The following is a 115,343-nucleotide window of genomic DNA, read 5'->3' as shown; positions in this document are numbered from 1 at the left end:
GAAGCACAACAAGCATTTCGTGACGGTAAGCAGCGAGACTTCGCGCTTGTTGAGATGTTGCAGCAATTCAAAGAGCAATGTCATGCGCGTCGGGATGTGATGCAAATATTTTTAGAAATTCTTATCCAAGCGGCTTGTGTTAACCAGCGATTAAGTACGCCACAGTATGCGATACTCGTGAAGATCGCGAAAACCCTTGGTTTTAAGAAAATGGAGTTAGATTTTTTGGTGCATACTTTTGAGGCTGAGCAGCGATTTAGAGACGCCAGAACTCGAGCCCAAAATCAGCAAAGCTCCCGCAATCAGCAAGGGCGCTCTCGTTCCTACAATGCTCAGGATCCTCAATATTCACCCACCGCAGCATTGAATGATGCGTTTAAAATCTTAGGCATTGAAAATACTGATGATGTGAAAACGATTAAAAAAGCGTATCGAAAGCAAATGTCGCTGCACCATCCGGATAAGTTGGTGTCAAAAGGCCTGCCGGAGCAAACGCTACAGCTATCGAAGAAGAAGGCACAGGACATTCAAGCAGCCTACGAACTGCTGCGGCAAAAAAAGAATTTCTAGGTGATAGGCTCTGATGTGAATATCAAGCAAGAAAAAGCAGAAATGGCGATACTCAGTGACGACAATGAGCAAGTGTTGAATGACTTTATCAGTATGCTTTGGGTCGAGAAGGGCTTGAGTGAAAATACCGCGAGTGCCTACCGTACCGACCTGACTAAGTTTTGCTTGTTTTTGCAGAAGTCATTGGCCTGCCAATCTAACTTACTGGAAATCAGCACCTCAGATATACAGGCTTACCTCAGTCAACGTTTTGAGCAGAAACTGTCACAACGTTCAACAAGTCGTTTTTTAAGTTCGACCCGTGCATTTTTCAAATACGCCATTGCTAAGAAATGGCGTTCGAGCAACCCAACACAGGGTTTAAGCAACCCGAAGCTACCCAGTTATTTGCCCGATACCCTGAGTGAAAAGCAAGTGGACGATCTGTTGGCGGCGCCCGCAGATAACGACCCAATTAATGTGCGTGATAAAGCCATGCTAGAAGTACTCTATGCCACTGGGATTAGGGTGTCTGAATTAGTTAACTTACAAATGAATGAGATAAGTTTATTGCAAGGGGTTATTAGAGTTACGGGGAAAGGCAACAAAGAGCGTTTGGTCCCTTTGGGTGAAGTGGCAGTGGATTGTTTGCAAATGTACCTAAAGGAATGGCGTCCTGAATTGCTGAAGAAGCCAAGCAATACTGTATTTCCGAGCAAACGAGGGAACGTCATGACGCGACAAACTTTCTGGCATAGGATTAAGTTTCATGCCAAGCAAGCTGGAATCAGCAGCCATTTGTCGCCGCACACACTCAGGCACGCCTTTGCAACACACCTATTAAACCATGGTGCAGATTTACGCGTAGTACAGATGCTACTCGGGCACAGTGACTTGTCTACTACACAAATTTATACGCATGTGGCAACGGAAAGGCTTCAATCTCTTGTCGAAAACCATCATCCTAGAGGATAGGACTCGACATTATTTGAATGAAATCGTAGCTTATCACGGTCTGCTAGAACAGCAGATTTAATTTATCGGAACAATATATGACAATTTTTTCAAAAATATCAAAAGCGGCAACCATCTTTAGCGTAATAATAGGCATCTCATTCACGGCACTTGCTCAGGAAAAAAACGAGCATACTGATTTGATTGAGCGCTTTGAACGTAAACTGAAATTTAAAATTATTTCAGTTGCTGATTCATCAGTACCGGGTTTGCTACAAATAAATACAGATACCGGCATATTCTACGCGAGCGAAAATGGTGAATACTTTTTGAGTGCACGAATATATAAGGTTGGCGATCAAATTGTTGATGAAACTGGCGAGGCATTGAAGAAATATCGTTTAGCGGGTGTCCAGCAATTCAAAGATTCAATGATTGAGTTTAAAGCGGATAAAGAAAAATACGTGGTATCAGTTTTTACTGATGCAACCTGTGGATTCTGTCGCAAGCTGCACAATGAAATGGATGTGTTGAATGATCTGGGCATTACTGTTCAATACTTGGCGTTTCCGCGGGCAGGGATCAACTCATCTGTCTATAGCAATACGGTCTCAATTTGGTGTGCTGAAGATCCTCAAGAAGCGATGAATAAAGCGAAGGCGGGTAGGCGAATTGCTTCTGCATCTTGTGCTAATGAAGTGACAGCACAATATAATTTCGGTAAGGCAATTGGCGTGAATGGCACGCCTAATATTATACTACCAGATGGTTCAATCATTAATGGTTATCAACCTGCTAAGGATCTTATTGAAACCTTGAAGTCAGTAGCAAAGTCATAGCTCAGTACTTAGATTTTCTGAGCATGTACGACATATCGCTGAGTCGGGTTAGGCTCTATGCTATCGAAAGGATAGCAAGTGATTAGAGTGATGCTGCTTTGCGGGGTAGGCGCTAAAACGTCAAGGTCGTATTGGTCCACTATGCGAATATCGGTCACGCGATATACTTGCTTAACGATATGCTCCTGCTGGCGACTGGTTAAATAAACTAAGTCGCCAAGCTCTGCTTTTTTTAGTGTGTCGAAATGTGTATCTCTGTGGCCTGCAATTGCCGCGTTTCCGGGGGCTCCCAGCTCAGATGTATTCAATAAATGAGTAGGGCCAAACGCTAAGTTGCGCCCACTCGCTCCTGAAAGAATATAATGGCTTGCATTCTGCATCGTTAACTCTCCAATGGGGTAGGTATCGGCCCAAGGCCATGGTTTTTGCTGCTCGCCAGTTTGGGCATAGTGGTGCCAAGAACTAGCAATTAAGTACTGTGCATATTTGGCTTTCGCTTTTATATAAAAACCGTCGAACAATAAAAATAACGCCGTGCCGAACAATATATAAACCAGCACCGTTTCAAGAGTAATGACCTGCTGAAAGAAGTGCTGAATGCCGTTTTTGGTGCACATTAGTATGCTCCCTTCTTCGCTCTGTAGATGCCTTTACGATATAAAAAGAGTAAGCCTAGGCTCAGTAACAGAATGCCAATGACAATTCTCAGCTCCGCCTGGCTTGCGGTTTGTGGCAGGCGGCCCATTTGTTGGTTTGACTTCTGTGCTAGCATTCCTTTAAGCAAAGCCCCATCTTTCGGCTTATGAGTCGGTGCACTTGGCACAACATCAACTGCGACTAGGCTTGTATACTGGCTCACAATATGATGTTCCAAGGCCGTTTGAGTAATATCATCAACCATAGTGGCTATGAGATTGTCAGCATTTTGAGTGGTGCTCATATTAACTTTGCGCTTATCGCGTGTGAGCTGAGCTATTTTTTCTCGTGCCCAGAGAACATTTATCCCTGCTGATTTGCTTGGTGAGGTCTCACTGGGCGTAAAATGCCAAACTTGTTGATTGTATTTGGCAACAAGCAAAGGAGTATTGGCATCATGTAAACGAGGCGTTTCTTCAGCAATAGCCTGCTTATAAGAAATAATGAGTGGCTCACTCTTATACAAATCAGAAATCGTGGTAGGGAACATTTCAAAGTCGCTATAGTGCTCTAGTCCTTTCAAGTTCAACTGAATATCTGTCAGTGCGGGACTCTTTATTTTATGCAACAGTGCGCGCATTTTTTCATTTACTTTCTGAGTATCACCAATAAACGTGAAAGTTCCTTTTCCCGCTTTCGCAGCTTCAGTCATGAAGTAGGCATTTGGAGCACTACCGATCCCGACAGTAAAAAGTCGCTGTTCGCCGATGTTCTGTTCTATAAATTGCATTAAGCTATGTTCGTTGCTTACGCTGCCATCAGTAATGAAAAGTACTTGCTTAAACATTTTTGATGGCGAGTTATCGGGAGTAAAAAGCTCAGAGTTGGCTGAGCTAGGCTGATGATTTTCAGTCAAGGCCATAGCAAGCGCATGGTGCATCTCTGTTCCACCGTTTGCTTCCAACTCTGAGATAAAATCGAACGCTTCGGCTTTGTTTTCTATGTCAGCAAATTTGCTTTCCTTCCACATAAGCTCTGCGTGACTATTAAACTGTATAATATTGAATTTGTCAGACGCCGCTAAATCATCTACCGCAAAAGCCAGTGCTTGTTTGGCCTGAACAATAGCCTCACCAGCCATTGAGCCAGATGTATCGAGTACAAAAACAACTTCTCTGTCTGCGTTTATTTGTTCATCTGGCAGTGGAGGGTAAATCATAATAAGCCCATACTCACTGCCATTTACCCACTGTCTAAAGTGGCTTGTGGTAGGAGTAGAACCTAACTCCGGTTGCCAGTTGAGCACAAAGTCTTTTAAAACAACCTGTTCATTAGCTAAAGAGATAAGATAACGGTCGCCTTGCTTTCCTGAGCTGATATCCTGGTGGATTGGGTGATGTTCACTTTCAATATTCCGTATTGAGGTCCCAAGATCTAACTCAACACTCAGCGATATGCGGTCTGAAAAAAGGCTTAACTCATCTTGTTCATTCGCAAGCTCACCCTTGTCGATATTAGTATTAGGAATAGGTGATTCTTCCACTTCATTGATAGCACTTCGGAAGCTACCTTTGTACCGTGGTGTAATAGATAAGGGAAATCGAAGTGAGTAAGCACTGTCCTTATAGCTCAATAATTGTTGGTACTCTATCTGAACTTCAATCGTTTCGCCTGGACCAATGTTCGCCACCTTATTGGTGAACATGTTGGGTCTCTGTTGTTCTATTAAGCTTGCTTTCTTTCCTGCCTGTTTGGCTTTTTGATATACCTTTTTTGCTTCATCTTTTTGTTTAATAACTCCTTCAATGCTTCGATCACCTACTTTCATGAGCAAGCGGTCGACAGCTGCATTTTCTGGCAGAGGAAAGACATATAGACCATCAAGCCAGTTCTCACTGTTATTAGTAAAGGTTTGCGTAACGCTTGCTCTCGCGATCATGCCGGTGACCTTAATTGCTACATCGGTCTTCAATTGTGGACTGGGGAGATAGGCTGTCTTGCCATCGTCATCGAGTAACATGAAATAAAACTGCCCAGATTCGGTATTTTCGTAGGGAGAGCGATAAGGTTGCTGTGCTAGTCCGTTTTCTGCCAAGTAATCATTAATATGAACAAGTTGTGGATTGGCCTCATTGATATTCACAACATTTTGCGTCGCAATTAAGTTGATGCTTCGTTTCTCATCTTTAGAGATGCTAGCAGCAGAAGCACTCATTGCGGTACTTAACGCCGGTGTAAACATCGAAGGGGCAATAGCATGGACAATACTGACCACTCCGATGACTAAGATGAAAATGAATAGTTTTTGCAAAGATGACATGTGGACGTCCTTGAGGAAGTAAGTAAATAAGTGCCCTAAACTATTAGGGCACTGCTTGCATTGACGCAATAAAGGGCCTGACGACTTAGTTATTGGCTGCGGTCATTTCAGCACCTTTGCTACTGACTTTGACTTGTACACGGCGGTCAAAAAAGTTCTCTTCAAAGTTACCTTCCGTGCTCACTAACTCACTTTCACCAAAAGACTGGGTGATGATTTGGTTATCGTTGACAAATTGGCTAATCAAATAGTCTTTTACTGCATTCGCACGTTGCTCTGATAACACTTGGTTATACTGAGATTCGCCACGTTGGTCGGCAAAGCCTGAAAGCTCAATTTTTAGTTTTGGGTTTTGACGCAATTGACTTGCTAAACCATCGAGTTGTGATTTGTAGTGCTCTTCAATCAAGAATGACGCTGTTTTGAACTGAATATTGGTTTCTAAGTTTGGTGTCACTTGCTGTATGGCTTCGTTTACTGCACTATCCATCGCGGCAATTTGCGCATTCGCTTCTTCCATATTGATATCATATTCTTGTTGTAGCGCGCTCAATTCAGTTGATCGCGTTTGTAGCTCATTTTTAGTCAGTTCCAAACGTTTTTCATCATTGATATCGTCAGCGATAAATAATCCAAATAAACCTGCGACTGCTGCGCCGACTGGGCCAGCCACTGCGGCTCCAAAGACAACACCGGTGCCAAAGCCAACCGCGTTATTCGTGTTCTCTTGTGACTTCAATTCTTCCTCAGATACTTTTTGAGTAGCACTTGAAAAAGCCGAAACGCTCAACATGCTGATGAACGCAAGGCTAGTAGTTGCTGTGATAAATGCTTTGTTAGTTTGTTTTGTTTTCATGATTCTCTCCAAAGAGGTTTGTTTTAAAAAAGGTAAATGTTTAAGTCCTAATCATTAAACAAATACTTTGTGGCAGTTTCGGGGAGGAAAAATGGCAATGTTGAGGTCAATTGTGGCGAAAATATGGAAATTAGGGCCAGAAGCTTTCATGGCCACGATTTTTGTATATAGTGAGCTTATCTCCTTTATAAAAGACAAAAAACAGAGCAGTAAATGGCAAAGAAGATAGCACTGGTTGAAGATGATAAAGCGCTTCGCGACAATTATATATCGGCTTTAAATCAACAGGGTTATGACGTTTCCCCCTACGCAAACAGGCCAGAAGCAGAAGCTGCTTTTCAACAAGCTTTGCCTGACTTAGCCATTATCGATATTGGTTTAGAAGACGAAATTGATGGTGGTTTTGCCGTGTGTCAAATGTTGCGAAGCAAATCCAAAACCTTGCCAATCATTTTCTTTACTGCCAGAGATAACGATTTTGATACTATTTGTGGTTTGCGGATGGGGGCTGATGATTACCTCACCAAAGATATCAGTTTGCCGCACTTGCTCGCTCGAATCGCTGCATTGTTTCGCCGTACAGAATTAATGAACCAACCCTTAGAACAAGCAGACCTTATTGTTTCAGGTCACTTGTCTATCGATCAGAAGCGAATGACGGTTAAGTGGAAGGACGTTCTAATAGAGCTCACCGTGACAGAATTCTGGATGTTACACGCAATTGCGAAGCACGCCGGTCACGTAAAAAGTCGCCAACAATTGATGGATGATTCAAAAATGGTTGTTGATGACACCACCATTACCTCGCATATTAAGCGGATAAGAAAGAAGTTTGTTCAGCTAGATGAACATTTTGACCGTATTGAAACAGTATATGGTATGGGCTACCGCTGGAAGGTTCAGTAAGTCATGACTAAATGGCGGCTAGGTCTCCGGTTTAAACTCCTTTTATTCTCCTCATTCTTGTTTGCTATTCCTTATTTGGGATACCAGTACGTATGGGAGTTAGAAGCATACCTGCGAATTGGCCAAGAGCAGACCATGGTAGGAACCGCGCGCTCCGTGGCGACGGCTCTGCATGAACGACCAAAACTCTTCGACGTTCAGTCTTCTTTTCTGAGTGATGTCACGCCAGGTACTGATTTGTATGCACATAAAATAACCTATCCTGTGCAGCTTGACGGCGATTTGAGTGACTGGGAAGATTTCCGCTCGCTTGCTATCGAGTATGGAGAACAAAACTTAATCGACATACGTCAAGCCTATTCACCCGAGAGTCTTCAGTTTCGTCACTTGATTGGAGAGTACGAAGGGTTTTTATATGCGATGTTTGACGTTCAGGATGATAATTTGGTGTATCGCGCCCGTAATAGTTTGCGCATAGATCGAAATGATTTCCTTGAAATAGCGATGATTGACGCGAAAGGAGATTTCCAACGTTATATTATTGCGCCAATGCAAGAAGGCTGGGTAAATGCCTACTTATTGCAGCAGAATCAGGACAACAATCAGCCAGAACGCCTCGAAACAAAAATTCAAGGATACTGGAAACCAAATGAGAACGGCTATGCAATAGAGTTACGTTTTCCCGTTTCCATGATGCAGAGCAGTATTGCATTTGCTATTAGCGATGTTGACGATGCCCAATCAAGGTTCAACAAGTACTCAATCGGCACCGCCAACCCGAGTAGTGCTGATGCCTTAGGTACTGTGCTGGTGCCCAGTCCTGAAATTGAAAGCATTTTAAAAGGACTTCAGTATTCTAATGCTCGGGTATGGGTGATTGATAAACACATGCGAGTACTCGCGCGCTCCGGCGACATTCAGCGCTCAGAGGGCTTTCAAAGCCAAACCACAGAAACGGACGCAGCGAGTGGGTGGCAATACCTTGAGCAAGAATGGCTGCTTCCTTTGTATTATAAAATTCTGACGCGGCCACCAAATGATTTCGTCGATGATCTTGAGAACGCCTTTGCCTTGCAAGGGCAAGAAGTTGACGAGGCTCTTGATGGCACCCCTAGCTCTTTATGGCGGCTTAGTTCAGATAAGAAAGCTGTCATTTTGTCTGCTGCTCACCCAATCTATATAGATGAACAAGTAATGGGAGCGGTGGTAGTTGAACAAACTACCAATGGCATTAGAACCTTACGTAATAACGCCTTAGAAAAGCAATTTCATTTTTTCTTAGCGGTGATTATTCTCGGTACGCTCGCGCTATTCTTATTGGCATCGAGTATATCGTCACGTATTCGAAAGCTGCGCAACGATACTGAAAACGCTATTGATGCTTCGGGCAAGATCGTTAGCGATATTCAAGCGTCGGAGACACAGGATGAGATAGGTGATTTGAGTCGTAGCTTCAAAAGTGTGTTGGGCAAACTCGCTCAATACAATGACTACCTAGAAAACATGGCGTCGCGTTTGTCACATGAATTGCGAACGCCGGTGGCGATTGTTAACTCATCTCTCGATAACTTGTCTCTGCAAACTCACAGTGAAGATAACCAAGCATACATAGATAGAGCCAAGCAAGGTATTACGCGCTTGAGTAAAATTCTCAGTAACATGAGTGAGGCCACTCGCCTTGAGCAAGCGATTCAAAGCAGCGAACTTGAAACGTTTAATACGATAGATGTGCTGTCAGGCTGCGTAGAAGGATATCGATTAGCTTATGCTGAACGCCAATTCATTCTTGAAAGTGACGTAGAAGAGCTTTCCTTGATGGGGGCCCCGGAGTTGTTCGCGCAGATGCTAGACAAAATTGTCGCGAATGCCGTTGAGTTTAGCGCGAATGACGCAACTATTCGCTTTGCATTGAAAGGAAATAAGCAGGATTTTCGTATTCATATCAGTAATCCGGGTAGTTTGTTGCCAGCAAATATGCAAAACGAATTACTGGATTCAATGATTTCAGTGCGCAAAGAACAAAGCACTGAGCAAGTGCATCTTGGCTTAGGACTATACATTGCTAAGATGATTGCAACCTTTCATGGCGCAGCCATTAATATTGAAAATCAAAACGACGAGTCTGGCGTGGTAGTCAGTCTACATTTCAAATCAAAGTGAACAAAGTCCTCTAATACGTACTTTAATTCTACAACAATCGGCCGATAAAAGTGTTACTAGGATATCGTTTTGTCTAATTTAAGCGTCTATAGTTATTTATTACTATACTCTTTATGCTAATGCACTATTTTTAAGTTGCAGCCAAGGCGTTACCTTGTTCACTAGGATCTTTTTATTTTCGATTGGAACAATCAACAATGCCAAAGCAGTCGCTACTTTCAACTTTTACATTGGTGAAGCGGTTTTTTACTCTGTCTTTACTAGTGCTTAGCTCAGCTTCGTTCGCCTTGGGCGATAAACTTGCGCGCCAAGATGAGGGGACATTAAGTTTAGTTGCCTATGCTGGTATTGGCGCTATTGTTTTATTCATGGTGTTAACGATTTTTGCTTTTGTGTTGATGAAGAAGAAAGACAAAACGATCGAACTGCATGATGAAGTCCTATCGCACAAAGATGATCTACTTAACCAACTGAATTGTGGTGTATTGCTGATAGGCTTACGCGGCAATGTTATCGATTTAAATCAGACAGCAGCTAAATTGTTAGGTCGTGAGAAGAGTAGAGTGCTCACACATCCCGTCAATCAATTTTTTGGTGATAACGAAAAAGATCGGATCAATAAAGCGCTAGACAGTGATGAGCCAGTGACATTAATTGTGAAAGCGCCCAGCTCGACCATTACACTGCGCATGACAATTATCAAAAACAAAAGCATGTATGACGGTGTGGCTTATGTTATCTCCGTTGAAGATGTTGATCACTATGAAACTACTATTAAATCCAGTACTGCTCAGCTGAAAGACTTGAATGAACTGACGGAGCATTTATATCTAGGCCAGATGACTGTTGATTTTGAAAAAGAAACCTTTGAAACCAATCATATTTTATCCTCAATGTTAGGTCATGAAGAACCTATTTCTGGCGACTTTGAAGCGCTGAGTGAGGTTATCTGTCCGAATAATGCAAGCTTTTGGAAGCAGTCTTTTGAACTCGCTAAAGAGCAACATGAAGTCGATTTTAAAAGTGTTTTCTCTGGCATAGACTGCAAAGTTCCGGTTCGTGTCATTGCCATCAGCACCGCAAAAAATGAGAAAGGTAAGTCGATAGCGTTCAAGCTTCTTGTAACCGATGAAACTGAGCTGCGCCAGAATGAACGCCGCCAGTATGCAAGTGAACAAAAAGTGAAAGCCTTGCTAAACGTGTCCTTACACCCACTCTATATTTTGGATGAGGAATGTCGCATCGTGTCAGTGAATAGCCCATTTGAAAGAATGTTTGGCGTGCGCTTGGCTGAAGTTAAGAATAAACGCTTCGATATGCTCGGTTTAGTACCTGAAGATATCAATGTTTTACACAACCCTAAAGATACCCCTTTAACAATCGGGCGCGCTTTAAATAGAGAGTTCACTGGGCGTGTCGGCAAAGAAAGTCGCGCAGAAGAAGAGTTGATACCTGCATTGCGAGCGGCAAGTGACGAGCGTGATTCAAGTGAAACCTTGCACTTACGCTTAACGATTCAATCTTTTGGCGATGACAAAAACAACCGAGCAGGTTTTGCCGGTATGTTCCAAGATCTCACACTGCTGACTGAAACTCAGCGCCAGCTAGAAAGTGAACGGGCGCATTTCTCTAATTTACTCGACATTGCACCTATAGCCGTAGCGACGGTTGATTCTGAAGATAAAATTGTACACGCGAATACTGCAATGACAGAGCGTTTAGGGCTTAATGAAAAAGAGCTGAAGAAAGGCACTTTCTATCAGTTATTTAACGACGCAGATACAGCGGGTAGAGCAGCCAAACAATTACATCAAACAGGTCGTTTAAGAGCATTCCACACCAGCTTGCGCGGTAAAAATGATATTATGCATCCGAGTGAGCTACATATTGATCTCTTCGATAAAGAGAAAGAACAATATGTGTGTTGGATTTCAGACCGTTCTGGCGAGCAATTCCAACAACAGAAATTCCAGGGCCTGCTAGAGCATAGCAGTATGCCAATGGCGATATTGGACGAAAAGGGCTTCTCGAGGCTGAATCCATCAGCTTGTGAGTTCTTTGGCGTAGAGAATGAAGATGATTTGTGGGGCTTTGCACCTTACTCACAAGATCTGAATAAAGATGAAGGCGATGCTTACGAACTAGAACGTATAGTCAATCGAGTGAAGTATGATGGCCGCGCTAAAACGATTAATTGGGAGCACAAAGTAGGTACAACACTACGCCCATGCCAGGCAACTTATATCCCGATTTATAAAGGTAAAGAGTTTGATTCAATCCTGTGTTTGTGGACCGACTTAACAGAAATTATTCAAGCTGATCAAGCACGCTTGGAAGCGATAACAGCCCACAAGGAAGCCGAGCGTGAAGTGGCGGAGAAACAACAGTTGTTGCGTTCCAGCCATGAGCAGTTAGCGAGTAAGCTAAAAGACTTAAGAGATACTGAAACTAAGTTGCAGGAAGCTCACGATGAAATCTCTGAAGCAAAAATTGAATACATCAATTTGCAAGAGAAACATCAAAGCGTCACTGACAATCTGCAGCAAGTACAACAAGAGTACAGCAAGAGCAGGGAGTTGCTGAGTGAAGCGCAAGAAGTAAATAACGCGCTTACGGAGCAGCTCGAAGCGTCGACTGAAAAAGTAAACAACTTGCAAGGTCAGCGCAATCAAATTTCTGAGCAACTTCAACAAAGTGAACAAAACTTTAAGCAAGCTCAAGAGAAACTTGAAGCCAGTGAAGCCCATTCTCAACAATTAGAGCAGGAGCAAGCTGAGCAACAAGAGAAAATGAGTGCTTATGTGAATCAAATTGACTCTCTAAAACAGTCTATTACTGATAAAGACGCTGAGATTAATGAAGTTGGTTCACAAATTAACGAGTTACAAACGCAACTGCAAAGTAGTGACGATATCAGTGCGAAGTTGAAGCAAGCCCTGATCAATCAGCGTAAAGCAAGTGAAGAAGCTGAGCGTCAGCGCAGAGAAATTGAAAACACGTATAAAATGGCTCAGTCCGAACTCACCAACAAAGTACGTCATGTTGAGCATTTACAAAATGAAATGCAGAAGTTCGAAGAAATGTCGAAACAAGAAAAAGGCGACATGGCTGCTCAACAAAGCAAGTTAATGCAAGAGCTTGAAGAGAAACAGAAAATTTTGCAGGAAACACAAGGTGCATTGGACGAAGCGAAACAAGCTGCAGAGCAAGAGAAGCTTGAGAAGCAGCGTCAGCAAGAAGAAATGCAGCGTCTTCAATCTGAGCTTTCAGAAGCCGAACAACATGCCGCAGCGAAACTTGAAGAAATGAAACGCGTAGAGCAAGAGCGTGTCGAACAGCAGCAGAAGCTTCAGGAAGAATTGAAAGCGAAACAGCAGCGCTTACTAGAAACTGAAAATATTCTAAGCGAAGCGAAGCAACAAACAGAAGCGGAGAAAGCTGAGAAAGTTCGTCAGCAAGAGTTGTTCGATAAGTTACAAGCTGAACTGGCAGAAATGGAACAGCAAAGCCAAGAGCAGCAGCAGAAGCTTGAACAGTCTGGTAAGCAGTGGGAAGCACATCAAGAGCAATTAAAACGTGAAGTTGAAGCTAAGCGTCAAGAGCTTGAAAATTCCCAGAGTAAAATGGATGAAATCCAACAGCAGGCTGAGGCAGAGAAATTAGCTAGATTAGAGAAAGAGCAAAAATTAGAACAGTTATCTGTTGAGCTTTCAGATGTTGAGAGCAGAGCGGCCAAACAACGTGAAATGTTGGAAGGTAGTGAAGAGCAATGGAGTACTCAGCAGCAACAAATTGAAGAACAAAAGAAACAGCTTCAGCAAGCTTTACAAGAGGCTGAAAGTCAAAACCAGGCACTTCAGCAAAAACTTGAAGGTAACTTGCAAGAGTTACAGCAAGCTGAATCGCAAGCCACTGAGACGAAGTCGGCAGAGCAAAAACTCCTCGATGAGTTAAACCATGCCAAAGAGCAGCAAGAAGAGTTAGAGTCGCGCATCAAGCAACAGGAAGAGCAAGAACTTGCGCTTAAGAAACAAGTAGAAGAACAACAAGCTACCTTAATGGGGCGCGAGGAAAGTATTCAGGCCCTACAAGAAATGCAAGAAAAGCTAACTGCAGAGTTGCAAGCTGTGCAACAAGAATACTCGCAAAGTAAGCAAAGCTTGAACGAACAGCAAGACAACCAATCTGGTTTAGCCGATCAGCTTGCGAAGTTAGAGCAAGAGTTACAAGACAGTAAAGCGCAGTTAGATGATAAAGAGCAAGCCTTACAGAATGCGCAACAACAGTTGCAAAGCAATGAGGCGATGTTAGCTGAGCAAGAAGATGCATTGGTTGCAGCACACAAAGAAGAGTTGCAGCAAGCACAAGAAAAAATGCAGATTGAGAAAGAAACTAGCGCTGAGCCAGTTGAAGAGTCGCCAATTGCCCAAATGGAAATGCCTGAGAACCCCACAATGTGGTTCGATTTATTGCCATATCTGCAACAACAAGGGCAGGTGGATTCGCTGTCAACAGCACTCAATGAATTGATTGATGAGTTAAGTGAGGCAATCCAAGCTACTGACAATGCTGTAATGGAAGACAACACCGGTGAAATACTGCGCGGTGCTAGAAGGCTGGTTCAAACGGGTAAGAAGGTGAATGCAGAGGCCTTGTTTGATGTGGTGAGTCGTATGGATATCGATTGCGGTTCAGGCATGGTAGATAACATCTCTATCTCGTGGCCAAATACTAAACGTGCTTTAAATAACACCTTGAGAGTAATCTACGAAAATCTGCATGGCTAGATGACGATGCACAACCTTACCTAATTACGATAAGGTCACAACAAACCGTAAGCCTCGTTTTGAGTATTTAAAATGGGGCTTTTTACTTTTTTGGTCGACGTACTCATACATACTTTTATTTGCAATATGGTAGACTTTAGGTAAATCGACACGCAGAGAAATCAAACCATTGCATATAGAAAGACGCACGCCAATTCTACCCAATCCGATTGATGCATCGTTGCCACCGCTACTAGATAAACTTTATCGTCACCGTGGCGTTACTGATATTGCGCAGGTGCAAACGCAGCTCAAGCAGTTACATCACTACAATCAGATGAAAGGCTTGGAGCAAGCAGTTTTACTTATTGTTGAAGCGATTACACAAGAAAAAAATATCTGCATAATCGGTGATTTTGATGCCGATGGCGCGACAAGTACTGCTATTTGCATGCTGTCATTACGTGACTTTGGCCATCAAAAAGTAACTTACCTTGTGCCGAATCGCTTCGATTTTGGATATGGATTGAGTCCTGAGATAGTTGAGGTTGCGGCAAAAGAGGGCGCTGAGTTCATTATTACTGTCGATAACGGTATTTCATGTTTAGCGGGTGTAGAAGCAGCTAAGCAAAGAGGCTTACAAGTTGTCGTCACAGATCATCACTTGCCAGGCGCTACCTTGCCTGCAGCGGATGCTATCGTGAACCCTAATCAGGTTGGCTGTGAGTTCATGTCGAAAAACCTTGCGGGGGTTGGCGTTGCTTTTTATTTAATGTTAGCTATTAAGTCGAAGCTAGAGGAACAACAATGGTTTACTCAACAAGGCTTACCAACGCCTAATTTAGCGAAGTATTTAGACATTGTCGCTTTAGGTACCGTCGCAGATGTTGTGCCATTAGATAAGAATAATCGCGTACTTGTGCACCAGGGTTTGCAGCGCATTCGCAGCGGGATTGCTCGACCAGGGATCCGGGCTATTCTTGATATTGCTAACCGACCCTGTCAGAAAATTTCTTCAACAGACTTGGGCTTCGTCATTGGTCCTCGTTTAAATGCAGCTGGCCGCTTAGACGATATGTCGCTGGGGATAGAATGCCTACTAGTCGACGATGATTATCTAGCCCGACAAATGGCTGCGCGATTAGATGCTCTCAACCTTGAGCGAAGAGAAATCGAGTCCTCAATGCAAGAGGAAGCGATTAAAGCATTAGAGTCCTTAGCTTTTCAAGCCAAAGACGTACCAGCAGGGATCGTTTTATACAAGGAAGACTATCATCAAGGTGTTATTGGTATCCTCGCTGGACGTATTAAAGAAAAGTACTATCGTCCAACTATCGTGTTCGCAATGCAAGACGAGAAAGAAGTAAAAGGGTCAGCAAGATCAATTCCAGGTGTACATATCCGAGATGTATTAGAGCATATTAGCGCACAAAACCCGGGCTTAATCATCAAATTTGGCGGCCACGCTATGGCTGCAGGTCTAAGTTTAGCAACTGAAAACCTCGCAAGGTTTACAGCATTGTTTGAAGCTGCTATTGCTGAAGCAACAGAGGGTTTACCAGAGCAAGATGTATTGTTATCGGATGGTGAGCTGAAGAGCCATGAAATTTCACTCGAAAATGCTTCCTTACTCAAGCTCTCAGTTCCTTGGGGGCAGACCTTTGAGGAACCCTTATTTGATGGTGTGTTTCAACTGAAAAGCCAGCGAATAGTAGGGAAAAATCATCTTAAAATGGTAGTTGCACAGGATGGAGTTGAATTCGATGCAATTGCTTTTAACGTAGATTTGAATTTGTGGCCGAATAAGCAAGCTCGACAGGTAAATATGGCTTATCGCTTAGATATTAATGAATTTAGAGGCCAAATCAGTGTACAATTACTGGTTCAGGCTCTTCAGGCTGCTTAGTGTGAAGAAAAAAATATCAGCGTAAATCTATAAAATTGAGGAATAATGTCATAAATGGCTAGAAAAACGGCTTTGCAAAAATTATTAGAAACACATCCTAATTTAGTTCATTCAGAACTATGCAAAGTCACGTCTCACGTGCAACGAGAAGAAGATGGCTGGTACGTAAATACATTACTCATTGAAGGCAGTGATGTGCCATTTATATTTAAGCGTAAAAAGAAGTATAAAAATCTACAGGCTGGTGTCGTGAACCTGACCTACTACCCTGAGATGAAAGAAATTGCTGGCATGGAGTTTGAGACCATGAAAGTCGTCAGAATTAAAGCCAGTTAGGGCGCGCTGAGTGAGTAAAGAAATTTACGATGGCTATGTCCTGCACCGCAGACCCTATCGGGAAACTAGCTTAATTGTTGATTTTTTTACTTTGCAAAATGGCAGAGTGAGCGCAGTAGCAAAAGGTGCGCGCTCATCGAAGTCTGATAAAAAAAGCCTGCTCCAACCGATGCAATCACTCAACTTTGAATTAAGCGGGCGCTCTCAACTAAGAAATCTTGGCCGAGTCGAGTCGAATGCGCGTTCGTCAGTGCTGAGCCAAATGAGTCTTTTTTGCGTCTTTTATGTTAATGAAGTCTTGAATCGTGCTTTGCCAGAGGCTGAGGGGTTTACGCGATTGTTTCAGCAGTACGAGCTCACATTGAGCAATCTCGAGGGCTTATCGAACCGAGCCGCGACGTTGGCAGAATTGGAACCGGTTTTGCGGAATTTTGAATTCGTTCTGTTAGAAGAGTTGGGTTACTTACCTGATTTTGAATACGACCATCAAAATGAACGCCCGATTGTAAGTGATAAAAGTTATACCTTACTAAACGAAATTGGCTTTTGTGAATCTGATGGTCAGCAAACGCATGCTATATCTGGCGCTGCCATCATTGATTTGAAACAAGAGAATTGGCATAGAGATTCATTAAAGGCTGCGAAGCTGATTAGTCGTATAGCACTTCGACCCGTGTTGGGCGATAAACCTATAAAAAGTCGTGAACTTTTTATGCCTAGATCAACTACTTAGCTTGGTATGACGACTTTTAGCTCGTCTAAATAAGACATAAATTGTGAGGAGTGCGAGAGTGCAAAACATATTATTAGGCGTCAATATCGACCATATTGCCACTTTACGCAATGCGCGTGGCACTGACTATCCAAACCCTGTGCATGCTGCTGATGTTGCTGAAAGAGCAGGCGCTGACGGTATTACAGTGCATTTGCGAGAAGATCGCAGGCACATAAAGGATAAAGACGTATTTCTGTTAAAAGAAACAATTAATACTCGTCTGAATTTTGAAATGGCGGTTACTGATGAGATGCTAGCAATTGCCGCGAAAGTACTTCCGGAATTTTGTTGCTTGGTACCAGAGAAACGAGAAGAACTGACAACAGAAGGCGGCTTGGACGTAGCGGGCAACTTGAGTCGCATCAGCGATGCTTGTGCTCAATTAGCGGAACAGCATACTTTAGCTTCCTTGTTTATTGACGCCGATAGACAACAAATTGAGGCAGCAGCAACAGCGAAAGCCCCCTACATTGAAATACATACTGGGCAATATGCAGAAGCGAAGAATGAAGAAGAGGCGCTGCGTGAATTAGCTAAGCTAAAAGAGGGTATCGAGTATGCTCACGGCTTAGGACTGAAGGTTAACGCAGGTCATGGTTTGCATTATCACAATGTAAAACCCATTGCTGCAATTCCTGAACTAATCGAGTTGAATATCGGTCATAGCATTATTGCAAGAGCTGCTTTTGATGGCTTGGATAAGGCTGTAAGAGATATGCGCGCGCTGATGCAAGAAGCCCGTAGTCAAGGCTTTTAGTAAGCGTATTGTCGAGTTTTAAGGAAACCATATGGCGATCATTGGTATTGGCACAGATATAGTCGAAATTGCACGTTTACAAGCAAGTGTCAGTAAGTCGGATTCAATGGCAAAACGCATTCTAACTGCAAACGAGTATGCAGATTATACGGCCTTAAGTGACTTGCCGCGCATTCGACCTCGGCAGCAGGTCGAAATATCGGATAAAGATAGCGTAGAGTTGAGTTCGCAAGCGCGTTTCTTAGCTAAGCGTTTTGCTGCGAAAGAAGCAGCAGTCAAGGCGATTGGTAATGGCATCGGAAATGGCGTTAGTTGGCAACAATTAGAAATTGCGCACCGAGAAACGGGGCAACCCTATCTCAAAGTGAACGGTCATTTGCTGGCGCTTTTCGAGCAACAAGGGGTGAAACATTCGCATATTTCGATATCTGACGAGAAACACTATGCAACCGCCACTGTTGTGCTAGAGAGCTAAGCGATGGCCCAATTTTTCAAAGCAACGCGCAAAAAAGCGGAAACTAAGCCGCAGAAGTTAGTTATCAATGTTGATGTCATGGATCACCATGGAAATGGTATTTGTTTGCAGCACAAACCTATTGTCGTTGTCGCGGGTGGATTTACTGGTGAGCGCTATGAGGTCCTCGTAACGTCACAAAACACCAAAGTCTGGCATGCCAAAATACTCAAAGTCCTTAACGCAAATACGGAAGCGCGAACAACACCGTTTTGTCCATATGTAAATGACTGCGGCGGGTGTTCTCATCAAGACTTTAAAGCTGAGGCTTTACTCAGTGCTAAACAGGAACGCTTAACTACGTACGTCGATAAGAATCTAAGCCAGTTCGGTAGTCAAACTGCACAATGGGAACCAGCCATTCGCTCTGACATTACCAGTACCAGCAATGCTTACCGAAGAAGAGCTCGCTTGGCAATAGATGCGAGAAACCCAAAAAGTATTAAAATCGGCTTTCGTCAGAACCAGTCAAACAACGTTGTTGATATTCCGCAATGTTTGGTGTTATCAAAAGGTTTGCAAGCTTTTTATCCAGCGTTGGTTAGCTGTTTAAAAGGCTTGGATAGTATCGCAGCCGTCGGTCATATCACGCTTACCGAAGGTGCTGACGAGCAGCAAGTATGCCTTCACCTTACCAAGAATTTGAGTCAAGCGTCACTTACTTCTTTAATTGCGTTTGCTGAAGCGCAAAAAGTGAGCGTATTAACTCTGGATAAAGTGCGGGGCTTGTCGTGTCTTTATCCTCATGAAAGCGAGCAGGTTTCAATTAGTATTAGAGATGACGAGCGTGCAGTATTGCAGGTGAAACCTAATGACTTTGTGCAAGTGAATGGCGCTGTAAACAGTCAGATGCTTCAAAAAGCTAGGCAGTGGTTATCGTTAAACAAGAATGAAACTCTGGTAGATTTGTTTTCTGGCACGGGTAACTTCTCTCTTGCACTTGCGCCCGAGTGCAAGCGGGTATTAGGATTTGAAGGCCTCCCTGCTTTGGTGCAGCAAGCGCGAAATAATGCACAACTAAATCACATTGATAATTGTGAATTTGAAGTGGCGGACCTAAGTGAAGACGATGCAATTAAACGTTTAACACTGCCAAAAAACGCGGTATTCATAATCGATCCGTCGCGAGACGGTGCGCATACTGTTATGCAAAATATTGCCAAACTGGCCCCTACAAAAATAGTGTATGTTTCTTGCAACCCCACTAGTTTTGTACGCGACTTACAAGCCTTACCAAAAGGCTATATGATTTCAAAAATGTGTGCTTTGGATATGTTTCCTTTCACCAAGCACATTGAAATGATGGCAATGATTGAGCATGTGGGTACATAAGCAAAATGCCCTTAGGCCAAATTTTTACGAAAAAAGTCATCGACTTACTGTTTTGTGAACTTAGGTGACTTTTAGATTTATATACTTAACTTTGGACTGATTTACTATGGTTTCAATTCGTAGCGTTCATCAAACGAGTCGACCCTCTTTCGAGGAATGGTTGTCGGATTTAGATGTGTCTGAAACCACCAAACAGAAGCTCAATGAGATTTCTGACCGTCCAGAAGAACTGCTTATTGGCCAAGAGATGGTTGAAATTCTTCATGAGCTACACATGGATGATGAAACACTTCAGGCTGCTCTCGTTTTTCCTTTTTGCCAAATCCATGAACTAGATGAAGAAACCGTTAACTCACGTTTTGGTGCCGAAATCGGCAGTTTAATTGCTGGTGTCCGTCGTATGGATGCAATCAAAACCTTGCAATCCAGAAACCGCCAAGATGAAAATCACGTGGATGGACTTCGTCGTATGCTATTGAGCATGGTTGAGGATGTGCGGGCGGTCGTTATTAAAATGGCTGAGCGAATATGTACCTTACACTCTGTGAAAGACGCAGACGAAGAAAGCCGCGTTATTGTTGCTCACGAGTGCGCCAGTATTTATGCGCCGCTTGCTAATAGGCTGGGTATTGGCCAATTGAAGTGGGAGTTAGAAGATCTTTCATTTCGATATTTGCATCCCAATACTTACAAGCGTATTGCCAGTATGTTGGATGAGAAACGTTCAGATAGAGAGCAATACATTGTAGATATAGTTACAAAACTACAAAGTCTACTGGATGCAGAAGGAATCAAGGCTGAGGTGATTGGTCGTCCTAAGCATATATACAGCATCTGGAAGAAGATGCAGAAGAAACAACTCACATTTGAAGAATTGTTCGATATAAGAGCCTTGCGGATCGTAGCGGAACGCTTGCAAGACTGTTACGCCGCTTTGGGGATAGTGCACACCAACTGGAAGCATATTCCAAAAGAATTTGATGATTACATCGCAACCCCGAAACAAAATGGCTACCAAAGTATTCACACCGTGATTGTTGGCCCGCAGGGAAAGTCTATTGAAATCCAACTTCGCACACAGCAGATGCATCAGGACGCTGAGCTAGGTGTAGCTGCACATTGGAAGTATAAAGAAGGCACGAGTGGCAAAACGGCTGGCTCTGAAGAACGTCTTAATTGGTTGCGGAAAATCTTGCAATGGCAAGAGGAGATGGCCGAGTCGGGTAACCTTGTCGAAGAGCTTCGCAGTCAAGTCTTTGATGACCGTGTTTACGTGTTCACCCCAAAAGGGGATGTGATTGATTTACCCCTGGGTTCAACACCTCTGGATTTTGCTTACTATGTGCATAGTAATGTAGGTCACCGGTGTAACGGCGCCAAGGTGAATAAACGCATTGTTCCTTTTACCTATAAACTACAAAGCGGTGATCAAGTCGAGGTCCTCACTGGAAAGCATCCTTCACCGAGTCGAGACTGGATGCATCCCGGTTTAGGGTATGTGCACTCGGCAAGGGCGCGTGCCACTATTCATTCTTACTTTAAAAAGCAAGATAAAGACAAAAACGCAGAAGCAGGGCGGGAGATCCTCGAGAGAGAATTAAACAAAGTTGATTTACCAGTGAAATTAGCGGCAGACGCAACCAACAAATTTAATGCAAACACCGTGGATGATCTTTTTGCATCCATTGGTGTTGGTGACCTTAGGGTGATGACTGTCGTGCATTACTTGGTGCAAAAACATGCGCCACCGCCTCCTGAACCTGAACTTCCAGCGATTAAACAGCGCCGCTCGAAGCCACGCAAAGACGGACAAGCAATTATCGCTGAAGGAGTTGGTAACCTATTAAGTCAACTTGCTAAGTGCTGCCAGCCAGTAGCTGGAGAATCCATCTTAGGCTACATCACCCAAGGGAAGGGTGTTAGTGTACACAAAGAAAACTGCCCGCAATTAGCTAATTTGCTTGAACAGCACCCAGAGAGACAAATTGAAGTTTCATGGTCTATCGAACATCAAACAAGCTTTCAGACTGAAGTAGTAGTGTATTGTCACGACAGAGCCGGTATCTTGAGGGATATTACGACAGTGCTATCGAACGAAAAAGTTGGCCTTCTCGGTGTTAATAGTTTAAGCAATAAAAACCAGAATACTGCAATGATTAAGCTGACACTCGAGGTGAGTGACGCGAGCAGTTTGAGCCGTGTGGCAGACAAACTGAAACAACTTACAGATGTCACAGATGTGAGTCGCAGCTAAGATGGGTTCCAAAACGGCCTTAAGCCAAGCATTTGAAATTCAGGCGAGTTGTTCCACATTGGGTTTCGATTGGGAAACTGTTGCGCCTGTATTTGATAAAGTCTTAGAAGAGTTACGTGAGGTCAATGACGAAATAATGCAAGCTGACGTTGACCCGCATAAAGTTCAAGAAGAGTTAGGTGACCTGCTTTTTGCAGTCGTCAATCTTTGTAGGCATCTCGATGTCACGCCTGAAGAGGCCTTGCATCAAGCGAATCAAAAATTCAATGGGCGTTTTGCCAAAGTGCAAGCGTATGCTGTTAAGCAGGGACGAACCCTCGAAACGATGTCAATGGAAGAAAAAGAAATCCTGTGGCAGAAGGCGAAGCTTGCAGAAAAACAAAATGAGCGTTAATTAGGAATCTCTATGCCAGTAGTTAATATACAAATTACGAAAGGTGCAACAAAAGCACAAAAAGCAGAGTTAGTGAAAGATGTGACTAAATCACTACAACGCGTTTTAGGGAAAAAGCCAGAATATACTCATGTCGTTATTCAAGAGATCGATGACGAAAACTGGGGATTTGCAGGCCAACTCACCGATGAATGGAAGTTATCACGTGGCGAAGGTTATTAACTGACAGTGATAAGTAAGTTTTATTGAGAAAGTACTTCGCTTTTCCGCTAAAGTCTGTATAATTCGCGACCTGCCCACATGCACCCACCTTTGGGAAGGTGGAAGATCGACCGGCTCGAAGGGGCTAACAGGTTGATATAATTGCACTTTAAGCGGATTTTCTGCTTGGTAGTGAACTTAACTGATAATTTCGGGTGACGAATAATGAAAACTTTTGTTGCAAAGCCAGAAAGCGTAGAACGCGACTGGTATGTGGTTGACGCCGCAGACAAAACTTTAGGCCGTTTAGCGGCTGAAATCGCGCTAAGATTGCGCGGCAAGCATAAGCCAGAGTATACACCACACGTAGACACTGGTGACTACATTGTAGTTGTTAATGCTGAAAAAATTACTGTAACTGGAAACAAAGCGAAGAACAAAACGTACTACGCTCACTCTGGTTACCCAGGTGGTCTTAAAGACACTACTTTTGAAAAGCTTATCGCTAAGAAGCCAGAAATGGTTATCGAGAAAGCCGTTAAAGGTATGTTGCCAAAAGGCCCACTAGGTCGTGCTATGTTCCGCAAAATGAAAGTTTTTGTTGGTCCTGAGCACACTCATGCAGCACAACAGCCACAAGTATTGGACATTTAAGGAGCGAGCAAAATGGCAGATACTCAATATTACGGCACAGGCCGTCGCAAAAGCTCAACAGCTCGCGTTTTCTTACGTCCGGGTACAGGTACAATTACTGTAAACCAACGTCCGCTTGACGTATTCTTTGGCCGCGAAACTGCACGTATGATCGTGAAGCAGCCTCTAGAGTTAGTTGAAATGACTGAAAAGTTTGACCTATACATTACCGTTTCTGGCGGTGGTATTAGCGGTCAAGCTGGTGCAATCCGTCACGGTATTACTCGTGCTCTTATGGAGTATGACGAAGCCCTACGTCCAGCGCTACGTAAAGCTGGTTTCGTAACACGTGATGCACGTAAAGTTGAACGTAAGAAAGTGGGTCTACACAAAGCGCGTAAGCGTCCACAGTTCTCAAAACGTTAAATCGTTTCGAAATACGTATTCAAAAAACCCAGCTTCGGCTGGGTTTTTTATTTTTAGCCTACCGCTATTGTTGAAAAAATTTCAGTCGATAAAGAAACAAATATGCAACTTGTAGAGAAATCTTGACTTATAACAAGAAAAACACGCATTTTTTCTCAGTAAATCCTTGTGTTTGTTAAGGGTTTTCTTTTAACATACGCTGTTAATATTAATCGAGTGTTTCTGCTCAAAAATGCTGACTTATTAAGCGCTTTTCTAAAGTACCGCAATGAAGTCTGCATTTTTGAGTTGAAACCTGTCTTTCCAACCCCGGAGAAAAGTTGATGAGCGATGTATCAGTAGATACCAATGAATCACCAACAAATAACGACCAACCTCAAAGTAGCGATCGCCGCAAATTTTTGACTGTAGGTACGTGTGTTGTTGGTGCAGTTGGTGCTGTAGGTGCTGCAGTCCCTTTTGTTGCCTCTTGGCAGCCGAGCGCAAAAGCCAAAGCGGCTGGTGCTGATGTCGAAGTTGATATTAGTGGTATCCAGCCAGGCCAAATGATTCGTGTTAAATGGCGTAGTAAGCCAGTCTGGATTGTACGTAGAACCCCTGAGTTGTTGGCTAGCCTTAGTGCTCACGAAGACCAACTTCGTGATCCAAACTCTGAGGTTGAGCAGCAACCGACATTCGCTCAGAATCAATATCGCTCTTTGAAAGAAGAGTACTTGGTACTAGTGGGGATTTGTACGCATTTAGGATGTTCACCACAGCATCTTATTGATGGTGACTTTGCTCAATACGCTGAAGGCATTGCTGAGGGCTTTTTCTGCCCGTGCCACGGCTCTAAGTTTGATATGGCTGGCAGAGTTTTTTCAGGTGTTCCAGCGCCATCAAACCTAGTCGTTCCTCCTTATCAATACGTCGACGATAATACTATTATCATCGGTTCTGAAGCGGAGGTTGCGTAATGAACGGATTACTTAGTTGGATTGAACAACGTATCCCAATGATGCGCGTTGCAAACATGCACGCAATTCAGTACCCAGCGCCCAAAAATATGAATTTTTGGTACGTTTTCGGCTTTCTTGCAACAATTGTACTTGTTAACCAAATCGTCACTGGTATCTGGTTAACGATGAGTTATGAACCTTCAGCAGAGCGAGCGTTTGCTTCTGTTGAGTACATCATGCGTGAAGTTGAATTTGGAAACGTGATTCGTTACATGCACAGTACGGGTGCATCGGCATTCTTTATCGTTGTATATCTGCATATGTTTAGAGGCATGATGTACGGTTCATATCAAAAGCCACGTGAGTTGCTTTGGATATTTGGTATGTTAATTTACCTCGCGTTGATGGCTGAAGCTTTCATGGGCTACGTTTTGCCATGGGGTCAAATGTCTTACTGGGGAGCGCAGGTTATTGTCTCTCTATTTGGTGCGATTCCGGTTATCGGTCCTGATTTAGTTATCTGGATACAAGGTGACTACGTTATCTCGGGGGCTACGCTTAACCGATTCTTTGCGTTACACGTTATTGCTTTGCCACTGATTATCGTTATCTTGGTATTTCTGCATATCATCGCTCTACACGAAGTTGGTTCAAACAACCCGGACGGCGTGAATATTAAGCATAAGAAAGGCTCATTGCCAAAAGATAAGCTTACATCTTATAAGATCCATGAGTATTACACAGACAAGTACGATATTGTCGATGACGTAGTGCCGTTCTTCCCGCATATCGTTTTGAAAGACTTAGTAGCGTTCAGTGTGTTCTTATTTGGCTTCTGCTACATCATGTTCTTTATGCCTGAGATGGGAGGATATTTCTTAGAAAAACCGAACTTTGAAATAGCCAACCCTTACAAAACGCCAGAGCATATTTTCCCTGTTTGGTATTTCACACCTTTCTATGCAATTCTGAAAGCTGTTCCAGATAAGTTATTTGGTGTATTGACGATGTTTGCTGCTATCGCTGTTCTGTTTGCGTTGCCTTGGGTTGACCGTGGTAAGGTGAGATCATGGCGCTACAGATGTGGCCTTCACAGAGTGAACTTGCTGGTATTCGCTGCTGTGTTCGTTTTCCTTGGTTATCTTGGTGGTACGCCACAGGAAAACTGGAAGATTGTTGCATCACAAATTGCTACCATCATGTATTTCGGATTCTTTGTCCTATTGTTTATTTATTCAGGCAAAGAAAAAACCAAGCCAGTACCTGAGAGGATTACACTATGAAGAAGTGGTTAACTACACTACTACTTTTGCCAACACTCGCTTTTGCTGCTGGTTCAAATATCCCACTGGATGAAGCTGGTATTGACCTTAAAGACAAAGAGTCATTGCAGCGCGGTGCGCAGACCTTTATGAACTATTGTTTAGGTTGTCACCAGATGCAATATCAGCGATATCAGAGAACTTTCGAAGATATCGGTGTACCGCTAGAGATTGGAGAGCAGTACTTGCAGTTTACAGGTGAAAAGGTGAGTGATTACATTACATCAAATATGCCTTATGAATCTGCAGCTACATGGTTTGGTGCTCCGCCTCCGGATCTGACTTTGGTCAACAGAGTAAGAGGCTCGGATTGGTTATATACCTATATGCGCACTTTCTATGTTGATGCAAGTCGCCCATTTGGTGTGAACAACCTTACTTTCCCTAACGTGGGCATGCCTCATGTATTGGAAGGTTTGCAAGGAACACCAAGACTTGCTACCGAAATGAGAATGATCGACGGTGAAATGACTGAAGTTGATGTAGGCTTGCGTACCGATGGAAATGGCAAGCTTACAAGCGACGAGTATGACCAGACAATTCGCGACTTGGTTAACTTCCTGGCTTATACCGGTGAGCCGTCAAGATTGCAGTCTGAGAAAATTGGTAAAGGTGTCCTCATCTTTATCCTTATCTTCTTTGTGTTCGCATACTTGCTGAAGAAAGATTATTGGAAAGACGTTAAAAAATAAGGTCTTACCCCAATATTTTTATAAAAGGGGCAATGCGCCCCTTTTAGTGTTTTTAATTGTTACTATTATTTTGCAATTCTCATTGTCCTGAGAATTCGGAGGTTTTAATGGCTGTAGCCACAAACAAGCGTTCAATCATGACGTTGTTTTCTGACAATATCGATATTTATAGTCATCAGGTGCGCATCGTTCTTGCTGAAAAAGGTGTTGGCGTTGAAATTAGTTTTATCGATCCAAGCCAGTTAAGCGAAGATTTACTTGAGTTGAACCCATACGGCACAGTACCTACGCTAGTTGACCGTGAGTTAGTGTTATATAAATCTCATATCATTATGGAATATTTGGATGAGCGTTTCCCACACCCACCTTTAATGCCTGTATATCCTGTGTCACGCGGTGAAAGCCGTCTAATGATGCACAGAATCGAGCATGACTGGTACGTGTTGGCTGCGAAAATCTTCCGCAACGAACCTGGCGCAGAAGAGGCACGTACTGAATTACGTGAGTCTTTATTGGCCCTCGCACCAATCTTTGCTGAAAAGCCTTACTTTATGAGTGACGAATTCAGCTTAGTTGATTGTTATTTAGCACCTTTATTATGGCGTTTACCAGCCTTGAATATCACACTTAGTGGTGCTGGTAGTCGTGATGTTGTTGCGTACATGAATCGCATTTTTGAGCGCGCTTCATTCAAAGCATCACTAACAGACCAAGAACGTGAGATCCACAACCCACTGTAAAGTGGATTGTGCATCGTACTAGAGGTATTCAGTGGATAATATGACCAGCAACCAGCCTTATTTACTTAAGGCTTTTTACGATTGGATAGTGGATAACGGTTTAACACCCTATATTGTTGTTGATGCAATATTACCGGGTGTGGAAGTGCCACAGCAATTTGTAAAAGAGGGTCAGATTGTACTGAATATCTCTCCTAGTGCCTGTGTTAATTTACACATCGAACTAGACGCTATCTCCTTTCAGGCACGCTTTTCTGGTCAGCCTATGCAAGTTTATGTCCCTAGTATTGCTGTTTCAGCTATCTACGCCAGAGAAAATGGTGCGGGAACGGTATTTACACGCAGTGAAGAAGAGCTTTTAGCTTATGAACAGGCCTTATCTTCAGAGCAGCCTTTGCAAAGTGTTGAATCGAAAAAAGAGGAAACTAGTGAGCCCGTCGAGAGTCAGGGCAAAACAGATAAGAAATCTAACAGACCTAGTTTAAAAGTGGTTAAGTAAGCTACTCAACCAGCTCCATTACCCGAATTACCTTCGTAACACCATTAACATTTCTTGCAGCTTCGACGGCCGCAGCGGCCTCAGGTTTGGTCAACAAACCCATAATAAACACCTCACTATCCTCAACGACTAAATCAAGCTTAAACAAAGGAATGCTTTCGTCAGAAATCATAATGGTTTTTAACTTAGAGGAAAGCCAAACGTCATTCATGGTAGATGTCGCTGGAATCGGCTGTCCTAAACGAACTTGATTGTGGACTTTTACTACGTTATTTGTCGCTACGGCTGCTTGTTCAACTCTTCGAATCATCTCTTGAGTGGGGGCTTGACCGGTTAGTAAGACTTGACCGTTGTAGACATCAACGCTGATTGCGGCTTCATCTTTCACTAAGGGGATATCATTGATAGCACTTCTTACCCGGCTCTGTGTTGTCTTATCATCTATTTGTGTACCAACGGTCCTTCTGTCTGTTGCAGAGGCCGTGGCAGCGGTACCTACCGTTCCTACGGCAACCAATGCACAGCCTGATTGTAATACCGAAGCAAACAATACCAAAAAGGCTAACTGTCTTCCTTTACTCAACATACAGTATTCAGTTCCTATTCTGCGTCACTCACGGGAAAGAGTGCGTTATCAATTGATTCACATAAATTGTGAATGACTAAAAGATGAACTTCTTGGATCCTCGCTGTTCGAGATGAAGGTACGCGGATCTCAACATCGTTCTCGCTCAAGAAGCCAGCCATTTCTCCACCGTCTTTTCCAGTCAATGCAACGATTGTCATATCTCTTGCAAGAGCAGCTTCCATTGCGTTGATAACATTACGACTGTTACCACTAGTCGATATCGCTAGTAGGATATCGCCAGGCTGACCCAGAGCCTTGATTTGCTTCGAGAACACTTCGTCGTAGCTGTAGTCATTTGCTATAGACGTAATGGTCGAGCTATCAGTCGTTAAGGCCATGGCCGGTAGAGAAGGACGGTCTCGCTCGTATCTGTTCAATAGCTCTGATGAAAAGTGTTGCGCATCGCCAGCTGAACCACCGTTGCCGCAACTTAATATTTTATTGCCTCGAATAAGAGCTTGAACCATCATAGTCGCTGCTTTTTCAATAGGAACGGGAAGCTCCTCTGCAGCAGCAATTTTCGTTTGGATACTTTCTGTGAAGCTCTTCTTTATATTCTCAAGCATGAATTCGCCTTATTAATTGCGTTTTATAACAAACGCTTGTTTTACACATTTTTAAGCCAGTTTACCTGTTCATCGTCTATTGCTACAACATCTATTCGGAAATTTGTATGAAACGGGTTGCAGTTCTTTTGTAACAAATAATAATTTATCGCTTTCTCTAATTTTCGGCGCTTCCGCACAGTGAATTGCTCTGCTGCCGCTCCATAACTATTACTTTTGCGGTATTTCACCTCAACAAAAACAAGCTGTTTCTTATCTTGCATAATCAGGTCTATCTCTCCGACCTTGCAAGTAAAGTTTTGTTCCATGAAACGAAGTGATTGTTCACACAAAAAGCGCTTGGCTATTTGTTCTGCATCAAAACCGCTTAGACTCGCTGTAAACTGGTTAGAGAGCATTTGTTTGTGTGATCTCTTCTTCGGCGATCAGGGCACTGGGTAACTGTCGCACAACCTCTCGGTCTGCGTTCACTGACAACTTACCAGACATACCGGATAGTTCGGTGTGACTGAAAAACGCAAGTTGCTGCATTTGTTCAGAGAACTGAAACGCATCAAAGCCAAAGGCAAACAAGCGCAGAAAAGTACTGGGTGGATTGTTCCATATACTATCGACTTCCTTTGCTAAGGCTTGTCGACGCTGTTCTGGCATCAAAAATGGCATATCGACGAATACTAAGTTGCGTAAGTCTCGAATACTGTTTTTGTTGAGTTGATGCTGGTAGCTATATGAGGTAGCGAATACGGGAAGCGTATCTTCGGTAAATAAACTAATACTCGCTTCTATAATGGGATTTAATAACTCTACTTCTTGGGGTTGAGCAAAGACTACGAACGCATCCACGTCACGTCTGTTGCGAGTCACGCTGTGCACGACCTCTGAACTAAGCCTCGACATTTGACTGATGCGCTGTTGGCTTTGCAACACATCCAAGGCATCAGTAATACCAATCCGTAAACTCTTATTGTCGGTGAAGGTAACTATCTTTGGTAATCTGGTAGCGGCAAATGGGTCGTCGGTGCCCACACTATTTAACGCTAACCATTGTTGATTGAACGCGTCTATCATGCGACGACTGATGGACGAGTCATTTGATATCAAAATTGGCGTTTCTACTTGCTTGCTATGCATAAGATTAGCTAGTTGAATGGCTTCATCTTCTGGCGCTAGGGCAAAATACACCTTGGCTACGCCAGTTTCTTCAATCTCACCTCGGTCTTGGTTGTTTGTTCGGTTTAGGTAGACAAACATCGACTCAGGTAAGCGTAAATCCTTGATCATATTGACATGATCTCTTAGTAATGGACCAATAATTACGTCGTATTGACCTAGTGATTCTGCGTTTATTTCATCACTTTTAAAACGTGTACTGTCAGAGCCGGTATCGATGAACGTTAGCTGTGGTATAGGCGCACCCGGATTGTTTTGTTGAATGTCTTGTAAGCGGTAGAAAAACGCAGACATTATGCCTTGCTTAATTGCATCACCTTGCGCTTGAACCCGACCGCTGAGTGGCAGAAGCACAGCAATTTTTTCTACTTTTGTAATGTTTTGTTCCATATAACGTTGAATATCAACCGGTAACTCAACAGACAATGGATGGCTTGGATGACGCTCCTGCCAAAATGCAATAGCCTGTTGACGACTGACGTCATTTAAGGCCTCATCTTCAATAATGTTAGCTAGGGAATAATACGCTTGCATCAGACCATTTTGATTCGCTAATGTTTGTTTGTTTTGCTTTGATGACTTCAAAAACCATTCCCATAAATTATGCTCTGGTGCATTATTTAGAGGTGAGTCAGCATTGAGTTGCTGTGCTAACACGCTTGATGCCAAGTCCCAGCGCTGATGCAAGGCTGCAACATGCGCGATTAGAACTTCTTTACGATTAGTGAAAGCCGGCTCATTAATGGTTGAAAGCCATGAGATCATTGTATCGATTGGCGTTTTCAGGAGTTCAACCGAATTGCCTGAGGCATAATGTTCAATTAAGGAGCACTCTGCTTTTAATAAGGTTGCATATTGTTTTTGAAAAGGCTTGGTTAGAAAGGGTTCTATGTTTGCAACAATAATATCACTGCGCACACATTGCTCTCCAGTTTGAAAGTCCTGAGCTGCCTCAAGTAGCAGCTGATTTCTCTGGTTAATATCACCGTTACGTTGCCATTGTTCTTCAGCACGTTGTAAAGACAATTCAGCATTGCTCAGTACGAGCTCTTTACTCGGCTTTTCGACTTTTGTGATCGGCGCAGTGACTACTTTCTCAACTTTGGTTGCACAACTGCTAAGAATAAATACAAAGAGAATGATACTGGCTAACTTAAGTTGGTTCAAAATGTGTCTCGATTTGTCCATATGTGCTTAGTTTACTCAAGGCGAAACAAATATCTATCTTCTTTCGCATATTCTGATCGAAAGTCGGTGTAGAATATGCGATAAATAGCTCAATATAGAATGAAATTAATGCAAAATAACCCAGCCGGAAGGCTTTTCATTGTACCCACTCCAATAGGTAATTTAGCTGACATTAGCAGTCGTGCGATAGAGGTACTGAGCTCTGTTGATATCATTGCGGCCGAGGATACTCGGCACTCTTCTCGTTTACTATCTCACTGCGAAATTCCAACGAAGACGATATCTCTGCATGACCACAACGAAGCCGCTCGTTCGAAACAATTAGTAGAACTATTACAAAAAGGAAGTGATGTTGCTCTCATTTCAGATGCGGGCACCCCCCTGATTAGCGATCCCGGGTATGTGTTTGTGCGTGATTGTCGAGAGTTTGGAATAAAGGTGATTTCCTTGCCTGGTCCGTGCGCGTTAACCACAGCTCTCAGTGCATCTGGCTTGCCAACTGACAAATTTATGTTCCATGGTTTTTTACCTGTAAAGCAAGCAGCAAAAGCAAAGGCTTTAGAGGCGCTTAATAATAGTGGGTACACAACTGTCTTTTATGAAGCGCCGAGGCGAATTAGAGACACCGTCATGGCATGCGCTGCGAATTTGCAAACAGATCATGAAATCGTTTTGGCGAAAGAACTAAGCAAGGCCTTTGAAACATATATCCAAGGCAGCGCAGAGCATGTCTTAGCGTGGTTGGAGCAAGACCCCAATCATCAAAAAGGAGAGTTTGTACTGATGATTTATTGCCCTAACAATCTCCAGACTGGCGAGATATCGCAGGGCGCTTTGGATCTGCTCAAGTTAGTTTCAGCAGAATTACCTTTGAAAAAAGCGGCTGCAATTGCTGCTGAACACTATGGCCTTAAAAAGAACGCATTGTACGAAGCAGGTTTGAAGTTAAAAAGTGATAAGGATTAGCTGTTAGGTTCCCGCCTTCGCGGGAATGACTGTAGTTTTCGCGGGAATGATGGCGCGCGTTTCGTCATCACCGCGAAGGCGGTGATCCCTAGTCCCCTTCACGGGAATGATGGCGCGCGTTTCGTCATCACCGCGCGTTTCGTCATCACCGCGAAGGCGGTGACCCCTAGTCACTATCCACTTTTTAACTTACTGCTTTTTACAGTGAGAAGTATGTAGTTAAGACCGTGTCTATCAAATCTTGCATTTTTTGTCCGGCTTCGCTCATTAGCTCTTCGCTTGCGCCATCGACGGCGACCTGAGCAGCAATCACAAATGCAATACTTTCATTTTCAGGACGGACAGAAGAAGATTCGCCTACTAAGGCAGTCATTGGCAAACAAACATAGGCTAACAATACATTCTCGGTTGTTCCTCTCGTTTCACTTGGCCCCCAACCGATTTTATTAAAAACGCGCCATAAGCCATTGGTTTGACTATCTAGCACTGATTTGTATTTTTGTCTTCGTTGCTTGGTATCCACTGTATCGAGTGTCGCGTGTGGTTCACTTCGCCTTAAAAGTTGCTTTGCGATTGCATCCTGTAGCATCGTAGATATCCCGACAGACATACCGCCTAATTGTGAGGAACCTGTTGAATTACCGGCACCATAGAATAAGGTCTTAATATCTCTCTCATCAAGGAATGGATGGCGTGTCTTGGCGTCAGTTTGATGCATGGCTAAGCGTTTCAGCCACTCGGCTTGTGCTAGCGTAGTCATCGGTTTGTTACCAGTCGTACCGCAGGTTTCACAACGATAGGGGCGATACGCCTTATCTTTACTAGCATCATTGTTAAAATCTAAAGGGGTTTGTGAAGTACCGTCTATGGCTGACCAAATTTTAGATTGAGGCTCGAAGCTACTTGCTCCGTAGGAACCTCGAAAAAAGATATGCGGCGTACTTAGTCTTAACCACTTCTCATAAAATAGGGCAGTTAAGTATTCACGAGTTGCAACATTGGCAAAGAAGGTAGCAATAGCATTGCTGTCTCCATTGGCGTCACCGAACGCTTCATAACTGTTGATGCTGGTGATTAAATCAGCAATATTGGTGTATCCAATTTTCCCTTGGGCCGACACGATCGAATTGTTTTGCTCTTTCAATGCAGCAATTGCGCCCGTAAAGGCGAATATTTTTGAAGAGCTCCAAGGTTCATATAGTGTCGCTTGGGTGTTTGCATTTGACATGTAATGATAAACAGCTTCGCCATTATTCTGTTTAATATCAATCACTAATACTTTACCCACTGACTTATCCAGCATTGGAAAAGCGTTCCAATCATGGCTAACTCTTTCCTCCCAACGCGCATTACTGTAATCGACTTTCTTACTTGTTTGGTACGTACCTGTATAGTCCTTTCGCAAGTTATTAGGGTCGGCGCATAAATTGTTATGCCCTTTGTCGTCAGGAAGGTATGGAGCAGTATTCATTACCTCATGATAAAACGAAGTTGAGGCGAAGATTTCGGGTTCACTTTGTGGCGCTGAACATGCGCTTTATACACTCTCAAAAAGGTCTTCAACTCGTTGGCGAAGGTCTTCAATTTGCGTAATATCGGCTGGCGCGATGAAAATTGTATCGTCGCCAGCAATGGTACCGAGTACGCCGTCGGTATGACTCAATGAATCAAGTAAACGAGCAATAAGTTGCGCTGCTCCAGGGCTCGTTCGAATGATGACCATCACATTGTTGTGCACGATGTCTAAAACGAGTTGCTTTAAAGGGCTTTTTGCCGTTGGCATACCTAGTTCAGGCGGCAGGCAGTAGACCATATCACCCCGAGCATTACGGGTTCTCACCGCACCGAATTTGCTGAGCATACGAGAGACTTTGGATTGACTGATATTATCGAAACCATGTTCCTTCAGGGCTGTAACAATTTCGCCTTGTGAGCCATAGCTCTCGGTTTTAAGCAACTCTTTGAATGCTTTGATTAAGGCGTCTTGTTTACTTGTCGACATGTGTATTCTTTTCCTAACTGAATTTTAGGGTATTCTGCAACAGCACTCTGGTTTTCGCAAACGAATGAAATAAAAATGTGTGACAAAAGTGTTAACTAGGTAAATTGTTTGTAATCGTAAACTAAAATAATCTATATAAGACCATCCGGTGATTGAGATTTGCACGGTTATGGCTTATGGTGTCGCCCGTATAATTAAATGCTAAATTAACAGGAGATTCTTATGAAGGTAGCTGTTCTAGGCGCCGCTGGTGGTATTGGTCAAGCCCTATCGTTATTACTAAAAACTCAATTACCGGCAGGTTCTGAACTTGCTTTGTATGACGTTGCGCCGGTTGTCCCAGGTGTAGCTGTTGATTTAAGCCATATCCCTACCGATGTTGCAGTGACGGGTCATGGAAAAGATGACTTAGCTGATGCACTGACTGGTTGTGACATTGCTCTAATTCCGGCGGGTGTACCAAGAAAGCCTGGTATGGATCGCTCTGATTTGTTCAACATTAACGCAGGTATCGTTAAGAACCTTATCGAAGCTGTAGCGGACAACTGTCCAAAAGCATGTGTTGGTGTGATTACTAACCCGGTTAATACCACTGTTGCGATTGCTGCAGAGACCTTGAAAGCCAAAGGTGTATACGACAAGAATAAGTTATTCGGTGTCACTACCTTGGATGTTATCCGCGCGGAAACGTTCGTTGCAAATCTTAAAGGTTTGAAGACGACTGATGTTCACGTACCTGTTATCGGTGGCCACTCGGGCACAACTATCCTTCCATTGTTATCACAGGTTGAAGGCGTAAGCTTCAGTGATGAAGAAGTTGCTAGCTTGACTACTCGCATTCAAAACGCAGGTACTGAAGTTGTTGAAGCTAAAGCTGGCGGCGGTTCTGCAACTTTATCTATGGGTCAAGCAGCAGCACGTTTCTGCTTGTCACTCGTTGCAGCAATGAAGGGTGAAGCGGTTGTTGAATATACTTACGTTCAAGTTGACGACTCTGAAGATGCAGCCTTCTTTGCACATCCAGTACGTTTAGGTCCAAACGGCGTTGAAGAAATTTTACCGTACGGTGATTTAAGCGACTTCGAAGAAAATGCTAAGAATGCTATGTTAGAAGGCCTTCGCGGTGATATTAAATTAGGCGTAGAGTTCGTTACTGCTTAATTTAAGTAAATATAAAAGAAAAGCCAGCATATGCTGGCTTTTTTTATGTCTATCGAATAGAGCTTAGCGACTAACCCGTATTCCTTAGGCCGATTGCAATACCTGTAATGGTAACCATCATTGCCATTTCGAGTGTCGCAATATCGTTATCACTATATTCAGATGAGCCTTCTTTGCGAATTCGGTCAAGCAGCTCAATCTGTAAATAATGCAGAGGTTCTAAATAACCACCTCGAATGTCCATCGACAAGCGTCCATGTGGGTCATCCTCCATCATATCTGTGTGATCGAGTATGCGTAAAATTGAATCAATGCTCTGTTTCAATTCTGCACGCAACCCTTCACCGAAATGCTTCAGGTTGTCTGGGACAAGTCTGGCGTCATATGCTGCGCTAATATGCGGCTCTGCCTTCTTGAATACCATATCCAGCATAGATAAACGTGAGTTAAAGAATGGCCAATTGTCGATCATGTCTTTGACAACATCATCATTGCCATCATTCTTCACTGCTTCTACCGCTTTCATCACACCTAACCAAGATGGCAACACCATGCGTGTTTGCGCCCATGCGAAAATCCATGGTATCGCGCGTAAACTTTCGATACCGCCTTGTGGGTTGCGTTTCGCTGGTCGACTGCCTAAAGGCAATTTACCAAGCTCTTGTTCAGGTGTCGCTACGCGAAAGTAGGGAACAAATTCTGGATCGCTTCTGACGACGCCACGGTAATTATCGCGACCAAGAGCAGCCATCTTTATAATCGTTTCACGCCAAGTTTCTTTTGGCGCAGGTGGCGGAGAGAGCATCGCTTCAACAACGGCGGCAGCATATATTGATAGGCTACGTTTAGCCAATTGTGGCATGCCGAACTTATAGCGAATTGTTTCACCCTGTTCTGTGACTCTAAACCCGCCTGTTAAAGACCCTGGAGGTTGAGAGTGGATCGCTGCTTTGGCAGGCAAGCCACCACGGCCGATTGTGCCGCCTCTGCCATGGAACAAAGTCAGTGTCACGTCTTTCTCTTCTGACAGTTGGACCAGCGCTTCTTGTGATTCATATTGTGCCCAACCTGCGGCCAGTGAGCCAGCATCTTTGGCAGAATCTGAGTAGCCGATCATCACGTACTGACGACCCGAGATATAACCTCTGTACCAGTCAATATCGAGTAGGCTTCGCATGACTTTGGGTGAGTTATTTAAATCATCCAATGTTTCAAACAATGGCGCGACGGGCATTGGCCATGTAACGCCACACTCTTTGAGCAATAGCTGTACGGCAAGTACATCAGATGCTTCGCTTGCCATTGATATGATATAAATGCCAAAGCCTTCTTTACTGTGTCTTGCAATTACGCGACAGGTGTCGAGGACTTCTTGAACATCGTCACTTGGCGTCCATGAATGAGGGATCAAAGGACGTTTAGAGCTAAGCTCTCGTAGTAAAAATGCTTGTTTGTCTTCTTCGCTCCATTGGCCATAATCACCAATGCCCAAATATCTTGTGAGTTCACTAAATACATCGGCATGGCGCTCAGAGTCTTGTCTAATATCTAATTTCAACAAGTTAACACCAAAGCTATGGACGCGTCGGATCGTGTCCTTCAGTGCACCTTCAGCAATGACTTGCATGCCACAATCGTGCAAGGAGTCATAGCAGGCCATGAGAGGGTGTAGTAATTCATCATTACTTGCAACCCATTCCTCCACCGGAATTTGGCCATCGCGAGTCAACTCAAGCTTATTTCTAACCGCTTTCAATGCGGCGCGATAGGGTTCTTTCGCATCACCAACTAACTCTCTTAATTGTTCATTGCAGTCGTTCATCGACAGCTCGATATAAAGGTTGTCGAGGTCGAGAGAAAACAATTTCGCGGCTCTTCGACGAGCTCTGCGCAAGACTTCTTCTGTGACCGTTGATGTCACGAATGGATTACCATCACGGTCACCACCCATCCAAGAACTGAATTGTACTGTTTTGGCATCTAAGGGGAGGGAAATATCAAATTGTGATTGTAAGTATTCGTCCAATTCACGCAAAAACTCGGGCACAGCTTCCCATAATGACGTCTCTATCACTGAAAAACCCCAGCGCGCTTCATCTACTGGTGTTGGTCTTACCGAGCGAATTTCCTCAGTATGCCAAGCTTGACTGATGAGTCCTGCAATACGGGTTTTCACACGCTTTTCATTGTGTTCTGTAATGTTTGTTGTGTGTAACTCTTGTAGTTGTGAGGCTAATTGACGATGTTTGTGAATCAGTGTTCTACGCGTAACTTCCGTTGGGTGTGCAGTTAATACTAAATCTATATTTAAGTTTTTGACGGCGGCAAGCACCTTTTCGCGGTCAGCACCTAATGATTTAATTTTCTCCAAAGAAACGGCAAGAGACTCATCACGCTGATTAGCGCTATTAAACTCTTGTTCGGCAATATTGGCTAAATTAAGGAATTGTGCAAAAGCCCGTCCGATAGTAAGCAGGGAGCGGTTATCTAAACTTGCGAATAAGTCTGTCAGTCTTTGAGTACTTTCGGTTTCACCTGCATAAGAATCCCTGCCATCTTGTCTGATTTGCTCGATTTTTTGCAACCATTCACTGCCTAACTCGGCTTCAATCGTTTCACCTAATGTTGCACCTAAATAACGTACAGTATCTTTCAATTGTGCGTTGAGCGAATCATTCATATTTAACATTTTCCTCATGTTTTTTGTCTAATAACAAGATATACATCATTCAGCCTAAAGTCTAATTTCTTCGTCGCTATCATATGCCTTGTGGGTCTTGAAGCGCTTATATTCGTCTCGTTCACGAATTTTAATGCTTTGTTGAATGTGCTACCCTGTGCGCGAACAAATTAACTTATTCAATTTAATAAATTTTGGAGACCCTGTGTCAGATAAGTATTCAACAGTAGAGTTACAAGCAAGTTACGGTATCGGTTATCAAATGGGCGAGCAATTAGCTGGCAATCCTTTCGATGGAATGGACGTTGATACAGTTATCGCTGGTTTAACTGACGGTTTTAACCGTGCTCAGCCACAAGTTGATAATAACGACTTACGTGCCGCCTTCACTGAAATTCATGAGCGCATGCAGGCAGCTAAGCAAGAGCAGTTTGCTGGTGCAGTAGAAGAAGGCGCTAAGTTTCTAGAAGAAAATAGTAAGCGCGAAGAAGTTGTAACGACTGAATCTGGTTTACAGTACGAAATTTTGACTGCAGGTAATGGTGACATTCCTACTGCTGCATCAACAGTGCGCGTGCATTACCACGGGACTTTGATTAGCGGTGACGTGTTTGATAGTTCATATGACCGCGGTCAGCCTGCTGAATTCCCAGTGGGTGGCGTAATCAAAGGTTGGACTGAAGCACTTCAAATCATGCCTGTAGGCTCTAAATGGCGTGTATATGTGCCACATGACCTAGCTTACGGTGAACAAGGTGCTGGTGGTGCAATTGGTCCATACAGTACATTAGTGTTTGATGTAGAGTTATTAGATATCATTGGCTAGTTAGCTGATTGACGAAAAGCCGTTTTTGCGAGAGATTGCAGGAACGGCTTTTTTTATGACTAAAAATTAGCTACTCTTTTTAGCTTGATTCATGCATAGAATAAAGGACTACTTATGCAAAAACTCACCTTAGCCGCGTTTTACCTCGTTAGCATTGTTGCTGCATTCTTAATTGGTGAACGATCCGCGAGTACCCACATCATCACCACAACCATTACCGAAGAACGTGAGGAGGCTAATTCTGACTCCTTGGCCAATGGTGATACTGAGAATACTGCAAATGACAAATTTTCTAAAAAAGTAACAAGCCTTTCTGATGGCTCTGTGGCGAGCGATGAGGTCACGGTGAGAGAAGCTCAGTATAAAAAACGTGAGGAAGAGAGGAAGTTACAGGAAAAAGTGGCGCGACTTGAGGACCTTTATAAAACGTTGAATAACTCGTACACTCAAGCGTTAAGTCAGCTTGACAATGCCAACCGTGCACTGACAGAGGCGGGTATTGATATCCCTGATGCAATCACACTAGAAGAAGTTCAAAAGTATGTGCCAGCCCCCTTTGACCAACAAATTGCGAACTCACCGAACTTTGTCACCGATCATTTTAAAAAGCTGCATGAAGCCGAGGATGATTTAGGCTGGGGCATCGAGATGCAAACACGTATTAGTGACTTCATTGTAACTCACGAATATGGTTCATATTTGCAGCTAGAATCGGTAATTTGTCGTGAGGGAACCTGTGAAGTGCGAGCTTTCCCTGATAATCTATTGCAATGGCGTGAGGGGATTCTCAGTGACATGGCAATGCAGTCTTGGTGGGACTTCAATTCGTCTAGTTCAATATCGGGTAACTTCAAAGATGAAGCAGAAAACGCTGAAGACCGCTCATGGTTCTATTTAATCGTGAGTGGCGCAAAGGTGAATTGAGTACCATTTGACGCCACACAGGTCGTGATACTAGTTTCTCTTATTGCCTTTTTGATAACCAAACCATCCCGCAGTGGCGGAAGAACTTGTCAAAAATATCCCCCAACACCAATCAGTTAACATGATTTTTAAAGTGAAACCTTCGATGATGCTGTAGTTAGTTAAGTTGTATGCGCCATAACTTGCAAGACCGAGCAGAGCACCATCAATAGTGGAATAAAACCAAGGCTTCTCCCGGTTCGGCACTGTGGTCAAAACAAAGGTTACCGCGCCGTACATAAGGTAAAACACGAGCCAAGGCCATGTAATAAAATTATCACGTAGCAGGCTTTTCATTTCAGTCTGATACAGCTCAACTGATAGCCAGCCCAGCCAAATTGCATCAAGAATGCCAAAAGTGATCAGTATAAACAAGCTTGCAAGCAAGATGCTTCCGGCTTGTTGTTTTATTTTTTCTAGCATGTGGTCTCCCGCTGATTGTTATGTTGAGCAACTAATACACCAGCATATACTAAGTCATTATCAGTAGCGAAGTAACATCGCGCATTCACTGCTACCAGTCTATTGCTCAACATCATTAGTAACATTTTTAGAGTAGGAATAATAACTATTCTCTGACGTATTTCCTTATAAAATGTTTGCATTGAATCTAATGTGGTGAGCTTTTTGATATATGAAATGCAATATAAAATGGCTTTTAACTTGATTTCTCCCCCCTAAATCGTCAATAATATAGTTAGACATCTAATTAATAGAGTTAAATTTAAAAAGTATGTATTTATCGATCAGGAATTCAGTAACGAAACAGCAAGGCAACAGCGCTCAGATCGCTGATGGCTTCGCGAGCTCTGAATTCCTTAGTGAACGAACCAATCTAATGCCACAAAACCTATCAATTCTTAAGAGTCCCATTAGCACTCAGGGCCCACCCAGCGGCCTGTAAATCCTCTACTTGCTTTATGCTTTCTCAACGAGTGTATCGATTGACTCAATGCTGCCATCAGCAAAAAGAAACAAGAAGCAAACGAAACTAATTCTTAGCATTTTAAAATTAAATTCATCAGCGCAACTTAGCGTTGCATAACTGTATAAAAACTTTGGAGACAAAAATGAGCGTAGCAAACTGGAAACGGATAGTGATAAAGGTGGGAAGTGCCTTAATCGCACCGAATCAGAATGGTTGCAGCAGTCACTATTTACTTGGTATTGCGCAATTCATCGTAAAATGCCGAACAATGGGGATTGAAGTTGTTTTAGTTTCTTCTGGCTCAGTCGCGGCTGGCTCGCATTTATTCGAGCAGGAAGGCGAAATAAACATGGCTACGAAGAAAGCGATGGCAGCGGCGGGGCAATCTGAAATGATGGCGACGTGGGATCGATTGTTCGACTTTCCGACCGCACAGATTCTCGTAACACATGGCGACCTGCGCGACAGAGAGCGTTATGTGAGTATTAAGGAGACGATTTTCAGTCTTTTAGATAACGGTATTTTGCCAATTTTGAACGAGAACGATACCGTTACCACTGATAAATTGAAGGTAGGCGATAACGATAATTTATCCGCCATGATTTCTACTGCAGCTGACGCGGATACCCTTATCATCTGTTCTGACGTTGATGGCTTGTACGACAGTAATCCCCACGAGAATCCTGAGGCGAAGTTACTATCAGTAGTCAATGATATTAACCCCCAAATTTATGCGATGGCAGGCGGAGCAACCAGTGCAGTGGGTACAGGTGGTATGAAAACCAAAATTCAAGCTGCTGAAAAAGCGGTAGCACACGGCATAGATACGTACATTATTAACGGATTTACTGAGCAGTCGTTTAATTCCTTAATGTCTGGCAACAACCCAGGCACGCATTTCTCACCAGATAAGCAGCCGATGCAAGAGCATCTGCACTGGATGACACATACATCCACAGCGCAAGGTGAGGTAGTCGTCGATAACGCTTTCACCGCTGAACTAGATGATGATAGTGAGCAGCTTACTAGCGAAGAAATTGTCGCAGTAAATGGTGATTTTGCAGTAGGAGACACGATCTTAGTGCGTAAAGACGATGGCACAAAACTCGCAAAAGCGAAATCGAACTACAGTAGTTGTTTGCTTAGCTTTATTGCTGACCAAGACGACAAAGCCTTCGCCAGCAAGCTTCAAAACACGACTGGCCCAATAATTTCAGATAATAACATTGCCCTACTGGAGGAATAATGAGTTTAATTAAAACCCTTTCTAAAAATGCAGCAGAAGCTGCACGAGTCCTCTCAGTAATAGATGAAGCGGATAAGAATGCAGTCCTGTTTGATATGGCGGTGAGCCTGCGTGAGCACACCAATCAAATCATCACTGCTAACTTGGAAGATTTGCAATTGGCAAATGAAAATGGCTTGTCGAATGCCATGATCGACCGCCTCACTCTGAATCAGGAAAGAATCGAAGCAATGGCTGAAGGTCTTGAGACCGTGGCAACCTTGCCTGATCCAGTAGGGGTCGAGCGTGAAATCGGTACACGCCCAAATGGCCTGAAAATCAAAAAAATGCGAGTGCCACTGGGCGTTGTGTGTATGATTTATGAAGCACGCCCGAATGTAACTGCGGATGCGGCAGGCCTGTGCTTTAAGTCAGGGAATGCGGCGATATTACGCGGTGGTAAAGAAGCTTTAGCAAGCAGTAAATTTATCGCAAACTTGCTGCAAGACGTGTTGGAAAAGCATGGTTTACCCAGAGAGTTAATTTCAGTTGTTCCCAATCCAGATAGACAGCTTATGCAAGAGTTGATGGAACAAAAAGACTACATCGATGTGATCATCCCGCGCGGTGGCGAAGGTCTGATTAATTACGTGACTGAGAACAGTAAAGTACCCGTCATCCAGCATTTTAAAGGTGTTTGTCACCTATATATTGATAAAGATGCAGATCTTGAAACCGCGATTAATTTGCTAGTGAATGGTAAAACGCAACGAACAGGTGTGTGTAACGCTATCGAAGGTTTGCTTGTTCACGAGGAAATTGCTGAAGACTTCTTGGCATTGGCAGGACCAATCTTAGAAGAGCATTCTGTGAAAGTGAACGCGTGTGAAGCGTCATCAAAATACTTTGATAATGCAACGACGATTACAGAAGAGCAGTTTGGTGAAGAATACTTAGACTTGGAAATTGCTGTGAGAATAGTACCAAGTGTTGAAGGCGCAATGCAGCATATCGCTCGCTTTGGTAGTAACCATACTGAAGTTATCTGCACCAAAGATGAATTGGTGGCGAAGAGATTCCAGCGCTCGGTTGATGCCTCAGTTGTGATGGTAAACGCATCTTCACGATTCTCTGATGGCAGTCAACTTGGTTTAGGTGCAGAAATCGGCATTGCAACAACCAAATTACACGCTTATGGACCGATGGGATTAGAGTCCTTAACGACAGAAAAATATCTCGTTGATGGAAATGGCCAAATAAGAGCCTAATTTCACTTAACTTTACCCAACAAAACGCCAAGCTATATGCTTGGCGTTTTTTTTGCGCCATATTTTCATAAAAAACTTAACTCCTAGGAACTAGATGTGCAAGAATAAGCCATTAACATTTATGTAATAAATGACCAAAGGGGCGAGGGTATGCCATGTCGTTGTTGAGCTTTTTGTCAAAAATATCATCGTTGATTGATTTGATGAATCGAAAGCTAGGTGAATGGGTTAGCTATTTTACGTTTTTAATGGCCGCAATTACTTTCGTTATCGTTGTTTTACGATATGGTTTCAATCTCGGTTGGATATCCATGCAAGAATCGGTAACCTATCTTCACGCCGCTGTTTTCCTAGTAGGGTGTGCATATACTCTTCAACACGATGGGCATGTTCGTGTAGACGTATTTTATCGCCGCTTTAGTCAAAAGCGTAAAGCTTTAACCAATCTCATTGGTAGTGTTTTCTTACTTCTTCCTGTCATGATCTTTATCACTATTGTCAGTTGGCATTATGTTACTGAGTCTTGGCAAACATTAGAGGGCTCAATGGAGTCAGGTGGTTTGCCATTTCTATATATCTTAAAATCTTTTATTTTAGTATTTTCGTTTACCATGCTTTTGCAAGGTATCTCTGAAGTTATCAAACAGGTTTTCATTCTATCTGATTTAGATTCATCGGCCCCTGTCAGTAAAGACGGGAGTGATAACTAATGGAAATACTATCGCTAGTCCTTTTTCTAGTTGTATGTGTCTTTCTGTTGGTAGGTTACCCTGTGGCCTTAACATTGGCCGGTATATCACTACTTTTCTCTGGCATTGGTATTTTTTTCGGTGTGTTCGACGCGAGTTATCTGTTGGCAACACCCAGCCGTCTATTCGGTATTGTTAACAATCAAACTTTAATTGCTGTGCCACTGTTCGTTTTTATGGGGGTGGTACTCGAGCGCTCAAAGATTGCAGAAGACTTACTCGTGGCTATGTCTGCTTTGCTCGGCCGCTTCAAAACAGGGCTGGGCGTATCAGTTGTGCTTGTAGGTATGTTACTAGCTGCTAGTACAGGTATTGTTGGTGCTACGGTAGTTACAATGGGTTTGTTGTCCCTTCCAACCATGCTTAAACGGGGCTACTCAGCTTCTTTAGCCACGGGAACAATTTGTGCAACAGGAACCTTAGGTCAAATCATACCGCCATCAATTGCACTGGTGCTGCTAGGTGACGTGCTCTCAAGTGCATATCAGAAAGCGCAGCTAGACATGGGCATTTTCTCACCGGACAGTGTGTCTGTGGGCGACTTGTTTGTTGGTGCGCTCATTCCTGGTTTAATTTTAGTTGTGTTTTATCTCCTGTATTTGTGGGGCGTTAGTCGCTTCAGCCCGTCACACGTCCCCGCTCATGGTCAAGAAAATGAACATGCCGATGTGATGGAGTTACTCAAAGCCCTGTTACCACCCTTAATTCTCATTGTGGCTGTTTTGGGCTCGATACTGACTGGAAAAGCAACGCCAACCGAGGCTGCGGGTGTTGGCGCAATGGGTTCAGTATTATTAGCATTATTTAAAAAGCAGATTTCAAAGAGTAATACCAAATATGTCGTGCGAGAAACCACCAAAGTTACCTCGATGGTCTTCTTGATTCTTATAGGGGCAAGTATTTTTTCACTGGTTTTTCGCGGTTTTGGTGGTGAAGAGTTATTGAACGACTTCTTCAATGATCTGCCAGGAGGCGCGTTTACGGCCATGTTATTGGTCATGGTGGTTATCTTTTTGTTGGGCTTCATTCTGGATTTTATTGAAATAACCTTTGTCGTCGTACCCATCATTGCGCCCATTCTCATCATGATGGGGATGGATCCTATTTGGTTAGGTATTATGATTGCAGTTAACTTGCAGACCAGCTTCTTAACACCGCCATTTGGCTTTGCTTTATTCTATTTACGTGGGGTAACGGCAGACACGGTAAGAACGGAACAAATTTACAAAGGCGTGATCCCATTTATCGCCATCCAATTGTTGTTATTGGTCATTATGGCTATTTGGCCAGAAGTGATTACTTGGTTGCCTAATGTAGTCTATGGCAATAACTAAATTTAAGGAGAAAACTATGAAGCGTTCATTACACGTTTTGTTCGCAGCGGCAGCTTTTATCACACTAGCGTCGTGTGGTGGAAAAAGTGGAGAAAGCACCGATTCTGCTGTGGCGGCAGAGCCGGTAGAGACGATTAAATGGAAATTGGCGACGTCTTGGCCGAAGAATTTCCCTGGTTTAGGTAAAGGGCCTGAAACTTTTGCTGAATATGTGAATGAAATGTCTGGCGGCAGACTGGAAGTCAGAGTCTATGGCGCTGGAGAATTAGTACCAGGTTTTGAAGTGTTCGATGCAGTAGCGAGTGGCAGTGTCCAAATGGGACATGCTGGTGCTTACTATTGGAAAGGCAAAATGCCAGCGGCTCCTATTTTTACTACCATTCCATTTGGGATGAATGCGACTGAAATGAATGCTTGGCTGCACTATGGCGGTGGGATGGAGCTGTGGCGAGAACTTTATGAACCCTATGGCGTTATTCCTTTTGCCGGTGGTAGCTCAGGCACTCAGATGGCGGGCTGGTTCAAAAAAGAGATCAATAGTTTAGAAGACTTTCAAGGCTTGAAAATGCGTATTCCCGGCCTTGGTGGTGAGGTATTCAAAGAAGTGGGAGGCTTGCCAATTACCTTAACGGGTGGTGAGTTATTCACGGCCTTACAAACCGGCGCTATTGATGCTACAGAGTGGGTTGGCCCGTATAATGACCTTGCCTTTGGTTTGCACAAAGCAGCTAAGTATTATTATCACAGCGGCTGGCATGAGCCAGGTACGATGTTGGAGTTTACGGTCAATAAAGAAGCATTCGAAGCTTTACCTAAAGATCTGCAAATGATCGTTGAAGTTGCAACACGCGCTGCTAATCAGGACATGCTTGATGAATATACGGCAAGAAATCCTAATGCGATGAAGCAGTTGCTTTCAGAACATGGTATTGAAATGAGACCACTCCCTAAAGACGTAATTGAAGCCTTAAAAGTGGCAACAGCAAAAGTGATAAAACAAAAAAGATCGGATGATGAGGCTTTTGACAAGGTCTATGCATCATATGATGCTTTTTATCAAAGTGTAAAAGCCTATCACAAAATTTCAGAACAAGAATACTACGAGAATCGAGAGTAGTTCTTAGCTGTTTACTCAGAGTAAAAGGCTTCATATCAAATAAATAGACAGATTTGAGCATATTTTGGCTGCTCTGATCTGTTTATGTCTTTATTCATATTAGAATGCGCGCGTTTCATAACATCAATTAAGCACGCGATAAAAGAAGGAAGTAAAAATGGTTATTAAGCCTAAAGTGAGAGGATTTATCTGCACAAACGCACACCCTGTTGGCTGTGCAAAAAGTGTTGAAAGTCAAATCGCGTATGTAAAATCTAAAAATGTGGCAGATAAAGCAGCGCTTGCTGGTCCTAAAAATGTATTAGTGATCGGTTCTTCGACCGGTTATGGTCTCGCTTCACGCATTACCTCGGCTTTTGGATTTGGTGCAAAAACACTGGGTATTTGCTTCGAAAAAGAACCATCGGAAAGAAAAACAGGGACGGCAGGTTGGTATAATACCGCGGCATTTCATGACCAAGCTAAGGCTCAAGGCTTATACGCAGAAACGCTGAACGGTGACGCTTTTTCTGATGAGATGAAACACGCTGCAATTAAGAAAATCAAAGACGATTTGGGTCAAGTCGATTTGGTCATATATAGCCTTGCATCGCCAAGACGCACAGATCCAGATACAGGTGAAGTGTTCAAATCGACCTTGAAGCCGGTTGGGCAAGCCTACACAACCAAAACCTACGACACCGATAAAGATAAAGTCCATGAAATAACGCTAGAACCAGCGAATCAAGAAGAAATTGATAACACAGTAAAAGTCATGGGTGGTGAAGATTGGGAGCGCTGGTTGTTCATGTTGGGCGAAGCTGGTGTGCTTGCCGATGAAGCAAAAACAACAGCTTACACTTACATTGGCAAAGAATTAACGTGGCCAATTTACGGTCAAGCAACCATTGGTTTGGCAAAAGAAGATCTCGATCGCGCGGCAGCGTCGATTATCGAAAAGCTAAAAGACAAAAAGGTCAGTGCGAATGTATCTTCACTCAAAGCCTTAGTCACACAGGCTAGCTCAGCCATCCCTGTTATGCCTTTGTATATTTCGCTCATTTATAAAGTGATGAAGGAAGAAGGCACGCATGAAGGCTGTATCGAGCAAATCGAAGGTTTGTTTACCGAGCGCTTATATGCGCAAAATCCGCCTGTTGATGATATGAATCGATACCATATGGAAGAAAAAGAGACCAATGATGGCACGCAAGCCAAAATTAAGTCTCTTTGGGACCAAGTTACTCAAGAAAACTTCCATGATTTGAGTGATTACGCAGGTTATCATCAAGAGTTTTTGAACCTATTTGGCTTTGAAATTCAAGGTGTTGACTATGAGGCCGATGTAAACCCTATAGTCAATTGGTCGTAAAAGTCGCAAGACGCTTAAATCGTATCTACTTAGCGCTGTATTAAGGCTCTGCAAGGCTCACAGAGCGAGTTTTAGTCAAAAGTACAGTGCTAAGTGGAAGATTTCGTTCACAATACTTCAATAAATTTAGGCGTTTTGGTACTTTTGGCATAGCCTTTTCACCCTCATTAATGCTAAAATCCCGCCGATCATTTGCTTGATGGAAGAACAGGTTGTCATTTTCTTCATTAATGACGTAAAAGGCGTTTGCTATCAGAGTAAGATCGCGCTGACACATAATAATAAAAACCATGGATGTACGCAGGCCTTGTTAAATAGGACTGCGCTTAGACTTATGTGAAGCAAGCTAGTGTGTATATGGTACTTTGCTACATTTATCGCCCCACTCAATGCCAAGATAAATAGGCTGTCGAGGAAGGGGTAAAGGAAGCAAAGGCAAATTTTAATCGGCTTTCAGGTAGATAAGCCGATAGGCTGATTAAAATTGGTATCTTAAATTAGAGTAGTCAATTACATATGATAAAAATCAAAAAAGGCTTAAATCTTCCTATCGAAGGCGCCCCGGAACAAAAGGTCCATTCAGGTCCTGCTGTGACGAAGGTTGCAGTCCTTGGTGAAGAATATAATGGCATGCGTCCTACGATGCATGTTCAAGTCGGGGATAAAGTCAAAAAAGGGCAAATGCTTTTTGAAGACAAGAAAAACCCGGGAGTTAAATTTACCGCACCTGCAGCAGGTGAAGTAATCGAAGTTAACCGTGGGGCAAGACGTGTTTTGCAGTCCGTGGTAATTAAGATTGAAGGTGAAGACGAAGTGACCTTCCAGTCTTTCGACGACGCGGCCTTAGCTGCTGCTGAGCGTGAGACAATCGCGGAGTTACTTGTTGAGTCAGGTGCGTGGACGGCTATTCGTACTCGTCCGTTCAGCAAGAATCCTGCAGTGGGTTCAACTCCATCATCAATTTTCGTGTCGGCAATGGATACTAATCCCTTAGCTGTAGACCCTCAGATCGTTATCTCTGAGCGAAAAGACGATTTTGCATTTGGCTTGAAAGTACTCGCTAAACTAACCGACGGTAAAGTGTACGTCAGTAAAGCGCCGGGTGCTGATATTCATACTGGTGATACAAGTGTTGACGTTAATGAGTTTGCTGGACCGCATCCAGCAGGTTTAGTTGGTACTCACATTCATCACCTTGACCCAGTAGGCATGAAGAAGTTTGTTTGGCATGTGGGTTACCAAGATGTCATCGCAATCGGCTCTTTACTGTCTACGGGTAAAATCGATACGACTAAGGTTATCTCTCTCGCTGGCCCAGCAGCAACGAAGCCACGCATTGTAACAACGGTGCTTGGTGCGAGCATTGACGAAATCATTGATGGCGAGACGATTGATGGCCCAGTGCGTGCAGTATCAGGCTCCGTGTTAAATGGTACAAATGCGAATGGTCCACATGCCTATTTAGGCCGTTACCATACGCAAGTGTCTTTGTTGGTTGAAGATAAAGAAAAGCGTTTGTTCGGCTGGATTATGCCTGGCTCAAACCAGCACTCGGTCACTCGCGCATACTTGGGTCATTTGTCACCTAAAAAGTTATTCAATATGACAACACAAACCAATGGTTCTGATCGTTCTATGGTGCCTATCGGTAACTACGAACGAGTGATGCCTTTGGATATTATTCCAACTCTATTGCTTCGTGACATCATTTCTGGTGATACCGAGGGTGCAACAAATTTAGGTGCACTCGAGCTAGACGAAGAAGATTTGTCCTTATGTACTTATGTTTGCCCAGGTAAATATAACTATGGGCCGATCTTAAGAGAGTGTTTAACCAAGATAGAAGAAGAGGGTTAAGTCATGGGTTTAAAAGCATTAATTGAAAAAGTCGAACCGGACTTTGAACCAGGTGGTAAGTACGAAAAGTTCTATGCGCTTTACGAAGCAGCAGCGACCATCTTCTATACGCCGGGTAAAGTAAATTCAGCAAATACACACGTTAAGGACAGTATTGACCTTAAACGTATTATGATTATGGTATGGATGGCGACATTCCCAGCCATGTTCTACGGCATGTACAATGTCGGTTTGCAAGCGCAAGACGCTATTATTGCAGGCGGCGCAATGTATGACGGTTGGCAAGCCGGTTTGTTCCAATTTTTCGGTGGTAATTTAACTGCTGAATCTGGTGTCTTAGGCATGATGTTCTATGGTGCCTGCTTCTTCATACCTATTTATGCTACGACCTTTGTCGTCGGTGGATTCTGGGAAGTTCTTTTTGCATCAGTGAGAAAGCATGAAGTGAACGAAGGCTTCTTCGTTACCTCTGTGTTATTCGCATTGACACTCCCAGCAACAATTCCTTTATGGCAGGTTGCGCTTGGTATTACTTTCGGTGTTGTTATTGCTAAAGAAATCTTTGGTGGTACTGGTCGTAACTTCTTAAATCCAGCATTGTCTGGTCGTGCGTTCCTATACTTCGCTTATCCAGCACAGATTTCTGGTGACCAACCATGGATTGCTGCTGAATTGGCCGATGGTTATTCAGGTGCGACTTGGTTGAGCAACGCTGCTAATGGTGAAATGGACTACACTGACATGGGTCTTTGGATGAACTCATTCTTGGGTAACATCCCTGGCTCGGTGGGTGAAGTATCTAGCTTAATGATCATGCTTGGTGGTTTGTTTATTATTTATCTCGGCATCGCAAGTTGGCGGATTGTATTGGGTGTGGCGCTTGGCGTAACATTCTTTAGTACCTTACTTAACTTCTTTGCGAACGACCCTAGCTCGATCTACGCGATGCCGTTCTACTGGCACTTTGTGATTGGTGGTTTGGCGTTCGGTATGTTCTTTATGGCAACCGACCCAGTGTCAGCATCATTCACGAACCAAGGTAAGTGGATGTATGGCTTCTTCATCGGTCTAATGACGGTACTGGTGCGAGTCATCAACCCTGCATTCCCTGAAGGCATCATGCTTGCTATCTTATTTGCAAATCTATGGGCGCCACTATTCGATTACTTCGTAGCGCAAAGCAATATCAAACGGAGGGTTGCACGTGTCAGCTAAAAAAGAAACTTTAGGCAAAACTGTCGGCATCGTTGTTGCGGTTTGTTTGGTTTGTTCAATCGTAGTATCAGCGTCAGCTGTTGGCCTGCGCTCTCTACAACAAACGAACGCAGCGTTAGATAAGCAATCAAACATTTTAGCTGCGGCTGGTTTGTTGGGTGATGCAAAAACAAAGCAAGAAATTGCAGACGTATACGACGCAAAAGTTGAAGAACGCTTTGTAGACTTAGCAACGGGTGAGTATGTTGAAAACCCTGCAGCAGGTTCGGGTAAAGCATACGACATGTACGGTCGTGTATCCAAAGCAAAAGAAACCAGCGTTGCTGTTGAGGGGAGCCCTGCGGGTTTCTCACGCAGAGCCAAAGTCGCTTCTGTTTATTTGGTTAAAGATGAGTCAGGTGATGTTTCACGTCTTGTCTTGCCAGTTCACGGTAGTGGTCTATGGGACCTTATGTATGGATTCTTAGCACTCGACGCAGATGGTCAAACCATCCGTGAGCTTATTTACTATCAACACAAAGAAACACCAGGATTGGGTGGCGAAATTCAAAACCCAGAATGGCAAGACAAGTGGGATGGCAAAAAGCTGTTTGATAATGGTGAAGTTGCTATTGAAGTAAACAAAGGTGAGAACAAAGATGACCAGTATGCGGTTGATGCACTATCAGGCGCAACGCTAACCAGTAACGGTGTGCAAAACACGCTTCAGTACTGGGCAAGTGAAAATGGTTACGGTAATTACCTGAAAAAGCAATCTTGGAAATCATAAGGCAGAACAATGGCTGATACTAAAGAAATGAAAAAAGCCCTGTTTGGGCCCATATTAGACAGTAACCCTATTGCTTTACACGTACTTGGTATTTGTTCAGCACTTGCGATTACTACCAAACTTGAAACTGCATTGGTAATGTCATTGGCATTAACCTCAGTATGTGCATTTTCGAATTTATTTATCTCTCTTATTCGTAACCAGATCCCATCTAGTGTGCGGATCATTATACAAATGACCATAATCGCGTCATTGGTAATTGTTGTTGACCAAATTTTGAAGGCTTATTCTTACGAAATTTCTAAGCAACTATCGGTATTCGTCGGACTGATCATTACAAACTGTATTGTTATGGGTCGAGCAGAAGCATACGCAATGAAGTCGCCACCTGGAATGAGCTTCCTAGATGGTCTTGGTAACGGTTTAGGGTATTCATTTATCTTAATCGTCATTGGTACAATAAAAGAATTGGCTGGTTTCGGTACTATCTTAGGGTTTGAAATCCTACCATTGGTCACCAACGGTGGCTGGTATCAGGGTAACGGCTTATTGATACTACCATTTAGTTCGTTCTTCCTTATTGGCGGTATGATTTGGTTCATCCGTACAATCCGTCCAGAACAAGTAGAGCCTAAGGAATAATCATGGAACATTATTTAGCATTATTTATTAGAGCTGTATTCGTTGAGAACATGGCATTGTCCTTGTTCTTAGGTATGTGTACTTTCCTAGCTGTTTCGAAGAAAGTCGCTACATCAATGGGCTTAGGTGTTGCAGTTATCGTAGTATTAGGTATCTCTGTACCAGTTAACCAACTTATTTTCGTAAACATTCTTGCGCCTGGCGCGTTAGCGTGGGCTGGCTTCCCAGATGCCGACCTAAGCTTCCTAAGTTTCCTAACGTTTATCGGCGTTATCGCGGCCTTAGTTCAGATACTGGAAATGACACTGGACAAGTTTTTCCCTGCTTTATATAACGCATTAGGGATCTTCTTGCCGCTTATCACCGTAAACTGTGCAATATTCGGTGGTGTCGCATTCGCTGTTCAACGTGAGTACACATTCTCTGAAAGTATTGTTTACGGTATTGGTAGTGGAGCAGGTTGGGCAATTGCCATCATTCTGCTAGCTGCTGTACGTGAAAAGTTAAAGTATGCAGATATGCCAGACGGTATTCGCGGATTAGGTTCTGTGTTTATGATTGCCGGTTTGATGGCATTGGGCTTCCAGTCATTCACAGGTATTTCGCTGTAAAGCGAATAGGAGTATAGATAATGAATCAAGTAGAAATCTATCTCGGTGTAGGCATGTTTATCGCTATCGTATTAGCGTTAGTATTTATTATCATGTTTGCGAAATCGAAATTAGTGCCTGAAGGTGACGTTAAAATCACCATTAATGGCGATCCAGATAAAGTAATTACAACTTCTCCAGGTGGAAAATTGCTAGGCGCACTAGCAGAGTCTGGCATCTTCGTATCATCTGCCTGCGGTGGCGGTGGCTCATGTGGGCAGTGTACGGTTGATGTGAAATCAGGTGGTGGCGAAATCTTACCAACTGAGTTAGATCATATCTCTAAGCGCGAAGCGAAAGGCGGTTGTCGTTTGTCTTGCCAAGTTTCTATTAAGCAAGACATGGACATTGAGCTTCCGGAAGAAGTATTTGGTATCAAAAAGTGGGATTGTGAAGTTATTTCTAACAATAACGAAGCGACCTTCATCAAAGAGCTTAAGTTGGCTATTCCAGATGGCGAAAGTGTTCCATTCCGCGCCGGTGGTTATATTCAAATTGAGGCTCCGCCTCATCACGTTAAGTATAAAGACTTTGATGTACCAGATGAATACCGCAAAGATTGGGAACACTTCGGCTTCTTTGACGTAGAGTCAAAGGTTGATGAAGAAACCATTCGCGCTTATTCAATGGCAAACTATCCAGAGGAAGAAGGCATTATTATGTTGAACGTGCGTATTGCTACGCCGCCACCTAATAATCTTAGCTTGCCAGCGGGTAAAATGTCATCGTTCATTTGGTCATTGAAAGAAGGCGACAAAGTAACAATTTCTGGCCCATTTGGTGAGTTCTTCGCGAAAGATACTGATGCTGAAATGGTTTTTGTAGGCGGTGGTGCCGGTATGGCTCCGATGCGTTCACACATTTTTGATCAACTTCGTCGAATCAAAACAGACCGCAAAATGACCTTCTGGTATGGTGCTCGTTCTTTGCGTGAAATGTTCTATGTTGAAGATTTCGATATGTTACAAAAAGAGAACGAGAACTTTACTTGGCACGTAGCCTTATCTGACCCTCAACCAGAGGATAATTGGGAAGGCGACACTGGGTTTATCCACAATGTTCTATTAGAGAACTACTTGAAGGATCACCCAGCGCCAGAAGACTGTGAGTTCTATATGTGTGGTCCACCTATGATGAACGCAGCAGTAATTAATATGCTCAAAGAGCTCGGTGTTGAAGATGAAAACATCATGCTTGATGACTTCGGTGGCTAAGCGACCGGCAATGAGCAACACTTAAGCCTCGGCTTGAGCGTAAGGGAAAGGCGCATTCTACTGAGAAGCGCCTTTTTTGTTTCAGCAACTCATCGTCGCTTTACTTGGCTTGCCGAGACATTTTCCAGAGTCATACAACATTTATACTATTGAAGGTGAATTTTGAAAGCTTTATCCGTTTTTCTTTGTCTTAGCTTCTTACTTGTCGCTTGTTCGTCTCCTCAACCCAGTGAGCAAGTCATTTATGGGAAAACGATGGGTACGACCTACACTGTCAAGTTTGTAGATCCGCAAGACAATAATATTGTTTTGCCAGCGCTTAAGGCTGAAATTGACGATGCTCTCATACAAGTCAACGCCCTGATGTCGACGTACGATCCGAACTCAGAATTATCCTTGTTGAACAAAGCACCGGCAAATACCCCTTTTCCGATATCAGAGCAAACAACTCTCGTTCTAAACGAAGCTATCAGGCTGAATAAGCTAAGCTCAGGGACTTTAGATGTGACCGTTGGTCCTTTAGTCAATTTGTGGGGGTTCGGCCCTGACAAGCGTCCTGAGACCATACCAAGCCGAGAGCAACTGATGGCAGTGAGGGAGTTTGTGGGTATCGACAAGTTTACCTTGGAAAATGATGTCGTTACCAAACAACATAAGTCGGTTTATATCGATTTATCAACAATTGCCAAGGGCTATGGTGTCGATGTTGTAGCTGATATACTAGAGACAAACGATATTGATAATTATTTGGTCGAAATTGGCGGTGAAATGCGAGTTGCTGGCCAGAAAAAGAATGGTGCTTCATGGCGTGTGGCAGTAGAAAAGCCCATAAGCACGCAGCGAGAAGCTCAGAAGATATTCAGTATTGGTAATAATGCGATTGCCACATCAGGTGATTACCGGATTTATTTTGAGTATGACGGCAAGCGTTATAGTCATTTAATAGATCCAAACACCGGTTATCCAATTACACATAACTTAGTATCGGTTACTGTGGTTCATCCGTCCTCTATGACAGCAGACGGTTTAGCAACGGCCCTAAATGTAATGGGGCCAGAGAAGGCGAAAGTCTTAGCAGAACGAAATAACTTATCGGTGTTCATGGTCTTAAAAGAAGGTGAAGAGTTTGTTGAGTATTCCTCGCCGAGCTTTGAAGCACTGATACAAAATCAACAATAGCGACGCTTTAATAAACGTCACTAATTAGATAATTAATCGAGGTCAATTTGAGTACTTTCATTTTAGCATTTGGATTTTTCCTGCTGATGGTATTAGCCATGGCAGTTGGATACATTCTACAAAAGAAAACGATTGCTGGTAGTTGTGGTGGACTTGGCGCTTTAGGTATTTCTAAAGCCTGTGATTGTCCAGAACCGTGCGATAGAAAAAAAGCTCGTATGGAACGAGAAGAAAAACGACAGGAAAAAATTAAAGAGTGGCAAAACAATAAGATTTTGTAGGAGCAGCATTGAGAGGGTGAAGAAAACCTTATGGATGAATGGTAGCGATTACTTGATTAATATAGTGTTGGTCTGCTAATGCCTTCTCATCAATCCGATTAAAGGCTACTACCAGTGAGTCATGGTGAGGAGACGACTTGCTAATTGCATAGTGCGTTGGCACTGAGGTGAGATACTCTATTTGTACAATCTGCTCATATGAGGTTCTGGTTTCACTATCTAATTGATTTAGAAAGTGTATATAGGGGTTCTCATAAGATAAAAGGTGAGATGTGCGGCCATTTAAAAACAAATTTGTGGCGTTGTCCGCATTTGGCACGTCAACAAATTTATACCCCTGTTCCTCCATCTTACGTCTCTGACCTTCATAATCATAACCCCTAATTGAAGCCACTGTTTTACTGCTACTTTGCTCATTTTTCGAATAAAGATTAAGTTTGAGTTTGTCGAAGGGGATTTGGGTAAATGAGACTTTATCTTTTAAGGCATTGGTTGACTTGATATTAACAGTAAGGTCAATTTTACCTTCTTCAATACTCCGATACACTCGAGCCGGTGCTGCACAAAAAGGTTTAACTTTAAAGTTATCGCTTAAAAGAAGAGTTTGGGTAATGTCAAAGCCCGAGCCAAAACATTGCCCTGTTTCTTCATCTATTGTGCTGTAAGGTGCAAAGCCCGTTAGGCCTAGCACTATTGTGGTAGGGTCATTATCTGCTGGCTTTGCGGCCAATTGTGCAGACAACACTATGTATGTATTGAGTGATAACAACAGGATAAGGGTGAATCTAAAAAGCACTTAACTCTCCTAAAGGCACTTTTAGATAGTAGCATAAGTTTAATGAAAAATGATATGTACATGTTTTCAGCAAATGAGACGCTCTAAAATCGACCTCCTTGCTTATTTACAAACCTCACCTAGGACCTTTGCTTTTAGTAATGGTTTTTCTTCTAAATTGTTATAAACTGTCTATTTATACAGTTGTTAATAAAGTTGATGCAAGCCACAATAATGAGAAAGTTTATTCATATTGATATGGATTGTTTTTACGCTGCAGTTGAAATGCGTGACAATCCTGAGCTCCGCAATATACCCATCGCTATTGGCGGCAGTGCTGATCGACGAGGTGTGGTGTCGACTTGTAATTATCAAGCCAGAGAATTTGGTGTCCGGTCTGCAATGGCTACCGCAACTGCCTTACGCTTATGCCCGAATTTAACCTTAGTAAAAGGCAGAATGTCGGTGTACAAAGAAGTATCCGATCAAATAAAAGCTATTTACCTGCGCTACACGGATGAAATCGAACCACTCTCCTTAGATGAAGCCTTTCTCGATGTAACAGACTCTGAGTTGTTTAACGGCAGCGCGACTTACATTGCCGAAGATATCCGCCGAGCGATTGAACAAGAAATCGGATTGACGGCATCCGCCGGTGTTGCACCTATCAAATTTGTGGCAAAAGTAGCTAGTGATGAAAACAAACCGAACGGTATCTGTGTGATCGCACCCGACCAGCTTGACGAGTTTGTAAAAGCGCTACCGCTAAAAAAAATCCCCGGAGTTGGCAAGGTAACCTTAGAAAAGCTGAATAAATTGGGTCTATACAAGTGTGAAGATATCCGTACTTTTCCTATCGAAAAGCTGCACAAGCACTTTGGGAAGTTTGGCGCGTCTCTTTGGAAGAGAGCTCACGCTATTGATGAACGGCGTTTATCTACGAATAGGAAGCGCAAGTCGATTGGTGTTGAACGAACACTTGATCAAGATCTGACCAGTCTTGAAGAATGTCAGGCCGTCGTCAGCAAACTTTTACCTACCTTGATGGAACGCATCAACGCCAAACAAAGAGCGCCAATAAAATCTTTAGGTGTCAAACTTAAGTTCAGTGACTTTCAGCAAACAACAGTAGAGCAACAAGGCCTTATCGTCGATGAGCAAACATTATTCAATTTGGTGTCTAAAGCATTTCTGCGTGGGGAAGGAAAAAACGTCCGATTAGTCGGTATTCACGTATCTCTTACAGACATACTCAATACAGATCAGATGTCGTTGCCCTTGCTTTAAGCTAATTGCAATGTTACATATGCACCAAAATAAGTGCGCTATATGGCGTGCACTAACGTGTGCGAATGCATATGAACTTACAAGATGTGTAAGTAATAAACGCGCCTAATCATCCAACGGAGATTTCCATGCCTTTTCCAAAAGCAGTGTTAGAAACGAGCACAACTGGCTTAACAGATAACTATGATGCTTTTATTCTGTTGAGCAATACCTTTTCTAGTCAGTTCTACTCAGATTTGTCAGGTGCTATCCAACTTCACCAACGTTTAGACAAACGAGTAGGTGAACAGGCTGTACTCATTCCTAATCAGAGCGTCCCTGGAAATCGAGTCATACACGTGCCATCAGGTGCTTTAGATCGTGACTATGATGATGTTCGACAAATATTTGATGCGGCTAAGAATGTCGCTCAGACCCTTTTAGACTCGGGTATTCGTAAACCCTTACTTGAAGTGAATCTGCATGGCTTAAATGCGCCTTTACAAGCTACCTATGTCAATGCAATTGAAGCTGCATTTCTAGGGCTTTGCCAAGGCTTATGGCAGCCTTTGGAGGCTCGACAGGCGCTTGGAGAGAACGAAGTTGAACCACTTCAGGAGCTCGGTATTTTGCATGCTGATCCTGGTTTTGATGTTTCACGCTTGAATGCCATTGAGGCAGGCAAACGAGTAGCCAGGGATCTCTGTGGTACAGAGCCTGAGCGTATGGCTCCTCCAGGCTTTGCTGACTATTGCTTGGAGGCATTCAAGGATTCTAACGTTGAAGTCTCAGTCATCTCAGATCATGAAGCAATATTAAAGGATTACCCATTATTGCATGCGGTTGCCAGAGCGTCGATTGAGGTGGAACGTCATCGTCCTAGAATTATTCGCATGGTTTACCAGGGCGAAGGCGAAATTAACAAAACTCTCTTGTTTGCTGGTAAAGGGATTACTTTTGATACCGGTGGCGCAGACCTGAAAGTTAACGGCCATATGGCAGGCATGAGTCGTGATAAAGGCGGCGCCGCGGGTGTTGCTGGCTTCATGAAAACAGTTTCATTGCTCGCACCAAAAGGGCTGAAAGTGATTGTTGAAATCGGTGCTGTTAGAAATAGTATTGGTGCCGAGGCCTTTATACCGGATGAAATTATCACTTCTCATGCTGGTATTCGAGTGCGAGTAGGTAATACTGATGCTGAAGGGCGTATGTTGCTAGCAGATCTACTTTCACACTTACGTGAAGATGCTAAAGATGCTGTTAATCCTGAGTTATTTTCAGTGGCTACTTTAACCGGCCACGCTGCTATTGCCTTTGGTCCCTATACCGCATTAGTCGAAAATAAACCTGCTCGCGCATTAGGCGTTGCTAAATCGCTCTTCGAGCAGGGCGAATTATGCGCGGATCCAGTTGAACCCTCACTTTCTCGACGAGAAGACTTTAATTTTGTTAAGCCTCGCACCAAAGCTGATGATGTGCTGTCGTCAAATAATGCGCCATCTGTTACGACGGTCAGAGGACATCAATTCCCGATGGCATTCTTAAGCATTGCCTCCGGTCTTGATCAACATGAGGCAAATAGCACACTTCCATTGCCATATACACACGTTGATATAGCCGGTAGTGGTGTGGAAAATCTTGATTGGCAACACGGTAAGCCAACAGCAGCTCCGGTCAACGTGTTTGTAAACACTTACTTGTAGGCTAATAGAATGAACATTAGCCAGAAAGAAATTAAGCCGGGTAAGTACAAACATTATAAGGGAAAAGACTACCAAGTAATGGGTGTCGCCCAGCACTCCGAGGACGGCAGTTATGTTGTAGTATACAAACCTTTATATGGTGAACAAAGCCTTTGGGTGAGACCTTTGGAGATGTTTGCTGAGGATGTCATGATCGAGGGTGAGCCTATTCCTCGTTTTGCTTTTGTTGAATAACGTGATTACTTAAATAGATGAGATTTTTTTAGATTTAAGCAGGTCTTCTGATTGTTTAGACTATACTTCTGAAAAAAGCGCTGTTCAAAATTGATCTTAATACTGTGGATTTCGAATCTACTGTGTCGCTAGAACAAGCGTAATTACACTATGTAGTGAAAGATACAATTAGATAATACGAACATAAAACAAAAGAAATCAAGGGAACACAAGATGAAAAATTTAAGCTTGAAAGCGCTCTTCGCTTTATCAATTGGCGGCTTACTTAGCGCAAGTGCTATCGGCCAAGGGCGTTTTGATGATGTTGAAGTCAAATCTGAACCGGTAGCTGGAGCAGTTCACATGCTAGTGGGCGCTGGCGGAAATATCGGTGTTTCGGCAGGGGCTGATGGTCTCTTAATTGTTGATGACCAGTATGCTGACTTAGCCGAAAAGATCGCAGCGAGCTTGGCTGATATTAGTAAAGAGCAAACGCGTTATGTAATCAATACGCACTTTCATGGCGATCACACAGGTTCAAATGCTTTTTTCAAAACTCATAAAAAAGCGACTATTTTTGCCCATGAAAATGTGCGAGTTCGCTTAGCGGCAGGTGAAGATGCAGATCCTGCGAGCTTACCAGTGGTCACTTATGAAAAAGGTGTTAAGTTTCACATGAACGGTGAGACCATTCACGTTTTTCACCTAGCTAACGCTCACACCGATGGTGATAGTGCCGTTTGGTTTGAAGAGCCAGATGTTTTACATACTGGTGACTTATTCTTTAAAGATTGGTTCCCGTTTGTTGATTTAAACTCAGGAGGCTCTGTACCTGGCTATATTAGCGCCGTTGAGAGCTTACTAGGTATGATTGACAATGACACAAAGATTATCCCTGGTCACGGTGCTATGGCGAACAAAGCGGACTATGAGCGCTTTCTCAATATGATGAAAGAGACCTATGCTTATGTACAGGCAAAAAAGGCTGCAGGGATGAGTGAAGACGATCTAGTTGCTGCTGGGCTAGAAGAAAAATGGAAGTCTTGGGCGTGGCGTTTTATTACTGAAGAAAGATGGATCAGAACACTTTACAAGTAAACCATCCTCTTAAATTTGAAGCAGCGGTTGAAGGAGACTTCGCCGCTTTAGCTTCTTGGTTTGATAATGCCCACGCCTTACAAGAGTGGGGCGGTCCCGCTCTAAGCTTAACTCGCTCTCCTGATGACTTAATGGCACAACTTCATCAGTCTCCAGATTATTCCTCGTATGCGATACACCAAGGTAATGAAACCATTGCGTTTGGACAATTATTATTAGTGAAAGAAAGGGCGCATTTAGCTCGATTGTGCGTGAATCCAGCACGCCGGGGTGAAAAACTCGGTCTACGCTTAGTTAATGAACTTATTCAGCAAGCAGCGAAAACGATCAACTTAAAGTCTGCATCGTTATTTGTTTATGAATCTAATTATGTGGCAATTGCTTGTTATCAAAAACTCGGTTTTGTTGAAACAGTGACACCAACTGGAATATCGAAGCCTGAGCGGTGCAAATATATGATGAAACGCTGCTAGTCAGCAGCGTTTCATTTTGCGTCCAGTAAACTACTTTTGGTAAACCTGCTTACCATTAATCCATGTTTGTAATACTTCAGTTCCTCTAATTTCTTGACCCGGAATAGTAAAAATATCGCGATCAATGAAAATGAAGTCGGCGCGTTTACCCGCTTCTAATGTTCCCAAGCTGTCTTCTTGAAATGCTGAGTAGGCCGCGTCTAAGGTAAAGCCTCGAAGCGCTTCTTGCAAAGTGACTTTCTCTTCGGGGATCCAACCATCGTTTGGTACGTTTTCACCGCTTTGCCTCGTTACCGCCGCATGTAAACCATGAAAAGCGTTGGCTAATTCAACTGGGAAGTCAGAACCGAAAGCGATACGAGAACCTTGAGCTAAAAAAGTACGCCAAGCATAGGCACCTTTTAATCTTTGCTTACCAATTCTATCTTCTGCCATATTCATATCGCTGGTGGCATGAGTCGGTTGCATCGATGGAATAACATCGAGCTCTTTAAATAGCGGGATATCTTCAACCGCGACTACTTGTGCATGCTCTATACGATGACGTTTGGTGTTATCTGGCACATTTTTAAAGGTGCTTGCGAATTGCTGCAATGCTAATCGGTTCGCTCTATCTCCTATGGCATGGAAGTTCAACTGAAAACCTGACGCCAATACTTTAGAAAACAAGATCGGTAATTCTTCCTGCGGAGTAACTAATAAACCGTGATTGTCTTTGTCATCTGAATAAGGCTCGATGAGCGCTGCGCCGCGGCTTCCCAAGGCTCCGTCTCCATATGCTTTTACACTTCGGATACTCAACATATCATCATCAGATTTAACGTGCCCCGCGGCTAACATCTGGTCAATCTTCGGGTCTGTTGCAGAAAGCATGGCGTAGATCCTAAATTGGAGTGCTTTTTTATCTGCTTGGCTTTTGTAGAAATCATAGACTTGCTTGCTTATCCCCGCATCATGAACACTTGTGATACCGAGTGAAAGTAAGTGTTGTGAGGCCGCATTGAGTTGCTCGGTGAGTTGAGATTCATCTGGACTTGGGATGAGTTTTGTCACCAAGTACTCAGCATTATCGATTAGCAAGCCGGTGGGTTGGCCATTTTCATCTTTAACAATTTCGCCACCAGAGGGAGAGGGAGTGTTGGCGTCTATTCCGGCCAATTCAAGCGCAACAGAGTTTACCCAAACTGCGTGTCCATCAACTCTAGCAAGGACGACGGGGCGGTCTTTAATAACTTTGTCTAAACTGTGCTTTTGAGGGAAAGCCTTACTTGGCCAAAGAACCTGATTCCAGCCTCGACCAATTAGCCACTTGTGTTTAGCATTCGATACAGGTTGCGCACTGACAAATGACTGTACGCGTTTGACAGCTTCTTCCTCGCTCGCTGCACCACGAAGATCAATCTCTAGTAAGTTTTGTCCAAGACCTAAAATGTGGCCATGCGCATCGATAAGGCCTGGAAGCACTACTTGTCCTTTACCATCGATGTAGGTGTAGCTTTCTTTGGAAGGCTTTTCGCTCAGGTTCATCCCAGTGATAAGATCGCCGTCAAATGCAAAATTGGAAAAAGTAATTAATTCCCCCTTTTCATTTAAGGTATAACCTTTGACATCATGTATAAAGGTCTTTGCTATGCCTTGAGAGCTAAAGATACTGAGCAATAAAGTAATAATGAAGGTTATTTTGAAACGATTGTTGAGAAACTGTGCCGCTGTCATTTGTATTCCTTTTCAATTATAAGCTTGTACGTGTGCTGCGTTTACATTGCATCTGGATTAATAATGGGTGGTTGCAATAAGTAGTCAGTTTGCCAAATTTTACTCATTGAGGCTTGGCTTATATTACCACCTGACAACAGTACGAGTATTTTTTGGTTTTTGGGCTTATCTGCTATCCAAGCTGCAATTGCAGCCATAGTCATGGCGCAAGTTGGCTCAATGTGCAACTTAAGTAGATGATGAAGCCATTGAGTCCAATAAGCAATTTGAATTTCGTCGACTTCGTAAAAGTCGTCAACGGATTGCAGTATTTCGAATGTATGGGGGCCGACGCTAGGTGTTGCCGCTCCATCCGCAAGTGTATCAGGCGGACCATCCAACACTTCAATAAAGCCGCTTTGTAAACTTCTTGCAGCATCATTGGCATTCAGAGGCTCGGCGCCCACCACTTCAACCGCATCCAGTTTGCCAGCTTTGATCATATCACGAACCGTCACAATAGCACCGGAAAGCAAGCCTCCACCACCACAAGGAGCGAATACCCCATTCGGCTGTACATTCATTTCTTCTAGTTGCTGCAGAGCTTCAAGAGTAACAGTCCCTTGTCCCGCTATAATATCTGGATGGTTGAATGGCGGGATCCAAAGGCAGCCATCTTCCTCTCCTGCAGCTTCAACTGCCTGGTCTGCCTCTATACGTGTGTCAAATTGATGAACTTGCGCACCATAAAACTCTGTTGCAGCTGCTTTGATTGGAGAAATGGTGTTGGCACAATAGATATGCGCAGGAATACCAAATTGGGCAGCTGCAAAGGCTACCGCTTGGGCATGGTTACCTGAAGAGTTAGCAACAACCTTTTTAGGGAGGACCTGCCTTTCATGACATTTAGCAAGCACATTCATTGCGCCACGTAGTTTAAAGGCACCGGTTCGTTGAAGACATTCAGCTTTGAAGTAGATCTCATGTCCAAGCCAATGATTTAACAAGCGACTTTGAAAAATGGGCGTTGTTTTGACGACCTTACTGATACGTTCTTGTGCTGCAGTGATGTCAGCTATATTTATCATGCGAGACCTTGCCTTGCTTAAAATTAAAACACTTAGGTATATCTACCTACTATAAGTAAAGAATCATTATACGCAAACTACGCTTTCGTATAAGTGGCAAACGATCATTAATTTGATACTGTGGAGAGTGTGTTTTGACTTTTGTAAACGTATACAAGTGAAACTCTTCACACATTGTCAAAGGAACGACCTAGAATGCAAAATTACTGAGTATTTATTGTGAAAAAAACGCTAGTTTCAATTGTTGTGTTAACCGGCTTGCTATCCTTCAGTTATTACATGTTGGCAGATCAAGCGTTAAAGCCTCAAGCTAGCGCTTGGCTAAATTCGTTTGCCGAACAGATGAAGAACAATAACAATGCTTCGGTCAGGTTGCTTTCTTTAGGGAAATCGGACCCTAGCTATCAAAATACGATACTTGAAACCTATCATGAACGTCTTGAACAATTTAATAATAGTGAATTGCTCAGTAATGAAAAGGCAATGCAGTATCCTAATGTCTCGCAATTTGAACCATTTTTATCAAACCCTCTTTTTTGCAATTTTACCGCACCAGATTGCTTTCCTCGATTGAACGAAAATAGCGACTATTTAGGAATTGTTTTAACAGAGTTTCAGCCTGAATTACTTGATTTTATGTCTTTAATCGAGCTTGATTCTTTTGAGGCCGCCAATCCCTTTATTGCCGAGCTTAATCTTGATAATTTGATTTTCCTTTACAAATTAAAAGGAACGGAAATTTATTTTGATATTGAAAACAACAATATTCAAAAAGCCATGAATGACCTAAAAAATTTAATCGCTCTTAATAGAGTGTTTTTCGAAAAAAGTGACGATTTGCTGAATAAAATAAGTTTTTCAATTAATGCAGAAAATGTATTTCAGGCACTGCTCATCAAGCTTAAGCGAAGCGAAGAGTTTGATGCTTCTCAGTTTACTAAAGTGTTGCAACCCTTGTCTTTGGGCGAAATGTCAGTCAATCAAATTCAAGTGCGTTCCTATGCGAAGAATGCGCGATTAATCAAAGCGGGATTGGCCGCACGAAAAGTAAACACAGATCGTTCTATGTTAAGTCGATTATGGCATCGCATTATTTATAAAGAGAATATGACCCTGAACAGTATGTTCGATGATTACCTGATGCTATTGATGCCCAGTGATATAACAAAGCCCGAACTACTTACCTTTTCGGCCCTTATTGAGTCGTCGATGAGAGAGAAGGAACTCGCAAATAGTGAAAACCCTTGGTTTCATAAACTAAAAAATATTAGCAATACGACAGGCATTGCACTGAAAGATGTTGTGATGCCAAGACAGGTTGATATTTATGAGGCAATTGCCGAGCTAGATTCTCGTTTACAACTGTTGGCTTGGTTCATACAATTCAACGGAGACAGCGGCGAACTGCATGAAGAAGCAAGTTCTATCGTGAATGAATATACGGGTTTGTCTGCGACGATGATTAATGGTGACTTATGCCACTTGATTAACAAAAAACCGATTTGCGTACCAAGCCAGTAGTGGAAAATTTCTCTGATATATCATGACATTGATGCAAAGCTGGTTTGCACCAATGCCGATTAATACTTAGTCTTCTTTTTGTAGATGCTTGTCAAAGAAGTTTGTGATCGTATTGTACAGATGAATACCAGTATTCTTGCCACGTATACTGTGTTTCTTGCCTGGATAGTCCATCACTTCAAACGGTATCGCTAAGTCTTGCAAATGCTTGTAGAGCATGGTGCTGTGAGTGAAAAGTACATTGTCATCAGCCATTCCATGATAGATCAATAAATCTCCACTAAGGTCTTTCGCATAAGGAAAAACAGAGGACGCGGTGTAGGCGTCGTCATCAAGCTTTGGATTACCCATATATCGTTCAGTGTAATGTGTATCATATAAACGCCAATCAGTTACCGGTGCACCAGAAACGCCTGCTGCAAAGTAGTCTCCACCTTTAAACATTGCCATTAGAGTCATGTATCCGCCGTAACTATGTCCATGCACGCCAATTCTGTCTGCATCGACGAAGTCTAAGGTTCGTAGAAATTCAACACCTTTGATTTGATCGTCAATTTCGACAAAGCCCATCTTTTTGTACAAAGGATCTTCAAAGGCTTTGCCTCTATTATATGAGCCTCTGTTGTCGATACTAAAAACCACATACCCTTTATTCACCCAATGTTGCATAAGCAAACCACGATTACCAGCCCAACGGTTTGTGACAACTTGAACATGCGGACCACCATACAGATAAACAATAACAGGGTGTTTACCTTTAAGTTGTTTAGGCTTGTACAGTCGATAGTGAAGGTCTGTGCCATCATCCGCTTTAATCGTCCCGAAGTCTGGTTTCACCCACTGGTCCTGGTAATCATACAAAGGGTGCTCAGCGTTTATTTTGTTTTCGGCTAACCAAGTAATCAGCTCGCCATTCGCTTTATGCAGGCTCATTTGTGGTGGCGAGTTGATTGTTGAGTGCGAATCTACATAGACCGATGCATCAGAACTGAATGTTGCGCTGTGGTAGCGATCTTGCTCACTGAGTCGTTTGATGTCTCCGCTGTTGATATTTACGGAGTAAACGTGACTTTCTAATGGCGAATCTTTCCTACCCTGGAAGTAAACTAGGCCATTGTCATCATCCAATGCATTAATGCTTTCAACAACCCAGTCACCTTTTGTGAGTTGCTTTACTAACTCGCCGTTATTGCGATACAAATAAATATGTTTGTAGCCATCTCTCTCTGAAGCCCAAATGAAATGTTTGTTATCCCCTAAAAAATGGAGGTCGAAATGCAAGTTTACCCAAGTATCGCTGGTTTCTTTGAGTAGCGTAGTTTGTTCGCCATTATTGATATTCGCAGCATTCAAAAATAGTTCTTTTTGGTCACGTGATTGTGTTTGAAAGCTTAAGGTAGATGCATCCATCCACTTGGCTCTTGCCAGGTAAATATCTTTGTTCTCGCCTAGGTCTAACCAACTCACTTTATCTGTTTTTAAATCAATGACCGCGAGTTCGATGTGCACATTATTTGTGCCGGCTTTTGGGTATTTTTGTTCAATAGTCGAAATAGAATCAGCATAGATTTCTGAACGCACAATGGTATCAACAGGTGCTTCATCCACTTTGGTAAAGGCAATTTTAGATTCATCAGGCGCCCACCAGTAGCCGGTCATTCGGCTCATTTCCTCTTGTGCGACAAACTCAGCCATACCATATTTAATGTTGCCACCGCCTGAGGTAGTAATCGCTTTTTCTTTGCCTGAAGCAATGTCCATCACATACAGGTTTTGCTCTCTCACGTAGGATACAAAGTTACCTTTAGGTGAAAACTTGATGTCTGTTTCAAAAGCGTCTGTTTCAAGTAGGCGTTTCGCTTTTTTGTCACCTATTTTGAAATAATAAACATCGCCAGCAAGAGGAAATAACAATGCAGTGCCGTCACTGGACCAATCGTAAGTAATAATGCCGCTACCATAAACTCGCATTCTTTCTCTTCGTGCTTTTTCTTCATCAGATAATAGCTCTGGGCCAGTATGTAAATCATCTGAATTGAATAGCATTTGAGTTTTACCTGAGGGAATATGATACTCCCACAAGTCATAACGGTCGTAGTCTTGCTCTTTGCCTTTTAAGAAGGTCACGCGTTGTCCATCTGGAGAAACTTGAATTCCTCTAGGGGCGGTGCCCGATAGCGATGGAGATTGGTGTATTCTTTCTATGGATAGACCGAGGCTTGCTGTTGTATCAGAAGTTGCTCCGACATTTGCACTTAAGCTGAACCCAAATGCGCATGCGAAAGTAATGATTACTCTTTTCATAATATGTTCACGTCGTTAAATGTTATTGTTTTTATGATGAGTGGAAAGACTAACATAGGCAATTGCTTACCCTAAGGAAAATATGACGAAAAAATACAAAGCATTGGTGCTCGGCGCGACAGGTTTAGTTGGCAAAGCATTGGTCAATCAATTGTGCAATGACGAACGCTATGAAAGTGTTACTTGCTTGGTTCGTGCGCCTTTGCAGCGCGCTAACTATCACGACCCATTGGACAAAATACAAGCCATTGTTATCGACTTTGATTATCTACAAGACTATCAGGGCTACTTTTCGGTAGACCATGTGTATTGCTGTTTAGGCACGACCATAAAACAGGCTGGATCTCAATCGGCATTCCGACGCGTAGATTTTCAATTTGTTCATATCGCTGCCCAGTTAACTCGCGCACAACGAGCGACTAGTTTTGTATGGATATCTTCTGTTGGCGCGAATGCTAAAAGTAAAAACTTTTATTTACGCGTAAAAGGCGAGGTGGAAAATGCGATTCTAAGTATGCCACAGCTTGACAATGCCGCTGCCGTGCGTCCTAGTTTGTTACTCGGACAACGAGAAGAAAATCGCTTCGCAGAAAACATTGGTATTCGAGTAGCGAGTTTATTGTCTCCTTTTATGAAAGGGCCATTGGCCAAATATCGGCCAGTCAGTGCTGCACAAGTGGCCTATCAAATGATCAAGCTCCAAGTATTTTAAATTTTCTTTGGCGAGGTCAATAAGCGTTAAGCCCATATAATCTATAGCGTCACCGAATTTAAACTGGTACTTGGGCAAGATAATCTTTATACTCGCGCGCCTTTACGCTAAAGTTAATGTTGATTTGCATTGATAACCTATATAAGAACACACCAAATGTGCTCTCATGGCTAGGTTTAACAAAGGCGGTTCATTATGACTACAGCGATACCAACAATTGTTGAAACACTGATAGACAACATAAAAATTGAACAGTTTTGGTGGGATGGTGTGCAAATCAAAATGCCATTTCATTGCGTATATGCGTGCATTCCGAATCCTGTTGCAGACGAATGGAAAGTAATCAATGGCATTAAGGTGCCCTTGATTAATGTGGATAAATATACAATCCCTTTATGGGATCCGTTTCATCAAGATATCCATAAAATGCCAAACCATGCAGTGGTGATCAGTCATCACAAAGGGAATCAGTTCGGCTTGTTTGCTTATCCCGCAGACCATATAGACGAACCTATTTTGCTCTCATGGAGCGAATGGTTACAAACTCAATCATCACTGCAATGAGTGCTTAGATTTAGCATTCACGATTGAGGCTTAAGTCGTCTCAATCAATGTGTTTAATCATGTTTCAGCTAACGACTATTTGGAGAACACATGCCAATTGTGGCTGAAATATTTGGCGCTATCGCCGTTATTTTCAATTTTATCGGTTATCGACAAACCGACATCAATCGCTATCGCTTAATTTCGGCCATAGCCTTACTTAGCGTGAGCATACATTTCTTCCTGTTAGGCAATGCAATGGCAGCAGGGATAGGGTGCCTATTAGCCTGTATTCGAAATGTGGTTGCAACGCGTTATACCGGAATACCTGTCTTAGTGACTTTTGTCAGCCTAAATTTAGCTTTCTTCTTTATTGAGCTTTTATATTTAGGCAGTGGCGGCATTATCGCGATTGCCTATGCTTCGTCTTTGATATTTACGGTGGGCTCTATTTCGCTGAAAAGTGCAAAGGCTATTCGACAGTGGTTTATACTTGCCGAGCTCTTAGGTCTCATCTTTGCTGTGTTAGTGGGGAGTATCTTTGGTACGGTGTTTAATATCACCAATCTGATGAGTATTCTATTTACGCTTTATCAAGACCATCGAAGAGAGAAACAAGCAAAAGAGCAGCGACCTGAAAGTTAAAGTCGGTGTATCGTAGCCTCGCAAGTCATAATGACAAAAAAATCAAGCAAAAAAAAACGCTGCATCTAGCAGCGTTTTCTATTTTGGAATTATACGTTTTAGTCTTCTTTCACTAAGACTGACACTTTCGTAATACCAGCTAACTTCACTTGGTCCATTACTTCAACTACGATGCCGTGCTCAGTGTCTTCATGAGCTTGAATCGCTGCAGAATCGGTGTCGTTGTTCGCCAAATAGGTTTGCGCATTAGCCACAACTCGACGAATGTCTACAATACGACCAGCCATGAGTATTTGGCCAGTTTCGTCAATACGGATTGACAAAGACTTCGAAGGGTTAGGATTCTCTGGTTGATTCTCTGGCGGACGGTTAGGCTCTAGACCTTTCTCGGATGAGAAAGTGGTTGTCACGATAAAAAATATCAACATGATAAAGACAATATCGAGCATGGGCGTCATATCGACTGCTGCATCCTCATCACCGGCGGTATGCTTTTTTCTTTTCATTTTACACTCAGTCCTTCTTTAAATTACCACTAGTATAATCGCTTGGCAGAAAATGAATAGGGGTTTGTAAACTAAATTAACAAAAAATTATGTTCTACCCTCAAAAATATCCGTGAAATTACCTGCTTGGCGACAGATTGAGCGATGGTATCAAAAAAGAACTACAATCCTCAAATACAAGAAAGCGTGAACTAGTCTTTTTTTATAGCTTCTAAAGCTTGTCCTAACCATGAAAAATAGGTGAGGAGAGTCGAAGTGATTTGGTCTCGTTGCTCTGCTTGCGGGTAAATGCCTAATTTGGCTTCAGCGCTTTGCATAGTGCCCTGTACAAGAAAGGCATTTTTAATTGATTGGTTTTGAATGACTGCCTCAAACGCGCGAGCTGCCACTTCCTGAGGGCGTGCGTAGTAAAAAGATTTCAGCTTTTGGTCGACGAAAATACTGCGTTGCATAAGTTCGCTCGGACCTGTGCTTGTTGCATCTAGGAATATGTTACTAAAGCAGGCCGCTAGCTGCTTATTTAGTTCATGCGGCACAAGCTTCTTTCTTTCATTTAACCAAATTTCACTGGCGAACAAATTACTGCCCGTCACTGAATACATTTTTTTTGCGATGTAGTGGTCAAACGCATGGAACCATTCATGGGCCAATGCCCCAGCACCAGCATTCTTGGCTAGAGAGAGTTGTTTCTTGGCACTGTTATAGTGTGCGCTTGCATGTTTCTGACCACCTACACCAAAGCCTAGAGAAAGCGTCCCATTTAAACAGATGACACTCTCAGGAACCTGAAGAATATCCATGAGGTCGCATAAGGCATCGAAAAATAGGTTAGCGGCAATCCGCTTTTCTTCTTCAGTAACCCATTTTCCAATCTCAATAGAGCGAAAATGAAAAAGCCGGAGTATGTCTTGAAAGCTAACGTCCGCGCCAGACCTGTGATCCTCACCATTGCGATAGAAGTGCTGGTGCAAGCGCCCTTTTTTCTGTGCAGAGTTGGATATAGAGCTCTGCATGGAACTCGACTTAGCGCGATTCATGTTCCCATTCATCAAGAAGCCGCTCACACCATTGCGCTATACGTGCATCACTTTGGTCAAATTGGTTTTCGTCATCAAGGGATAAGCCAACAAAGAAGCTCTGGTCTTCTGTCAGTGCTTTTGATGCGGTAAATTCATAGCCTTGATTAGGCCAGTAACCCATAATATCTGCATCCAATACAATCAACTCGTCGTGCAACATACCGAGGGCGTCTTGAAACCAATCAGCATAGCCAAGTTGGTCACCTAAGCCAAATAGAGCAACGGCTTTGCCACTGAGTTGGAGTGTTTTAATATCGTCCCAAGTGGATTCCCAGTCTTCTTGAAGTTCACCGAAATCCCAAGTAGAAATACCATAAATCACCAAGTCATATGTGGTCGATTTATTTAAAGCGTGTTCTTTGATATCAAATATCTCGACTTCAGCGTCCACGTTTTTTTCGTTAAATAAACGACTGAGTTCAGTTTGTATTTTCTCACTTGCCATTTCGGTATAGCAGGTGGTTGATCCATAAAAAATTGCAACTTGCAGTGCAGTCATGAGTCTTTGCTTGCCTTTGTTCGTTGAAACTGGACTTTTCGTCCATCGCTACATATGAGCGCGCAGTCTACCTGAGTAGCATCTTCGTTCAAGCTCAAAACACCAATATTTGAATGATTTACGAGTGTGCCTGTTTGCCCCTCAGGTTGGCGTTGTCTGACTGACATGTTTCGTCGCTTAGTTAAAAAGTTAAGTGGCGACCGGTGACCATAGAACCAACGATTCAAACGATCGAACCACCGAAGTAATCCATCTGGAAATTGGTTATGCAAGCCACTACTGGTAAATTGTGTAATGCTAGGGCTATTCCGCCTAAATCGCAGCTTAACGTCATAAACAAAGGAATAGTGAACGTCGCCCGAGAGAATGATGAAATTGGGCGGGGTTTTAATGTGTCTAAAAATGTTTAGCATGACACTTGCCGTCCCACGGTGAGCCATCCAGTTCTCAGCATCGACAATTAATGCGCCACCGAAAATAGTAAAAATCTTTTGCACCATCTCAATGAATTTCACTCCATAAACGGGTGCGGCCGATACCATAATGACAGATTCACAGCCTTTTAAATTATGTTGTAATTCACACAAGGCTTCCCAATCCATCAAGCCGGAAGGTTTATTTAGAGAGGACTCTGAACGCCAACGTTGGGTTCTGGTATCTAGCACATGCACTGGTGGTGAAGTGTCTAATTGGTAGTGCCATTGGTCAAAGTCGAATAGATACTCAATCAAATCTTGATGCTTTACTTCGCAGTATTGATTGCTTGATTCGCCAGAGTCGTCAACAGCGCTTTCTTCTAAATTATCTTCAGAGAATACCTTGGCAAATTGCTCGAACATCTCTTCCAGTTCAGTTCTGGGGTTTCCGCAACCCTGACAAAGGAAGTAAGCAGTAATGGCATTGCCGATAATACGTTTGGAAAATGGGTGCCCATAGACTTGTTCTTCCCACCCTCTGGTCAAATTCCAATCATCCGTTACATCATGATCATCAAAAATCATATAGCTCGGAACATGTGCCATCGCTCGTTGCACCATAGGAAGCGTTTCCGCAAACGCCGTTATGTGCTTTGTCTCTTCCACATACTTTTCACGATGTTGTTCGGCCACATCATGTTTATCAAGCTCGACTAATTTCCATAGCTTGGGTGACCAGCTCAACATATACATCGCCACCATTTCGCTAAGCCCAATCAAATGGTTTTTGGCGTTAACAGAAGTGAAAACAGGTTTTCTCTTGGCAGCAAAGAAGGCTTTTTCTAACTTGTCATTGGCTTCTACTTCAGGCAGCAAGAGCTCGCGTTGATAAAATCCATGTTCATGTTTTTTTAGTTCTTTAAGGTTGGCAACTGTTGCGCCCTCAAAGCTTTCTTCATGTAAACCTAATAAATCGATAACTTGGTGGATAGCATGCAGCATTGGGCCAGCAACATCATCAACATATACTTGATCGCCGGTCATCAACATCATGTCTGGACGGCGTAAGTTATGATCATTACTTTGTTTAGCCTCGGAGTTTAATTCCGCTTTAACTTGCTCATCAAGCAGGGGGAGCGCATCTTTTCCGTTGAAATGTGGCTTGCGACAAGAGCCCTGAGCAACTTTTCGCAACACCCGATTGAATCGGAAGTTAGGTAGCTCAAAGCCATCATAGCAAAGGTGAGTTGTTGATTTTAATAAGCTTTGTTCTGCTGCATCTAAGTTTTCTTGGCTAGTGAGAAGATCATAGCTATATAATTCACCCTCGTTGAAAAGGTCCTCTTGCTCCACACTGACAAGATGAATATGGGCATGTTGTCCAATACAAAAGCGATCTTGTTTAATGCTTGTCGAATCTATATGCAGTTCATCACCCTGTGAATTAAGGAGTGTAGGCTTTATGTCATAAGCTTTAGATGTGACTAACCACCATACTATTTTATGAGCAGTAGTATGTCGCAATATGGGCCCTGCGATGAGTTCTGGCAGTGATTTTGTCAAATTATTACGTGATCCTAATGTTGAATTTGAACGTTCTTGGGTGTTTTTACTGTTACAATAACAATAGCTTATCAGGTATTAAAATGCAGATATACGCTATGTACATATAGCCTTACATTTTTTACCCGATTAGATGTACCCTCTTTTTTACCAGTAAACGTCATGTTTGGATTGATACTCAGCCCGAAAAGACACGAATAAGCGCGACCGAAGGACAAGTGATGCAAGGTATATATGTAAAATTGACAGTTTCAGTAACATTATTTCTCAGTTTGTTAGGATGTCATGCTGGACAGCCATCAGTAGAGCCTTCCGATACCGCCATACCCACAAGCGAAGTAATCACCCTACATGGTGAGTGGATTATCGATACGTATGAGGATGTGATGCTAGATCCGCAAACCTCAGGTTTAAAATACGCCAATGGTTATTTGTATTCGCTTTCTGATGGCAGCGCTCATGAAACTCAAACTAGGCGCTTGCATCAAATAGACATGCAAAGAGCCAAAATAACGCAAAAATTTGGTCCAACAACCTTTCATCCAAGAGTTCAAGAAAGTTGTTTTTATTCCTACTTATCGAATAAACCAGATTATGAAGCGCTGGTTCCTGTGCCAAATATAGAGGCCTCAGGTGACTCAGGTGAAAAGGTAAATGCCTGGATATTTGTTACTGAAGATGCAAGTCGCTCCGAGCCTCTATCTGCAGCTTGTCAGTCAAAATATGCGCAAACCGGTTCCACTCTTTTTCCTACCTTGGTGGTGAGACTCGAAGCAGGTGACACGGGTTTAGTGGTAACGCATGCGCGCCCAGTGCAATTTCCAACAAAATTATCGCTCAACGACAAGCAGTTTGTTGAGGTAGGAGATTTTCCTAATGATGGTATTGAAGGTTTAGCGCTCAAGCGAGATGGTACCTTGTTATTAGGCCTTGAAAAAGACAGTGAAGGGCAGCCGCGTGTGTTTGAATTAGAAATGGACAGTGAGTTTTGGTCTTCGTCTGACTTCGGTATTGCCCGAGATAGCGGTTTGTTGCTTCCTCAGTTTGAAAGCGGCAACCATCCGATAAATGGTATTGATGTATATTATCCAAGCGCTGAAAGTGATGGTTACCTTTTCGCTGCTGCTAGAAATGATAACGAATTGTGGATTGTAGATTTAGCGAAACGTAAAGCAACTCAAAGAATCAAACTGGCGTTTACGGCACCAAGCCTCGGGGGTGCGCTAGAAACAGGTGAAGCTTGCGCGACCTCTTACGTAATGAACAACGCGTCTATTGAAGGACTGGCTGTGGTTGATCAAGAAGTGTGGATGGTAAATGACCCTTGGAAGGTCAATTATATGAAAAATGTTGTTTGTCCTAGCGATGAAAGCCGCTACAAGCTAATGGCACCATTACTGTTCAAAGTCGATATAACAGCAATCATGCCATAGCTGGGCAGGTTGGTTTTACTCTGAGGATTTCAATTTACTGGCGAAAGTCTTTTTAAACTTCGCCAGTTTAGGTGCAACAACCATGTTGCAATATTGATTTTGCGGGTTATTGGTAAAGTAATCCTGATGATAGTCTTCTGCCTGGTAATAATTTTCGAGTGGCAGTACTTCTGTTACCACTGGGTTTGGCCAAATTTCAGTGTCTTCAATTTCTTTTATAATGTCTTTCGCAGCATTAAGCTGTTCATCATTATGGTAATAAATACCACTTCGGTACTGCGTTCCAACATCATTTCCTTGTCTATTTAACTGTGTTGGATCGTGCAAGGCGAAGAATATTTCAAGCACTTGTCTCAACGAAAGACGTTCAGGGTCAAAAGTAACCTGTACCACTTCTGTATGGCCTGTATTTCCGCTACAAACATCTTCATAGCTAGGATTTTCAGCATGACCATTCGAATAGCCAGAGTATGCCGAAACAACACCATCTACAGTATTGAACGCTGTTTCTAAACACCAAAAGCAGCCACCGCCTAGCGTAATTACATTGTCGCTCATTATTTCTTCCTATTTTTACTCTTATTCGGTCTTGTGTATAAAGTGCGCCTGAACTCCTGAGAATTCAAGTCATCTATTCAAGAATAATTTTCGTATACAGGATTATTAATAAAGTTAATTAGTGGTAAACGATCAATATGGCATTCATACTTTTCTACGATGGCTTGTGCCCACTGTGTGAAAAAGAAGTTTCGCATCTTTTAAAGCGAGATAAAGAAAAACGAATTCAGTTCGAAGATATTTCTCTGCCTGATTTTCCTGAGCGTTATCCAGAGTTAAACCTGGATGACCTGAATGCGCGTATTCACGGGCAACTTGAGGATGGCACAATGATAACCGGCTTAGACGTGACCCACAAAGCATGGAGCTTGGTCGGTGTAGGTTGGTTATATGCGCCTCTTCGCTGGCCAGTGATTCGCTGGTTTGCTGACCACTTCTACATCTTTTTCGCGAAGCACAGATATCGAATCTCTTATTGGCTAACGGGTAAAGAACGTTGCGAAGGAAATCGCTGTGACATCTCTGCTCGGTCATCGAAAAAATAGCGAACCTTTTCATTATAGAAATTCAATCTCTTTCAATGTTTACGTATTCAAATTTTTAGCGTGGTTCTCTGTATAACGCGCGTTTTACAATAGGAAGCAAAATGACACAGCAAACTTCAAGTTCAAACCCGTCACTTCAAGATAGCGCTAAAAAAGCAAATGCCTTGGTCATTGGCGCTAATAGTGGCATTGGTCGAGAGCTCATTGCTCAACTTATGAATTCAGGTGATTATCAAACTGTCTATTCAGTCTCAAGATCAGCTTTTGAGACAGAACTGGGTACGGAAGCTGGAACATCGCATGTGCATGACGTGATGGATACCGCCGACGAAGCTGAAGTGAAATCATATATAGATGGTTTAAAGGCACAGAAGATAAGCTTAGACACAGTGGTTTGTACAACCGGCATTTTGCATCAAGATGGGGAAGACGGTAAAACGGCATTAAAGCCTGAAAAACGCTTAGAAGATATGCATAGCGCTCAGTTAGCCGAGTACTTTAGGATCAACAGCATACTCCCAGCACTTTGGTTGCAAGGGCTAGTAAAAGTTGTGAATAAACAAAAAGCTGCCATCGTATTCTTTAGTGCCAGAGTCGGGAGTATAAGCGAGAATGGCTTGGGAGGATGGTATGGTTATAGAGCATCAAAAGCAGCCTTGAACATGTTATTAAAAACAGCGAGCATTGAATACAAACGACGTATGCCAAATACGAGTTTGATGTGTTATCACCCCGGTACGGTTGATACTGGTTTATCTAAACCATTTCAAGCCAATGTAAAGCCCGGAAAGCTATTTACGCCAGAGTTTACAGTACAACAACTGCTTAGCATTATGACTAAGCTTGACCCCGAGAATAGTCCGTTCTATCTTGATTGGCAGGGGGAGACAATCGCTTGGTAGGATAAATGAGCACTGGCTCAAGACTTTTTCCAGATAGGCTGTTAACATCACCCTAACAAAACAAAAAAAAACAATAATAAAAGAAGGATTGTTATGAGTGGTTCTAGAGAGCAATTTGGCTCAAAGTTAGGATTTATTCTTGCCGCAGCTGGATCTGCAGTGGGTATTGGAAACCTAGTCGGTTTTCCAGTGGGTGCTGCAAAAAACGGCGGTGGTGCTTTTCTATTGATGTATGCAGTATTTGTTGTGTTCATCTGTCTTCCGGTTATGCTCGCAGAAATGTCAGTGGGCCGGAAAAGTCAAAAAGACCCTTTGGGAGCCTACACTAGCTTATCAAATGGCTCTCGTTCTTGGCGCATTGCGGGCTGGTTGTCAGTGATAACTCCTTTTATGATCGCGGTCTTCTACTTAGTGATTACAGTGTGGATATTTGGCTATTTGTATTCGTCAGTGATAGGTAACCTTGATGAACTGGCAAATCCAAATACTTTCGATAACTTTATCAAAGGAAACACCATTTTTATCTACATGGCTGTAGTGCTTGGAGTGGTGTATTTCATTCTTCAAGGCGGCGTTAAAGAGGGGATTGAAAAAGCGGCGAAGATTCTAATGCCTGCGCTATTCTTCATGCTTATCGCCCTAGTCATCTTTGTACTGACACGTGACAATGCAATGAAGGGGGTTGAGTTCTATTTGATTCCTGACTTCTCCAAGATAAACGCCCAAGTGATCAATGGTGCTTTATCTCAGGCCTTCTTTTCCCTGTCACTCGGCATGGGGATCATGATTACTTATGGTAGTTATATTAACAGCAAGGCCGATGTACCAAGCTCTGCGAAACTGGTTGCTTTAACGGATACCGCTGTTGCGTTTACGGCAGGTTTGATGATACTACCGGCCATATTTTCGTTCAATCCAGAGGTGAACACCGAAGAGCTAAGCGAATCATCGATAGGCATGATCTTCTCTTATCTACCGCAGATATTTTTGGAGCTACAGAATAGTATCGGTTATGTAGGGGCAAGTGTGGTTGCGAGTTTGTTTTTCTTGCTTGTGTTCTTCGCTGCAATTACGTCTTTAGTGTCAATTTTTGAAGTACCTGTGGCGTCACTTATGAGCGAAAAAGGCATATCGCGCAAACCGTCACTCTTGTTATGTGGTGTATTGCTGGTGGTGTTCTCTGTGATTTGTGCTTTGTCATTCGGGCACAGTGAATTCTTCACTAAGTTTGTGTCTTATGCGGGTGCTGAGCAGTCGTTCTTTCAGGTAGTTTACGATGTGTTCTACGACACCATTTTACCTCTCAATGGTTTACTCATTTGTATTTTCGTTATGTATCGTTGGAAAAAGCATAACTTCAATGCTGAGCTTGATGAAGGTGCTCCTGCCTTCAAACACAGTTTGTTCGAACGCTATGTAAATATCTCAGTGAGTACCTTTATACCGGTGATATTACTTGGCATATTCATAAATACTGTGGCTTTGAAATACTTTGGTATTTCACTAGTGGCGAAATTGATGGGCTAATTGGCTTCTTGAATGCTGAGCGAAAGGTTTAGCACAATTTGAGACATGCTACTGGTATGCAGTGTAAAAAAGGCGATTCTACTGAATCGCCTTTTTGATCTTACCTAGCCTAGGAAGTCATTTTACCGCTATAGTTAGTCGGGTAGCATCATAAATGGTGAGGGGTATTTTAAGGTAATTTCGTTGTCTTTTAAGGTCTCACTGGCATCTATTATCTTTCCATCTATATCTAATCTCTCATCTGGCGCAAACTCAGGCAGGCTTAACTTCAACTCTTTTGCACACCAAGTGTAATACTCCTGTCTACTGGGATGCTCAGTACTGCAAAGGTTAGCTGCATAGAAAGTGCGCTCCACTCTTTTGCTCAAAGCAATAAGGGTTTGAATCACATCGTCTAGGTGTACTAGGTTTACCGGGTTCTTACCTTGAGTGATGCCTTTTTTAATTGCGATTGTATTGATAGGGTGTCGGTTTAAGCCGACTAAACCGCTGAGCCGCAATACGCTAATCTGACATTCCTTGCCTGTTTTTACAGACTTTGCCTGCAAATATTGTTCTATTTCGACATGAGCCTCACCAGACGGTGTATTGGGAGACAAGGGGGAGTGATTATTCACTTTATGTGTCAGCGCCCCGAAGACCGAAGTAGTACTAATAAAAATGATTTGTTTCGCCTTGTTTGCAATGCAGTAATCAAGCAGTGCTTTTACTTGCTTGATAAACAGGGCTTTATCGAAGTTTCGTCTACCTGGAGGGATATTAATAACAACGTGGGCATTGCTAATCCTCTCAGGGTTTATATCCGCGTCATTAGAGAGATAAAGGTCATAGTGGAATGCCCCGATATTCTCGTTTTTCAAGGCATGTATTTTTGATTCAGAACGAGTAGAGCCGGCAACGATAGCGCCAGCTCCTTTCAATTCTCTTGCTAGAGGGTAGCCAAGCCACCCTAAACCGATAATGAGAAACTTAGACATTCTTGCTAACAAGTAACAGGTCTAGCGCTTTTAAGCCTTTGATTTGTTGCATCTTGCCTTCTGTGCTATCGACTTCGCTTAGCATTTCGCATAGCTTTTCAGCTTCGCGTTCAATGGCTTCGGTTTTACCTTCAACTTTCGCGCTGATTTCGTCGCCCATATTTTCCATACGAGTTTCGAATGATTCCATTGAACCTTCACCATTCATCATATTGCGACCTAGTTGAACAAAGAACTCTCCCATTGCTTGTTCCATGACTTCTGAAACCATAGCGTCGATTTCTGCTTCAAAGTCAGGGCCGAAGCCAAGGTCAGATTCTAGTTTTTGAGAATCAAAAGTTACATAGTCAGGGTGCTGATAAACATGGCTTTGCAGTCCACTGTATAGTTCGTCAAGTTTACCTTGAAAGGTATCGGCTACTTTACTGTCTTTACCTAAAAAGCCTCTGAGTACTTCACTGACCGCATAGTTTGCTATTTTTACGCCTTCTGCAGCCACAGTCATGACTTGAGGGATAGTCTGCTCAATGCCGTCATAATAGCTTTTCACATAGGACGTTTCAGTTTTATTCAAATCCAGTGCTTTACCATCAACAAATACTTCATAGTTTGGTGTGATAGTGACGACTTCATCTTTCGTGGTGCTTATTGTTAGCGTGCGCTCAGCAAACTTGAAGTCACCTTCAATATTGATATTGCAATGGTCGTTGTCGAAGCTTTTTGAGTGAGCTTCAGCGTCCATAGTATAACTAGCGCTAAAGGCTGCAATAGCGCATAAACCGACGGTACCTACGATGACTTTTTTCATAATGCATTTCCTTTGAATAATCAGGTTATTGTAGTGTAAAACTAGGTATCAGATAAATTAATTCCGTATGGAATAAATAAATCTGCATATATCCGATACTTAGTCCTTAGCAATCTTTGTTCCTGAAATGTAAACCTCATTAAAAACAGGGTGTTGTGAGTTTTTTGTGTTTGAGATTCGCTTGTAGGAACAGCGTAAGTGATGAAATTAATCAAGACTTAGCGATATTGACCAAGATCAAGGCTTTAGAAAAAAGCACAGTCTCCACTGTGACATTGTGGCAGATTAGTGCATAATACCGCCGTTTTCTGGCTTTCAATTTAGGAATTTTATGAACGGTATACTTAGTGGTTTATTATTTGGTGCTACTGTTGTTGCACTAGTGTTGGGTTTGACTTGTATCGTCATGGCTATTTTAAGCGGAAAATCTGGCGCCGAAGGGCTGCGTGAAAAAATTGAATACGGTTTTATGGGAGTCTCAGGACTTACCGTAACCCTTGTGTTGGGCTACGCAGCAGCCTAAAGTCGACAATGACTTTTATCGTAATATAAAAAAACGCGCTAGTGCGCGTTTTTTTGTGGACGTTCGAAACCTGAAACTCGTTGATAAGCCTGCAGTTTAAAAACGGGCAGAATTGCTAAGACATGATCAAAAATATCTGACTGTATACCTTCATAAGTTATCCAGTCTTTTTCTCGACTGAAGCAATAAATCTCTAATGGTAAACCCACTTCAGTTGGTTTTAGCTGCCGAACCATGCAAGTCAAATCCTGATTGATAAGCTTATGTTGTTTCAAATAAGCCACTAAATAGGCTCTAAATGTACCTAAATTAGTTAGGCGGCGACAATTCAATATATCCTCTTCCGGCAAGTTTCGGGCATGACGGTCTTCTTTTAGTTGAGACTTTTTGTCAGCTAAGTACTTGTTCAACAATTGCATCCCTTCCCATTCGTTAAGCAGGTCATCATCGGCAAAACAAATAGAGTGGACATCAATATAAATCGAGCGCTTTATGCGTCTACCACCTGACTCGGTCATGCCGCGCCAGTTTTTAACGGCATCAGTCGTCAATGAATAAGTGGGTAAAGTTGAAATAGTCTTGTCCCAATTCTGAACTTTCACAACGTTGAGACCAATCTCTAATATCTCGCCATCAACTTCATATTTCGGCATTGCTATCCAATCGCCGGTATTGAACATTCGGTTTGCCGCAATTTGAATTCCCGCAACAAAGCCCAGAATAGTGTCTCTGAATATCAATAACAGAACCGCTGCTACTGCGGTTAAGCCCGATAATAAATATATTGGGCTTTTACCCAGTATCAACGACAAAGTCAGGAATATGAGAATAAGGGTGAGTACTAGCTTAGAAACCTGGATAAACCCAGTAATAGGGGCCTTTTTGGCAAGTTGGCTCTGGCTATAGATTGATTCAATTGCACTTAAAATAGCACTCAAGGTTAACCAGACAGTAATCAACAAATAGAAGGCACTTAAGTTGCTAAGCACTTTATACAGTGTTTGCTCAGGCTGGAGTAAAAGTGCATAGCTAGAATAAACAATGATGCCCGGCACAATATGTGACAGTCGTCTGAATACGCCCGCATCTAATAGGCTATCATCCCAGGTGTTATTAGAACGAGAGATGAGTCGCATTACTTTGAAGTGTAAGATAAAACGCGCTACCAGCAAGCCAGCTAGGGCAGCCAAGGCAATAACTGTAAAGGCAACAAGATCGTACATCAAGGTACCTTCAACAACCGGTATTCCTATTTTTTCTACCAATTCTAATATGGCTTCCACGATCGTAGTGCTGACTTCAGTTGTATTTTCTTGTTTCGCGATCAAGAGCGATTCCTTAGCCATTCATCCAGGCTTTCATTCTTTCGTTTTTGTTTACCCATAACTCATTGAGCCACACTTGAAAGCGTTCTCTGAAGGGCGCACTTTCAAAGTAGTCTCCGATAATCTCGTCGGTGACAGGTAGTACTTTTACATCTATTACAATATGTGTCATCTCGCCGCTCAGCATATCTCGCATTGGGTGGCCTGAATTGTCGGGGTAGGCGAGCGTAATATCGAGTAAGTTACTGAATTGCTCTCCCATCGCCGCGAGTGTAAAAGCAATGCCACCTGCTTTTGGCCGCAATAAATGAGAAAACGGACTTTGGCGAAGTCTAGCCTTATCTGGCGTGAAGCGTGTTCCTTCAACAAAATTAATAACCGAAGTAGGGCTATCTACAAACTTTGCGCAGGATTTACGTGTCGTTTCAATATCCTTGCCCTTCAGATGCGGATTTTTAGCGACGAAGTCTTGTGTATATCGACGCATAAATGGCATGTCTAAGGCCCAGGCTGCAATGCCCACAAATGGCAACCAGATCAATTCTTTCTTCAAGAAAAACTTTGGTGGTGAAGTATGAGAAGCACAGAAACGAATGAGTAAAATGATATCTAAGTAGCTGATATGGTTAGCAACAATCAAATACCACTTTTCTTTGCTCAAAGTCTCATCGACTTTAATTTCCACGTGAATATTATTAAAAAACTTGATCATGCCGACGCTAATTACACTGAAAGTGCAGTAGAACCAATGCATAATGGCAAGTAGCAGTTTGCCAACAGGCTTAATTGGGATCAGAAAACGGATAATACCAAAGCAAACGATAAGCATTCCCCAGAGGCCGAGGTTGGTCATCTGCAAAACAAAGTGGATCGGGAAAATAATATAGGACTTCAGTGATTTCATGATTTTTGTTGCTCCATCAACTCTAACTCTTTGTTTTTTTCAGCCCACATATTATTTAGCCAATCTTGAAATTGCTCTTTTTGAGAGGGGTCATCAAAGTATTTGTCCGAAAATACCCCTTGGGTGAACAGGTCATCGATCAGGACGGTTTTAATATTGACATTGATTGTCTTTACTTTGCCACTGACAAAATCCCAATATGACGGAATTCCATGAGGATAGTGGATGGTAACGTCAACTAGCTTTGTTAAGCGTTTGCCCATAGCACTTAAAACGAACGCGATACCGCCGGCTTTCGGTGGTAGTAGTTTTGTGTGTACTTGACCCGATGACTCCCATTTTTTGTGAGTAAATCGCGTCCCTTCTATAAAGTTCATCACGCTCACAGGTTTGTGCTCAAACTTTTCGCACGCTTTTTTGGTGGTTTCCAAGTCTTTACCCTTCAAGTGCGGGTTTTTGGCAAGGAACGCTCGGCTATAGCGACGCATGAAAGGGAAGTCGAGAGCCCACCAGGCTACCCCTAAAAATGGCACCCAAATGAGTTCTTTTTTCAGAAAGAACTTTAAGAAGGGAATATTACCGTTAAAGACGCGCTGCAAGACTAAAATATCAACCCAAGATTGATGATTTGAGATAACCAAATACCATTCTTTGTTGCTTAAGCCTTTTAATCCCGACACATTAAACTTGCAGCGTGAAAATACTTTCTGATTAAGACCATTAATAAAAATCCATGCGCTTGCGCAACCGTCAAGGGGAAAAGAAACAAGCTTTTGCCAAAATTTTATTGGGATGACTTTTAATAAAGAGAGGAGAACAATAGGAATGACCCAAAAAACGGTATTGATAAAATACCCAAGCACAGAAAGGCAACCATTCATTATATGTAAAAAAGACTTCATATATCCGTATCGTGTTCGTTAATATTTAAACTTCGTAACCTATAATTATAACTGAACTACAGAAGCATTCCTAAATATAATCGTGCCTGTGTGACACTCTATTAGATTCAGCTTATTCAGGGTCGATGGTAACAATCGATAATTGGTTTTTGCCATTCCGTTTGCATTTGTATAATTCTTCGTCGGCGATGTTGATCACCTCATGCAGACCAAGTTGGCTGCTGCCTAGTAAGCTGCACAAACCAATGCTAATTGTAAAACTAATAGGGCTTTGCATTTCCACAGGGTGGACTAATAAGTCTTGAGTTTGAACACGGATGTTGTGCATGAGTTGATGATGCGCTCTAACATCTTTACCGGCCATTAGAATAACAAACTCTTCACCACCATACCTGCCGATAATATCGGTTTCACGTTTGCAGTTTGACTGCATTAATTCTGCGAAGGCTTTTAAGCATTCATCGCCTACAGGATGGCCGTAGCTATCATTAATCAATTTGAAGTCATCAATGTCAATCAATGCCAAACTTATGGGTTGGTGGAGACGCTGGCTAGTTTTGATTGCGTTATTAGCTATTTCATCGAAACCGCTGCGATTAAGCAGTGACGTCAATCCGTCCTCTCTCGCTTGCGCTGCCAATTGCAGATTCATTTGTTCAAGTTGAGTGGTCTTCTCATTTACCTGCTGCTGTAGCTGGTCTTCGAAGTCTCGCAATAGGTGGTGTGACTTTCTTAACTTAGCAGCTACTTCATTTATTTCCCTACTTGAAGTTGCATCTTGCTCAACTTCGAAGTTGCTAATATAGGATTCTGAACTGTTCTCCAGTAAAGCGACCAACGGTGAGGTTATTCGCTTCGATAACTTGTGAGCGATAAGTAAAAAGATCAGGATAATACCCACAACGACCAACCAGAGTACAATAATGTGTTGGCTATATAATCGGACCAATTCTTCAGGCTGCTTGATTATGTATACGTTCCAGTTATGGCTATTTTTAACGACGTGATAGGGGTAACTTTTGTTTTTTATTGCGAGCATTGGAAACTCGGGCACAAACACGCTTTTACCTGACGTTAATTCAAACTTTTCTAAGGGCTTGAGTTTTAGCGGTGCAGAAGCATAAACGATATAATTCGATTCATCTGTAATGATAACGCTATCCGTTTGTAAGCTGTCAACCATGTTATGGTGAAGTGTTCTCACATTGCTTAAATTCATCGCACCAAGCAGGGCGCCCGCAAACTCACCATTCTCGATAATTGGGCTCGACATTGCAATCATCGGCGCAGATATCACTCCTCGGCTCATCATTGCTTGAGACACATAGGGAGTCATGTTTTGCTTCGCGTGTGCAAAATAGCGGCGGTCATTTACGTATCTCAGGCTTGGTGGGAGTTTACTGAGTTCTTCGTTGTACCGGGTGGGAGCAAAGAACTCTGTGTAACCGTCGGCGCGAATAACTGTAATATTGAAAAAATCAGAAAATCGTTCCTGTGATTTAACCAACAACTTTTGCTCAAATATTTTGTCATCACTCAACGACAAAGTATTTGCCAGTTGTTGAATAACAGTAAAATGCTGATTGATAAAATTATCAGTTGCTAAACTCAAACTGTTTGCTTGCGCTCTGAGTATTTTCACAACTTGCTTTTGGTTGCGTTCGCTTGCCGAACTTGCCATTAATAATGATACGGTCACCACAGGCAAAATGAGAGTTAGCGCACTTAGAGCGAAGATATTAGACGATAATTTTTGGTTAACCCTGCTGGCTTTTTCGTTCAGCCACCTAGTTGGCGTGAGTAGATATAGCATCGCTGCCAATGACGCATTAAATAGACCATTTAATCCTGCTGAAGCGGCATAAATATATTCATACCCCTGAGAACTCATTACCTCTGAAAAGAAGTGAACACTCACTAATAGTAATGGGCTTCCGACAAATATCCAGAAACATAATGACGCCATAATGATAAAAAGTCGTTTCTTAATGCAGATAGCTATAAATACAAATTCAAGCACCGTGGTAGCAATAAGAAACCAGTCTAGGGCAAGCAGAAACATGGAAGTGATGCAGAAAGCAAATACAATAATAGCTGGGCTTAGGCCGAAGCTGATCAGTGTGAAGAGCGCGATACCTAAGCCCCAAGACAATGTTTCGGACCCATAAATAGGGATCGCAAATAGGATATTCGCGACGAATGCGATAACACCTAACAAACTGCCTTTTGCAAGTATATTAAGCGTGTTCTTTGTGAAAAAATCGCGCATGGATGGTGTGATTAATTTTTATTCTATTTATGCGTAAACCCTAGCGCTTATCAATTTGAAAGTCTAGAATTTGATGCATTATTGAACATAAATTGAGATCTTGTTTTTACCGGTTCGTTTACTTTTATAAAGTTGCTCGTCAGCAGACTTTACTGCGCCTTCAAAACTCATGCTGTAATTTGAATTAAGACTAGTGACACCGATACTGACTGTCATATTCACAATAATGTTATCGCTAGAAATCGCACTTTTTTGAATAGTGCGATGGATACGTTTCACTAATTCGTGATGCTCCTCAATATTGCCGCCACTGAGAAACAAAATAAACTCTTCACCGCCGTATCTTCCTAGTATATCTGTATTGCGTTTACAGAATTGATTCAGTGTTTTTGCAATAGATACGATGCATTTGTCACCAAAAGGATGACCATGTGTATCATTTATTAATTTGAAATCATCAATATCCAATAACACTAGGGTTAAGGGAATGTTATTCCTAACACAATTGCGAAAGGAGGTATGTGCTAAATCATCAAAGCCAGAACGATTGAGTAGGTTGGTTAAACCGTCTTTTTGCGCAAGGTTATACAATTGCTGGTTGAGTGACTTTAACTGCTTGGTTTTGCTCTGCACCTGTCGGGTTAATTGCTCTTGGAAATTCAACATGATTTCACGCGAGTTGATTAATTGACCTGTTACTTTGACCAACTCATCACTAATTTCTGACTCTTTTCTTATTTCATCTGTATAGCTCTGGTCATCAAAGTGTTCTGCTAAGTGCACCAATGGCAAGGTAATTCGTTTGCTCAATAAATTAGCGATAATAGAAAAAATGAACAGGGTAATAATTAAACTTAAAGCCAACACATAAAAGTTACTAGAGATGATATCGGTAACCAGTGTAGGCGACACTAGTACTGTTGTTGTCCAGCCATGTTCATTAACAGTTTGTTCAAACAAATACGGGTTATTTTGATGATTCAAGGTAGGAATGGCTTGAATTAGCGTATTGGTAGTTAGTTTGAAATCAAACTGAGAAAGGGGCGAGAGTCCCAAACTAGGTGAAGCGTAAATAATAGCATTGTTTTTATCAGTAATGATGTACTGGGGTTTTTCATCGGTATAGCCAAGTTGTTCGGTATAACTCGTCAAAGAGGATAGTAAAATAGCCCCTTGACTGATCCCATCGAAGCCTTGCTCGCCTAAAATAGGCGCTGACACCGCCAATATAGCATTGCTGCCAAAACCCGTTCCTACGATTGCGTCTGAAAGCTGAGGCGTCCCTTGTTGCTTAGCGTCCTGAAAGTACTGTCGTTTATGCAGAGTATGAGGGAATGAGTCGCTTAACATCTTTGCATATTTAAGCGGTGCAGCGTGCGTTATTCTGCCGTTGCTATCGGAGACTAACATGCTCGTGAAACCTGGATAATTTTCTATGGTTGCATTGAGCAAATTTTGTTTGTTTAAATAAGAACTTGTCCTAAACTGATCGGGTTCTGAGGTGCTTGCCAAGCCGCTTGATAAAGTGCTGACTGCCCTCAAGTGCAAATTGATGAAGGCGTCATAAGAGTACATGATTTCTGTGCTTTGACGCTTTAGCATCATGGCAATGTCATTTTCTTTTTGTGAGGTATTTTGCCAAGTGTAGACAGAACTAATGACAACGGTGGGCAGTATTACTGTGAGCATGCAAAGTGAAAAAATTATCGACGAAAACTTCGGGGGCTTACCTTTATATTTGCGATACGGACTATGTATTGGAATAAACGAATAGACTAGCGCAGCGATTGCCGCTGTAAATGTAGCGTTAATTCCTAGGGTTAAGCCCGAAATAATAAGCACTGTGCTACTGGAGCCAGTCGTAATGTAAAGTAGAAAAAGCGAGAGTGGGACGCCGATACATGCCCAGAACAATAAGTCTGATTGCAGTAAAAACTTTTCTTGTCGCAGCATAGAGTGCAGCACAAGCACTTCACTGACTAAAATAACGAAAATAAATGGATCGCTTAATGTTGTGACAAGGGCAAACGAGCTAATAATTGCAGCGATAAAGGCAGCATTTAAGCCTCGAGTGACCAAACATAAAATAACGAATATTTGACCGAAGTAGAAAGAAAAGTGACCATAAAACGGGATGTTAAGAAAACTATTGGTAAGAGCGCCGAGCACGCCAAAGTTAAGCCCAGACAACAAAACTGAACCAGAAAATAAGGATCCTGCCTTTGTTGTTGAATAAATGGCTAACTTTCTGATAGTGATATTCCTTATCTTACATGTTACACGCTGCTAATTGAAAGTGCTTTCAAAAAAAATGTAACGTTTAAGATATTAACTTTTTATGGTTTCATATCAAGTGAATCAGGCGATCTAACGGGCTTTACAGTGTTGATCGCTCAAATTATATACAGGAGTCTACCTTGCATACACATTGATCTAATCTTCACTTATATCAATACTCCTTCTACTAACGATAAAATTACGAAACACAAAGAATCTACGGAGACCAAAATGAGCACGAAAACAATAAAGTCAAAAGCGGCCGTTGCATGGGGACCAAACCAACCATTAACAATCGAAGAAGTCGATGTGGCGCTACCAAAAGCAGGTGAAGTTCTCGTGCGCATCGTCGCTAGCGGAGTGTGTCATACCGACGCGTTTACTCTATCGGGAGAGGACCCAGAAGGTATTTTCCCTGCTATTCTCGGACATGAAGGTGGTGGAATTGTAGAACAAGTAGGTGAGGGTGTAACAAGCGTCTCCGTTGGCGATCATGTGATTCCTCTATACACACCAGAATGTGGAGAGTGTAAATTCTGCTTATCAGGCAAAACTAATTTGTGCCAAAAAATTAGGGAAACACAAGGTAAAGGCGTGATGCCGGATGGAACAAGTCGTTTCTCTTTAAATGGTCAACCAATTTATCATTATATGGGCTGTTCAACGTTTTCTGAATATACGGTGTTACCTGAAATCTCTCTTGCAAAAGTAAACAAAGAAGCTGCATTGGACGAAGTGTGTCTATTTGGTTGCGGGGTAACCACGGGTATTGGCGCTGTAATGAATACAGCGAAGGTAAAAGAAGGCGATACGGTCGCTATCTTTGGCCTCGGTGGCATAGGGCTGTCAGCTATCATTGGCGCAGTAATGGCAAAAGCGAGCCGTATTTTTGTGATTGATATCAATGAAAGTAAGTTTGAATTAGCGAAAAAACTGGGAGCTACCGATTGCATCAATCCAAAACTGGTAGACAAACCAATTCAGGAACATATTGTTGAGTTGAGTGATGGCGGCGTAGACTTTTCTTTTGAGTGTATTGGTAATGTCGATGTTATGCGTAGCGCGTTAGAATGCTGTCACAAGGGTTGGGGTGAGTCAGTTATTATTGGTGTTGCTGGAGCAGGCCAAGAAATCAGTACCAGACCCTTCCAACTTGTGACTGGGCGCGTGTGGCGAGGTACCGCTTTCGGTGGTGTTAAAGGTCGTTCTGAATTGCCAGACTACGTTGAAAAGTATCTCGCTGGCGAAATCATATTGGACGACTTTATTACTCACAATATGAAAATTGAAGATATTAATGAAGCATTCGATCTGATGCATGAGGGAAAAAGCATTCGCTCTGTCGTGCACTTTCAACAGAGTCCGAAGGTGTAACCATGAAAAAAATATCCTCAAACAAAGTGTTTGGCGGTGAACATGCGCAATATACACATTGGTCCGAAGCGAATAATTGTGAAATGACTTTTGCCGTTTTTTTACCGCCACAAATGGATGATTTATCCGAGTTAAAAAAAGTACCGAGTCTATATTGGTTGTCAGGCTTAACCTGTACTGATCAGAATTTCATGCAGAAAGCAGGGGCATTTAAGCGCGCGGCCGAACTTGGTATAGCGATTATTGCACCCGACACCAGTCCACGTGGTGAAAATGTGCCTGATGATGAAAACCAAGCTTATGATCTTGGGCTGGGTGCCGGGTTTTATTTGAATGCCAGCGAAGCGCCATGGCGTGAACACTACAATATGTATGATTACATTGTGAAAGACTTGATTTCAGATGTAGATGAGCATTTAAATCTGAGCACTTCGCGCGCCATATCTGGTCATTCTATGGGCGGTCATGGGGCGCTTACAATTGGTCTCAAACACCCTGAATTGTTCGGTTCTATCTCAGCTTTTAGTCCAATTTGTAATCCGACAAACAGTCCTTGGGGAAAGAAAGCCTTTAGTGCTTACTTAGGTGAACAGCAAGATACATGGTTACAATATGACGCTTGTCATTTATTGGAGCACGCAACAGAACCACAAGCGATTTTGATAGAGCAGGGAAGTGCAGATGACTTCTTAGATGAGCAATTGCGACCTGAGAGTTTAATGCAAGTGGCGCAAAAGTCAGGTCATTCTGTGCAATTGCATCTAAGAGAAGGGTACGATCACAGCTATTTCTTCATATCTAGCTTCATAGAGCAACATTTAGAGTTCCACGCCAAATACCTTTAAAATAGTCAACAGCGTATTATGGCCAATATCACATGTATATTGGCCATACCTAAAATACGTAATTAGGTCTGTCGAGATGGGGTAGTATTTGTGTACGGTTTTTGAACATTCAAAGCGACACAAGTATGAAACTAACTCTTTGCGCATTTGCTATCTTTTTAACAGCATCACTTTGCTGTGAGAAAGTGCATGCATTGGCTGAGAGTGGCTTTGAATCTATCACTTCAACGACTAGCAATACAAATCAGAGTAGCAAAACCAATGACGTGCGCTACCTTCCTGGTTCGAGTAACATAGGTTCAGAAGCTGTTTTTGTGCAATGGGATTCTATGCGAGTTTTCGGTGGTACCTTTGGCACACGAGCGACAAGTGAATTACCCGATAGTTATTTAGCGCTCGAATCCATCCTGTCTGACACCTCCGATAAGCTGCAAGATGTCAGGTATTATGGGTTCTACACAGGGCTTCAGTATGACCTTCAAGAAGACTTATCAATTACGGGTCAATGGTCAAGATTTCAAACCGCACAATACGACAAACATTTCGCCAGCAATGTGTTAACAGTGGTAGATTTGAGTTTGTTGGAAGAAGCGCGTTCACAAACTGCCAGAACGCTTGGCTTGAACTGGACAATGTCAGATGCTTGGCGGGCTCAAGCAAAGGTACAAACAGTGGCAGGCTCCGTTTGGTTACCTAACGTCACTATTCCACGCTTCGTTACACAAGACTCAGAAAACTGGACGCTTGCAGCAATCGAAGTCATTTATACTTTTTAATTTAGCATAGGGTGTTGAGCATGAATCCATTAACGGGATTAAGACTCGCGTTTTTAGGTTGCGCCTTTTTCGCGGCAGATTCGTCGGCGGGTATCATTAGTTTTGGCGAGTTTGATGAAAACTTAAGTATACAATCTGAAAGCTTCGAAAGAACAAATACCCCTATAAATGGTGAACTTGCTACGCAGCAATTCTCAGATAATGGTTTAAATTTCCGATATAACAGCGGGTTTCCTGTATCCCTTTTCAACAATGCTTATTGCTTGCCGTCAGAGGGTTCGGTTTCCGGAGAGTCTTATATTGGTATCGGCGTTTCGACAACGTGCAGAACAAGCCGCAGTGTTAGTTCCGCTTCTGTCCTTTTCGACTACCAAATCTCGGCATTTAGCTTTGATTACAGTGTTGTCGTAGATTCACCTTTTCGGTTTGAATTGTTCGCCGATGGGAATTTAGTGCGTGATGTTGCGCTTACATTGTTAAGCGATAGACAAGCCGAGTATGAAGTCTTCTCTAATATCAGTTTTGACGAAGTACGATTTATTGAGGGAACCGGTTACGAATCACTTTGGGTTGATAACTTTCGGTGGCAGGGCGTGCCAGTAAGCGCACCGGCAATGGGAGGTTTATTCCTTCTTTCTATGGGTATCTTTCTATTCAGAAGAAAGCGACCGTAACTCACGCTGCGGGCTTGAATCCCCAATGCGGGTTAAGGCTGGTCCGGTTATTTTGGACCAGCTACATAGATAACCTTCGTTTACTTTGTTCTTGCTTCTTTCATTTCTTTACTCATTTCTTCAGTCAGGGCATTAATTTTGGGCATTACGTTTGTCATCATTCTTTGACTAGCTTGCATCGACTCTTGAGTGACTATCGGCATTTTTTCTAACATTGACTGACCAGTTGGAGATTGATAAAACGCCAGCATATCCTTCAGTTCTTTATCAGAGAAGTTTTGCTTGTAGATTTGTGCCAGGTCTTGCCTCATGCTATCGGCAGCCAATTCTTTTTTCATCAAAGTTAAGATTTTTAATTGATATTTATCGTATACCTCTTGTTCTTCAGAAGTCAGAATAGGTCCACCAGAAATGTTATTGACCATGCTTTGCATTTGTTCAAAAACAACATCGATAGTTTCGTCAACTGCCATGATATCGAATAATTGTTCAAGCGTTTCGTCTGTAGTTTGTGCTTGGCTGTTTCCAACAAGTACTGTGACCAAACTTAAAGCGATTAGAATCCTTTTCATATTTTATTTCCTTAATTTATTCGCTCAGTGACTGTACGCCGCTACTTTGTTTTCGTCAACTACCGACTTCAATTCTGCCACTACTGTTAATTCATAGTAACAACTGAAAAAACTGTAGAAATCATCACCTAATCGGCGGTAAGGTATTGATATTGTGATTTGGAAGATACCCAAAATGGATAAGTTCAGTCGTTACTGTGCAGCCTCCATCATAAGTTGTTATGCACTTGGAGGAGGAATGGAACTAAATCAAGTAACTTTGCCTGTAAATAACATGGAAGACTCAGTGAGATTTTATCTCCTTTTAGGGTTCACTCAGATAGTAGATACCCCCCATTATGCACGTTTTGTTTGTCCAGATGGAGGTTCAACATTTTCCTTATCGCTAGAACAAGATGAGTTCGAAAATCACACAGTCATTTATTTCGAGCACAAAGCACTCGATGAACTATTTGAAGACTTGTCCAAGAAAGGTATTTTGTTTGAACAAGCGCCAACAGAGCAACGTTATCTTTGGAAAGAAGCTATTGTGAGAGATCCTTCGGGGAATAAAATTAAGTTTTACTGGGCCGGTGAAAACCGTATCAATCCACCGTGGAAAGTTGAAAAACGTGCATAAAAAATTTGAAGTGGGCAAAAATAAAGCGCAATTTTGTAGCGGTAATGAATGTCATGCAATAAAAGGAATTTGGGGTTGATGTCACGAATAATACTAATATTCACCTTAATCTTCTGTTCTTCAGCGATCGCTGAGGAATGTAAAGTTACATACTTAGAAGAATTAGAATACACAGATATAGAATGTCAGTTCTATATGGGCACTGCAGCATATAGAAATAAAGTATATTCGGTTGCTGCAGCTCATTGGAATTACGTTATTAATTCGCCTTTAAAACATGAAGGTGAAGAAGAGCTTAAAGTTATGGCTTTAAGCACTATGACTTTTCTAAGCTATCATGGCTTAGGTATAACACAAGATAGGAACAAAGCGGTAAAAAGCTGGATTGATGCCGCAAGTAAAGGGGATCTTGAAGCAAGACGGCACTTAGGCTTTGCTTACTCAGATGAAAAGTTTAAGAACAACGATCCTATAAAAGCACTAGGTTGGTATGAATCTATATTTCTATTATGTCCTAACAAAGATGATGTCGACGAGTCTGACTTAGGTGTGTATCAAGATGCAATTGATGGGGCTGGAGAATTAAAGAATCGTTTGTCTTCTGAACAACAAGAAGCTGCGATACGTTTTGCCAGGTCAACTTTATAAGGCCTCTGAGTAAGGCGCTATCTGCCTTTGGTATTGAGTTAAAATTAAGTTAGAAAAACATGGTGGTATAAAGGAAATTGGTATGAAAACGTTTTTCGTTATTTTCTTGTTGGTTCATTCCATGGATGCTTTTTCGCAGCATTTGTTTTCGAGTCAGCATAGCATTTCAAGTGGCAATGCAGAAATGAACTCATTTGAAGTCAATTGTGAGGACGACTGTTACTTCACCATGTTTTTAGAAGTTTCTAAATTAGACTTTGAAAGCCCTGCAGAATCTGGAGCAATGTTTCGTGTGTGGGATGAGACACGGAAAAAGTATGTTTTATTTGGCATTAAGGCCAACAAGCAAACTATGACTCCGCAGTTAACAATTATCACATCTAGTGGCGAGCCAGAAAAGGTACTAGGTTCTTCTGAATTAGGAGCATTTGAGGGATTCCAATTTAAATGGAAGGACGGTAAGTTTCGGCTAAACATCTTACGTCGCGTAAAAATCGACGGGTACTCTCAAATAAAACAAAGCCCCCTAACTTTTGAAGGTAAGTTAGCTTTTCACCCTCGAGCAGTTGAATATCTGTTTTTAGGTGCTGATGTAACGCAATATATAGATGCTTCATCACAAAATATAAACCCAGAATGGACTCGAATGGTGAATGGCAGCTAGCAAAAAAGTAAAACACATTTTTCGACAGAGCGCTCCAAAACGGGTTTTGAAAGTGCTTTGAGTCAATTTAAAAGGAACGAGTATGAGCGAAATGGAAATCAAAGCAATAATCAAAAAGTATCGAAATAGGGCCATTGGACTATTGTCCATCTTCAGTGTCACTGGGATTATTTTTGATTATTTACTAAAGGTATCAATCATAAATAGTCGTTTCGAATTAGATTTATCACCTCCAGAATTTGGTTCAGATTCTGCGGTAATACTGGTGATTTTAGGACTGTATGTCGTGTTGTTTTTGTGTTTCGATGCGTATCAAAAAATATTATTGACGCTATTCGCAGTCAAATAGTTATTCATGAGAGCACGCAGAATTCATAGCCAAAGCGTCAAGCGGAAATACTTGCGCAATTGACAAAACCATTAGCCGGATTTGCGGGAAGTGTTGGACTCTTAAAAAACTGAGGAAAACGAAACAATGAAAATTAATAAGAAAACCTATCGAAGCGGCCCATTTAAGGATTTTATTGCGCAGGGCACTCAAGTCGGCAATATTCTATACATGGCAGGACAGGTTGGTATAGATAATAGTGGAGCTGTTCCGCAAAGTATTGTTGAACAAACTGCTATTGCTTATTTAAATATGAAGGATGTGTTATCGCAGTTCGGCGCAGATATGGGCAATATTGTTGATGAAACGTTTTTTGTTACTAATATGGACGAGTTGATGGAAAACGTTGAAGCGGTTTATGGTGAAAGGGAATCTGCATATGGATGCATGCCCGAAGTAAGCCAAACAGTTGTTCAGGTCTCTGGGCTTGTTCAGCCTGAACTAAAAATCGAAATAAAATGCATTGCACACCTGTAGAAACGGTAGCTAAAAGGCAATTCAATACTCGCCCGTTAATTGGGGTTTTCGGCAAACAGGAAGGCTGACCATTGTTTGTTTTTTAAGAAAAAGAAAGTAGCGCCTCACATTATTGTGACAACCAGTTGAGTTATCCATCAAACACAATTGATACTATGCAATATCTACGCTTTCTCCTTTCTTCTAACTACAGTGCGATGGTATAATTTTCAGCGGTCCATTAAACCTATACCGCTTTGCAAAACTGAAATACGTGTATCAACCCTTACACGACTCAAAGACTTGCAACGCAAATCGCTTTACTTCTAACAAAATTAAGAGTTCATTGCTTTGTCCACGCCTACTGTAGATCACCGTTTTTCCGTTGCCCCCATGCTTGATTGGACAGACAGACACTGTCGCTTCTTCTTACGTCAACTTTCAAAGCACACCGTTCTTTACACCGAGATGGTGACAACCGGCGCAATTATTTACGGAAAAGGTGACTATCTTAGTTACAACGATGAAGAGCACCCTGTTGTTCTGCAACTCGGTGGAAGTGAGCCTGATGCCATGGCGCACTGCGCAGAGATAGCACAAGCCCGCGGTTATGACCAAGTGAACATTAATGTGGGTTGTCCATCCGATCGAGTTAAGAACGGTAGTTTTGGCGCTTGTTTAATGGCGATGCCAGAAACCGTGGCACAATGTGTTGAAGCAATGAGAGCAAAGGTCGACATTCCCGTCACAGTAAAATGCCGTATTGGCATTGACGACATGGATGACTACGAAGGCTTAAGTCGATTCGTATCTTTGGTTGCCGCTGCTGGGTGCAATGACTTTACGGTTCACGCCAGGAAAGCTTGGTTAAAGGGCTTAAGTCCGAAAGAGAATCGCGACATACCACCACTTAATTATCAACGTGTATATGACCTAAAGAATGAATTTACAGATCTCAACATTGCAATAAACGGCGGAATTACCACAATCGAAGAGGCGAAAGCACACCTCGAACATGTAGATGGCGTAATGATGGGAAGGGAAGTCTATTCCAACCCTTTTATTCTCTCAAGTATTGATAATGAGATTTATGGCGACACCACCAATCCCATTACAAGAGAACAAGTCGTCGTAGCGATGAATGACTATATTCAACACCAACTAGAGAATGGTTCACGCGTATGGCACATAGCTCGTCACGTGCTAGGGCTTTTCCAATCTCAAACTGGCGGTAGAATTTGGCGTCGTTACCTCAGTCAAAACGGCACCAAACGTGACGTCTCTAAAACGCTTCTATTAGATGCATATGAACAGGTTCTTGATGCTCAAGAGAAAGCAAAATCATTTTTAGATAGCAAACCGAGTGTCTAAAAAATACACGGACTAAATTTTAGTTAAAACCACTAAGTTAAGTGGTTTTTTTCGCCACACCTCATATTCAATCTTCTTTCCTCTACGCTTATATTAATTAAATTATTTTTTAAGTGACTGAAATTAATAGATAAAATATTTTTTTAAAAAACTGGCACAACTCTCGCTATAGCTCAAGTGTACTCGCCGATAAGGCAACTAATTTTAGGTTTTGCAACAGTAGTCGAAACCAACACTTTTAAAACATTTGAGGAAAATATTATGTCTATTAAGCTTACAGTTTTGTCTACTTTGTTCGTATCATCAATCGCATTTACTGGTGCTGCACAAGCACAACAATCTCCGGTTGAACTTCTTTTAAATGACGTGATGAAAACAGCAATGCAAAGCGTTACTGCTGAAATCAACGAAGAAGTTAATAAGTCAATTTTGGTAGCAAGCTCTAACTTTCAGTTTGCAAAAATCCAAGACCCAACGCTACCAGCAACAACAGTAACCATTACTGATATTGCAAAAGTCGATAAAGACAGTGACGTAAACCTTGTGGAAAAAAGCGACGACTAATCTCTTGATTAGTCGCTCGACGACATTCAGACAAGGAGAGGGTTATGTTAGGTCATATCAGTTTAATCAGTCTTTTGGCCACCCCGATTGTGTTGTATCTCGGGAGTGCATCATTAGTAATGTGTTTAGAGTATTTCAAAATCTTAGACACAAAATAGTTTACGCAGCAAAGTAGGGGAAACAGAATGAAAACAGTAATTAACGACAGACGTTTATTTAGAGATCCAAGCAGAGCAATTATTTCTGGTGTTTGTGCAGGTCTAGCTAAATATTTTGATGTAAACCCTTTATGGGTGCGTGTCGCAGCAGTCGCTAGTATGGCAATGTTACCCTTTGCAACCGCGCTCGCTTATGTCCTTGCAATTTTATTGCTCAGATATAAGTAGTTGCCCAAAAGCCAGAGGGGCAACTATAATAGAAGTGAGAGAAGAGAAATGCGTTTGATAGACGACATTTTTTTTCCGTTTTAATAATAGCTTAGCAATGCAAAGGATGATCATGGCACAGTTTTTTACTACGAAGACAATTACTGCAGGTTTAGGCTTAATTATACTATTATTTGCATTATTAGGTTTTTGGTGGAGTTTTGCCCCAAACACCTTCGATGTTAGACAGAATGCCAAAGACATGGCATCTGCAAATGGGCATGAAGTTGTGACCGGTTATACGACAACTGCGACATTAATAAGAGTCACAGAAGAAATGTTGTACAAAAATGGTGGCTACTTAACTAATGATGTTACTCCTCCCGGTATTTTCATGGACAACATTCCATCATGGGAATTTGGCGTGCTCGAAATGAGCCGTGACCTCGCTTTATCAATGCGCAAGGACTTCAGCCGCTCTCAATCACAAAGCCTTGAGAACCCTCAATTAGTAGCTGCACAGCCTTTCTTCAATAATGACAGCAACAAGTGGATATTACCGAGCTCTGAATCTCGCTATGAGAAAGCGGTAGAGCAACTATATCTGTATCAGGCCGAACTTGGCAAAGTTGGTAATTCGAATACGCAGTTCTACGCCAGAGCAGACAACTTAAGAGATTGGCTAAAACAAGTTGAAAAACGACTTGGCTCATTATCTCAAAAACTAAGCGCTAGTGTAGGGTCAGATGTCATCAACACAGAGCTAGCGGGAGATGCTGATGCCAGACAATCCACGCCTCAAAGCTCAATAATGACCAACAAAACTAGCTGGTTTATGCTAGACAATAACTTCTACGAAGCGCGTGGCGCAAGCTGGGCTCTGCTGCACTTTTTAAAAGCCGTTGAAGTCGATTTTAAAGATGTTCTTGAGAAGAAAAATGCTACCGTAAGCTTACGTCAAATCATTAGAGAATTGGAAGCGACTCAAGAAACTATCTTTACGCCCGTTATACTAAATGGAGATGGCTTTGGTATGCTAGCTAATCACTCGTTAGTAATGGCGAACTATATTTCCAGAGCGAATGCTGCTTTAATCGAACTATCAGAACTACTTAACCAAGGATAAAATATGAGAAAGTCACTTTTAGGCTGTGCAATGCTAGCTGCAGTTGCAACTGCACCCGCACAAGCCGATACGCTGTTGGGCGCCTATGTTGGAGCGCAGGGATGGAACATGGGCGTAGAAGGTGGTTTTGCAAACGAAGAATCACTCACTGAGTTTTCATACGATGATCAAACAAATAGCTCATTATATGTCGCATTGGAACACCCAGTACCACTAATTCCGAACCTAAAACTAGTCCGAACGACGATGGACACTAGTGGTTTCACTAATCTTAACAGTCAGTTCGAATTTAACGGCGAGCTATACTCAGCAAATACTGATGTAAGCACAGACTTCGAAATGAGTGCGACGGATATTATTCTGTATTACGAAATCCTAGATAATGATCTAGTTAGCGTTGATATCGGCTTAAACGGTAAATACCTAGACGGTACTATTGTGGTCAGTGAGTCAGAATCTAACCGCACTGCCACAGAAGAGTTTTCTGGCGTGATTCCGATGGCTTATGCTAAGGCTGAAGTTGGTTTACCTTTCACTGGCCTTGGTGTCTATGCTGAAGGCAGCTTCTTAGCGATTGGAGACCACTCTGTTTCAGATATTCAAGCAGCGTTAACTTACAGCTTCGTTGAGTCACTTGCTTTAGATATGACACTACAAGCTGGCTATCGCGCAGTAACAGTTGAATTGGACGATATTGATGATTTTTATGCAGATTTAGAGTTCAGCGGTGTGTTCGTTGGTCTTGAATTTGACTTTTAATTGATTCTTTCAGTCTAAAAAGTAATAAAAAATCTGATTTAATTCTTTCACGTTATGCTAAAAACTCGCTAACCTTATCCGCAATATGGTTAAGGTTAACGAGAAATGACAGTAAATAACGGCAATAATTCTTTTTCTGCCCTGAATGAACAGCAGCTTCAACTGCTGTCATCAGCGGCATCTGTGTTAAATAAAGAACAGCTTATTTGGGCTAGTGGCTACTTTGCCGGTATGGCTGGTGGCGTTGCAAGTTCTGGCGCACAACCTGGGCAAGCGCTTGCTAGCAGTGCTGCGGCACAACCAAAATTAACAATTCTTTATGGCTCTCAAACCGGTAACTCGAAAAGCGTCGCTCAAACTTATAAAACCGCCGCGAGTGAGCAAGGTTTCGATGCTAATGTGATTAGCATGGCCGACTACAAGCCACGTCAATTAAAAAATGAAACTCATTTGGTCGTTATTGTAAGCACTCATGGTGAGGGCGATGCACCAGATGATGCAATCGAACTGCATGAATTCCTTGCAAGTAAGAAAGCGCCGAAAGTGCCTAATTTGAAATATGCTGTGGTTGGTTTGGGCGATACAAGCTACGAATTTTTCTGTCAAACCGGCAAGGACTTCGACACAAGATTGTGTGCCCTTGGCGCGACAGCTTTAGTTGAGCGTCTAGACTGTGATGTTGATTATGATGAGGCAATTGCAAACTGGGCAGTTGCGCTTAATAACAAGTTAAAAGACGAGTTGAAGCCTGTTGAAACAACACAAGTTGCCAATCTAACTCCAGCTGCAAATGCAGTTGCAGAGTCTTTATACAACAAGAAAAATCCTTTCGCTGCGACGTTAAGTGAAAGCTTAAAAATAACGGGTCGAAACTCAGTAAAAGATATTCGCCATATAGAAATTTCCTTGGAAGACAGCGGTATTCAGTATCGTCCCGGCGATGCCCTTGGTGTATGGTTTAGTAATGATGAAGCGCTTGCTGGCAGAATTATGACAGCAACTGATACTAAAGCAGATGACCAAGTAACCATTGCCGATGCTAATTACTCTTTGCTTGATGCCTTGGTCAATAAATTAGAGTTAACGCTAAGCTACCCTGGATTTGTAAAAGCGTATTTGGCCGCGACAAACGACAAAGAACTGGCAAGTTTGATGGGAGATAAAACAGCCTTACGTGAATTTTTATCAGTATCACAAATTGTTGATATCGTTGAGAAGTATCCTTCCAAGGTATCTGCTCAAGCCTTAGTTGATGCGATGCGTCCAATTACGCCGCGCTTGTATTCAATTGCTTCGAGTCAAGCAGAAGTAGAAGACGAAGTACATCTAACCGTTGCACACGTTGAATATGAAGCGAATGGCTTTACTCACCAAGGTGGCGCATCGGGTTTTCTTTCAACCCGTTTGGAAGAAGGTCAAAATGTGAATGTTTATGTTGAAAATAACGACAATTTCAGACTGCCAAGTGACCCAAATACGCCAGTCATCATGATAGGTCCTGGAACCGGTATTGCGCCATTTAGAGCGTTTTTGCAAGAGCGTGATGCTACAGAGGCCGAAGGGAAGAACTGGTTGTTCTTTGGCAATCCTAACTTTACTCAAGACTTTCTATATCAGACCGAATGGCAGGGCTATTTAAAATCGGGTCTGTTAAGCAAAATCAGCTTGGCGTTTTCACGTGACCAAGCCGAGAAAATATATGTGCAAGACCGTCTACGCGAGAATGGCAAAGAAGTATTTGAATGGCTGGAGCAAGGAGCTCATTTCTATATCTGTGGTGACGCGTTGCGCATGGCAAAAGATGTTGAATCTGCATTGCTAGAGCTAGTGTCGGTGCATGGCAATAAGTCTGAGACTGAAGCCAAAGAGTACGTTACCAATTTACGCAAATCTAAACGTTATCAGAAGGATGTTTACTAATGAGTGATGATAAAAAATTTACTGTTGAAGGTAAACTTGCTGACAATGAGCGTTTAAAACGCGAAAGTAACTTGCTGAGAGGCACCATAACCACAGATTTGAAAGATGATGTTACCGGTGGTTTTACTGCCGATAACTTCCAGTTAATTCGTTTCCACGGTATGTATCAGCAGGATGATAGAGACATTCGAGCTGAACGAATGAAGCAGAAACTCGAGCCTTTACATAATGTAATGCTTCGAGCACGTCTACCAGGCGGCATTATTCAGCCTGATCAATGGTTGGTGATAGATAAGTTTGCAGCTGACTACACTATGTACGGCAGTATTCGCTTAACTACGCGTCAAACTTTTCAGTTTCACGGCGTATTGAAGCCTAATATTAAACAGATGCACCAAACGCTAAATAAAGCGGGTATCGACTCTATTGCAACTGCGGGTGATGTAAACCGTAATGTGCTTTGTACGTCAAATCCAGTCGAATCTGAGTTACATCAGGAAGCCTATGAATGGGCAACGAAAATAAGTGAACATCTACTGCCAAAAACAAAAGCTTACGCTGAGATTTGGTTAGACGGCGAAAAGGTTGATTCTACGCAGGAAGATGAGCCTATTCTTGGAACTAATTATTTGCCGCGCAAGTTTAAAACAACCGTCGTTGTACCTCCGCATAATGACGTAGATGTACATGCAAATGACTTGAATTTCGTGGCGATTGCCGAGAACGGTAAGCTCATTGGCTTCAACGTTTTAGTTGGTGGCGGTTTGGCCATGACACATGGTGACAAGTCTACGTTCCCGCGTAAGGCGGATGACTTTGGCTTTATTCCTTTGGATAAAACACTCGATGTTGCGGCTGCCGTGCTAACTACTCAGCGTGATTGGGGTAACCGTGTTAATCGTAAGAATGCGAAAACAAAGTACACCCTTGAACGTGTTGGGGTAGATAACTTTAAAGCAGAAGTTGAAAAGCGTTCAGAGACAACATTTGAAGATAGCAGACCGTACGAGTTTACTACTCGCGGCGACCGCTATGGTTGGGTTGAAGGCATTGATGGTAAACATCACCTTACTTTGTTTATTGAAAACGGTCGAATCTTAGATTACCCCGGCAAAACCTTAAAAACAGGTTGTGCTGAGATTGCTAAGATACACACCGGTGATTTCAGAATGACAGCTAATCAAAATTTAATTGTCGCTGGTGTGCCAAGCGAACTAAAACAGCAGATCGAAGATCTTGCCTTGGCGCATGGTTTAATGGAAGCGAGTGTTAGTAATCAGCGTAAAGACTCTATGGCTTGTGTTTCTCTACCAACCTGCCCGCTTGCGATGGCTGAAGCAGAGCGCTACTTGCCTGAAGCGGTTAGCGAAATTGAAGCAATGCTAACCAAGCACAAGATGCAGGATGAGAGCATTATTTACCGCATTACAGGTTGCCCAAATGGCTGCGGCCGGGCAATGTTGGCTGAAGTAGGTTTAGTTGGCAAAGGTCCTGGTAAATATAATTTGCACATTGGTGGAAACCGCGAGGGAACTCGTATTCCAAGAATGTACAAAGAGAATATTACCGACACTGAAATAATGTCGCACCTAGATGATCTAATTGGTCGTTGGTCTAATGAGCGTGAAGAGAAAGAGTCTTTTGGCGATTATGTCATTAGAGCAGGGATCATTGCACCTGTTGTCGACTCGGCTAGGGATTTTTATGACTAGTCTCGCAACGAATATGAATGAAAGCCTCCGTTTGGATTTTGATATTGAGCCTGCTCAGCTTTCGGAATGGAATGTTAAGCTAGAGAACATGTCGGTAAGGCAACGAATAGAGTGGGCGTTGGCTTACTTGCCTGGCAACCATATGTTGTCATCTAGCTTTGGTGCGCAGTCTGCAGTGATGTTGCACCTGCTCAACGAAGTCGCTCCTGGGATTCCTGTGGTGCTGACCGATACTGGCTATCTATTTCCGGAAACCTATCAGTTTATCGATGAGTTGACAGCGCGGTTAAACTTGAATTTGAAAGTCTACTCAGCGCCTATCTCTCCAGCTTGGCAAGAGGCTCGTTTTGGAAAGCTTTGGGAGCAAGGTTTAGAAGGGATTGAGACTTACAACAACTTAAATAAAGTTGAGCCAATGAAACGGGCATTAGATGACCTAGCAATAGGAACTTGGTTTGCAGGTTTGCGCCGAGATCAGTCTGATTCGCGAGGAAAGCTTAAGGTATTGCAGAAGCAAGCGAAACAATTCAAGTTCCACCCGATACTTGACCAGTCGAACAAACAGTTGCACGAGTATCTAACGGCTAATAAGTTACCCTATCATCCATTGTGGGAAAAAGGTTATGTTTCGGTCGGAGACTGGCATACCACTGTTGCTTTGCAAGACGGCATGTCAGAGCAAGATACACGGTTCCATGGCTTGAAACGGGAGTGCGGGCTGCACGAGTTTGGTGATGGTGACGGCATTTAAATCAAGAAAATAAAATAAATCGTTCAAAAAACCAGCGTTAGTGCTGGTTTTTTTCTATATTTGAGAGTAGTGTTTCCATTTGGTAACACCTTTACTGTAACTTAATTTTTAAGTTCATAACCAAAGGCTATTCATCTTGTCGAGTTCAGAAGCGTTAATTGCCGGCCTTGACGTTGTTAACGATACGACATCAAGTCCTATATCGAGTGATTCGGTCACTACCTATCTGTCTGCTCATTTAGCTAAGTTAAATAATGTCGTTCCTTCCAGCCGCGGAGCTTTTTGTGTGGGCCGAGCAGGTTACTTAATTGACCAAGAGAGTGATGATTTATATATTCTCGGTGGAAATCATGAGTATTCGCGACTGGTCAAGACTAAAGCCGAAGATAACTTGCCCAAGAGAGTATTGCAGCTTGCTATGCATTGCTTTGAATCCCGGAGTCACTATTATTCAAAGCACAACAATCTGCTATATCTTTCACATTCCGGATTAGAAGCGGTTATATACTTTAAAAGTAGCGAACTGTTGAGTATTGATGAACAAAAAATTGCAGAAACCTTGGGTTGCCAAATAAGTATCGGTTTAGAGAATGCCAATTTATTTCGCAAACTGAAACAATCATCCTTCAATGACTGGTTGACCAAACTGCCAAATCGAAACGAATTCATTAATCTGATCAGTGTTGGTAAAGCGCAAACTCAGGGCCCACAGAACATAGCGTTAGTAGACCTAAGTCACTTCAGCGATGTAAACGATGGTCTCGGGCAAGATATCGGTAATGCACTTTTGGTCGCTGTATCAAAACGGCTAACCAACTCTTTTGGCAGCGACGTTAAAATTGGTCGAGTAACCGGTGATGTATTTGGCTTAATTGGAGACGCCAATTTTGTCGAACCATATATTATCAATGATCTTTTTCGAACCGCGTTCTCGGTCGGTTCACATTCTTTGCAAGTCAATGTGCATATCGGTTTGTATAAGGTCGGACCGAGTGTTGATGCAATTTACCAACTTCGATGTGCCAATATCGCGCTCAATGTCGCCAAAAAAGCAAAGTCCGGGAACTACGCATTTTATATACCTTCAATGGATGGTGAAACACAAAGTAGGTTGAAAATTATTCGTAATTTACAACAAGACTTTAAGCGCGAAAAATTACAAGTTTGGTATCAACCTCAAATAAACCTAGTCACCAGAGAAATCATTGGTGTTGAAGCCTTACTTCGTTGGCAAGATGACAAAGGCGCTTTTATTTCACCCGAGGTGTTTGTGCCTCTCGCAGAATATTCTGGTTTGATTGTCGATATTGGTAAGTGGGTGTTAGCTGAATCGGTACGCCGTCTAAAAATGCTTTGCTTATTAGGCTATGAAAACTTCCGAATGGCGGTTAACGTATCGGTACTACAGTTTAGGGATTCTGAATTTGTTGACTACGTAAAATATATATTAGATATACATGGTGTCCCGCCAAGCTTATTAGAACTTGAGATTACTGAGTCCGTGGTAATGGACGAGCCAGAAATTGTTATCCAGTCACTACAGTCTCTCAAGGACTTCGGGGTTTCGATTGCTATTGATGATTTTGGAACAGGCTTCTCTTCTTTATCCTATATCCAAAAGATGCCGCTTGATCGCCTGAAAATAGATCGCTCCTTTGTCAATGATCTCGATAACGGGAAGAATGCGTTCATTGCCCAGGCTATTGTAAATTTAGGACTTCAGTTAGGCTTAACGACTATTGCTGAAGGGGTCGAGCACGAAGAACAAGCTGAGCAGATGCTTGCCCTGGGGACTGATGAAGCACAAGGTTACTTGTTCGGAAAGCCAATGCCCTATACTGAACTTAGAAAATTTGTGTTGTCGCAAAATAGCGACAAAGTTGTGCAAGAAGATACCTAGTCAACAAACTATTATCATATTTAATCTTACTTAATAGGCTTCGCTTGTCTCTTTGATGCCCGAATTTGATGATTTATTTTGCTTTATGACAGTAATTGTCATGTTATTTTCTTATCCTTGTAATATAACTGTAATATTCGTGTGATTTCACTTGATTTCGAGGTTATGTTTGTCTATACTTTAATCACTGTTAATTCACCGAGAACTGATATGAAATATTTAAAAACAATCATGTTGATGACAGTTTCAGCAGTCGCGATGTCTGCGAATGCTAATGCCGGTGAAGCTAAGTTGTTCAATTGTATGGATAAAACTACACTGACTATGAATAGTGAGTGTATGAGTAAACAGATAGCGTCTAATTTAGTCTTCAAACGTGCTGAAGAAGCTGTAATTCAAAAAGCGAGCGACGTAAGTGATAAAGCAATTGCTACTATGACTTTCGATCCTAAAACGATGACAATCGAAGTCGTTGCGCACAGAGATGCATTGTTAGCTAAAAACTAATACTGAGTCGAATTGATAAAAACCTCCTTTTTGGGAGGTTTTTTTGCTTCTGGCACAGAATTTTATCGTTTTACCTTATGCATGACCCCGATTACATGGTATTTTATCTACCGTCAATTGAGATGGTAGAGAAGCATATCCGTACCCACACCTTAATTGACAAAACACATCAACTAATTGAAAAGCGAAGGGTTTCGCTTTTAAGAATGGATATAAATAAGGAACATCTATGAAAAAACTACTGGTAGTATTATTGCTAGTTGCTGTCGGTGTTGGTGCATACCAATTCCTAGGCGGTAGCAAAGATATGGAGCGTTTGGATTACGTTCCAGCTGACACTGTGCTGCTATCTGCACAAATGAAACCGCTAAATATGACTGCTTACCTAGCATCTATGGGCATGCAGCCTGGTCAGTACGATCAGTTTGGTCAGGTATTCGACGAAATGATGCAAGATGAGAATGATCCTGCATCAAAGTTTGGACTGGCAATCTTTAATGGCTTTTTTGAAGCTGTTGCAGCGCCAGAAACATTTGTTTCTACTACGGGAATGAAAGATGCGCAGCGCTCTCTTGTCTATTTCGTAGGTGTATCACCAGTCATGCACTTTGAGTTAGATAGTGAAGAGCAATTTCTTTCATTTTTCAGTGATGCTCAAGTCTCTTCTGGCATCACTTATGCTGATAAAACAATTGAAGGCGTCGCTTATACCAGTTATTTGCTAGATGAAGAACTCGGTCTTGAATTATTAGTCAGAGCAGCAGATGGTTGGGGAGTAATGACTTTCCATGCAGCTGAATTTGATGACGAGCATTTAAAGCTTTCACTTGCAGTTACTAAGCCAAAAAATCCTATCACAGATAGTGAAATCTACAGCAAAATGTTCGGCGAATACAAGATGAGTAAAGACGGTATTGGCTTCATTAGCACACAAGAAATTGGCAAAATGTTGACTACTGTTGATGGAAACTCAATTGCCAAAGATATTGGTGTGTTAGGCGATGGCGAGATTGCGAGAGAGTTTGAGATGCTTAGAACGCCGGAGTGTAAAGCAGATGTTGATATGCTGACAGCTATGTGGCCAGGCATGTTTATCGACACTACTATTAACCAAAGTTCAGGTAAATCGCTAAATATCGACGGTAGAGTATTAATCCCTACAAGCAGTAAAGTCGCTAAAGATGGTTTGAAAGCACTTAGAGGTTTCTTACCGAACTATGCTACCGACAACAAAAGCATGCTATCGGTTGCGCTTGGCTTAGATGTGTCAGCCCTGAGTAGCAGTGTTAGTAGTATGTGGTCTGCTGCGTCTAACATGAGCTTGTCTTGCGAGCCATTATTGGCACTCCAAGCTGAAATGCAACAAAACAATCCTACAGGCGCATTCGCGATGGCAGGTGTAGCCAATGGATTCTATGGTGTTGCCGCAGCAATCAACGAATTTGAGTTTGATATGAGTGGAGAGGGTGCAACTTCTTTAGATGCGGTAGTTTCGGTATCTGCTGAAAACATACAAGCTCTTTACGCTAGTTTACAAACATTCGTTCCATTCCTTGCACAACAGCCTCTTCCAGCCGAAGGCGAAGTGTTAAATATGGCAGATGTAGTACCCATGTTAAGTCAGTTTGGTATCGAAGTTTTTGCCAAAGCAAGTGATGAACACCTTGTACTATATGCTGGCGAAGCAGGCACAGTTCAAGCGGAAAGTGTTCTTTCAGAAGGTTTAACGCAAAACGGAATGAATGCTTTGAAGATTGATTACGGTAAATTCTTCGAACAGATGCTTCCTATCATGCAAATGAGCGGCCAGCCTATTCCACCAGAATTGGAAGGCATGTTAGATACTAAAATGGTAGTGTCGATGTCTACTGATGTTGACGATACCGGTATTGTATTTACGACCACCATGCAAATGGACTAAGGTCGAATTAAAAGCATAAAAAAACCTCCATTTGGAGGTTTTTTTTTAGCTAGATAAATTTAGAAAACTCTATTTAGTCCATTTAATGCTGCAACACGATAAGCTTCAGCCATGGTTGGGTAATTGAAGGTAGTATTCACGAAATATTCAATCGTATTTCCAGCGCCCTCTTGTTGCATGATAGCTTGCCCGATATGGACAATTTCACTCGCTCTTTCACCAAAGCAATGTATACCCAGTAGCTCTTTGGTTTCGCGGTGGAAGAGTAGTTTCAAGCTTCCAACTACCGTATCGGCGATTTGTGCTCTAGCTAGGTGTTTAAATTGAGCTCTTCCCACTTCATAGGGGATGCGCAACTCAGTCAGTTGTTGTTCGGTTTTACCTACAGAACTGATCTCTGGAAGTGTATATATTCCTGTTGGAATATCTTCGACAAGCGCCTTGTGGCATTCACCTGAAAGCATTGCTTCAGCAGCAAAACGCCCTTGATTGTAAGCAGCTGATGCTAAGCTAGGATAGCCAACGACGTCTCCAACAGCATAAATGTTTTCAACTTCGGTTTGGTAGTTACTATTTACTTTCACTTGCCCGCGGCTATCTGCTTTCAAGCCAACGTTTTTGAGTGCCAGTTCGGCAGTGTTTCCCGAACGACCATTAGCAAATAGCAAACAGTCAGCCTTCATACGCTTACCAGATTTTAAGTTAAGCACAACGTAATCATCGTGGGTTTCTACTGATTCGTATTCTTCATTGTGACGGATCACAACGCCGTTATTCCAAAGGTGATAGCTTAGCGCGTCTGATATTTCTGTATCAAGGAATGAAAGTAAGCGGTCACGCATATTAACCAAATCCACTTTAACGCCCATACCTCGAAAGATTGAAGCATATTCGCTACCAATAACACCGGCACCATAAACGATGATTGTTTTGGGGTGGTGCTTCAGCGATAGCAATGTGTCACTGTTGTAGACTCTTGGGTGCTTAAAGTCGATGTCTTTTGGTGTATAGGGACTAGAACCTACGGCCAGGACAAACTGTTTTGCAGTAATCGTCTCAACTGATCCGTCATTACGACTGACACTCAAGGTATTTTTATCAATAAAGCTCGCTTCTCCCGTAATAACAGGCACGCTGTTTCGCTCGTAAAAAGATGAGCGTAGACGAGATTGCTTTCGGATCACACCGCTTGCATGCTGCATAATGTCTGCGAACGTTAGGCTACGTGTTGAGTTATTATCGTTAAAAAGCGGGTTTTGATTGTATTCAACCAAACGACTGACAGAGTGACGCAAAGCCTTCGATGGAATCGTGCCCCAATGCGTACAACCACCACCTACCGATTCATATCGCTCAATTGCGGCGACGCGTTTGCCTGCCTTTGAAAGCTGCATAGAAACACCTTCACCCGCAGGGCCTGTGCCGATAACGACGGCATCAAAATCGAAGGCATTACTGTTCTTTTTTCTGTGTGGCATGTATACATTTCCAGTCTTGTTTTCAGTAGTTTATCAATATTTTAGAAATAAAAAAGGATGCCGAAGCATCCTTTCTTATTAATTTGTAGCTTTAAGCTGTCCGAAGCTCAAAGTAGAAAGCATATATGGATCGCCATTTTTGCTTTTGCACATCTAAGGTTTTCTTTAACTCTTTACACTTAAAGTCGAGCTCAAAACTCTCGTAAGACTTTTGAATATCTTTCTTCTTCAAGTTCATTAAACGCTTTTTAGTCGCGTAGAACTCAGACATTTTATGCATCAAGACTTCATACTCATGCTGCATCTTAGCTAAAATCTCTTCCGCGTCTGGTAAGGTTATCGCCTTATCTTGCGCATATTTTAGCTGCATTTCTAATTTCGCCTTTTCAATGCGCTCTTCCGGTGTTTTCCTTAAGTTTTTGGTAAGGCCAACATAAGATAGGGCTTTTATCATCCATTTAGTCGGATCGAACTGCCACCACTTGACGCCATTTCTATAATCATATTCGAAGATATGATGATAGTTATGATACCCCTCACCAAATGTGAAAAATGCAAGAATACCATTGTCACGAGCTGTGTTCTTATCTGTGAATGGGCGCGAACCCCAAATGTGAGCAAGTGAATTGATAAAGAATGTAACATGGTGCACGAGTACGATACGCGTCACGCCAGCAAGCAGAAGCATACTAAGGACATCGCCGTTTAACCAACCGACCAAACCAGTGATGCCAAAATTTGAGACCAACACGATCGGCAAATAGTACTTATGCTGCCACATCACTATTTTGTCTTTTTGCAGGTCGCGGCAATTGCTGTAGTCAGCGAAGCGAGTTGCTTTATGCTCTCTTAGCATCCAGCCCATATGACTATACCAAAAACCTTTCTTAGCAGAGTAAGGGTCTTGATCGTTAACGTCAACGTGACGGTGGTGCACACGATGGTCTGACGACCAATGCAAAATACTGTTCTGCACCGTCATTGCGCCACCAACGGCTAAAATAAACCTTACAACCGGATGCGCATCATATGCCTTATGTGACCAAAGACGATGGTAACCAGCAGTAATAGACATGCCAGTAAAGTAGAACAAGAAGATAGTAAAACCTATTTCGACAGCGTCGAATCCATAGGTGAATGCCCAAATTGGTGTCCCTACCAAGGCTAATAATGTAAGAACACTAAATACCAATACGTTGGTAATTATGATGGGTGGTTTTTTCAAATGATGACCTAAAATTTCAGCTTACAACTGTACGCTAATTTAACTTTTGTTGCCGTATTTGGCAAGAAATAAAGTTCTTAATATCTCAGTTTTTGTTGTATTCTTTCACACTATGAATAGACAAGAACAAAAACTGCAAACTCGACAACGTATTGTGGACGCTGCTTTTAGCTTACTCGATGAGGATAAAAGCCTTTCCGCAATGAGTCTACGAGAAGTTGCTCGTCAAGCGGGTATTGCGCCTACCTCTTTTTATCGACACTTTTCAGATATCAATGAATTAGGGTTAACTTTGGTTGATGAAGCTGGCTTGGCCTTGCGTCAGTTAATGCGACAAGCTCGTCAAAGGATTGAGGCTGGCGGCGGTGTTATCGATATTTCGGTAGATACATTTATGGAATTTATTTCGGCTAACAAAAATGTATTTAGACTATTGTTGCGTGAACATACCGGCACATCAGCAGCGTTTCGGGCTGCGGTTGCCCGTGAAATCCAACACTTTATTGAGGAGTTAGGTGATTACGTCGTGTTGCAGTTAAAGCTTCCAAGAAATATTGCAACTATGCAAGCTGAAGCGATGGTGAAATTGGTATTTAGTGCAGGTGCGGAAGCCTTAGATTCTGATGGACCGGCGCGCTCAGGAATAGCACAAAGAGTGAAGCTTCAACTGCGCTTTATTCAATTTGGCGCAGTTGAATATTCGACTCGAAACGTTGGTTAGCGTTTTCGCAAGTAAACACCGCTTTCGATGTGCTCAGTAAACGGGAACTGATCGAAAATGGCGCCGCGACTGACGTCATGTGTCTTATTAAGCTTCTCTAAATTCTCCGCAAGTGTAGTCGGGTTGCAAGAAATATAGATGATGTTGTCATACTCTTGAATCAAAGCAATAGTCGCATCATCGAGCCCTGCGCGAGGCGGGTCAACTAAAACAGTGCTAAAGTTATAGTCACTCAAACTAATATCTTTCAGCCTATTAAACTCCCTTGTTCCGCGACTTGCCTCAACAAACTCTTCGCTTGAAAGTCTGACGATACGCAAATTATCAACAGCATTTCTTTCGATATTAAATTGGGCCGCGTTGACTGATGTTTTTGATATTTCTGTGGCCAACACTTTGTCAAAGTGCTTCGCCAAAGGTACAGAAAAGTTGCCTGCTCCACAGTATAATTCAAGCAAGTCACCCGGCAGGTCTTTAATTTGTTCAACAGACCACTCTATCATTTTGCAATTCACCAGTGCATTGGGTTGAGTGAAGCTATTTTCGATTTGTTTAAATTCAAAAGCTTCACCATTAATATGAAGTCTTTCAATGACAAAATCTTGGTCAACTTCAACCTTTTGCTTTCTTGAACGCCCAATAAATTGAATGTTTAGTTCAGAGCTTAAAGCTTGCTTCAGGCTAGTGATCTCATTAACCCACTCTTCATCAAGAGGTTTGTGATAGACAAGGGTAACCAGTATTTCATCGGTTAAGGTGCTCAAATAATCTATCTGAAAAAGCTTTTTACGCAGCGGTTCATTCCCAATTAGGGCTTCTGAAACTGCTTTCATCGCTTTGTTTATTACTCGGCTAGCTGCTGACAATTGGTCAACGCGATATTGCTCTTTTGTCTCTTTGTTAAACATGATGTGATAAGTGTCAGCGCCATCGTGCCAGATTCGAAATTCTGCGCGCATCCTAAAATGCTCAGGTTCAGAGTCGAATACGTCTATTTCATCTTGATAAAAAGGCTGCAGAAGAGTGCGAACCTTTTGTTCTTTATTATCTAGTTGAGCCTTGTATTTACTCGTTAAATCTACTGACATGATGAACCTAAAAAACGTTTGAATTTCGCGAATTGTAAAGTTTTTTCAGAATTTACCAAGTTAAAGCTAAAGGTTTTATTTTTATGTGTCGATACAGATGTTGAGGATAGTGAGGTATCTGTCATGAATTTTAGTGAAATAAAGAGTTTTCCAACAGAGCAGCCAAAACAGGTAAGGCCTGAGGTTGCCCTGAATAAACAGCTTCAACAAGATGGTTTGAAACAAGCTAAAGAGTTACAACAATCTTTTGCTCAAAATAACGAAGCTATTTCTGATAATCGAAAGGTTGCTGCGCGAGTTTTAAGCGGGGCGATCAATAGCACCTTGTCTGTCAATGGACAGTCAGCCGACATAAGCCCAAAATCAACAGAAGATGAAAAAGAGAATCAAAAGCCTCTTTTTGATTTTGAAAAGGTGGCGAAAAACGTTCTATCTTTCGTTGGGGGCGTCATTAATAAAGCCGCTTCGAACGGTGACTCGGACGATAAGTTAACAGCTTTGTTTGAGCAGGCTAGAACAGGCGTAACGATGGGGATTGAGTTAGCCGAGAAAGAACTGGGTGATACATTGAATGATGAAATTGCCCAAGGCATTGCGGCAAGTAAATCGTCCATATTTGACGGCATAGGCAAACTCGAAGACAAAGTTTTCGGTAAATCACCTGAGATAAACGCTAGCTCCCTAGATTTTGAAAGTTCGACGAAAGCGGAAAAGAGTGAGTTTTACGTCCGAACTCGCGATGGTGATGAAGTAAAAGTGAGTTTTGGATTAAAAGAACAATACAGCTCAGCGAGCTTGGTCAGTGATCAAGGCAATTTTGCGAGTTCAACCGTTTTTGAGCAGTCAGCAAACTTTTCTTTAGCGATTAGTGGTGATTTGGATGACAACGAATTAAAAGCAATTGGTGACCTTGTTGCACAAGCGGATGATATTGCGAACACTTTTTATAGGGGCGATATTGAAGAGGCTTTTAAACAGTCTTTAGAGATCGGCTATGATACAAAAGAGTTGGCTAGTTTTGCTTTTCAATTAACGAAAGCTGAAAGTTATCAGAAAATGCAGAAATACGACGAAGTGAAGAATTATTCTGAGACCGCTGCTGACCTAAAAGCACCAAAGGCGGTAGCGCAATATTTGAATAAAGTACTTGATGGGTTAAATACGGCAAATGAGCAGCTAGAAAATGAAGGTGACTTTAAAGCCGTTATTAATAGTTTGGTTAATGAACTGAAAGATGTGCAGGTGCCGGATATTTTGACAGCGATAAATCGTTTTCACAGTTTCAATGCGAAGCTGTTGGAAGGAATCGAACCACAAACTACATACTAATCTGATAGATACAAAAAAGCCCATCCAAAACTGTTGAAGGTTTACATTATTATGTAACGTAAACAATCTAAGTTTAAGGTGGGCTTTTCGCGTTTCCTTAGTAATAGAACTTAGGCTACCTTATCCTTAGCTGGCCTAACCTTAATCGTTCTTTCCTGGAAGTCAGAATCGTTAAGTTTCTTTATCATGCTTTCGGCTGCGTCAACACCTACCTCTACAAAACCGAAACCCTTGCGTTTACCAGTGCGCTTATCCTTCATTAAACGAACTGATTTAACGTAACCAAAGTTCTCAAAATGTTCCTTTACAACTTGTTCATTAGCACGGTAAGGAAGATTACCCACATATAATGTGGCTATGTCATCTTCTCCTTCTGTGCTAGCGCTTTCATTTGTTTCCGAAACAGTTGAACTAGTTTTAGTCAGTGAACTCAATATAATAATCAAAAGGCCGTTTGCGACCACCCCGACCGAAAATAAAGATTTTTGTAATGTAGTTGCATCTTGGTCCAATACCGACGATGAAGTAAAAAAACCAATCACAGCTAATATGATTGTTGCCACGAGTACGAGTGGCAGTTTTATGGATACCATAACCTTCCCTTATCTTTTTTTGTTAATGTTATGTAAAAGGCCCCTACAATATGACGGTTTTGCGCGAGTTTTACTAGTTTTCCATGCGTAAAATAGGCGATTTATTTCAAATTGGATAATAAATGGTCACTTTGTGCAAAATAAGTGCGAACGAGTCAGGTTTTTCAAAAAACTTCTCTCTTTTTGAAAAAAGCACTTGAACTAAATTCATTTATCTCTAAAATGCGCGCTCACTTCAACGGAGACATCCAAACGAAAGTTTAGAGACTAGGTTGGAGTGGCGAGCAACATTACAATTTGGCTTCGATTTACTG

General features: G+C 42.4%; 109 protein-coding genes (1 of these 109 running past the window's edge). 76 read left to right on the top strand and 33 right to left on the bottom strand.

Going from position 1 to position 115,343, the window contains the following annotated elements; genetic code table 11:
- From djlA to RM556_RS15530, 3 genes are all read left to right on the top strand, one after another.
- A protein-coding gene (gene djlA, locus RM556_RS15540) for a co-chaperone DjlA (RefSeq protein WP_311363094.1) crosses the window boundary here: on the top strand, positions 1–570 show its 3' portion. The gene continues 309 nt to the left of window position 1, outside the view; 570 of the gene's 879 nt are visible here — the last part of the coding sequence; its start codon lies off the left edge, out of view; its stop codon occupies positions 568–570.
- A 42-nt stretch (positions 571–612) separates the two neighbouring features.
- The gene (xerD, locus tag RM556_RS15535) at positions 613–1,524 is read left to right on the top strand and encodes a site-specific tyrosine recombinase XerD (protein ID WP_311375036.1); all 912 of its coding nucleotides are present in this window, start codon (positions 613–615) and stop codon (positions 1,522–1,524) included.
- 77 nt (positions 1,525–1,601) lie between these two features.
- A complete protein-coding gene (locus RM556_RS15530; RefSeq protein WP_311375029.1) occupies positions 1,602–2,342 on the top strand; it encodes a thioredoxin fold domain-containing protein in 741 nt (246 codons plus the stop codon).
- Between the two features lie 8 nt (positions 2,343–2,350).
- Here RM556_RS15530 and RM556_RS15525 read toward each other — a convergent pair whose 3' ends face one another.
- From RM556_RS15525 to pdsO, 3 genes are all read right to left on the bottom strand, one after another.
- Positions 2,351–2,959: a class GN sortase gene (locus RM556_RS15525; protein WP_311375028.1), complete on the bottom strand. Its 609-nt coding sequence runs from the start codon at positions 2,957–2,959 to the stop codon at positions 2,351–2,353.
- A complete protein-coding gene (locus RM556_RS15520; protein WP_311375027.1) occupies positions 2,959–5,298 on the bottom strand; it encodes a marine proteobacterial sortase target protein in 2,340 nt (779 codons plus the stop codon). Before RM556_RS15520 ends, RM556_RS15525 begins: the two co-directional genes overlap by 1 nt.
- 85 nt (positions 5,299–5,383) lie before the next feature.
- Positions 5,384–6,154, bottom strand: a complete 771-nt coding sequence (gene pdsO / locus RM556_RS15515; RefSeq protein WP_311375026.1) for a sortase-associated OmpA-like protein PdsO — start codon at positions 6,152–6,154, stop codon at positions 5,384–5,386.
- 213 nt (positions 6,155–6,367) lie between these two features.
- On the opposite strand from pdsO, the gene pdsR reads away from it, so the two are divergent.
- From pdsR to RM556_RS15420, 19 genes are all read left to right on the top strand, one after another.
- Entirely contained in the window at positions 6,368–7,060 is a 693-nt protein-coding gene (pdsR, locus tag RM556_RS15510; protein ID WP_311363089.1) for a proteobacterial dedicated sortase system response regulator, read from the top strand.
- Between the two features lie 3 nt (positions 7,061–7,063).
- Positions 7,064–9,220, top strand: a complete 2,157-nt coding sequence (gene pdsS / locus RM556_RS15505) for a proteobacterial dedicated sortase system histidine kinase (RefSeq protein ID WP_311375025.1) — start codon at positions 7,064–7,066, stop codon at positions 9,218–9,220.
- A 197-nt stretch (positions 9,221–9,417) separates the two neighbouring features.
- Positions 9,418–14,007 carry a PAS domain-containing protein gene (locus RM556_RS15500; protein WP_311363087.1) on the top strand — a complete coding sequence of 1,530 codons (4,590 nt, stop codon included), beginning with the start codon at positions 9,418–9,420 and terminating at the stop codon, positions 14,005–14,007.
- Positions 14,008–14,176: 169 nt separating this feature from the next.
- The gene (gene recJ, locus RM556_RS15495) at positions 14,177–15,892 is read left to right on the top strand and encodes a single-stranded-DNA-specific exonuclease RecJ (RefSeq protein WP_311375024.1); all 1,716 of its coding nucleotides are present in this window, start codon (positions 14,177–14,179) and stop codon (positions 15,890–15,892) included.
- 54 nt (positions 15,893–15,946) lie between these two features.
- Positions 15,947–16,228, top strand: coding sequence for a hypothetical protein (locus RM556_RS15490; protein ID WP_311363085.1), 282 nt, complete (start codon positions 15,947–15,949; stop codon positions 16,226–16,228).
- A 10-nt stretch (positions 16,229–16,238) separates the two neighbouring features.
- Positions 16,239–16,961 carry a DNA repair protein RecO gene (gene recO / locus RM556_RS15485; protein WP_311363084.1) on the top strand — a complete coding sequence of 241 codons (723 nt, stop codon included), beginning with the start codon at positions 16,239–16,241 and terminating at the stop codon, positions 16,959–16,961.
- A 58-nt stretch (positions 16,962–17,019) separates the two neighbouring features.
- Positions 17,020–17,760, top strand: coding sequence for a pyridoxine 5'-phosphate synthase (pdxJ, locus tag RM556_RS15480; RefSeq protein WP_311363083.1), 741 nt, complete (start codon positions 17,020–17,022; stop codon positions 17,758–17,760).
- 31 nt (positions 17,761–17,791) lie between these two features.
- Positions 17,792–18,235, top strand: a complete 444-nt coding sequence (gene acpS, locus RM556_RS15475) for a holo-ACP synthase (protein WP_311363082.1) — start codon at positions 17,792–17,794, stop codon at positions 18,233–18,235.
- 3 nt (positions 18,236–18,238) lie between these two features.
- Entirely contained in the window at positions 18,239–19,606 is a 1,368-nt protein-coding gene (rlmD, locus tag RM556_RS15470) for a 23S rRNA (uracil(1939)-C(5))-methyltransferase RlmD (protein WP_311375023.1), read from the top strand.
- 106 nt (positions 19,607–19,712) lie between these two features.
- A complete protein-coding gene (gene relA / locus RM556_RS15465) occupies positions 19,713–21,860 on the top strand; it encodes a GTP diphosphokinase (protein ID WP_311375022.1) in 2,148 nt (715 codons plus the stop codon).
- Between the two features lies 1 nt (position 21,861).
- On the top strand, positions 21,862–22,254 hold the full coding sequence (locus RM556_RS15460) for a MazG nucleotide pyrophosphohydrolase domain-containing protein (protein ID WP_311363079.1): 393 nt from the start codon (positions 21,862–21,864) through the stop codon (positions 22,252–22,254).
- A gap of 12 nt (positions 22,255–22,266) precedes the next feature.
- The gene (locus tag RM556_RS15455) at positions 22,267–22,476 is read left to right on the top strand and encodes a 4-oxalocrotonate tautomerase family protein (RefSeq protein ID WP_311363078.1); all 210 of its coding nucleotides are present in this window, start codon (positions 22,267–22,269) and stop codon (positions 22,474–22,476) included.
- 204 nt (positions 22,477–22,680) lie between these two features.
- Positions 22,681–23,109, top strand: a complete 429-nt coding sequence (gene rplM, locus RM556_RS15450) for a 50S ribosomal protein L13 (RefSeq protein ID WP_311363077.1) — start codon at positions 22,681–22,683, stop codon at positions 23,107–23,109.
- 12 nt (positions 23,110–23,121) lie between these two features.
- Positions 23,122–23,514: a 30S ribosomal protein S9 gene (gene rpsI, locus RM556_RS15445; RefSeq protein WP_311363076.1), complete on the top strand. Its 393-nt coding sequence runs from the start codon at positions 23,122–23,124 to the stop codon at positions 23,512–23,514.
- A 323-nt stretch (positions 23,515–23,837) separates the two neighbouring features.
- Positions 23,838–24,470: a ubiquinol-cytochrome c reductase iron-sulfur subunit gene (gene petA, locus RM556_RS15440; protein ID WP_311363075.1), complete on the top strand. Its 633-nt coding sequence runs from the start codon at positions 23,838–23,840 to the stop codon at positions 24,468–24,470.
- Positions 24,470–25,735: a cytochrome bc complex cytochrome b subunit gene (locus tag RM556_RS15435; protein WP_311375021.1), complete on the top strand. Its 1,266-nt coding sequence runs from the start codon at positions 24,470–24,472 to the stop codon at positions 25,733–25,735. The genes petA and RM556_RS15435 overlap by 1 nt, the downstream gene beginning before the upstream one ends.
- Complete coding sequence (locus RM556_RS15430; protein WP_311363073.1) at positions 25,732–26,466, top strand: cytochrome c1; 735 nt, start codon at positions 25,732–25,734, stop codon at positions 26,464–26,466. The genes RM556_RS15435 and RM556_RS15430 overlap by 4 nt, the downstream gene beginning before the upstream one ends.
- Before the next feature lie 107 nt (positions 26,467–26,573).
- Positions 26,574–27,206 carry a stringent starvation protein SspA gene (sspA, locus tag RM556_RS15425; protein ID WP_311363072.1) on the top strand — a complete coding sequence of 211 codons (633 nt, stop codon included), beginning with the start codon at positions 26,574–26,576 and terminating at the stop codon, positions 27,204–27,206.
- Positions 27,207–27,237: 31 nt separating this feature from the next.
- Positions 27,238–27,705, top strand: a complete 468-nt coding sequence (locus tag RM556_RS15420; protein ID WP_311375020.1) for a ClpXP protease specificity-enhancing factor — start codon at positions 27,238–27,240, stop codon at positions 27,703–27,705.
- Between the two features lies 1 nt (position 27,706).
- Here the strand turns inward: RM556_RS15420 and RM556_RS15415 are convergent, their stop codons facing one another.
- Genes RM556_RS15415 through RM556_RS15400 form a run of 4 tightly spaced genes read right to left on the bottom strand, consistent with a single transcriptional unit; the run spans position 27,707 to position 31,236 of the window.
- Positions 27,707–28,291: a BON domain-containing protein gene (locus RM556_RS15415; protein WP_311363070.1), complete on the bottom strand. Its 585-nt coding sequence runs from the start codon at positions 28,289–28,291 to the stop codon at positions 27,707–27,709.
- A 14-nt stretch (positions 28,292–28,305) separates the two neighbouring features.
- Positions 28,306–28,899, bottom strand: a complete 594-nt coding sequence (locus tag RM556_RS15410) for a phosphoheptose isomerase (protein ID WP_311363069.1) — start codon at positions 28,897–28,899, stop codon at positions 28,306–28,308.
- 41 nt (positions 28,900–28,940) lie between these two features.
- Positions 28,941–29,297 (bottom strand): YraN family protein, encoded by a 357-nt coding sequence (locus RM556_RS15405; protein WP_311363068.1) that lies wholly within the window; start codon positions 29,295–29,297, stop codon positions 28,941–28,943.
- Positions 29,287–31,236, bottom strand: a complete 1,950-nt coding sequence (locus tag RM556_RS15400) for a penicillin-binding protein activator (protein WP_311375019.1) — start codon at positions 31,234–31,236, stop codon at positions 29,287–29,289. The genes RM556_RS15405 and RM556_RS15400 overlap by 11 nt, the downstream gene beginning before the upstream one ends.
- Positions 31,237–31,365: 129 nt before the next feature.
- Between RM556_RS15400 and rsmI the strand changes: the two genes are divergently transcribed.
- Positions 31,366–32,223 carry a 16S rRNA (cytidine(1402)-2'-O)-methyltransferase gene (gene rsmI, locus RM556_RS15395; RefSeq protein ID WP_311375018.1) on the top strand — a complete coding sequence of 286 codons (858 nt, stop codon included), beginning with the start codon at positions 31,366–31,368 and terminating at the stop codon, positions 32,221–32,223.
- A gap of 199 nt (positions 32,224–32,422) precedes the next feature.
- Here the strand turns inward: rsmI and RM556_RS15390 are convergent, their stop codons facing one another.
- The gene (locus RM556_RS15390; RefSeq protein WP_311375017.1) at positions 32,423–33,694 is read right to left on the bottom strand and encodes a hypothetical protein; all 1,272 of its coding nucleotides are present in this window, start codon (positions 33,692–33,694) and stop codon (positions 32,423–32,425) included.
- Between the two features lie 66 nt (positions 33,695–33,760).
- Positions 33,761–34,225, bottom strand: coding sequence for a transcriptional regulator ArgR (argR, locus tag RM556_RS15385; RefSeq protein ID WP_311363064.1), 465 nt, complete (start codon positions 34,223–34,225; stop codon positions 33,761–33,763).
- 222 nt (positions 34,226–34,447) lie between these two features.
- On the opposite strand from argR, the gene mdh reads away from it, so the two are divergent.
- Positions 34,448–35,386 carry a malate dehydrogenase gene (gene mdh, locus RM556_RS15380; protein ID WP_311375016.1) on the top strand — a complete coding sequence of 313 codons (939 nt, stop codon included), beginning with the start codon at positions 34,448–34,450 and terminating at the stop codon, positions 35,384–35,386.
- A 70-nt stretch (positions 35,387–35,456) separates the two neighbouring features.
- Here the strand turns inward: mdh and ppc are convergent, their stop codons facing one another.
- Positions 35,457–38,066 carry a phosphoenolpyruvate carboxylase gene (gene ppc, locus RM556_RS15375; RefSeq protein WP_311375015.1) on the bottom strand — a complete coding sequence of 870 codons (2,610 nt, stop codon included), beginning with the start codon at positions 38,064–38,066 and terminating at the stop codon, positions 35,457–35,459.
- Positions 38,067–38,271: 205 nt separating this feature from the next.
- On the opposite strand from ppc, the gene RM556_RS15370 reads away from it, so the two are divergent.
- Positions 38,272–38,892, top strand: a complete 621-nt coding sequence (locus tag RM556_RS15370; protein ID WP_311362935.1) for an FKBP-type peptidyl-prolyl cis-trans isomerase — start codon at positions 38,272–38,274, stop codon at positions 38,890–38,892.
- A 114-nt stretch (positions 38,893–39,006) separates the two neighbouring features.
- A complete protein-coding gene (locus RM556_RS15365) occupies positions 39,007–39,816 on the top strand; it encodes a hypothetical protein (RefSeq protein ID WP_311375014.1) in 810 nt (269 codons plus the stop codon).
- Positions 39,817–39,846: 30 nt separating this feature from the next.
- On the opposite strand, the gene RM556_RS15360 is transcribed toward RM556_RS15365, so the two are convergent.
- Entirely contained in the window at positions 39,847–40,278 is a 432-nt protein-coding gene (locus RM556_RS15360; protein WP_311362937.1) for a DUF2177 family protein, read from the bottom strand.
- Positions 40,279–40,925: 647 nt separating this feature from the next.
- On the opposite strand from RM556_RS15360, the gene proB reads away from it, so the two are divergent.
- The 6 genes from proB to fabV all read left to right on the top strand — a co-directional run bounded on the left by proB (position 40,926) and on the right by fabV (position 47,827).
- Positions 40,926–42,029 (top strand): glutamate 5-kinase, encoded by a 1,104-nt coding sequence (proB, locus tag RM556_RS15355; RefSeq protein WP_311362938.1) that lies wholly within the window; start codon positions 40,926–40,928, stop codon positions 42,027–42,029.
- Positions 42,029–43,276, top strand: a complete 1,248-nt coding sequence (locus tag RM556_RS15350) for a glutamate-5-semialdehyde dehydrogenase (RefSeq protein ID WP_311362939.1) — start codon at positions 42,029–42,031, stop codon at positions 43,274–43,276. The genes proB and RM556_RS15350 overlap by 1 nt, the downstream gene beginning before the upstream one ends.
- Positions 43,277–43,449: 173 nt before the next feature.
- On the top strand, positions 43,450–43,986 hold the full coding sequence (locus RM556_RS15345) for a TRAP transporter small permease subunit (protein WP_311375013.1): 537 nt from the start codon (positions 43,450–43,452) through the stop codon (positions 43,984–43,986).
- Positions 43,986–45,359 (top strand): TRAP transporter large permease subunit, encoded by a 1,374-nt coding sequence (locus tag RM556_RS15340; RefSeq protein WP_311362941.1) that lies wholly within the window; start codon positions 43,986–43,988, stop codon positions 45,357–45,359. Before RM556_RS15345 ends, RM556_RS15340 begins: the two co-directional genes overlap by 1 nt.
- A gap of 16 nt (positions 45,360–45,375) precedes the next feature.
- Entirely contained in the window at positions 45,376–46,476 is a 1,101-nt protein-coding gene (locus RM556_RS15335; RefSeq protein WP_311362942.1) for a TRAP transporter substrate-binding protein DctP, read from the top strand.
- A 157-nt stretch (positions 46,477–46,633) separates the two neighbouring features.
- Positions 46,634–47,827, top strand: a complete 1,194-nt coding sequence (gene fabV / locus RM556_RS15330) for an enoyl-ACP reductase FabV (protein WP_311375012.1) — start codon at positions 46,634–46,636, stop codon at positions 47,825–47,827.
- Between the two features lie 40 nt (positions 47,828–47,867).
- Here the strand turns inward: fabV and RM556_RS15325 are convergent, their stop codons facing one another.
- Positions 47,868–48,119, bottom strand: coding sequence for a hypothetical protein (locus RM556_RS15325; protein WP_311375011.1), 252 nt, complete (start codon positions 48,117–48,119; stop codon positions 47,868–47,870).
- Between the two features lie 224 nt (positions 48,120–48,343).
- Between RM556_RS15325 and RM556_RS15320 the strand changes: the two genes are divergently transcribed.
- From RM556_RS15320 to nqrM, 8 genes are all read left to right on the top strand, one after another.
- The gene (locus RM556_RS15320) at positions 48,344–49,684 is read left to right on the top strand and encodes a Na(+)-translocating NADH-quinone reductase subunit A (RefSeq protein ID WP_311375010.1); all 1,341 of its coding nucleotides are present in this window, start codon (positions 48,344–48,346) and stop codon (positions 49,682–49,684) included.
- Positions 49,685–49,687: 3 nt separating this feature from the next.
- Positions 49,688–50,899, top strand: coding sequence for an NADH:ubiquinone reductase (Na(+)-transporting) subunit B (locus RM556_RS15315; RefSeq protein ID WP_311375009.1), 1,212 nt, complete (start codon positions 49,688–49,690; stop codon positions 50,897–50,899).
- Positions 50,889–51,668: a Na(+)-translocating NADH-quinone reductase subunit C gene (locus RM556_RS15310; RefSeq protein WP_311362946.1), complete on the top strand. Its 780-nt coding sequence runs from the start codon at positions 50,889–50,891 to the stop codon at positions 51,666–51,668. The genes RM556_RS15315 and RM556_RS15310 overlap by 11 nt, the downstream gene beginning before the upstream one ends.
- A 9-nt stretch (positions 51,669–51,677) precedes the next feature.
- A complete protein-coding gene (locus tag RM556_RS15305; RefSeq protein WP_311362947.1) occupies positions 51,678–52,310 on the top strand; it encodes an NADH:ubiquinone reductase (Na(+)-transporting) subunit D in 633 nt (210 codons plus the stop codon).
- Positions 52,311–52,312: 2 nt separating this feature from the next.
- The gene (nqrE, locus tag RM556_RS15300) at positions 52,313–52,921 is read left to right on the top strand and encodes an NADH:ubiquinone reductase (Na(+)-transporting) subunit E (protein WP_311362948.1); all 609 of its coding nucleotides are present in this window, start codon (positions 52,313–52,315) and stop codon (positions 52,919–52,921) included.
- 20 nt (positions 52,922–52,941) lie between these two features.
- On the top strand, positions 52,942–54,174 hold the full coding sequence (nqrF, locus tag RM556_RS15295; protein ID WP_311362949.1) for an NADH:ubiquinone reductase (Na(+)-transporting) subunit F: 1,233 nt from the start codon (positions 52,942–52,944) through the stop codon (positions 54,172–54,174).
- Positions 54,175–54,336: 162 nt separating this feature from the next.
- Entirely contained in the window at positions 54,337–55,353 is a 1,017-nt protein-coding gene (locus RM556_RS15290) for an FAD:protein FMN transferase (RefSeq protein ID WP_311362950.1), read from the top strand.
- A gap of 47 nt (positions 55,354–55,400) precedes the next feature.
- Positions 55,401–55,634 carry a (Na+)-NQR maturation NqrM gene (gene nqrM, locus RM556_RS15285; RefSeq protein WP_311362951.1) on the top strand — a complete coding sequence of 78 codons (234 nt, stop codon included), beginning with the start codon at positions 55,401–55,403 and terminating at the stop codon, positions 55,632–55,634.
- A gap of 28 nt (positions 55,635–55,662) precedes the next feature.
- Here nqrM and RM556_RS15280 read toward each other — a convergent pair whose 3' ends face one another.
- Complete coding sequence (locus RM556_RS15280; RefSeq protein WP_311375008.1) at positions 55,663–56,430, bottom strand: transporter substrate-binding domain-containing protein; 768 nt, start codon at positions 56,428–56,430, stop codon at positions 55,663–55,665.
- Positions 56,431–56,643: 213 nt separating this feature from the next.
- Here RM556_RS15280 and dinB point away from each other — a divergent pair, with 213 nt between their 5' ends.
- From dinB to RM556_RS15255, 5 genes are all read left to right on the top strand, one after another.
- Entirely contained in the window at positions 56,644–57,696 is a 1,053-nt protein-coding gene (gene dinB / locus RM556_RS15275) for a DNA polymerase IV (RefSeq protein ID WP_311375007.1), read from the top strand.
- 128 nt (positions 57,697–57,824) lie between these two features.
- Complete coding sequence (locus RM556_RS15270) at positions 57,825–59,378, top strand: leucyl aminopeptidase family protein (protein ID WP_311375006.1); 1,554 nt, start codon at positions 57,825–57,827, stop codon at positions 59,376–59,378.
- 9 nt (positions 59,379–59,387) lie between these two features.
- Complete coding sequence (locus tag RM556_RS15265; RefSeq protein ID WP_311362955.1) at positions 59,388–59,612, top strand: DUF1653 domain-containing protein; 225 nt, start codon at positions 59,388–59,390, stop codon at positions 59,610–59,612.
- 213 nt (positions 59,613–59,825) lie between these two features.
- The gene (locus tag RM556_RS15260; RefSeq protein WP_311375005.1) at positions 59,826–60,689 is read left to right on the top strand and encodes an MBL fold metallo-hydrolase; all 864 of its coding nucleotides are present in this window, start codon (positions 59,826–59,828) and stop codon (positions 60,687–60,689) included.
- The gene (locus RM556_RS15255; RefSeq protein WP_311375004.1) at positions 60,665–61,162 is read left to right on the top strand and encodes a GNAT family N-acetyltransferase; all 498 of its coding nucleotides are present in this window, start codon (positions 60,665–60,667) and stop codon (positions 61,160–61,162) included. Before RM556_RS15260 ends, RM556_RS15255 begins: the two co-directional genes overlap by 25 nt.
- A 30-nt stretch (positions 61,163–61,192) precedes the next feature.
- On the opposite strand, the gene RM556_RS15250 is transcribed toward RM556_RS15255, so the two are convergent.
- Both RM556_RS15250 and RM556_RS15245 read right to left on the bottom strand, forming a co-directional pair.
- Positions 61,193–62,878, bottom strand: a complete 1,686-nt coding sequence (locus RM556_RS15250) for an amidohydrolase family protein (protein WP_311375003.1) — start codon at positions 62,876–62,878, stop codon at positions 61,193–61,195.
- A gap of 41 nt (positions 62,879–62,919) precedes the next feature.
- Positions 62,920–63,945: a serine/threonine dehydratase gene (locus RM556_RS15245; protein ID WP_311375002.1), complete on the bottom strand. Its 1,026-nt coding sequence runs from the start codon at positions 63,943–63,945 to the stop codon at positions 62,920–62,922.
- A 219-nt stretch (positions 63,946–64,164) separates the two neighbouring features.
- Here RM556_RS15245 and RM556_RS15240 point away from each other — a divergent pair, with 219 nt between their 5' ends.
- Positions 64,165–65,466 (top strand): hypothetical protein, encoded by a 1,302-nt coding sequence (locus RM556_RS15240; protein WP_311362960.1) that lies wholly within the window; start codon positions 64,165–64,167, stop codon positions 65,464–65,466.
- A 66-nt stretch (positions 65,467–65,532) separates the two neighbouring features.
- Here the strand turns inward: RM556_RS15240 and RM556_RS15235 are convergent, their stop codons facing one another.
- On the bottom strand, positions 65,533–67,770 hold the full coding sequence (locus RM556_RS15235) for a DPP IV N-terminal domain-containing protein (RefSeq protein WP_311375001.1): 2,238 nt from the start codon (positions 67,768–67,770) through the stop codon (positions 65,533–65,535).
- Between the two features lie 82 nt (positions 67,771–67,852).
- Between RM556_RS15235 and RM556_RS15230 the strand changes: the two genes are divergently transcribed.
- The 3 genes from RM556_RS15230 (at position 67,853) to RM556_RS15220 (ending at position 69,670) form a co-directional block, all read left to right on the top strand.
- Positions 67,853–68,482, top strand: coding sequence for an NAD(P)H-binding protein (locus RM556_RS15230; protein ID WP_311375000.1), 630 nt, complete (start codon positions 67,853–67,855; stop codon positions 68,480–68,482).
- A 195-nt stretch (positions 68,483–68,677) separates the two neighbouring features.
- Positions 68,678–69,046 carry a hypothetical protein gene (locus RM556_RS15225; RefSeq protein ID WP_311362963.1) on the top strand — a complete coding sequence of 123 codons (369 nt, stop codon included), beginning with the start codon at positions 68,678–68,680 and terminating at the stop codon, positions 69,044–69,046.
- A 90-nt stretch (positions 69,047–69,136) separates the two neighbouring features.
- Positions 69,137–69,670 (top strand): YgjV family protein, encoded by a 534-nt coding sequence (locus RM556_RS15220; protein ID WP_311362964.1) that lies wholly within the window; start codon positions 69,137–69,139, stop codon positions 69,668–69,670.
- A 98-nt stretch (positions 69,671–69,768) separates the two neighbouring features.
- Here the strand turns inward: RM556_RS15220 and RM556_RS15215 are convergent, their stop codons facing one another.
- The 4 genes from RM556_RS15215 to RM556_RS15200 all read right to left on the bottom strand — a co-directional run bounded on the left by RM556_RS15215 (position 69,769) and on the right by RM556_RS15200 (position 73,733).
- Complete coding sequence (locus RM556_RS15215; RefSeq protein WP_311362965.1) at positions 69,769–70,176, bottom strand: biopolymer transporter ExbD; 408 nt, start codon at positions 70,174–70,176, stop codon at positions 69,769–69,771.
- Positions 70,177–70,367: 191 nt separating this feature from the next.
- Positions 70,368–71,213 carry a CLCA_X family protein gene (locus RM556_RS15210; RefSeq protein ID WP_409220096.1) on the bottom strand — a complete coding sequence of 282 codons (846 nt, stop codon included), beginning with the start codon at positions 71,211–71,213 and terminating at the stop codon, positions 70,368–70,370.
- Positions 71,200–71,754: a flavodoxin FldB gene (gene fldB, locus RM556_RS15205; protein ID WP_311374999.1), complete on the bottom strand. Its 555-nt coding sequence runs from the start codon at positions 71,752–71,754 to the stop codon at positions 71,200–71,202. The genes RM556_RS15210 and fldB overlap by 14 nt, the downstream gene beginning before the upstream one ends.
- Positions 71,751–73,733 (bottom strand): alkaline phosphatase family protein, encoded by a 1,983-nt coding sequence (locus RM556_RS15200; RefSeq protein WP_311374998.1) that lies wholly within the window; start codon positions 73,731–73,733, stop codon positions 71,751–71,753. The genes fldB and RM556_RS15200 overlap by 4 nt, the downstream gene beginning before the upstream one ends.
- Positions 73,734–73,954: 221 nt before the next feature.
- Here RM556_RS15200 and RM556_RS15195 point away from each other — a divergent pair, with 221 nt between their 5' ends.
- A complete protein-coding gene (locus RM556_RS15195) occupies positions 73,955–75,166 on the top strand; it encodes a hypothetical protein (protein ID WP_311374997.1) in 1,212 nt (403 codons plus the stop codon).
- Between the two features lie 15 nt (positions 75,167–75,181).
- Here RM556_RS15195 and msrA read toward each other — a convergent pair whose 3' ends face one another.
- A complete protein-coding gene (gene msrA, locus RM556_RS15190; protein ID WP_311374996.1) occupies positions 75,182–75,724 on the bottom strand; it encodes a peptide-methionine (S)-S-oxide reductase MsrA in 543 nt (180 codons plus the stop codon).
- A gap of 137 nt (positions 75,725–75,861) precedes the next feature.
- On the opposite strand from msrA, the gene RM556_RS15185 reads away from it, so the two are divergent.
- From RM556_RS15185 to RM556_RS15175, 3 genes are all read left to right on the top strand, one after another.
- Positions 75,862–76,269: a DUF393 domain-containing protein gene (locus RM556_RS15185; RefSeq protein ID WP_311374995.1), complete on the top strand. Its 408-nt coding sequence runs from the start codon at positions 75,862–75,864 to the stop codon at positions 76,267–76,269.
- A 101-nt stretch (positions 76,270–76,370) separates the two neighbouring features.
- Positions 76,371–77,171 carry an SDR family NAD(P)-dependent oxidoreductase gene (locus RM556_RS15180; protein WP_311362971.1) on the top strand — a complete coding sequence of 267 codons (801 nt, stop codon included), beginning with the start codon at positions 76,371–76,373 and terminating at the stop codon, positions 77,169–77,171.
- A gap of 93 nt (positions 77,172–77,264) precedes the next feature.
- Complete coding sequence (locus tag RM556_RS15175) at positions 77,265–78,698, top strand: sodium-dependent transporter (RefSeq protein WP_311362972.1); 1,434 nt, start codon at positions 77,265–77,267, stop codon at positions 78,696–78,698.
- Positions 78,699–78,832: 134 nt separating this feature from the next.
- On the opposite strand, the gene RM556_RS15170 is transcribed toward RM556_RS15175, so the two are convergent.
- Together RM556_RS15170 and RM556_RS15165 are read right to left on the bottom strand one after the other, a co-directional pair.
- Positions 78,833–79,675 carry an NAD-dependent epimerase/dehydratase family protein gene (locus RM556_RS15170; RefSeq protein ID WP_311374994.1) on the bottom strand — a complete coding sequence of 281 codons (843 nt, stop codon included), beginning with the start codon at positions 79,673–79,675 and terminating at the stop codon, positions 78,833–78,835.
- Positions 79,668–80,483 carry a YggN family protein gene (locus tag RM556_RS15165; RefSeq protein ID WP_311362974.1) on the bottom strand — a complete coding sequence of 272 codons (816 nt, stop codon included), beginning with the start codon at positions 80,481–80,483 and terminating at the stop codon, positions 79,668–79,670. The genes RM556_RS15170 and RM556_RS15165 overlap by 8 nt, the downstream gene beginning before the upstream one ends.
- Before the next feature lie 331 nt (positions 80,484–80,814).
- On the opposite strand from RM556_RS15165, the gene RM556_RS15160 reads away from it, so the two are divergent.
- On the top strand, positions 80,815–81,006 hold the full coding sequence (locus RM556_RS15160) for a hypothetical protein (RefSeq protein ID WP_311362975.1): 192 nt from the start codon (positions 80,815–80,817) through the stop codon (positions 81,004–81,006).
- A 38-nt stretch (positions 81,007–81,044) separates the two neighbouring features.
- On the opposite strand, the gene RM556_RS15155 is transcribed toward RM556_RS15160, so the two are convergent.
- From RM556_RS15155 to RM556_RS15135, 5 genes are all read right to left on the bottom strand, one after another.
- Positions 81,045–82,334 carry a mechanosensitive ion channel domain-containing protein gene (locus tag RM556_RS15155; protein WP_311374993.1) on the bottom strand — a complete coding sequence of 430 codons (1,290 nt, stop codon included), beginning with the start codon at positions 82,332–82,334 and terminating at the stop codon, positions 81,045–81,047.
- Positions 82,335–82,344: 10 nt separating this feature from the next.
- Positions 82,345–83,235: an acyltransferase gene (locus RM556_RS15150; RefSeq protein ID WP_311374992.1), complete on the bottom strand. Its 891-nt coding sequence runs from the start codon at positions 83,233–83,235 to the stop codon at positions 82,345–82,347.
- Entirely contained in the window at positions 83,232–84,137 is a 906-nt protein-coding gene (locus tag RM556_RS15145) for an acyltransferase (protein ID WP_311362978.1), read from the bottom strand. The genes RM556_RS15150 and RM556_RS15145 overlap by 4 nt, the downstream gene beginning before the upstream one ends.
- A 112-nt stretch (positions 84,138–84,249) precedes the next feature.
- Positions 84,250–86,406: a diguanylate cyclase gene (locus RM556_RS15140; RefSeq protein WP_311374991.1), complete on the bottom strand. Its 2,157-nt coding sequence runs from the start codon at positions 86,404–86,406 to the stop codon at positions 84,250–84,252.
- A 78-nt stretch (positions 86,407–86,484) separates the two neighbouring features.
- A complete protein-coding gene (locus RM556_RS15135) occupies positions 86,485–88,596 on the bottom strand; it encodes a diguanylate cyclase (protein WP_311362980.1) in 2,112 nt (703 codons plus the stop codon).
- A 318-nt stretch (positions 88,597–88,914) separates the two neighbouring features.
- Between RM556_RS15135 and RM556_RS15130 the strand changes: the two genes are divergently transcribed.
- The 4 genes from RM556_RS15130 (at position 88,915) to RM556_RS15115 (ending at position 92,352) form a co-directional block, all read left to right on the top strand.
- On the top strand, positions 88,915–90,057 hold the full coding sequence (locus RM556_RS15130; RefSeq protein ID WP_311362981.1) for an S-(hydroxymethyl)glutathione dehydrogenase/class III alcohol dehydrogenase: 1,143 nt from the start codon (positions 88,915–88,917) through the stop codon (positions 90,055–90,057).
- Positions 90,058–90,059: 2 nt separating this feature from the next.
- Complete coding sequence (gene fghA / locus RM556_RS15125; protein ID WP_311362982.1) at positions 90,060–90,902, top strand: S-formylglutathione hydrolase; 843 nt, start codon at positions 90,060–90,062, stop codon at positions 90,900–90,902.
- A gap of 125 nt (positions 90,903–91,027) precedes the next feature.
- A complete protein-coding gene (locus RM556_RS15120; protein ID WP_311362983.1) occupies positions 91,028–91,678 on the top strand; it encodes a hypothetical protein in 651 nt (216 codons plus the stop codon).
- A 20-nt stretch (positions 91,679–91,698) separates the two neighbouring features.
- Positions 91,699–92,352: a hypothetical protein gene (locus tag RM556_RS15115; protein ID WP_311362984.1), complete on the top strand. Its 654-nt coding sequence runs from the start codon at positions 91,699–91,701 to the stop codon at positions 92,350–92,352.
- Between the two features lie 80 nt (positions 92,353–92,432).
- On the opposite strand, the gene RM556_RS15110 is transcribed toward RM556_RS15115, so the two are convergent.
- Positions 92,433–92,924: a DUF2059 domain-containing protein gene (locus tag RM556_RS15110; protein WP_311362985.1), complete on the bottom strand. Its 492-nt coding sequence runs from the start codon at positions 92,922–92,924 to the stop codon at positions 92,433–92,435.
- A 238-nt stretch (positions 92,925–93,162) separates the two neighbouring features.
- Here RM556_RS15110 and RM556_RS15105 point away from each other — a divergent pair, with 238 nt between their 5' ends.
- The 16 genes from RM556_RS15105 (at position 93,163) to RM556_RS15030 (ending at position 108,595) form a co-directional block, all read left to right on the top strand.
- Positions 93,163–93,543: a VOC family protein gene (locus RM556_RS15105; protein ID WP_311362986.1), complete on the top strand. Its 381-nt coding sequence runs from the start codon at positions 93,163–93,165 to the stop codon at positions 93,541–93,543.
- 78 nt (positions 93,544–93,621) lie between these two features.
- Positions 93,622–94,191 carry a hypothetical protein gene (locus RM556_RS15100; protein WP_311374990.1) on the top strand — a complete coding sequence of 190 codons (570 nt, stop codon included), beginning with the start codon at positions 93,622–93,624 and terminating at the stop codon, positions 94,189–94,191.
- A gap of 82 nt (positions 94,192–94,273) precedes the next feature.
- Entirely contained in the window at positions 94,274–94,855 is a 582-nt protein-coding gene (locus RM556_RS15095; RefSeq protein ID WP_311374989.1) for a hypothetical protein, read from the top strand.
- 82 nt (positions 94,856–94,937) lie between these two features.
- A complete protein-coding gene (locus tag RM556_RS15090) occupies positions 94,938–95,204 on the top strand; it encodes a hypothetical protein (RefSeq protein ID WP_311374988.1) in 267 nt (88 codons plus the stop codon).
- A 126-nt stretch (positions 95,205–95,330) separates the two neighbouring features.
- Positions 95,331–95,720 (top strand): RidA family protein, encoded by a 390-nt coding sequence (locus RM556_RS15085; protein ID WP_311362990.1) that lies wholly within the window; start codon positions 95,331–95,333, stop codon positions 95,718–95,720.
- 330 nt (positions 95,721–96,050) lie between these two features.
- A complete protein-coding gene (gene dusA / locus RM556_RS15080; protein ID WP_311362991.1) occupies positions 96,051–97,070 on the top strand; it encodes a tRNA dihydrouridine(20/20a) synthase DusA in 1,020 nt (339 codons plus the stop codon).
- A 261-nt stretch (positions 97,071–97,331) separates the two neighbouring features.
- Positions 97,332–97,634, top strand: a complete 303-nt coding sequence (locus RM556_RS15075) for a hypothetical protein (RefSeq protein ID WP_311374987.1) — start codon at positions 97,332–97,334, stop codon at positions 97,632–97,634.
- A 185-nt stretch (positions 97,635–97,819) separates the two neighbouring features.
- Positions 97,820–98,020, top strand: a complete 201-nt coding sequence (locus RM556_RS15070; protein ID WP_311362993.1) for a PspC domain-containing protein — start codon at positions 97,820–97,822, stop codon at positions 98,018–98,020.
- A gap of 112 nt (positions 98,021–98,132) precedes the next feature.
- Entirely contained in the window at positions 98,133–99,125 is a 993-nt protein-coding gene (locus tag RM556_RS15065) for a DUF2333 family protein (RefSeq protein WP_311362994.1), read from the top strand.
- 3 nt (positions 99,126–99,128) lie between these two features.
- Positions 99,129–99,884 (top strand): TIGR04219 family outer membrane beta-barrel protein, encoded by a 756-nt coding sequence (locus RM556_RS15060; protein ID WP_311362995.1) that lies wholly within the window; start codon positions 99,129–99,131, stop codon positions 99,882–99,884.
- A 105-nt stretch (positions 99,885–99,989) separates the two neighbouring features.
- Positions 99,990–101,804, top strand: coding sequence for an assimilatory sulfite reductase (NADPH) flavoprotein subunit (locus tag RM556_RS15055; protein WP_311374986.1), 1,815 nt, complete (start codon positions 99,990–99,992; stop codon positions 101,802–101,804).
- Positions 101,804–103,516 (top strand): assimilatory sulfite reductase (NADPH) hemoprotein subunit, encoded by a 1,713-nt coding sequence (gene cysI / locus RM556_RS15050; protein WP_311374985.1) that lies wholly within the window; start codon positions 101,804–101,806, stop codon positions 103,514–103,516. Before RM556_RS15055 ends, cysI begins: the two co-directional genes overlap by 1 nt.
- Complete coding sequence (locus tag RM556_RS15045) at positions 103,509–104,267, top strand: phosphoadenylyl-sulfate reductase (RefSeq protein WP_409220095.1); 759 nt, start codon at positions 103,509–103,511, stop codon at positions 104,265–104,267. Before cysI ends, RM556_RS15045 begins: the two co-directional genes overlap by 8 nt.
- 136 nt (positions 104,268–104,403) lie before the next feature.
- A complete protein-coding gene (locus RM556_RS15040) occupies positions 104,404–106,167 on the top strand; it encodes an EAL domain-containing protein (protein ID WP_311374984.1) in 1,764 nt (587 codons plus the stop codon).
- Between the two features lie 210 nt (positions 106,168–106,377).
- Positions 106,378–106,674: a pyridine nucleotide transhydrogenase gene (locus RM556_RS15035; protein WP_311374983.1), complete on the top strand. Its 297-nt coding sequence runs from the start codon at positions 106,378–106,380 to the stop codon at positions 106,672–106,674.
- Positions 106,675–106,903: 229 nt separating this feature from the next.
- On the top strand, positions 106,904–108,595 hold the full coding sequence (locus RM556_RS15030; protein ID WP_311374982.1) for a hypothetical protein: 1,692 nt from the start codon (positions 106,904–106,906) through the stop codon (positions 108,593–108,595).
- Between the two features lie 59 nt (positions 108,596–108,654).
- Here RM556_RS15030 and sthA read toward each other — a convergent pair whose 3' ends face one another.
- Both sthA and RM556_RS15020 read right to left on the bottom strand, forming a co-directional pair.
- A complete protein-coding gene (sthA, locus tag RM556_RS15025) occupies positions 108,655–110,073 on the bottom strand; it encodes a Si-specific NAD(P)(+) transhydrogenase (protein ID WP_311363001.1) in 1,419 nt (472 codons plus the stop codon).
- Positions 110,074–110,164: 91 nt separating this feature from the next.
- Positions 110,165–111,298 carry a fatty acid desaturase gene (locus RM556_RS15020; protein WP_311363002.1) on the bottom strand — a complete coding sequence of 378 codons (1,134 nt, stop codon included), beginning with the start codon at positions 111,296–111,298 and terminating at the stop codon, positions 110,165–110,167.
- A 112-nt stretch (positions 111,299–111,410) separates the two neighbouring features.
- Here RM556_RS15020 and fabR point away from each other — a divergent pair, with 112 nt between their 5' ends.
- Positions 111,411–112,019 (top strand): HTH-type transcriptional repressor FabR, encoded by a 609-nt coding sequence (gene fabR / locus RM556_RS15015; RefSeq protein WP_311363003.1) that lies wholly within the window; start codon positions 111,411–111,413, stop codon positions 112,017–112,019.
- On the opposite strand, the gene trmA is transcribed toward fabR, so the two are convergent.
- Positions 112,016–113,107 carry a tRNA (uridine(54)-C5)-methyltransferase TrmA gene (gene trmA / locus RM556_RS15010; RefSeq protein WP_311363004.1) on the bottom strand — a complete coding sequence of 364 codons (1,092 nt, stop codon included), beginning with the start codon at positions 113,105–113,107 and terminating at the stop codon, positions 112,016–112,018. The genes fabR and trmA overlap by 4 nt on opposite strands.
- 123 nt (positions 113,108–113,230) lie before the next feature.
- Here trmA and RM556_RS15005 point away from each other — a divergent pair, with 123 nt between their 5' ends.
- Positions 113,231–114,436, top strand: coding sequence for a DUF5610 domain-containing protein (locus tag RM556_RS15005; RefSeq protein WP_311363005.1), 1,206 nt, complete (start codon positions 113,231–113,233; stop codon positions 114,434–114,436).
- A gap of 110 nt (positions 114,437–114,546) precedes the next feature.
- On the opposite strand, the gene RM556_RS15000 is transcribed toward RM556_RS15005, so the two are convergent.
- A complete protein-coding gene (locus tag RM556_RS15000; protein ID WP_311363006.1) occupies positions 114,547–115,029 on the bottom strand; it encodes an RNA-binding protein in 483 nt (160 codons plus the stop codon).
- Between the last annotated feature and the right edge of the window lie 314 nt (positions 115,030–115,343).

This window comes from Alteromonas sp. W364 (genome assembly GCF_031846205.1).
Lineage (GTDB): Bacteria > Pseudomonadota > Gammaproteobacteria > Enterobacterales > Alteromonadaceae > Glaciecola > Glaciecola blandensis.
Note: the sequence above shows the minus strand (reverse complement) of the source record. Positions and strands in the feature narration are given on the sequence as shown.

Excerpts from the sequence above, each read along its gene's own strand:
- xerD (WP_311375036.1), top strand. The coding sequence starts at position 613 with ATGGCGATACTCAGTGACGACAATGAGCAAGTGTTGAATGACTTTATC.
- RM556_RS15530 (WP_311375029.1), top strand. The coding sequence starts at position 1,602 with ATGACAATTTTTTCAAAAATATCAAAAGCGGCAACCATCTTTAGCGTA.
- RM556_RS15525 (WP_311375028.1), bottom strand. The coding sequence starts at position 2,959 with ATGTGCACCAAAAACGGCATTCAGCACTTCTTTCAGCAGGTCATTACT.
- RM556_RS15520 (WP_311375027.1), bottom strand. The coding sequence starts at position 5,298 with ATGTCATCTTTGCAAAAACTATTCATTTTCATCTTAGTCATCGGAGTG.
- pdsO (WP_311375026.1), bottom strand. The coding sequence starts at position 6,154 with ATGAAAACAAAACAAACTAACAAAGCATTTATCACAGCAACTACTAGC.
- pdsR (WP_311363089.1), top strand. The coding sequence starts at position 6,368 with ATGGCAAAGAAGATAGCACTGGTTGAAGATGATAAAGCGCTTCGCGAC.
- pdsS (WP_311375025.1), top strand. The coding sequence starts at position 7,064 with ATGACTAAATGGCGGCTAGGTCTCCGGTTTAAACTCCTTTTATTCTCC.
- RM556_RS15500 (WP_311363087.1), top strand. The coding sequence starts at position 9,418 with ATGCCAAAGCAGTCGCTACTTTCAACTTTTACATTGGTGAAGCGGTTT.
- RM556_RS15490 (WP_311363085.1), top strand. The coding sequence starts at position 15,947 with ATGGCTAGAAAAACGGCTTTGCAAAAATTATTAGAAACACATCCTAAT.
- acpS (WP_311363082.1), top strand. The coding sequence starts at position 17,792 with ATGGCGATCATTGGTATTGGCACAGATATAGTCGAAATTGCACGTTTA.
- rlmD (WP_311375023.1), top strand. The coding sequence starts at position 18,239 with ATGGCCCAATTTTTCAAAGCAACGCGCAAAAAAGCGGAAACTAAGCCG.
- relA (WP_311375022.1), top strand. The coding sequence starts at position 19,713 with ATGGTTTCAATTCGTAGCGTTCATCAAACGAGTCGACCCTCTTTCGAG.
- RM556_RS15460 (WP_311363079.1), top strand. The coding sequence starts at position 21,862 with ATGGGTTCCAAAACGGCCTTAAGCCAAGCATTTGAAATTCAGGCGAGT.
- RM556_RS15455 (WP_311363078.1), top strand. The coding sequence starts at position 22,267 with ATGCCAGTAGTTAATATACAAATTACGAAAGGTGCAACAAAAGCACAA.
- rplM (WP_311363077.1), top strand. The coding sequence starts at position 22,681 with ATGAAAACTTTTGTTGCAAAGCCAGAAAGCGTAGAACGCGACTGGTAT.
- rpsI (WP_311363076.1), top strand. The coding sequence starts at position 23,122 with ATGGCAGATACTCAATATTACGGCACAGGCCGTCGCAAAAGCTCAACA.
- petA (WP_311363075.1), top strand. The coding sequence starts at position 23,838 with ATGAGCGATGTATCAGTAGATACCAATGAATCACCAACAAATAACGAC.
- RM556_RS15435 (WP_311375021.1), top strand. The coding sequence starts at position 24,470 with ATGAACGGATTACTTAGTTGGATTGAACAACGTATCCCAATGATGCGC.
- RM556_RS15430 (WP_311363073.1), top strand. The coding sequence starts at position 25,732 with ATGAAGAAGTGGTTAACTACACTACTACTTTTGCCAACACTCGCTTTT.
- sspA (WP_311363072.1), top strand. The coding sequence starts at position 26,574 with ATGGCTGTAGCCACAAACAAGCGTTCAATCATGACGTTGTTTTCTGAC.
- RM556_RS15415 (WP_311363070.1), bottom strand. The coding sequence starts at position 28,291 with ATGTTGAGTAAAGGAAGACAGTTAGCCTTTTTGGTATTGTTTGCTTCG.
- RM556_RS15410 (WP_311363069.1), bottom strand. The coding sequence starts at position 28,899 with ATGCTTGAGAATATAAAGAAGAGCTTCACAGAAAGTATCCAAACGAAA.
- RM556_RS15405 (WP_311363068.1), bottom strand. The coding sequence starts at position 29,297 with ATGCTCTCTAACCAGTTTACAGCGAGTCTAAGCGGTTTTGATGCAGAA.
- rsmI (WP_311375018.1), top strand. The coding sequence starts at position 31,366 with ATGCAAAATAACCCAGCCGGAAGGCTTTTCATTGTACCCACTCCAATA.
- RM556_RS15390 (WP_311375017.1), bottom strand. The coding sequence starts at position 33,694 with ATGAATACTGCTCCATACCTTCCTGACGACAAAGGGCATAACAATTTA.
- argR (WP_311363064.1), bottom strand. The coding sequence starts at position 34,225 with ATGTCGACAAGTAAACAAGACGCCTTAATCAAAGCATTCAAAGAGTTG.
- mdh (WP_311375016.1), top strand. The coding sequence starts at position 34,448 with ATGAAGGTAGCTGTTCTAGGCGCCGCTGGTGGTATTGGTCAAGCCCTA.
- ppc (WP_311375015.1), bottom strand. The coding sequence starts at position 38,066 with ATGAATGATTCGCTCAACGCACAATTGAAAGATACTGTACGTTATTTA.
- RM556_RS15365 (WP_311375014.1), top strand. The coding sequence starts at position 39,007 with ATGCAAAAACTCACCTTAGCCGCGTTTTACCTCGTTAGCATTGTTGCT.
- RM556_RS15360 (WP_311362937.1), bottom strand. The coding sequence starts at position 40,278 with ATGCTAGAAAAAATAAAACAACAAGCCGGAAGCATCTTGCTTGCAAGC.
- proB (WP_311362938.1), top strand. The coding sequence starts at position 40,926 with ATGAGCGTAGCAAACTGGAAACGGATAGTGATAAAGGTGGGAAGTGCC.
- RM556_RS15350 (WP_311362939.1), top strand. The coding sequence starts at position 42,029 with ATGAGTTTAATTAAAACCCTTTCTAAAAATGCAGCAGAAGCTGCACGA.
- RM556_RS15340 (WP_311362941.1), top strand. The coding sequence starts at position 43,986 with ATGGAAATACTATCGCTAGTCCTTTTTCTAGTTGTATGTGTCTTTCTG.
- RM556_RS15335 (WP_311362942.1), top strand. The coding sequence starts at position 45,376 with ATGAAGCGTTCATTACACGTTTTGTTCGCAGCGGCAGCTTTTATCACA.
- fabV (WP_311375012.1), top strand. The coding sequence starts at position 46,634 with ATGGTTATTAAGCCTAAAGTGAGAGGATTTATCTGCACAAACGCACAC.
- RM556_RS15325 (WP_311375011.1), bottom strand. The coding sequence starts at position 48,119 with ATGGTTTTTATTATTATGTGTCAGCGCGATCTTACTCTGATAGCAAAC.
- RM556_RS15320 (WP_311375010.1), top strand. The coding sequence starts at position 48,344 with ATGATAAAAATCAAAAAAGGCTTAAATCTTCCTATCGAAGGCGCCCCG.
- RM556_RS15315 (WP_311375009.1), top strand. The coding sequence starts at position 49,688 with ATGGGTTTAAAAGCATTAATTGAAAAAGTCGAACCGGACTTTGAACCA.
- RM556_RS15305 (WP_311362947.1), top strand. The coding sequence starts at position 51,678 with ATGGCTGATACTAAAGAAATGAAAAAAGCCCTGTTTGGGCCCATATTA.
- nqrE (WP_311362948.1), top strand. The coding sequence starts at position 52,313 with ATGGAACATTATTTAGCATTATTTATTAGAGCTGTATTCGTTGAGAAC.
- nqrF (WP_311362949.1), top strand. The coding sequence starts at position 52,942 with ATGAATCAAGTAGAAATCTATCTCGGTGTAGGCATGTTTATCGCTATC.
- dinB (WP_311375007.1), top strand. The coding sequence starts at position 56,644 with ATGAGAAAGTTTATTCATATTGATATGGATTGTTTTTACGCTGCAGTT.
- RM556_RS15270 (WP_311375006.1), top strand. The coding sequence starts at position 57,825 with ATGCCTTTTCCAAAAGCAGTGTTAGAAACGAGCACAACTGGCTTAACA.
- RM556_RS15265 (WP_311362955.1), top strand. The coding sequence starts at position 59,388 with ATGAACATTAGCCAGAAAGAAATTAAGCCGGGTAAGTACAAACATTAT.
- RM556_RS15260 (WP_311375005.1), top strand. The coding sequence starts at position 59,826 with ATGAAAAATTTAAGCTTGAAAGCGCTCTTCGCTTTATCAATTGGCGGC.
- RM556_RS15255 (WP_311375004.1), top strand. The coding sequence starts at position 60,665 with ATGGATCAGAACACTTTACAAGTAAACCATCCTCTTAAATTTGAAGCA.
- RM556_RS15250 (WP_311375003.1), bottom strand. The coding sequence starts at position 62,878 with ATGACAGCGGCACAGTTTCTCAACAATCGTTTCAAAATAACCTTCATT.
- RM556_RS15245 (WP_311375002.1), bottom strand. The coding sequence starts at position 63,945 with ATGATAAATATAGCTGACATCACTGCAGCACAAGAACGTATCAGTAAG.
- RM556_RS15235 (WP_311375001.1), bottom strand. The coding sequence starts at position 67,770 with ATGAAAAGAGTAATCATTACTTTCGCATGCGCATTTGGGTTCAGCTTA.
- RM556_RS15230 (WP_311375000.1), top strand. The coding sequence starts at position 67,853 with ATGACGAAAAAATACAAAGCATTGGTGCTCGGCGCGACAGGTTTAGTT.
- RM556_RS15225 (WP_311362963.1), top strand. The coding sequence starts at position 68,678 with ATGACTACAGCGATACCAACAATTGTTGAAACACTGATAGACAACATA.
- RM556_RS15220 (WP_311362964.1), top strand. The coding sequence starts at position 69,137 with ATGCCAATTGTGGCTGAAATATTTGGCGCTATCGCCGTTATTTTCAAT.
- RM556_RS15215 (WP_311362965.1), bottom strand. The coding sequence starts at position 70,176 with ATGAAAAGAAAAAAGCATACCGCCGGTGATGAGGATGCAGCAGTCGAT.
- RM556_RS15210 (WP_409220096.1), bottom strand. The coding sequence starts at position 71,213 with ATGAATCGCGCTAAGTCGAGTTCCATGCAGAGCTCTATATCCAACTCT.
- fldB (WP_311374999.1), bottom strand. The coding sequence starts at position 71,754 with ATGACTGCACTGCAAGTTGCAATTTTTTATGGATCAACCACCTGCTAT.
- RM556_RS15195 (WP_311374997.1), top strand. The coding sequence starts at position 73,955 with ATGCAAGGTATATATGTAAAATTGACAGTTTCAGTAACATTATTTCTC.
- msrA (WP_311374996.1), bottom strand. The coding sequence starts at position 75,724 with ATGAGCGACAATGTAATTACGCTAGGCGGTGGCTGCTTTTGGTGTTTA.
- RM556_RS15185 (WP_311374995.1), top strand. The coding sequence starts at position 75,862 with ATGGCATTCATACTTTTCTACGATGGCTTGTGCCCACTGTGTGAAAAA.
- RM556_RS15180 (WP_311362971.1), top strand. The coding sequence starts at position 76,371 with ATGACACAGCAAACTTCAAGTTCAAACCCGTCACTTCAAGATAGCGCT.
- RM556_RS15175 (WP_311362972.1), top strand. The coding sequence starts at position 77,265 with ATGAGTGGTTCTAGAGAGCAATTTGGCTCAAAGTTAGGATTTATTCTT.
- RM556_RS15170 (WP_311374994.1), bottom strand. The coding sequence starts at position 79,675 with ATGTCTAAGTTTCTCATTATCGGTTTAGGGTGGCTTGGCTACCCTCTA.
- RM556_RS15165 (WP_311362974.1), bottom strand. The coding sequence starts at position 80,483 with ATGAAAAAAGTCATCGTAGGTACCGTCGGTTTATGCGCTATTGCAGCC.
- RM556_RS15160 (WP_311362975.1), top strand. The coding sequence starts at position 80,815 with ATGAACGGTATACTTAGTGGTTTATTATTTGGTGCTACTGTTGTTGCA.
- RM556_RS15150 (WP_311374992.1), bottom strand. The coding sequence starts at position 83,235 with ATGAAATCACTGAAGTCCTATATTATTTTCCCGATCCACTTTGTTTTG.
- RM556_RS15145 (WP_311362978.1), bottom strand. The coding sequence starts at position 84,137 with ATGAAGTCTTTTTTACATATAATGAATGGTTGCCTTTCTGTGCTTGGG.
- RM556_RS15140 (WP_311374991.1), bottom strand. The coding sequence starts at position 86,406 with ATGCGCGATTTTTTCACAAAGAACACGCTTAATATACTTGCAAAAGGC.
- RM556_RS15130 (WP_311362981.1), top strand. The coding sequence starts at position 88,915 with ATGAGCACGAAAACAATAAAGTCAAAAGCGGCCGTTGCATGGGGACCA.
- fghA (WP_311362982.1), top strand. The coding sequence starts at position 90,060 with ATGAAAAAAATATCCTCAAACAAAGTGTTTGGCGGTGAACATGCGCAA.
- RM556_RS15120 (WP_311362983.1), top strand. The coding sequence starts at position 91,028 with ATGAAACTAACTCTTTGCGCATTTGCTATCTTTTTAACAGCATCACTT.
- RM556_RS15115 (WP_311362984.1), top strand. The coding sequence starts at position 91,699 with ATGAATCCATTAACGGGATTAAGACTCGCGTTTTTAGGTTGCGCCTTT.
- RM556_RS15110 (WP_311362985.1), bottom strand. The coding sequence starts at position 92,924 with ATGAAAAGGATTCTAATCGCTTTAAGTTTGGTCACAGTACTTGTTGGA.
- RM556_RS15105 (WP_311362986.1), top strand. The coding sequence starts at position 93,163 with ATGGAACTAAATCAAGTAACTTTGCCTGTAAATAACATGGAAGACTCA.
- RM556_RS15100 (WP_311374990.1), top strand. The coding sequence starts at position 93,622 with ATGTCACGAATAATACTAATATTCACCTTAATCTTCTGTTCTTCAGCG.
- RM556_RS15095 (WP_311374989.1), top strand. The coding sequence starts at position 94,274 with ATGAAAACGTTTTTCGTTATTTTCTTGTTGGTTCATTCCATGGATGCT.
- RM556_RS15090 (WP_311374988.1), top strand. The coding sequence starts at position 94,938 with ATGAGCGAAATGGAAATCAAAGCAATAATCAAAAAGTATCGAAATAGG.
- RM556_RS15085 (WP_311362990.1), top strand. The coding sequence starts at position 95,331 with ATGAAAATTAATAAGAAAACCTATCGAAGCGGCCCATTTAAGGATTTT.
- RM556_RS15075 (WP_311374987.1), top strand. The coding sequence starts at position 97,332 with ATGTCTATTAAGCTTACAGTTTTGTCTACTTTGTTCGTATCATCAATC.
- RM556_RS15070 (WP_311362993.1), top strand. The coding sequence starts at position 97,820 with ATGAAAACAGTAATTAACGACAGACGTTTATTTAGAGATCCAAGCAGA.
- RM556_RS15065 (WP_311362994.1), top strand. The coding sequence starts at position 98,133 with ATGGCACAGTTTTTTACTACGAAGACAATTACTGCAGGTTTAGGCTTA.
- RM556_RS15060 (WP_311362995.1), top strand. The coding sequence starts at position 99,129 with ATGAGAAAGTCACTTTTAGGCTGTGCAATGCTAGCTGCAGTTGCAACT.
- RM556_RS15055 (WP_311374986.1), top strand. The coding sequence starts at position 99,990 with ATGACAGTAAATAACGGCAATAATTCTTTTTCTGCCCTGAATGAACAG.
- cysI (WP_311374985.1), top strand. The coding sequence starts at position 101,804 with ATGAGTGATGATAAAAAATTTACTGTTGAAGGTAAACTTGCTGACAAT.
- RM556_RS15045 (WP_409220095.1), top strand. The coding sequence starts at position 103,509 with ATGACTAGTCTCGCAACGAATATGAATGAAAGCCTCCGTTTGGATTTT.
- RM556_RS15035 (WP_311374983.1), top strand. The coding sequence starts at position 106,378 with ATGAAATATTTAAAAACAATCATGTTGATGACAGTTTCAGCAGTCGCG.
- RM556_RS15030 (WP_311374982.1), top strand. The coding sequence starts at position 106,904 with ATGAAAAAACTACTGGTAGTATTATTGCTAGTTGCTGTCGGTGTTGGT.
- sthA (WP_311363001.1), bottom strand. The coding sequence starts at position 110,073 with ATGCCACACAGAAAAAAGAACAGTAATGCCTTCGATTTTGATGCCGTC.
- fabR (WP_311363003.1), top strand. The coding sequence starts at position 111,411 with ATGAATAGACAAGAACAAAAACTGCAAACTCGACAACGTATTGTGGAC.
- trmA (WP_311363004.1), bottom strand. The coding sequence starts at position 113,107 with ATGTCAGTAGATTTAACGAGTAAATACAAGGCTCAACTAGATAATAAA.
- RM556_RS15005 (WP_311363005.1), top strand. The coding sequence starts at position 113,231 with ATGAATTTTAGTGAAATAAAGAGTTTTCCAACAGAGCAGCCAAAACAG.
- RM556_RS15000 (WP_311363006.1), bottom strand. The coding sequence starts at position 115,029 with ATGGTATCCATAAAACTGCCACTCGTACTCGTGGCAACAATCATATTA.